A 115,343-nucleotide genomic window follows, 5' to 3' on the forward strand; every position below is an offset into this window, starting at 1 on the left:
TGGCCATTTACTCTTCACAATATAGTCGTTGACAAACTTTAAAGTAAAGTGTTTACTATGCTTTAGCGATACGCTAAGACTAGCAACGTAAAAGGTAAGGCCTTCGATACAGCCACATACCTAGTCAAAGGAGATTTTCAATGAATCAGACGGTTCAACGCGCGACGCAAGAACAGCTCACCAAGGTCGACACGAGCGATAACATTTACAAGGTGGACCTTTGGCTAAAGAGCGCCCCTCAGGGTTACCTTCAAAAGACGCGCTATGGAAAATATGAGGATTGGCCTATCGAAGAAAATCCTCTCCTTTTCCAAGACGGAGATCTGCGTGACCAGCAGCTGATGATGCTGGCGCACTTCGTTGTGGGTGAAAGGGCGGCGCTTTTCTCGGCAGCTGGCTGCATCCCACGGGAGCCCGATCATGCTGCTCGGGGCTTCCTTTCGACTCAGACCGCGGACGAGGGCCGTCATGTGGAAGTATTCTCACAGCGGCTGTTTGACCTTGGCGTGCGCAAGGATCAGTTCGAGAGTTTTCTCGATACTTGGACGAACCCGCACCTCAAGAACTTCTGCCTGGCGCTGGACGATCTGGTGAAGAACGGGGATTACGTTGCCGCCATTGTCGGCAATAACATTATCCTGGAAGGTCTCGCTTTCAGCGTTTTCGAGTTCTCCAGAGGGATGAGCAAGTTTAGCGATCCCGTGGGTGAACAGGTGCTCTGCGGCGTGATCGCTGATGAACGCCGGCATGTGGGATTTGGCGAAAACCATCTGGCAAAGCTGATCGCCCGTTATCCGGAAAGCCGTGCAAAAGTTCAGGCCGCACAGAAAGAGTTGACAGGTTTCATGTTCGCAAGTTTCAAGAGCATGCTGAAAACTTTTGGCCGGACGATGGAGCGGACGATCGGGGAGTACAAGGAGGTGCTCGGGGATTTCGAGCCTTACCCTGGAATTAAGCTGTCGCAGGCCAAAGCGGATACCTTGATGGATGCTATGTGGAATAAAATGGAAGGTGAATTCAAAGGCCGGCTCCATCGGCTCGGTGTCGAGTATCAAGAACCCTACGCAAGCTGAGTGGCGGCATATTTTGGTCCTGGAGGCGGCCGGGCTCGGACACTACTGTTTCTTCGGAAAGCTTCCTGAAGGCCTTTGGTGCATTCCGCGCCGTCTCACATGAGGCAGTGCCATGGTTTGATATCCATAGCTTGGAGACCAGATGAGCAAGTTCCAGAAGGGCCCGAACGTAGAAGACTGGGAACCCGGCAGAAACAAACCGGTTGATGCGCCGCCGGACGATCGGGAGAGCGTCCCGCCGGTGAGAGTCGTATCCGTAGGTAGAACCTCTGGAGTTTCGGGAGCGTGGAGGCCCAAGCCGCTCAAGATCCCGCCCCCTTCGCGGATACCCACTCATGTGGGTGATGCGCCAACAGCGCCGGAGATAGACATCGAGGGCACAGTCGAGCACCGGGCATTTGACGGTCCGTTACCGATCGACCGGTCGAAGTGGCAGACATCGGTCTCCGAAAAGGAAGAAGTCGCGGGCAGGATGCGGGTGGAGGCGCCACCGGCGCCGCCGAAAATGGTGCCTCGTCCCGAGGTCGAACCGGCTGTGGAAGTAGCCGCACCGGCGGACACGGCCGAAACAGGCCGCCGCGAGCCACATGATCACGAGGAAGAGATCATTATCGAGCAGAAGCGGCCTATTGCGGGAAAAGCCAGCAAGTACGGCCAACTTTGCGATCCGGATGCCTTGTCGGTGCTCGAAAAGCCGAACTACTCGGGAATTCCTGCCGATCCTGAAATAAAGATTCCCCGGAATCTCCGGCCGAACCCGGCGAGGCTCTCGGAAATCCTCGGCACTCTGGCGAAGCATGGGATATTCATGCAGGTCGAACGGATGCTCGATCACCCGAAGGACCGAGCCTTTGCCCGGCGGTTACGAATGGCGTTCGAGGAACTCGGGCCCACGTTTATCAAGCTGGGGCAGATGATTGCTTCAAGTCCGGGGATATTCCCCGAAACGATATCCGACGAATTCCTCAAGTGCCTCGACAGGGTCCCTCCGTTCCCATATTCCGAAGTAAAGAGAATCCTCCGGGAAGAACTGGGAGACGACTATAAGTCCAGGTTCCGAAATATCGACGTCAAACCCATCGCCGCTGCCAGCATCGCGCAGGTTCATTTCGCGGAACTGGCGGACGGAACGCCAGTGGTAATTAAAGTACAGCGGCCGGGCATCAAGGCGGTTGTCGAACGTGACGTCGGCATCTTGTTCCTGATCGCCAAGATGCTGGTCCGGTTTTTCAGGAACGCCCACCTGGCAAGTCCCGTGGACGTCGTATCGGACTTCAACATAACGCTTCATGAAGAACTCGATTTCCGTCTTGAAGCGAACAGCATGGAAAAGTTTAACGCCGTGTTCGCGTCGGCGGGGAATAAAAGAATCTACGCGGCGAAGGTCCACCGCGAACATTCGACCAGGCGTGTGCTTGTAATGGAGCGGCTGTCCGGGGCCCGAGTCGATGATATAAAGGGCATCCGCAAGCTTGGAGCCGATCCGGAAGACGCACTCCGCCTTGGTGTTAAGGCTGTGCTCAGGACCATGATGCTCCACGGTTTCTTCCATGGGGACGTGCATGCTGGAAATCTGCTCATCACGCCCGATAACGGGGTCCACTTTATGGATTTCGGCATCGTCGGTCGTCAATCCGTGGAGAAGAGCAAGCTGATGACGCACCTGCTCGTTTCCATGATGGCGGGTACTTACGAAAATCTGTCTGACGTTCTTATCAAGCTTGGATCTGCCCCCGAAAATGTCAATCGTTCGGGGCTGACGAGTGACATCAAGAATCTAATGAGAGAATTTAAAGACTCGCCGCTGGGTGAAATTAACTTTGGCGATCTTCTGACCTCGATCGTGCAGGCCGCGGTGAAGAACAACGTGAGGCTGCCGAGGGAATTCATTCTCCTGGTGAAACAGATGGTCTATTTCGACCGTTATGCACATCTGCTGGCGCCCGATCTGAACATATTTGAGGATCGTTTCCTGATCGACTTCCTCTGGCGGGATCCGCAGGGACGAGAGCGGTATCCGCAGATGCAGATGATCGGGATGTTACAGAACGTGAGATCCGTCAAAGACCTGCGGAATAACAAACAGCGTTCGTTCAACGAGCTGCCGGAACGGTATCGTGGCCGGTACCGCTATATGGATGGCACGCCAATTACTCCAAACGAATTGCAATGCGTAGTATGCAACATTGTCATTATCGCAAAACGCCCGTTCCAGGCTGGCGACCGTGCTTTTTGCCAACCGTGCGGAACGAAGATGGTGGTGATTGAGAAAGACGGCAAACTTACCGCCGAACCTATTTATTCACCAGATGCCCAAGCGGTGTTCCAGGTTACGGAAAACCTGCAGGATTTTGCCCAATAATTGATAATAAAAATAGAGGAGCGACAAAGATGAAAAGTCAAAATCCATATGCTCTCCGACCTTTTCAGGCCTTGGACGCGGTCCATAAGGGAATCCAGAATCCTGACGACACAAAGCAGGCCGCCCGGATGGTTGAGGCAGTTCAGGGGCGAGCGCCGCTGCGGATGCTCCGGCGGGTTCGGAGGAATCCTCTGGGACGGAAACTCCTTGCGGAAAAGCCGGATCTCCTTGCCGCACTCCAAGACGCCCAGTGGCTCGCCTCTCTTCCCGAGGGGACGCTAGGCAGGAGTTATTACGAATTTTGCCGCCGGGAAAAGCTGACGCCCGGAGGGCTATACAAAGCGGTTGAGGATGGATTTGACCGGGAACGGTTTGAGATGCTTGGCGAAGATGAAAAATTTCTCCAGATGTGGATGCGGGATACTCACGATCTATTCCACGTCGTCACCGGCTACCAGACTGATCTACTCGGCGAAATAAGCGTGCTGGCGTTCAGTGCGGTCCAGACCCGCAACCCGGGCGTTTGGTTCATGGTTCTGGCTGGAGCGTGCATTCTGGCCCAGCGGCGAATGATCAACCCGACGCTATTGATGGGGGCCCTTCGGATGGGTATTCGGGCACGAAACGTGGTTGTTACGGACTGGAAAGGTATGCTGTCACTGCCGCTTGAAGAGGTAAGAAACCGTCTGAACATAACTCCGGCCCCCGCATACGTACCGCTGTATACGAGTCTCGTCCGGATGGAAGTGGCCTGATATCTGTTCACAAGAGGACTCACTCTTCCTAGCAGGAGTTACTATATGAATGTAAATATCGAACATCTGCTAGATCTTTCGAAAAAAGGACAGTGGTCGGTGAAGGACTATGACTGGGCTACGCCGATCCGCGATACCGACGATCTCGGGCCGCGTGAACGCAGGATGCTGGGTCTAGTCTTCCTTTTCACGGCCGGTGTGGAGAAGTTGGGAGCCGAGGCATTTCGGATCAATGCCAAGAATACCCGGGATTCCGACGTACGGGAATTGTTCGAAATCATAGCCAGTGACGAAGACCGTCATGCCGCTGCGGAAACGCTTCTGGCAGAGCGATTGGGTGTCGAGTGGGAGGACCTTTCCCCTTTGATCAGGATGGCTTTCAAGAAGCTATCCCGTGATTTACGGCAGATGCAAGATTGTCCCTCCCGTGCCTCCCGGGTTTTCCACGAGATCGTCGGAACCCAGATCATTCTGTTCGAACTTGCTCTGGACGCACTCTGGAGTCCGACGATCAAGGAAATGATGCGGGATCCGTTCCAGGATGAAATAATCCGCCTGATTGATCGGGATGAGTCGCGCCATCTCGCAATGGATTACTGGCTTCTGGATCAGAAGGGCTTGGGGTATCACCGGGCGAATCTTAGTCCCGCCGGGATTCTGCTGAACCTGCCTATTCGATTGCCGTCCGCGCTCCTTGGCGGGACGGCATTTCTCACATTTTTCTGGAAAATGAGAAGCTTGAATATAAATTCGGCTCGCTTCCAGGACTACTGGGACCGGGTGATTGATATCCCCACAAAGGCACCAAATGCCCGATGTTTCCCCGTGCACCGGAATACGGTCGAAATACTCCAGCAAACCATCGATTTCCTCAGTGGCCATGACTATTTATTTCGCGGTTTCATGCTCGGCGTGACTGGCCGGCTGGTCTAGTGACCTCAAACCCGGTCACCGGAATCCACATTTAACCACTGCCCGGGTGGTACATTTTTACTCCGCCCTGCCGGTATACTATTAGTCCGACATTGGCGCAGGTCATATAACTCGTTGTAATTATTAGTTATGTTAGTATATTTAATAATATGCTATAAAATATACTTAATGCACTCTTCTCATTGACAGGCTGAAGCTATTAAGACATATATATCTTTATCAGTTTGGTGGGGTCGGCAAAGGTAAATTTGCCCTGAGTCAATCACTCAACATAAGAGGACAAAAAACATGGAAGTGAAGCCTATATCTATTGATCGCCATCCTCGGCGTTCACTGCGCAAAACACACGATATCCCAATCCGTAAATTTGACTTCCCTATCAAGCGGGAAGGGGATTATGCCTTTCCCGACCGTCCTGCAGAATCGCACTTTCTGCACATCCTGTCTCTGTTTTTCCCGGAGGGAGAGCGCTTCTTCGTCGACTCGGTGATGAATTACCGCGATCAGATCAAGGACGAGAAGCTTCGCCAGCAGATTCGAGGTTTTGCCGGGCAAGAGGCCCAGCACGCAAAGCAGCACGCGAAATACAATGACAGAATTGCCAAGCCGCGAATTCGGACGGATTGGCTGGATCCCGTTCAGGATGTACTGTTCAAACTCGCACGGAAGCTGCCCAAAAAGGTCCAGCTTGCGGCGACAGTCGGTGCCGAACACTTTACGGCGCTTCTGGCCGACAAGGTCCTTCGACACCCGGAGATCGTCAAAGGTTCCAATCCAGATCATCAGGCCTTGTGGATGTGGCACGCGGCAGAGGAAACCGAACATAAAGCGGTTGCTTTCGACGTCTATCGGGCAATCGGTGGTGGCTATGTAATTCGTGTGGCCACAATGACAGCGCTATCAACAGCTCTGGTGCCCGGCATCGCGGGAATGATGATCTATTTCATGGCGGCGGACGAGAAGCTGTTCTCTTTTAAAGACTGGCGCTCTTTTGGGCAATGGGCTTTCGGGGAGGGCGGAATGTTCTCGGATTTTGTGGGCCCTTTTGTCGCTTTCTACCGGCCGGGTTTTCATCCTTGGCAACAGGATAACTCTGCCCTCTTGGAGAAATGGAAAGGGCTGCAGGGCAATCAGACGTCGGCCCAGGCATGAATTCCCCCAATATTGGACGGCGAATAACTTATGCAGTGGAGGCGATTTTGACACAATCCACGGCAGTATTTAGGGAGCTGAATTATCATGGCGACCACAAAGAAGAATGGTAGCTCAAAACAGCCGGTGGCCGGAAGTCGCCGGAAGGACGGCTTGGTGCATGCTTCTCCCCGTACCGTAGCCGTCACGGGGTCGTCGGGCAGCCTCGGTGAGGCGGTCATAGATCAACTGCTCCGGAGTTTTCCAAAGGTTAAGGTCGTCGCTCTCGATATTGCGCAGCCGCATAGGAATCACGAACCGGAACGATTCAAGTTTATCAAGAGAGATGTACGTGACGTGACCCTACAGAAAACTCTAAAGGGCGTGGACGCCGTTATTCATCTTGCATTTATCGTGGACAAGACCGGCGGTCTTACGCCGAAGGAGATCGAATCTATCAACCTGGATGGTACCCGGAATGTATTCCTGTCGGGGGCGGCAGCCGGGGTAAAGCAGTTCGTCTACGCGTCTTCAGTGGCTGCTTACGGGATGCACGCCGATGTAGCGGGCGAACTTCTCACCGAAGAAGCACCGCTTCGCGGGAATCCGGACTTCTTCTACTCGGATCACAAGGCGCGGGTGGAGAAATGGATCGACGGTTTTGAGAAAGACCGCCCCGGGATTCGTGTCGCACGGCTGCGGCCGTCGATATTCTTAGGTGAGCGTTCCCCGACACGGCCCGTCCGAATGCTGGCCTATACACCAGTTATACCGTCCATCCGGGGTTTCGATCACGTACGGTTTCAAATCGCCCATGAAGAAGATATCGCCGACGCGTTTTGCGTCGCTTTCGCTAGCAACGCCCATGGTGCGTTCAATTTAGCCGCTGAAGGAACGCTTAGTCTGCCGGAGATAGCCGCCGAGATGGGCAAGTGGACCTTCCCGCTTCCGAAGTCGGTTCTCACGATTGGTGCCGTCGCCTACCGTCTCGGCCTTTCACCATGGGACCCGGACTGGCTGATCAAGGCGTCAAGGGCGAATGTCGCCATGTCCACGGAAAAGGCTCTTAAGGATCTCGGATGGAATCCTCGTTATCGCACGGCTGGTGATGTGCTCCGGGCCGTAGTCGGTGGGAGGCGCACTCCCCCACAGCCTGTGAAGCTGGCTCAGGCATAAACGCGTAGGATAACCAACTGTTATCTGTAGGTCTTTGACTCATAAGTCTGTCGTGCGCCGTGGCTCAATTCTACCTATCGGATATTCGATTCCGGTGTTCACTGAAGACCTAACCGGCATGCGTCCGTGAAGAAGAAATCTGGAAGAAAGAGTCTATGCTCGCCTTCGGTTTCGCATCCACCCATCCGGTAACGATAAGGCAGATACTCGATTTCACCCGCTGGGAAGTAAGTCTCGCGAAAGACCGATCGCGACGGCCGCATCGGCTTACATCTGTCCAATTCGACCAGGTCCGTTATCTGCTCAATTTTTCACGACTGACCCGATTCCGGCCGGGTTCCGCTCGGATCCCGCTGGTGAGCGGCGCAATCCGGCCTGAAGCTGACGTGTCCCAGCAGATTACAAATTTACGGAACCGGGTGCACCAGATATTTTCGGTGGCATTCCCAATGGGACGAATCCGCTATGGTGTGCTGATAAAGGGTGTGCACGAACTCTGGAAAGATATGGCGCAGCTTCGAGGCCAAGTGCTTCGGCACCATTCCGACGAGTTTTCCGAGGAAGAACTAGATGCGGAAATCTGCCAGAAAACCTGGGTGAGTGTCGCAGGCGGTGGCGGCGGAGCCGGGTATGTCTATCTCGGCGCCTATATGGAAATGCATGAGGCTGGACTCATTCCCGGCTATATTGTCGGATCCTCCATCGGAAGTATCATGGGGCTTCTGCGAGCCCGCAATCGCATTCCAGATTTTCAGCAGATTCTAGACCTCTCCTATTCGTTGAGAAGGGATAGTCTCCTGCGTGTGATCAGCATGAAGCGTAGATACGGCATGCCGGGTTTGTTCAGGCTGTATCTCCGTGGCGGAATTAGTCCACATTTTTCAGGATCTGGCGGCACACCCATGCGGCTTACGGATCTGGAAATTCCGTATGAAGCCGTTGTCGCCGGTATTCCAAGAGGCGCCCTTCGCGAATCGATGGATGACCTGGATCGTGATTTTTATCCGTACGCCGGTCAGGTTCCTGCCTGGAAAATTCGGGCGAAGATCGCGGAACAATTCGTCAAACTAATGGGCTACCTGAACCCGCTGCTTTGCAAGGAGATACTGATCGGTTCCACTCCGCTTACCAGGGATTTTGACGCGGTAGATGCAGTTGGTTTCTCTTCCGCAGTGCCAGGAATTATCCATTATGACGTAACACGGGAAGATCCTCGGATGCACGACATCCTCTCGAGTCTCTTTCGCCAGGAAGACCTAGCAGCACTTGTGGACGGTGGAGTAGCCAACAACGTTGCCTGCCGGACTGCGTTCCAACGTGTGATGGAGGGGAACATCGGCACCCGGAATGCATTGATAATCGGATTTGATTGCTTCGCGCCCAAAATTCTGCAAGACCAGCATCTTTATCCCATTCAGGCTGTCGTGCAACTTCAGGTAGCACTTAACCGGCCATATGCGGCGACGATCATAAATTTTCCCAGAACTCTGTCCCCTTTCAATGTCATGCCTTCGCGGGTCGAAATTGACTGGTCTGTCGATGAGGGCCGACGCGTAATAGGCAGGGAACTGGAGTGGATCAGACTTATTATGAGTCCTGCCAAATTCGTTCGGGAAATTTTCTGAGTTTCAGTCGCACCATCTCGTGCTATGCGGTGGTCGCGCGCTGTTCCGTGGTAGCTTTGCTAGATAATACGCTGAGGTAGGTTATCGCAATCGGCAGAAAATCGACCTTCGGCATATGCAATTCGAGAGGTACCGGCGCGGTGGCGAGTACGCGGGCGAGCAGCGCGTAATGATGGGGAACGGACACTATCCGATGTTCATCGTTCAGGGCCACGAATTCCGCAGTCATTTCCGAGAGATTATTCCGTAACAGATCGATCAGGCTGGTGCCATCCCGGAAAAATCCCAGTATCTCGTCAGTTATCCGGATCCCTTGTCTGACCCACAGATCGAACGATTCACGCGTCTGGAGCCGGGTCCGGAACCCCTGGTTCCAAAGTGCATCAGTAATCTGATCATGTTGACGCGTCAGATAGCCGTTAACCACGCGAACTACGTCGGTCCGAAAACCTTCCGGGAAATCCTTGGTGCATCCAAAGTCGAGCATGACCAAAGTCGCGGTGGATCCTGAGGATCCCGGCGTCTCATCGAGCACCATGAAATTACCAGGATGCGTATCGGCTTGGAAGAAGCCGTAGTATGAAATCGTGAAAAACAGACATTCGACCAAGCAGCGGAATATCCAGTTCTTTTTATCAGTTGGAACCTGCGGATCGGAGTACCAGGGAACGATCTTGCGTGCCTGGATAAATTCCATGCAAAGAATAGCATCGCGGCAATACTCTTCATAAAGGCGCGGTACAACGACCATTCTGCGGTCCCTCAGCCCTTTAAGCTGCTCGTACATCCGGATCTGATTCCGGGCCTCGTTGCGATAATCGAGTTCAAGATGGATGTGGGTCGTAAACTCGTCGATCAATACTGAAAATTCAATGCCTGACGATTCGCGATAAAATCCCCATTCGAGGATTTTGACGAAAATAGGCAGCATAAGCCGGACAACCTTGATGTCAGCGAAAAAGAACTTGTCGATTCCAGGATATTTGACCTTGATGACGGCTTCCCGGCCGTCTTGGAGCGTGACGCGATGGACTTGTCCGATGGAAGCACATGCCAGAGGGACTGGATCGAATTTCGCGAACACCTCTTCGGCCGGCTTGCCATACTGTTCGATAATCCGCTGGCGAACCTCCTTCTCGGAGGCTGTAGGCATCTGATCCTGCATTTTGACCATCTCCATCAGATATTGCGTGGGAAGAAATGCAGCCTGAGTGGAGAGGAACTGTCCGATTTTGATATACACGCCCTTAAGACGGACAAAATCCGCATAAAGCCGCTGGGCATTTCGGCTATGCAGGGCGTCCATCTTTTCCCGCCGAATCCCTTTCGGTGTACGACGATATGTCACAAGCCCAAACCACACGTAGCTGGCGAGTATCTTTGAGAATAATAAAACAGCAATGACCGCGCGGATTGAGCGGAATTTTAGCATTTTATCAATTTCCTTTCCTCCAGACAATAGCCCACCATCAAAGCGGCCAAAGATCGTCATGTCTCCACGGCTCGAAGGATAGAGCATAATATAAATTTAATACTAGACATACTAGCATAGTTATTGCTATATTTGCCGAGGGGCGTGAGCTAAGAGCATTGTCTTTTAATAGGTCTAGGGGCCCAGATTGTGCAATTGGGCCACAAAGGCGTGGGCTTTACCTGTAGAAGATTTCGCAAGGGATTTGGTTATAAGGCATCGAAGAATAAATGGAAGATTTCTCCGCCGTCGGCAACTCGATTCGTGAAATATTTCCGGGATTGTTTCGCATCCGCCTTCCTCAGCCACGATATGGAAGCGTATACGTGCATCTAGCGAAAGGCGGCTCTGGGCCCCTGACACTCTTCGACGCCGGCCTGCCACACCCTCTGACACAGAACGCCCTGCGTCGGCATCTGGGTGAGTTGGACGTTTCGGTCTCCGACTTAGAACAAATTGTCTATACTCACTCCCACATAGATCACATGGGCGGCGGTTCAGTCATATCCGGCCTGACGGATAGGCCCAAGCATATCGCTTTTCAGGGTTGTTTAGGAGTTTGCGAAGACTATCAAGAGTACAACCGCAGGGCTAGTTCCTGGAAATCGCTGATTCAGCACCTGAGCTATACGCCAGGTATGAAGGACCGGATTGTTCAGCTTTTGCCGATAGAATCTCGCGCGAAAGGGAATCTGCTGGATGGGAATATTTCGGTAGAAGACGCAGACCAAACCTATCATCTCTTCGATAAGGGGGCAGCCGAAATCAGGTTCGACCGGGGCATTTCGGATGGAGATTCGTTTGAGGCAGGCCCCTATGCATGGTCCGTGATCGAAACCCCGGGACACAATCCGCATCATGTCGTATTGGTAGAATCGGAAAACCGCTTTTCGGTTACCGGGGATATGATCCTGGATCACGGAACGCCGATTATGCGTTCCATGGGAGACGACGTGTCCGTATATCTCGCGTCCCTGCTAAAACTGAGGCGGACCGTACTGGGAACCGCGCTCACGTCGCACGGGTGCGTGTTTCCAGACGGTAATACCGCACTTTGTCGTGTGCTGGAGGAGCGCGAAGCGTTACTCGAGTGGGTATGGGCGGCGATACAGGACAGGCCTCAACGTCTGGTGGATATTTCGATGGCGGCCGGCGCGGCGGGAGTCGCAGGGAAAAAAGTAAATCCTATGTTGCTCATGGGTGTGCTTGATTCTGCGGTACATGTCTGGTCCGAACGGGGAGCGGTCTGGGTTGATCCATCTAACGGAATAGTGTCGATCAAATCCGACAAATGGGGTAGCTCCGCGGATGCTGAAGCGATGATTCCGCTCGATGAAGAACGTCCCAATATCGCGTAACTTGATAAGGATCGGGTCACATGAATGAGAAGCTAACCAAAGACTTGATGGAAAAATTTAACCCTCAGCTGGCTTCGGCGATCCAGTCGGCTAATAACGCAATGGCCGGGCTGCCCAAATTTCTCGGATGCAGAGTGACCGAACTTACACCGGGCAGGCTCATGGCCAATCTTCCGGTCCGCAAAGAACTGCTGACGCCTATTGGGAATTTGCATGGAGGTGTCCTTGCCGGGTTTGTCGACCACATTCTCGGGGTTGTGCTTTATCCCGTCATGAAGCCGGGACAATGGGCGGCTACCACCGAATTCAAGCTGAACTATCTCGCGCCAATCAAAGACGGGGTTCTGCTGGCGGAGTCGTCGGTGATTGCGATGACACGAAATACGGCTGTTGTGCGGGCGGAAGTTTCCAATGGGGAACGCCTCGTCTGTGCAGCCCAAGGCACGTTGCTGATTAGAGATCCGAAGGGCTCCTGAAGTTTAATCGCAGGGAGACAGTCTCAATGGCAATCAGTGGATTGAAGAGTCTGGTACAGCCAGCAATGGATTCGTTTGATTCTGGGAAGTCACGGCCGTTGGAGTGGCGTCAGCGCCAGCTTACAGGGATTATCCGTTTCTGTTTCAATCGTCGCCAGGAAATTCTGGCGGCCCTGCGCGACGATCTCGGAAAACCCACGAGGGAGGCTGTCGCTGCGGATATTGGGGCATCGATTATCGAAGCAGTCACTCTCAAGATGAATCTTCGGAAGTGGGCAAAGCGGGAACGGGTGTCCACACCTTTCCCCCTGCTTCCCGCCAACAGCTATATCGAAAAGGAACCATTCGGAGTCGTGCTGATTATCGGAGCCTGGAACTATCCACTCCAGCTGACTCTACTGCCCTTGGCCGGAGCTGTTGCTGCGGGCAATTGTGCGATTATCAAGCCTTCCGAAGTTGCACCTCGTACGTCGGAACTTCTCTCACGGGTACTCCCGGACTTCATCGATTCCGACTGCATCAGGGTGGTCGAGGGGGGGCCGGACGTGACCAGCCAGCTGTTGCAGGAACCGTTCGATTACATTTTCTATACAGGAAGCGGGGCGATCGGAAAGATCGTCATGAGGGCGGCTGCAGAGCGCTTGATACCGGTAACCCTTGAGCTGGGCGGCAAGAGTCCGTGTCTGGTGGATAGGGATATCAGTATTCAGGTGGCTGCCAAACGGATAGCGCTCGGCAAATGGATGAACGCTGGGCAGACCTGCATCGCGCCGGACTACGTTCTCGTCCACCAACAGGCTGAAGGCCGTTTGCTCGAAGCGCTAAGAGGCACGATACAGTCGTTTTATGGAAACAATCCGCAGAAAAGTCCGAATTACGCACGGATCGTCAATAAAAAGCATTTCGACCGGATTTCGAAATTCCTAAAAGATGGGAAAGTAGTGATCGGCGGGGAAAGCGACCCGAAAGACTGCTATATTGCGCCGACTGTCATCCGCGTTACCGATGGTAATGCACCGGTCATGCAGGAGGAGGTTTTCGGCCCTCTACTGCCGGTCATGGCGGTGCGTGACATGGAAGAAGCAATTGCGTTCGTTCGCTCCCGACCGAAACCCCTTGCCCTGTATCTTTTTTCAAACAACACGGATGTTCAGCAACGCGTGATCGCCAAGACATCCGCAGGTGGAGTCTGTATCAATCATACGGTTCTTCACGCGGGAAATCCGAACCTTCCTTTCGGCGGCGTTGGAGCGAGCGGTATCGGTGCCTATCACGGACGTCGCACCTTCGAGACGTTCACGCACCGAAAACCCGTACTCGAGAAGCCAGTATTTCCGGATTTCAGTTTCATGTACCCAAAAGAAAAGTCGGATTAAGGGGCAGAGTAAATTAGCGTCATCTCAAAATAGCCATCAACGAATTGAGGCTTAGAGGGTCCAGCTCGCGGGAAAATATGCAGTTGTCCGAGTCGAATTACGAAAGGCGGTTGACATGCAGAGCCAAGATTTCGATGTTCTAATTATCGGTGCAGGAATCTCTGGGATCGGAGCGGCCTGCCATTTAAGCCGCGAATGCCCGAACAGGCGGGTCGCCATCATCGAAAGGCGCAAGGCCATGGGCGGGACGTGGGATCTGTTTCGTTATCCGGGTATCCGCTCTGATTCCGATATGTTTACCTTTGGCTACAACTTCCGGCCTTGGACCAACCCGAAGACGCTGGCCGACGGTCCATCGATCAAGCGATACGTCATGGATGCCGCGCGAGAGAGTGGGGTCGACAAGAAAATCCACTACGGCTTGAGCGTGACCGGTGCCTTCTGGAACAGTAAGGACCAGCAGTGGACGATCGAAACACTGAGGGAAGAAAATGGCGAGGTCCAGAGCTATACATGCAGCTTTCTGCTGATTTGTACGGGGTATTACAATTACGACAAGGGCTATAAGCCAGACTTTCCGGGGGAAAAGGACTTTGAGGGCCGGGTAATCCATCCCCAGCAGTGGCCCGAGGATCTAGACTACAGCGGCAAGCGTGTAGTCGTCATCGGCAGCGGCGCGACGGCCGTCACTCTGATCCCGGCAATGGCAGATAAGACCTCACACATTACCATGTTGCAGCGGTCGCCGACATACATGATGTCGCTTCCGGAAGTGGACCCGATCGCCTCGCGACTGATGGGCTTGCTGCCCGAAATGGCGACCTACCGTATCATGCGCGCGCGCAATATCGCCCTGCAGTACTGGTCGTTCGTGATTTCGCGGAAATATCCCAAGCAGGCGCGCGAGCTATTTCTGGCTCTGGCCCGTTGGCAGCTTGGCAAGGACATCGACATGCGCCATTTCACTCCTAGCTACAATCCATGGGATGAACGCATCTGCGCGATGCCTGGAGGCGATCTGTTCAAGGCTATACGTAGTGGTCGCGCCTCGATTGTGACTGATAAAATAAAGACCTTTATTCCGAACGGGATATTATTGGAGTCGGGAAAGGAGCTGGAGGCCGACATCATAGTCTCAGCCACCGGCCTGGACCTGCAGTTCCTAGGCGGTATGAAACTTACTGTCGACGGAAAGGTTCGCCTTCCCAGGGAAGCGATGCTGTACAAGAGTGTGCTGCTCGAAGGCATTCCCAATGCTTCGATCGTGATCGGCTATACCAACGCCTCGTGGACGCTGCGGGCGGATCTGGCGGCCGAGTACCTTTGTCGCCTGCTCAACCACATGGACAAGAAGGGCTACGCCGTAGTGACGCCCGTTGACCGCGAGGGGTGCCGGACCGAGGAATCGGTCATGGGATCATTGAAGTCGGGCTACGTCTACCGTGCCATCGATAAGATGCCCCGTCAGGGTAGGCACGGCCCGTGGAAACTCACCCACAACTACTATCGGGACATTCTGATGCTGCGCAAGGGAGTGATCGAGGACCAGTATCTGGAGTTCTCGCGGGCGAAGTCCCCGATGTCACGTAGTCTTACATTGCATGAGATGGTCGATCGTGTCACAAAAGCCGCGGGGTGATGACTCATGTCAGGGGCGGACCAAACGTGTACCGGCAGGGCGGAGTAAAAGTTTACCACTTGGAGCGGGGGTTTAATGTGGATTCCGGTGATCGGGTTCGGGCTGGAAATGGCTGGTTTTGACCCATCCCGGGGTGCGTGAAAAGGAAACGGGGCTGTACGGCCCCGTTTCCTTTTCGCGTGGTGGGCCAACGGTCAGGCCAGTCGGCGTTCCTTCTTGCTCCTGGCGAGGCGGTAGCTTTCGCCGTTCATCTCCAGAATGTGGAAATGGTGGGTGAGGCGGTCGAGCAGCGTCCCGGTGAGCTGCTCAGAGCCCATGATCTCGGTCCATTCGTCGAAGGGGAGATTGCTGGTGACGAGAACCGATCCCCGCTCGTACCTCTGGCTGAAAACCTCGAATAGCAGTTCCGCCCCGGTCTTGGAGAGCGGCACTGCCCCGTACCTCTCTTTGGGTCCGCACTAAACTGAAAGCTCCGGCGGGTTGAACGTCGTGCATCCTTCAGGCTGGCCTGCGGCCCTTATTCGGTCCCGCACGGGCACCAGTTCTCGTTCAGGCACTCGTCCCGCATCCGTCCGTTGAAACTCTCCACGTAGGCATTCTGGATGGGCTTGCCCGGCTCGATAAACGCCAGCCGGATTCCCGTCTCGAACGCCCACTGGCCCACCAGCCGGCAGGCCCGCCGCTGCGGAAGGCCGTGCTCGTTCTCCGCGAACCCGCACGCCTTCCGCCTCGCGGCGGGCGTTACCAATTTTTCGCGATGATTGCCCGCGCCGCCTGAAGGTCCAAGGCCCGATTGACCACCAGCTGCCTCAGTTAGCGGTTTTCCTCTTCCAGCGCATTCAGACGCATTGCATCCGACACTTCCAGCCCGCCGCAATTCGCTTTCCACCGGTACAACGTGCCTGCGCTGATCCCGTGGCGGCGGGTGATGTCCTCTACCGCCGTCCCGGCCTCATGCTCCTTCAGGATTCCAATGACCTGCTCTTCGCTAAAACGGCTTTTCTTCACCGTCGTCTCCAGTTCCAAAGCTGTCCGCCATTGAACCACGGCGGACAGGTCAGGCCGGTTTCTTTCATTATACGACGGACCGGAACGGTGGGTACGGGTCAGGTCGTCATCCAGAATCCCATCGATGACCCCGGTATACGCCGCCAGCTTCGGCTTCGCCGTCGGTTCCTTTCGGCAGTAGCCCGGCGAAACCGAAAACATCAGTATCTCCCTCACCGTATTCCGGTGAACCCCGAACCGGCTCGGCGCTTCACGGCCGCTTAATCTCTCAACCTGACACGCCCGTCTAATCCTCGCATACAACTCCACTTTGTACATCTCCCTGGACACGCCTCCCGTCCGGCTTTTCCCTCATTCCAGGATCTACCTGACCGAAGGGCTTGCCGGCGGTTCACTTTTGCTCCGCCCTTCACACACAATATGGCCGAATACTCGGCGAACCGGCCTGAGCGGCGTACGGTCAAAAGCTATCTCCAGGACGGGACCCTTTCCCCAGAAGCCATGGAACGGGTTTTTCTGATCGCAGAGAAATTCTTTCATGTAGCTCCTTGGGATGCGACCGGAGGTGACAATCCTTTTCATCTAAATGCTCCCGGTTGGGGGCTGTCGGACGCGACCGTCGTGGTAATCGGAGCGTCCGGGGAAAGTGTCGGCCTGCCGATTTTTGCATCGTCTGATTACATCTGTCGTTTCACGATATGGCGCTGGTATTTTTCGACGGTTCAACGCCCGATCCTGAGCTCCTGAAGTCGGTGCGATCCAACAATTTCGAGCGGAAACGGGAGATGCCGAAACCGATGCTGGCCGAAATCGGGAAATCCGGCTGGCCGGTCGCCGGGCCCGATGCCTACCCCCGCATCTTGTGGACAGATACGGGTAATGTAAACAAACCGATTACGGAGCGGGAGGTTGATCTTTAGTACGGCGGTCGCCACTGGCGTGACCGCTTTCATGCGCCTGAACTCGGAAATATTCGATGAACCGTACCCGGAACCTGTCGAGATGACCGTCGCCTGTGCGGGGTTGCCTGGAATGCCCTCGATTACGCATACGCTCCCGCACCAGATTATCCCTTGGATCGACGAATTGGGGGACGGGCCAGACGATATCGGCTGATATCCGGCCGCGTCGGACGTAAAATCGACGTATCTCGCGCGGCGGCATCGTTCAATGCGCCCGGTACGGCACTGGTTCCACAGGTGGCGTAAGGGTCCTGTAGCGTCACGTCTACGGGCTCCCGTGACAGCGGCTCACCAGACGTACGTCATTGGCAGCACCACGTATTTCGCACGGTAGTTTCGCCTCGGCCACGTATTTCCGGTGTAAATAGCCCCCCATTATTCCTGATAATGCCGCGCTTCCGGGCCGCACCAGGCAATGGTTTCCCGGTTTACCTGCGCGAATTAGTCATGTGCGCAAGTTCAGCCCATTTTTATGCAAATGGTTCGTCGCTAACTTGGTTCGGTGATGACCGGCGAGGCCCGAAATGGGTGTCCGCCCAAAAGGGTCATTGTTGAGCAGACGCGGAACCCGCAGATTGGTGATGAAAGGTCAGGCTGAATCTTGCGCAAGGAAAGATCATTTTTGCTCGGTCCCAGATTCGCCAGAGTTTCAGTGGGGACGAAAATTCCGGATTTCTGGCCATTTTATTTACCTCCCCTCCGGCCGCATCCTGATCCTGGAAAAGGAGATCGACATTGGAACCTCAACTCTCTCCACTCGCCAGATTCATCTTCGCCAGACTCAAGCGGCGCTCGGCGGTAATTCCCCAGGCATCCCTGTTCATCCGGGATCTGAAAAGCGCCATCCGTCGTCAGGGCTACGAAATCGCCGGCGATGAACTGGGGCAGGCCTTCGATGAGCTGATCAGGGCAGGTCTGGCGCACCTTAAGGTTCGCAAGGACTACATGGGGCTTATCGCGCTAAAACGGTTCGAAGGCCTTAAATCTCAAGATTAACCTCAAAGGAGAAACGCCATGAACAACAATTCCCTCAAGCTGGTGGATGCCGGACTCGTCCGGATCGACGAATGCTGCCGGTTCCTCGGCATCAGCAGGGCGAAGCTATACGAGGTCATGGACCAGGGTGAACTTCCTTATGTGAAGATCGGCCGATCGCGGCGGATCCCGCAGCAGGCGATGAAGGAGTTCGCGGCGAGCAGGATAGTGGGCTTAGGCGATTCGCACACCGGCTGATCCCGGGTTAAGATGCTTAGTTAACCTGACCGGGGAAGGTTCCCGGTAGCTACGGAGTCGGAACGTGTCCAGGCGGCGTGGAAAAGGCGAAGGTTCGATTGTCGAGCGAAGGCCCGGCCAGTGGCTGGCCGTCCTGACCGTCGGCATTGATGCGAACGGCCGCCGGCGGCGGAAGTACGTTTATGGAACGACCAAGAAGGCGGTTCAGGATAAACTGCTGGCGCTCCGGAGCGATGCCGCGCGGGGATTGATTGTGGCCACCGACCGGATGACGATTGCGGAATTCCTCCGCCGATGGCTCAAGGATTCAGCAAAACTCAGATTGAGGCCCACGTCCTATGACCGGTTCGAATGGTTTGTCGAGAAGCAGATTCTGCCGCGAATTGGCGGGGTGCAGCTTACCGCACTAACGCCTGCCCACGTCCAGGCGCTTTATGCCTCTATGATTCGGGACAAGAAGTCTGCGCGCGCATGCCAGCATGTGCATGTGATTCTTCATTCTGCATTAAACGAGGCCCTGAGATGGGGCCTTGTCTCCCGTAACGTCTGCGACGCTGTCCGGAGACCCCGGCATGTGAGCAAGCCTATCCAACCTCTGGATAAGGAACAGGTTCAGAAGTTTCTCAAACATACCCGCGGAAAGAGGCTTGAAGCGCTCATGATCCTGGCGCTGACCACAGGACTCCGGCAGGGAGAGCTTCTTGCTCTCGATTGGAAGGATCTGGACCTTGCCGCCGGCACGGTGAGTGTGCGGAAGACGCTTGTAGAGATCAAAGGGGAGTTCTCCATCGGTGAACCCAAGACCGCGCAATCGAACCGGCAGGTACGGCTGCCGGAAATCGCAGTGCAGGTTCTGAAGGTGCATAAGGAAAAGATGCTGGCCGAAGGGAACATCTCGGCACCGGTATTCTGCGACTCGGACGGCGGATATATCCGCAAGAGCAATCTGCTTCGTCGGGACTTCCGGGGGATACTCAAGGCAGCGAAGTTGCCGATGATCCGGTTCCATGACCTGCGCCATACGTTTGCGACACTGTCGATTGCCGAAGGCGTACCGATCAAGGTGATCCAGGAGGCGCTTGGTCATAGTTCCGTCACCCTTACGCTCGGGACCTATTCCCATGTGCTTCCATCGATGCAGGAAGAGGCCGTCACGAAGCTGAATCGGCTGTTCGGAACGCTGGATTCCCAAGATAGGTTGTACTTAGGTTGTACGAAGGCTCCGGAGGGTGCCCCAGCGAAGAAGCGGGCTCGGAGAAAGTCCAAGGAAAAACAGGAAGTTAACGATGGTGGCTGGGGTGGGGGTCGAACCCACGACCTACGGCTTATGAGACCGTCCGAGATGGGGTTCCACAGGTGGCAATGACGATCCAGAATCGTCTGAAAATCAATAGGTTGCATTGCTTTTGAAATCTGCTGGCGTCTGCTGAAACCACCTGTTTCCATGGATAGGTTGTACGGGGTTGCTCACGGCAGGGCGATACGGACCGATAAGGGCTCCCTCTGCGACTGTTGCTCATGCTCAGTGTAAGAACTTCCTCACTGCTGCGTCCTCCATTCCAGGGAAAGCCACTTATCTGGCACCCACAGACAGGAGTAATCGGAAATGCCACGCGACCACACTTTTCACCACACACACACACGCAGTAATGGCAACGACCACAATTGTCATGCTCATGGCCACGCCAGGCATTCTCCAGCCGTCACACCCGCCAAGTCTGATTTTTACACCTGCCCAATGCATCCCGAAGTAGTGCAGGAAGGGCCGGGAAATTGTCCCAAATGCGGGATGGCACTGGAGCCAGTGACTATTGCTGTCCAGACCGAAGAAAACACTGAATTCAATGACATGTCACGCCGGTTCTGGATCAGTCTAGCGCTGACGTTCCCCATATTTCTCCTCGCCATGGGTGAGATGATCCCCGGGCAATCATTGAGCTGGCTGTTACCGCCGCAACCGACACGCTGGATCCAGTTTTTTCTTGCTACCCCAGTTGTAATGTGGGGTGGCTGGCCATTTTTCGAACGGATGTGGACATCTTTTCGCAACCGTCACCTGAACATGTTCACCTTGATTGGCATTGGCACCGGTGCTGCATGGGGCTTTAGTGTAGCGGCATTACTGGTTCCAGAAATGTTTCCGGCCGGATTCCGGGGACATAACGGAGAAGTTGGGATCTATTTCGAAGCAGCTTCTGTGATTGTTGTGCTTGTTTTGCTCGGCCAGGTTCTGGAATTGAAAGCGAGAGACCGCACAGCAGGCGCGATCCGGACGTTAATGGATATGGCACCCAAGGTAGCACGGCGCGTAGATCCAGATGGAACGGAAACAGATATACCCCTGGAGCAAGTTGCAACGAACGACATCCTCCGGGTGCGGCCAGGCGAAAAAATCCCCGTTGACGGGATCATCCAGTCTGGGAGAAGTTCAGTGGATGAAGCACTTCTTTCGGGCGAGTCCATTCCAGTTGAAAAGGGACCAGGAGATTCGGTCACCGGCGCGACCCTCAACGTAAATGGCACATTTTTGATGCAAGCCAGGCAGGTCGGTTCAGCTACAGTTCTGGCCCGTATCGTGCAAATGGTTGGAGAAGCTCAACGCAGCCGTGCTCCGCTCCAGAAACTTGCTGACCGGGTTTCAGGGATATTTGTTCCAGCAGTAATTGCCATCGCGGCGATTTCCTTTGCTATTTGGTCAATATGGGGGCCTCAACCTGCATATGCATATGCGTTAGCCAGTTCGGTAACCGTGCTCATTATCGCCTGCCCATGCGCACTAGGCTTGGCAACGCCAATGTCAGTCATGGTAGGCGTCGGCCGGGGAGCGACGATGGGAGTGTTGATCCGAAATGCTGAAGCACTGGAGGCAATGTCCAAAATCGATACCCTTGTCGTTGACAAGACCGGAACACTGACCGACGGTCGGCCTAAACTGACAAGCATTGAGTCTCTCGGCAGTTGGAATGAGGAAGAGATTCTTCGTCTTGCTGCCGGGCTTGAATTGGGTAGTGAGCATCCACTGGCTGCATCTATCCTGGCAGCAGCAGAAGACCGGAAACTATCTCCGTCGCTGGTCAGCGGCTTCCAGTCAATCCCGGGGCAAGGCATAGTTGCTTCTCTGAACGGAGAACCGGTCGTGCTCGGCAACACCAAACTGATGGATGCCCAGGGGATTGATGTGAATAGTGCAGGAGACCGAGCGAATACAATGCGCTCTCATGGACAGACGGTAATGTTTCTCGCTGTCGCGAACCGCTTGCAGGGACTCATAGGTGTCGCTGATCCTGTACGTGAGAGTACTCCTGAGGCAATCCGGGCACTTCGTGAAGAAGGCGTGCATATTATAATGTTGACCGGAGACAGCCGGATTACAGCCAAGGCAGTCGCCAGTACGTTAGGAATTGACGAGGTATACGCAGAGGTTTCACCGGCCCAAAAGCATTCGGCAATAAAGCGACTCCAGGCTGAGGGGCGTAAAGTCGCCATGGCGGGCGACGGAGTAAATGATGCCCCCGCCCTGGCTCAGGCCCATGTTGGAATCGCCATGGGTAATGGCACCGATGTGGCCATGGAGAGTGCGGGAATCACCCTTTTAAAAGGGGACCTTCGAGGCATTGTCAAGGCACGCCGTCTTAGCCGGGCGACTGTGCAGAATATCCGACAAAACCTGTTTTTTGCCTTTATATACAATGCATTGGGAGTACCAGTGGCAGCTGGAGCTCTGTATCCCGCATTCGGCATTCACCTCAATCCCATGTTCGCTGCTGCCGCCATGAGTCTTAGCTCGGTATCGGTCATCGTAAATGCCCTGCGGCTCCGAAAGACGGCCCTATAGTGATGATCTCCGTTACGCGGACACTTTCCACAGGTTCACGCCTCCTTTGCCTAAGTGGACTTGCTCCCATTCTGAACAGCGATCAAAATGGAAAAGGCATGCGGTTAAAGAAGGCTATACCCGTCGCGCTGGTTGCGTTTTTCACGCTGCAGACAGCTGTCTCGCTTGCCTGTGAGCAGCGGTGCCATCGTCCCCTACAAACCGTCAATGAGGTTGAAGTCGATGCCGATTTACCGCCCTGCCACCGGGGAGCCGCAACGCCGGACAACTCTCCGGTAGACAGCCAGCCCTGCTCCTTCAAGGGATGCATGGACTTGCGGTCATTGGATTCTTCCCACGCAAGCGCGCCGGTCAGTATTCCACTTTCAGGAATCATGATCGCCTTCCTGTCGTATGCTCCAGGAGTGGATACAAACAAGACTGCCGTTTTCAGCCAATATGCCGGCTTAAGCCCCCCGGCAACCGCGGCTCAAAATCTTGCCACGGTCATCCTGACACTCTGATCTGTATGTAGTGCCGGTGCATTCTCGCGCCTGCATGTAGCCCTTCGTCGCATCCACCTGTTTCCGGCTCTGGAGCCTGCGTCCAAGTAACCTATTCTTGGGCGATGACTCGGAGGCCTTGGCACGGCGAAACTGGTTCGCCGATGGATCTGGTCATGAAACCACTATCTTCTGTCAATAATCATTTTTCCCGGTGCATCCGGCTTTCGGCCTTGCTGCTTGCCGCCGCACTGGGCTTTGCGGTTCCGGGGTTTGCTGCCCCCCCACCCGTTACGCTGGAGGCACTTCTGGCAGAGGCCATCCGCGTCAACCCGCAGCTTGCCGCCGCCCGGTCAAGCGCAGAAGCAGCACAGCAGATGGAACACATCGAAGGCGCGCTGCCGGATCCGGAGTTTGTGTTCCAGTACATGGTTACGCCCGCTGAAACCAGGGCTGGGCCGATTCGCTACCGCTTTGAACTGGAGCAAATGGTTCCCTTCTGGGGCATACGGGGCTTCCGCCGGGAGGCGGCACGAAAGGAGGCAAAGGCGATACGACTGGACTCGGTGGAACGTGAACTTGACGTACTGAGTGAACTGGCCGTCGCATTCCACGACTGGGATTACGCAGAAGCGGCGCTCAGGATCAACTTCAAAAACAGGGACTTGCTCAATCAGCTCCGCGAGCTGGCTGAACAGCTCTATGCCGCCGGACAGGTTCCACAAAGCGATACTCTCAAGGCTGTTGTGGAAATAGCCCGGGCCGATGTGGCCGATGCCGGGTTCCGGCGAATGTCGGAGACCGCTCAAGCGGAAATAAGCGCAATCCTGAACCGCCCGCTTGCCGTCAGCCTGGGCCAGCCGCTCACTGCGGATATGAACTACCCGGTACCAGATCTCGATTCACTGGCCGCACGGGCACTTGTCCGGCGCCCGGATCTCCTGGCTGCCGAAGCGATGACAGAGGCCGAACAGGCGCGTCTGGACCTTGCGCGGCGTGAATACTGGCCAGACCTCAAACTCGGAGCCATGTATGCGCCCGTCAAGGGTGGAACCAACCCCACATTCATGGCTGACGGAGACGACGATTTCGCCATCAAGGCGGGCATCAACATACCGCTGCAAATCGGACGCCGCCGGGCAGCAGTCGCGGGCAGTACAGCCCGGCTGGAGGCACGCCGGCATGAGCGGGAAGCGCTTAAGGTTCAGTTGATCCATAAGATTCACGAGCGCCACGAACGGGTACGGGAAACGGAGGCCGTGCTTGATCTCTACCGGAGCCGGATACGCCCCGCTGCAGAGCTTGAGCTGGAATCAGCCAGGGAAGGATATGTAACCGGACGACTCGGCTTTATCGGCCTGCTCGACAGCCAGCGTTCCTATATAGGTGTCTTGTTTGAAGAAGCTGCCGCACGGCGCGATCACCGGCAGGAACTGGCCCGACTTTTCAGAACCGCAGGGCTGCTGCCGACAGGGCAGGAGCCGGCCGGGTCCGGCGAACCTCCATCTACCCGCCTTGAAAGGAATCTCCCATGAAAACATTCATCGAAAAATACCGGACTCTCATCGGGAGCATGGCCATCGTCGCCGGCGGGCTCCTGATCTACCTGTATCTGAACCCTCCAGCAGACACCTCTAGCTTGCATTCCCATGATGCGGGTCTGGAAACCCATGGCAGCCATGGTACGGTGACTCAGGCAGAACTGTGGACCTGCTCCATGCATCCGCAGATCCGTCACGATAAACCGGGTGCATGTCCCATTTGCGGGATGCCACTTGTACCGGTAACGGGCCAGGCCGCCAACAAGCTTGCTGTGGAAACCGATATTGTCCGGAGGCAGCCGCTTAACCGGGAAATACGGGCGGTCGGCAAACTCGCTGTCGATGAAACACGACTTGGATATATCACGGCCCGCGTGGGCGGACGTGTGGACCGGCTTTATGTGGGTTTTGTGGGAGCCCCCGTCAGGAGAAACGACCCGCTCGCGGAAATCTACAGTCCGGAACTGCTCGTCGCCCAGCGCGAACTGCTGCTCGCTGCCTCCAGGCCGGGCGCATCCGGACAGTTGCTGGAACTGGCCCGGACGAAACTCCGGTTATGGGGCCTGCTGCCAGCCCAGATAAGCGAAATTGAGGCATCCGGACAGCCCCGGACCCATATCACTCTTTTTGCGCCCCAGGCCGGAACAGTAATCGAAAGGAATGTTCTTGAAGGCCAGTACGTGAAAGAGGGTGATGTGCTGTTCCAGATTGCCGACTTGAGCACGCTGTGGCTCAACCTCGATATCTACGAAAGCGACTTGTCCTGGATACGAACCGGCCAGACAGTCGATATCAATGTTGAATCGTACCCCGGCGAATGGTTTTCGGGAACCGTCGCCTTTATTACACCGATGATGGATGACGCCACGCGTACGGTTCGGGTGCGCGTAAACGTCAGCAACCCGGATGGGCGGATGAAACCGCTGATGTACGCATCGGCGGTCATCCGTGTGCCGTGGAAGTCCGGAACAGAAAAATTGCCTCTGGCGGTTCGGGCCTCGGCAGTGCTGGATACCGGCACGCGCAAGGTTGTCTACCGGCAGACTCCAGACGGGAATTTTGAGCCTGTGGACGTAAAACTAGGCCCCCTGTCCCTGGGGGATGACGCGCAGTCCAGGCCCGGACGCTACTACCCAGTGATAGACGGACTCGGCGAAGGTGATGAGGTGGCCGTCCGCGGCGCTTATCTCATCGACAGCCAGCGGCAGATTGATGGATCGCCAAGCCTTCTGTACCCGGAAGGGCATGGCGGAACCCATGACCATTCCCATCACGGGCACTGAAACGCAGGGTATAAGAATCATGAGCTATCTTATCCGCTGGTGTCTCGATAACCGCCTCCTCGTCGTCATACTGTCGGCGGCCATCCTCGCTGGAGGCTTTCTTTCACTCCGCCATCTTCCGGTCGATGCAATTCCCGACATCGGCGAAAAACAGGTGATCGTTTACGCCGACTGGCCGGGCCGTTCCCCCCAGGATGTCGAAGACCAGGTGACCTACCCGCTTGGCGTAAGCCTTCAGGGAACACCCGGTGTCCGCAACATCCGCACCATGTCGGGATTCGGCTTTTCAATGGTATTCGTCATTTTCCGGGATGAGGTGGACTACTACTGGGCCCGCTCACGGACGCTGGAAAGGCTCAGTGCCGCGCAATCCCGCCTTCCTCAGGGGGTGGTGCCCGTCCTCGGCCCGGATGCGACGGCACTGGGACAGATCTACTGGTACACGCTGGAAGCCGATGGCGCGAATCCGGCCCAGCTCCGGTCCCTGCAGGACTGGTACGTCCGCTACCAGCTCAATGCGGTCGAGGGTGTATCCGAAGTCGCAAGTGTCGGAGGATATGTCCGGCAGTACCAGATCGATGTGCATCCCGACCGCCTGCGGGCTCACCGGGTCACGCTTCCGGAGGTGTACGAGGCTGTTGTCCGGAGCAATATCGACGTCGGAGCCAAGGTGGTCGAGCAGAACGGGCTTGAATTTTTCATCCGGGGTGTCGGGTTTCTCAAAGGCATCGAGGATATTGAAAACATTGTGATCCGGCAGGAAGGCGGAACTCCCCTCCTTGTCCGGAATGTCGCACACGTCACCATGGGCCCGGATTTCCGCCGTGGCGGCCTGGACAAGAGGGGCCGGGAGGCAGTGGGCGGAGCCGTCACCATGCGGTATGGCGAGAACCCCCTGGCAGTACTGGAACGGGTCAAGGAGCGGATCAGGGAGATAGAATCCGGCCTCACGATAACGCTTTCAGACGGCCGGCAGGTTCCGGTGCATATCGTCCCGTTCTACGACCGTAGCGCTATCATTCAGGAGACTCTCGATACACTGGCCAAGGCACTGACTGAGGAAGTGCTGGTTGTGGCCGGCATCGTGCTGGTCTTCCTGCTGCACCTGCGCAGTTCACTCGTCATACTTCCCACGCTGCCGCTGGCGCTCGCGAGCAGTTTTCTCCTGATGTACTGGCTGGGCGTCGACGGCAACATCATGTCCATGGCGGGTCTGGCCATCGCGATCGGCGACATTGCCGACATGGGCATCATCATGACCGAGAACATCTACCGGCGGCGGCTCGAGGAACCGGACCGTCCCCATCTGGAGCTGGTCCGGGAAGCAGCGGCCGAGGTGGCGACCCCCATCTTCACGGCCGTTTCAAACACGCTGATATCCTTTATCCCTGTCTTTTTTCTTACCGACCAGGAAGGGAAACTGTTCAAGCCGCTCGCTTATACAAAGACATTCGCCATCGGTGCGGCCGTGGTATTTGCCATCGTGCTGGTTCCAGTTCTTTCCTACTACCTGCTGAATCCGAAACGGCTTTCGGTGCGGGTTTCAGGCCTCGTGGCATCACTCACCGGGATAGCGGCCTCGATTGCATCGGGACTGCTGATTACCAGCTCACTCGAAGGCCGGGCCGGATGGACCGGCTGGCCGGCGGCCGCCGGTATCGGCGTGATTTCGGGTTTCATCGTTTACCGGCTGGGCCGCGAGCGCCTGATACCGGTGGATGACAACGTGGTATCACGCTTCATCCACGGTGCCTACCGTCCGGCGCTCCGGTGGGTACTCGCCCACAAGATGCTGTTCCTGATGCTGCCCGCCGGCCTCGTTGCCACCGGTTTCATGATTTTTGTCCGGACCGGGCGGGAGTTCATGCCACCTCTGGATGAGGGGTCCATTCTCTACATGCCATCCCTGCTTCCATCGGCGTCGCTGACCGAGGTACAGGCCGCACTGGCCAGGCAGAACGTGGCGATCGAATCGGTTCCGGAAATAGCCAGTGTCGTCGGCAAGTTCGGCCGCACCGATTCCCCCCTCGATCCGGCCCCGGTCAGCATGATCGAGACCGTGATCATGCTGAAACCAAAGGGACAGTGGCGGCCGGTCCCCGTCGAGCGGTGGCATACCGGAGTGCACTGGCTTTCCGTACTGCACCCGCTGCTAGACAGGGTGTGGCCTCCATACCGGGATCGCACGAAGGAGGATATTCTCGCCGAGCTACAGGAAGTTACCGATATCCCCGGGGTGCTGCCGACATGGCTCCAGCCAATCCAGACGCGCCTTATCATGCTGCAGACCGGATTCCGGGCGATGATGGGGGTGAAGATCTACGGCTCCGACCTGAAGGAAATCGAGCGTATCGGACTTGAAATGGAGCAGATCCTGAAAGCGGTCCCCGGCGCGACCGACATCGTGGCCGACCGGATCATCGGAAAGCCCTATCTGGAGTATGAAATCGACCGCCAGGCCATCGCCCGGTACGGGGTCAGCGTTCGTGATGTACAGGACATCATTGAAATGGGCATTGGCGGCGAAAACCTTACGAGTACGGTCGAAGGCCGTGAACGCTATCCAGTACGCGTCAGATACCCCAAGGAGTTGCGCGAGGATTTTGACAGCCTCCAGCGGATACCGGTTCCTGCCGCCACTGGCGCCCAGATTCCGATCTCGCAGCTTGCCCGCATACGGCACCGGACCGGCCCACAGGAAATCAAAGGCGAAAACGGCCTGCTGGTCGGCTATGTGACGATGAATACCCGCGACCGGGACGAAGTGAGCGTGGTTGAGGATGCCGAGCGGCTGCTTCGCGCCGAAAAGGAAAAAAGCGACCGCCTCCTCTCGGAAGGCCGGCCTGGAGAAGTCACGCTACACGTACCGCCCGGTTACCACTGGGAGTGGGGCGGGCAGTTCGAGAATCAGCGCCGGGCGGCGGAGCGGCTCGCCGTGCTCGTGCCACTCGTCCTTCTCGGAATGTTCATCATGATCTATCTGGGCTTCGGGAAATGGTGGCTCGCCCTGCTGGTGTTTTTTTCCATTCTGGTCGCGGCTTCCGGCGGTTTTATTCTCCTGAACTGGTGGGGAGCGAACCTGAGCGTTGCCGTATGGGTGGGCTTCATCGTGCTGTTTGGCGTCGCCGATGACGACAGCGTGGTGATGCTCTCTTACCTGGAACGGAACTTCAGGGACCGGCGGGAAACAGGCAGTCCTGTTTCCCGCGAGGAAATCCGCGAACTGGTCGTCAATGCAGGGCTGAAGCGCATCCGGCCCTCGCTCATGGCACTTTCCACCAGCGTGATCGGGCTCCTGCCGGTGATGCTCGCGCAGGGACGCGGATCCGATATCATGCAGCCCATGGCAATCCCCAGCGTCGGCGGCATGGCGATACACGTCATTACCCTGTTTGTAACGCCGTGCATCTACTGCGCCGTGATGGAGCGAAAACTCCTGGGATCTCACTGATTCTTCTCCACTGAAAATAACCGAGGTTGGCCGTGCCGCCGCCAAACAGGATCGGGTCCCTGGCGAGCCAGCGGCCGGTCCTGGGGTCGTAGTCCCGCGCCCCGAAGCGGTACAAACGCGTGTCGGGGTCGTGCAGCCCGCCCGCGCAGGGCGCCGCAGGCTGAAAGGAGAGAACAACGAAAACAGGAACAGAAGAATTGACGCACCAGCAGGAACAAAATTATTAACCGATCTCAGGGAAAAAGCGAAACTTTCAGGACACTACCACCATTTATACGTCACGAGGATGACAGGCGAGACGATGCATTCGCCGTGATCCACCAAGAAAGAAATGATGCACCAATCATCCCTGCTGTCCATATCAATACGACAAAAATCAAATTGTCTCGAACTGTTATTTTTGGATCAGATAATCGTGATATTTCTGGATTAGACTTCATGAAGATTAGATGTATATGGCCCCCGACTTCGCATTTTTCTTCCGGCCGAACGTAGCTATTATATACACACGATGTTGAGTATATTTGACTATTCACTTCATATTCTATTACTCCAACACGAACTCCATTCCGGTCACTTACAGAAACAACAGCCGCTTTTATTGTATCCCCACTACGATACAATTCGAGTTCTTCGAGAGTACTCCAGATCACGCCAATACTGACTATTGCAAGAAATGCGGAAAATATGTAAAATATGCGTCTTCTGACTTTATTTTCCATGGCAGTTATTCAGTCCCCTTGATATCACTTCAGTATTAGTGACCGACCCGCCCTGATAGGCCGCAACACCGGCGCCGGGACTAAGAGCAATGCTATGGATGGTTTTGCCTTCACTATTCTTACCCCATGACCAAGTAGCTGAGCTCTTGCCGATAAGTCCGAGATCCAGAGTTAGGGTTTTCGACAAACCTTGGAGATCAGATTCTTTGTTGGCAGTGGTAAGGATAAGACCCACCGAAACACCAATTCGACCACCCAAACCATACCCAGCATTTGCTCCACCTTCATCTTCGGGAATACTCACCCCTGAACGGACAAGACCTTTTGCAGCTCCATAGGTTATGAACCCTGACCTGCCCCCGCAAATTTGAGCCAAACCGAGTGAGAGTCCAAACTGCCCTTTGAGGGCTGGAGACTCCCCGATGAAAAGCAGAAAGAGGCACGCGCCGGAGGCGATCGTAAAGAAACTCCGGGAGGTGGACGCAGAGCTGGCCGCCGGTACGCCGATGGGCCAGGTGTGCCAGAAGCTCGAAGTGAGCGAGCAGACCTACTACCGCTGGAAGCGGAAATACGGCGGCCTGAGCATGGACGAGGCGAAGCGGCTCAAGGCACTCGAAGAAGAGAACGGACGGCTGAAGAAGCTCGTGGCGGATCTCTCCCTCGACAAGGAAATGCTGAAGGAACTCGTCAAGGGAAACTTCTAAGCCCCGAACGCCGACGCAGGGCCGTCAGAAAGCTCCGGGACCGGTACCCGGTCTCGGACCGACGGATCTGCCGGCTGGTGAAGCAGCCCAGATCGACTCAGGTGTATGTGCCAAGGGTGAAGGACGAGAACCAGCAGATCGTCGAACGGATGCTGGAACTGGTCAGGGTTTACCCAAGGTACGGATACCGGAGAATCTGCGCGAAGCTCCGCCAGGAAGAGTGGCAGGTGAGCGAGAAGCGCGTTCACCGGCTCTGGAAGCGTGAGGGGCTGAAAGTGCCCAGAAAGCCACGAAAACGGCGCAGGCTGGGCCTGAGCGCAAACAGCATCGTCTGCTACCGGGCCGAGCACAAGGACCATGTCTGGACGTGGGATTTCGTCCATGACCGGACGGAAGAGGGCCGTACCCTCAAGTGGCTCACCCTCGTGGATGAGTTCACGCGGGAGTGTCTGGCCTTAAAGGTCGAACGGAAACTGAAGTCGGAAGACGTGATCGAGGTGCTGGAAGAACTGATCGCCACGCGGGAACTCCCGAGGTTTATCCGCAGCGACAACGGATCGGAGTTTATCGCCAAGGCGCTGAAGAACTGGCTGGCCGAGGCCCATGTCGGCACGCTCTATATCGCGGCCGCTTCACCGTGGGAAAACGGCTACGCCGAGAGCTTTAACGGCAAGCTCCGGGACGAGCTTCTGGAGTGTGAACTGTTCTACAGCCTCGACGAGGCAAAATTCCTGGGACAGGAATGGAAGGATGAGTATAATAACGAACGACCGTACAGCAGTCTGGACTACCTGACGCCTGCGGAGTTCGCCCAGTGCTTGGTAGATTCGGCTTCCGGGGCTTCGCCCCTCCAGCCGATTCTACCGGGTCAGATGTACAACCCGACTAACACTCGGAGTGGCCCGGAAATGTAGGGCTGGTCACGTCCATCCCAAGATCGTCCAGGAGCGTCTGGGACACTCCCAGATCTCGGTCACGCTCGATACCTACAGCCATGTTCTCCCCGGCATGCAGCGCGACGCCGCCGACAGGCTGGATGCGCTGCTAAACCCCTCGTCTGGCCCGTCAGCCCCCATGAAACGCTAGATATCCCGGGGGTCAAAAGGCGGAAAATCAGCCCAGGGGTGCGACGAGCCGCTGAAGACGGACGACGACTCCAGCCGGTAGTCCTCAGACTTTACTTCATAGGTCCCCCGCTCCCGCGCCCCCTCCCTCGCTATCCAGCAGGCCATGAGCCGGTCCCCGGTATGGGAGTCGGGATGGTAGAGGAGGCAGTCGCTGATCCAGTTCTGGATCTCCGGCGACGAGTCGGGACCCGGTATCTCCCACAGCCCCTGCTCAAACTCGGCGAAAACCGACTCCACGCCATAGGCCTCGTGGTGCTTGTTGAGGCCCGTCTGGTGGGCCTCGACCGGAAGCCCCGGGTTTCTCTCCACAAGCGCCTGGCGAAGATAGTCCTGCGCGCCGTTGCTTTCGAGAAAGACGACCGAACTCCACCTCGCCTGCACGGCGATGATCCGCTCCAGGATCATGGGGAGCGCCCACTGGCCGCTCTCGATGCCCATGACCCGGCGGATATTCGTGGCCCGGTTGACCGCGATCGTGAAGATGGCCGTGAGATCATGGCTCTTCCCCCGCCCCACGGCCGGATCGACTCCGGTAAAGAGCGCCCATTCCTCCGGATGCACCGGCTCGCCGGGCTTCAGGTCACTCCGGATGCACCGGTTTACCCAGGCCTCCTTGCAGCGGGCCGCCTCGTCCGACCGGGGTTCGTTCAGGAACTGACGCGCAAAGGCCAGCGGGCCCAGTTCATCGCGCCTTTTCTGTATACGCTGCTCCGTCCACCCAAACGGTACATCCGGCTTTCCCCGTGGCTTTGGCCACAGGATCCTGCCATCCGAGACCGCCCGGTCCAGGTGGTGATAAAACCCCGGCCGGCGTGCCAGTTCGAACATCGCATCCCCGGGGTGCCAGGCCGTGCCGATGGCGATCAGCCTGCCGCCGTCCACGAGACGGCCCAGCACCTCGCTCTCGATCCACGCCAGCACCTTCCGCCTCGAACTTTCCGTAAAGGTGTTTTCGAACCCCAGGACGTCGTCCAGGATGACGAGATCGAGGCGGCTCCCGTTAATCGGCCCGAAGGCCCCCGTCACCTGGACCGTCCGGTCCTTGTGAAACGCCGTCCTCCTGAGGCTGATCGCCCCCTGCCCCCACGGCGTCCCCGGCCGGACATGGGGAAAGACCTCCCGGTAACGGGGGTTCTCAATGACATGCCGCGAGATCGTCTGCAGGAACTTCTCGGCCTGCGGATTGCTCGTGGCCGAAATGATGGCGATGCGTGTGTTGGGATCGCGGCCCATGAGCCACAGGGGCCTCAGGATGCTCATCTGCTCGGACTTGCCGTGCTCGACCGGCGCATGGAGGATGAGCCGGTCGTGACGGCCAGCCAGTTCATGCCAGTGCCGGTGGAAGGGTTCGTTCCGGTAGCCGCCCACGTAGGCGGCGAAGAAGTTGATGTCCCGGCGGGACATCAGCCGGAAATAGTCCAGACGGTCCTTACTGCTGGTCTTCAATGAGCGCCTCCAGCCGTTTCAGCAGATCCTCTTCCTCATCCGGCCGCATCTGGTACTCCATCCGCTGCGTCGGCTCCCCCTCCATCAGGAGGCACTTGTCGGTGACGATTCCATAAGCGACCGGGAGCCGCTCCGGGGGGATCATTCCCTCCATGACCGCCTGCAGGAGCCGGATGGCGGCGGCCGCCTGCAGGCGGTTGGCCATCTGGAGCCGCTCGGCCCGCTTGTGGCGCCGGTAGGTTTCAAACTCCTCGCTCCCGGACCAGCTCTTGTGCCACTCGACCGTTGTCGTTTCCGGCAACCTGAGCTTCCGGGCCACCTCGGCGTTCGTCAAGTCCCCGGCGAACAGCCGGTAGGCCTCGTCCCGGAGCTTTGGATCGTGTTTCTTACCCCTTGGCACGGCGCGCCTTCTTTCCGGCAAAGGTCTCAAATCTCTGGACGATGACGTCGCAGTAAACCGGGCTGATCTCGAGGCCATGGCACCGGCGGCCCAGTTCCTCGGCCGCGATGAACTGCGAGCCGCTCCCGGCAAAGGGCTCGTAGCAGAGCTCGCCCGGTTTGGTGTGCTGGCGGATGGGCAGGCGAAACAGTTCCACCGGCTTTGACGTCGGATGACTGGTCGGCGTGCCCGGTGCGACCGTCGGAACCTGCCAGACGGTGCTTGAAAAGCCCTCCACGATCCGCTCAGGCCGGTGGGGCCTTTGCCACCCGAACAGGCACGGCTCGTGCTGCCACAGGTACCACGACCGGGTGAGCACTGGCCGGTCCTTCATCCAGATGATCTGCTGGTGGACAAAGGCATTGTTGTCATTCCATACCTTCTCAAGCATCGCCTGGCGGCGGCTCGCGTGCCAGCAGTACCAGGCCGCCCCGGGGAGCACGGCCTCCTTTACTGCCACCCGGTAGAAGTCCTCGTAGAGCTTTATCCCCTGGGCCGACTCGTCCCATGTAAGCCCATAGCTGCCGGACCAGTCCTTGTTCCGTTTTTTCCCCTCATTCCACCGGTGCGGATGGTTCGTCCCGTCGTAGTCGACCAGATACGGCGGATCGGTCGCAAACAGTTTTGCCTTCTCGCCCTGCATCACCCGGACAACGTCGGCCTCCTTTGTCGAATCTCCGCACAGGAGCCGGTGATTGCCCAGAATCCACAGGTCACCCGGCCGTGTGACCGGCCGTTTCGGGGGCTCAGGGACCGCTTCCGGGTCGCCCTGCTGGGTCTGGACATATGGCCTCCCAAGGCGGTCCAGAAGGCCATTCAGGGCGTCCCGGTCGTAGCCCGTGCCGTGAAGGCTGCCCGATGTCTTTTCGACCGACTCCAGCAGCGCCGCCAGCGCCTCCGTGTCATACCCCGCCACGTCGTTCGTCCGGTTATCGGCCAGCAGTATCCGCCGCGCCTCCTCGTCGGTGCAGTCGACCCAGATCACCGGTATCTCCCGCGCCCGCATCCGCCGGGCCGCCTCCAGCCGGTGGTTCCCGGCCAGCACGTGCCCCGTCGACCGCTGGGCCACGACCGCCCCGTAGAAGCCATTCTGTTCAATCGACTCGCTGATCGCCCGCAAATCCCCCCGGCGGGGGTTTTCGGGGTGGGGCTTCAGTTTCGACAGCAGTTCCATCCCCTGCCCGGCATTCCGGATCTCCATAAATCGCTCCTCATCGGCTACAGTCCCCACCCGTAGGGCAATATTAGGTGGTCCGCCGGGGGCAGCGGGGACTTGGGAAGAAACCGGAGATTCCAATGGGACACGAACGCGATCCGATGACCGGACTCACCATCTGGGGGCAATCGAAGCACTTCAATCGGAACTATCTGAACGGAGACGATACCTTCAACACCGCCCCTTATTCCGATTGCGACATCTTCTGCACAGCTTCGATCGCCGCTGAGTTCGGCATGAACCCCGATTATTCCCGGAAGGTGATCATTCGCCAGTACTGGGAAATGTTTGGCTTCCGGCGGGTCAGGGGTGATTCCGGCGAGAGCATTTTCATGACCCACACCCAGTCGGCCGCCGCGGCGGCAAACTCCTGGCACACAGCGCGGCTCCTCCGCCGCCGGGAACGGGTACCGGGGTGGACGGGCGTCTCGTCCGCCTCTGCACCCGCGTATCTTCCATCCGGCTATTTCCCGTCCAGCTACAACGCCACGGCAGTTTCCTCACTGGGGGGTTAGGGGCGATAAAACGGACGGAGGTGCGGGTTTCTGCTGTCTACAGCAAGACCGCGAGTCAGTTGCAACCCGCGCCCATCAACAGAATAATGTGACGAAACAGTCTGGCCGCAGATCAGGCCAGTTGCAGGAAGTTGGCAGGCGCGAATATGCCGTGCCGGCGGAGCGGCTCTGGCGACTCACGCTCGCACAGCGCCTTCACGCTTTTCAGCCGCTCGGCGGCCGCGAGCGCGAAAAATGGCGTACCCAGTACGCCTTCATTCTTCGTCCATTCAGGAGCATTGGTCCGGCCACGTTCGGCCAGAAGCTCCGCCAGTGCGGCAGCGACAATCCGCACCTGACGGTTGCCAGATTCCGGTGGTGCAAACGACACCCTTGGATCGCGCAGCCGGGTCCATTCGAGCGTCAGTTCCCTGAGCCGCAGGGCGTCCCGTGCGATCAGCGCTTCCGCCATCTGTTCCAGCAAGGGTTTCACAACGTCTCCCAGAGGTCTTCCAGCGCGTATTTTGCCTTCAGTTCGGCTCCCGGTTCAAGGTACGGCAGCATCGCGCTCCAGGCAGCTTCGCGGCTCATCCCGGCATCCCTGAGCTTGCGGACCAGAAGCTCGGCGTCCGAGATGTCCAGATCATCCCGCCATGCCGACAGTTTCATGGCCGCCAGCTGGACAACCGACGGCATCGCCACCTCAATCCCCGGAGCCCTTAATATGACCGTTTCCTGTACCGGCGGCCGGACGTACGCCTTTGCCGCATCATTCAGCCAGCCATCGGGCAGGCCGAGGTTCGATCCCACTCCGGCAACGAGTCTCCGGATATGCGACGAATCGGCTGGTTCGAGAAAAACCGAGTCGATATCGTACGTGCTTTCCCGGCTGCCGAATCCCAAAGTCATGGCTGCTCCACCAACAACCAGCAGCCGTATATGCGTTCCATCTGCAAGAGCGGCCTGGCCCAGTTCACGGAGGGCATTCTCGATTTCGGCTTTTGACAGGCGGGACACGCCGTGGACCTCCGCAGGATTCCCTGCCGCCAGATCTTAACCGATTTTCCGCCATACCAGTGGTCCCACCGGCAAAGACCACCCCAGCAATCTCGCTGGAAATCACCCTCCACCCAGCCTTCGGGAAAAGCCGCACCTGGTTGAGGGACCCCCGCCTTATATCAGCCTTACGTACCAGCGGGCGCACATGACTTTGCTTTTTTGTCCGGAAACCTACGAACTTCTACGAACCTTGAGAGTTACTGGTATTTCTTGCCGCAATTCGCAGAAAACCAGTGCCGGACTCTTAATCAGCGGGTCGCCGGTTCGAGCCCGGCATCTCCCACCACACCTTTCCCCGGCAACTAAACCCCTGGTATCCCTGTCAGATTGCAGGAATGGGTCCATTACGGCCGGTTCCGGCTGAAACCGCCCGAATTGCTGGAAACCAGGAGCGGATGACTTTGGGACAGCATTTTCGCTGGCCATCGGGGCTGGTTTTGGGGTGAGCTCACAAGGCCGGTTTCTTTTCAGTTTACGACGGACCGGGAAGACGGGTACGGGTCAGCTCTGCGTTGCGGATATCGGCTATGTATTCCGACCGCTCCATCGGCGGTTCTCCTAGTATTCGCCGCTTCTCGTTTTCCTTTTCTTCAAGCGCCAAGAGATCAGGCGTCATATTTTCATCTCTTGATGGCTCCAGAGACTCGAAGGTCAGCGACACGCACGCATACACCTGGCTCTCATAGATATCCGCCTTGCACCCATCGCACTCCAGGACGATCGGTTTGAGGGACAGGCTCTTCAAAAGACGCGGGTTCAAGCGCACCATGTGTATTCCTCCGGTTTGGGGTTTTCGGTGATATGTCCTGTGACAAGGGGTTTCGGTTTCGGCGGCCGCTTCCGCTCGGCGGCGCGGAGGATCTTCTGGGCGGCGCGCTGGATGCGGTTCATGGACTGCTCCAGATCCTCCACTCCGCCCTGGAGCCAGTTCCGGTCCTCCCAGTAGGCGATATAGGTCGGGGCCCGGGTCGGCAGCCCGAGGGCCCGGGCCACGATATAAGCGACCGACTCCGCCTCCATCTCGTAACGGGCCTTCAGAAGTATCCTGATGACCTGATAGGCCACGTCACTGGTGTCGCCGCCGCATTTCTTCAGCAACTCCTCGTTCTGAGGGGCGTGCAGAATTTCGTGCGCCAGCTCATGGATCAGCACCAGCGACCTGCGCAGGGAGGAGAGCGTCAGGTCCACTTCGACCCGCCCGCCCCACGAACGGCCTGAATAGTTCCCGCCCGGCTCCTTTTTGGGCTCAACCGCGATACCCAGATGGGCCGCGCCGTTGAGCAGCCGGTCCCACCACGGGGTTTCCCCCTCCACCGACCAGCTGATCGTCGGCAGCGGCTCCCCCTCGGTCTGGGAAATATCGTAGACGCGGCCCAGGCGGAAACTGACCGCACAAACTACCCGGATCGGGAATTCACCCGGTTTCACCCTGCGGCGGTAACTTTTCCAGACCCGTTCACTGGCTACCCGGGTCGCTTCCGGGAATTGCTCGTAGATCCAGAGGATATTGCTGAAGGAATACCGGTTAAAGGCGGCGCACGTTTCCAGCCAGATCAGCCACTCATCCGAAAGCCGCGCCGCGTCGGTCTCCTGCGCCAGGTCCTGAACCCACTGGTGAGCCTTTTCGCGGACCCGCTGCCGGGCCTGCCGGATCTCGAATCCGGCCTCGGGCACCGCTTCCGTCGTGGCCGATGAGCCCGCCAGAAGCACATCCCGTCTAGCTTCGCGCTCGGCCCGTAGCCTCTGCCCCCATGCCTTCCGCGTGGCCCGCATCTCTTTCCGCCCGTAATTCGATCCGATATTCCGTCTGATCGCCATAACCGCACCTCCATTGATATAGTCATTATAAGGGATGCCTGTGACAGGTAGTGTCACAAATCTGGATGGGTTCTAAGGGCCATTTGGAGGGGTTATAATGATAACGGGACCGGCGACATGATTTGTCATTCGGGGCCGCTACACTGGCGGCCTGTCAGCGAAGGTCGTACCAGACCCCGCGGCCACTGCCGTGCTGGTTCAGTGTGCCCTGTTCGACCAGTGTCCGGAAATGCTGTTTGAGCGTGTTGCGGCTGGCGCCGGTCAGCTTGATCGCCTCGCCGATGGTGACCCGGCCGTGCTCGCGGGCGAATTCGACGATCCGGAGCGACAGTTCGGGCATCGCCGCCAGCACGATCCTTTCGCGCTCGACCTTCTTCTCCAGCCGCCTGACCTGCTCGGACAGGGATCGCAGGAAAAACACGAGCCACGGCTGCCAGTCCGGCGCCCCGGTACGGATCGTACCCTGTGTCTGGCGCAGGGCCAGATAGTAAGCTTCCTTGCTCTGTTCGATCACGCTTTCCAAGGAGCTGTACGGCACGTAGGCGTAACCGGCCTGCAGGAGCAGGAGCGTTGTCAGCGCCCGGGAGAGCCGGCCGTTGCCATCCTGGAACGGATGGATCTCCAGAAACACAACAATGCAAAGGGCGATGACCAGCAGCGGATGCAGACGGGCTGCCTCCCGTTCCTGCCTCACCCAGGCCACCAGCTCCGCCATCAGCCGGGGCGTGTCGAACGGCGTCGCGGTCTCGAATACGACGCCGATCTGCACGCCGGTCTCGTCGAAGGCGGCTACACTGTTCGAATTCGTCTTGTAATGGCCCCGATGCCGGGTGTCCTTCTCGCTGTATTGCAGAAGGATCTGGTGCAATTGCTTGATGTGATTCTCGGTGAACGGAATGTCCTGCCAGGACGAGAATACCAGATCCATGAGTCCCGCATAGCCAGCCACCTCCTGCTCATCACGGGTGGCGAAGGACCTGATCTCCAGGTTCGCCAGCAGCCGTTCAACCTCCCGGTCGGACAGCTTGCTGCCCTCGATACGCGTGGAGGAGCCGATGCTCTCGATGGTGGCCACGCGCCGCAGGGCCGACAGCCGCTCAGGCGCGAGTGTGCCCAAGGCGCGCCAGGTACCTTTGAATTCGTCGATCCCGGCAATGAGGCCCAGGATCTCCGGGGTGATCTGAATGGTGTCTGCCCGAAGCATGAGCCAATACTACACCCATTTACACCCATTTCCGAGCAGCATCATTATGGCCGGTTTTCACACAATCTACCGGGATTGAGCTTATATGACGGTAACGAGCCCAATAATGGGGGGGGGGATTCCGGAACCCCAGTCGAAGACACATCCTGTCACTCGCCCGGCTATATTCCCGCTTACGAGCATGCCGCTTAAACTTCTCATCACCGATCTCGACCACACGCTCTGGGACTGGGCGGGGTATATCGTGCCGTCGCTGAAGGCGATGGTGGGGTCACTCGAACGGACGACCGGCTATCCCCGTCCGTTCATCATCCGGTCGCTCCGGCAGGTCTATGGCCGCTACCAGACCACCGAATACGCCTTCGCGCTCCAGCAGTCGGATATCTGGACCCGCTGGCGAAAGCAGCACGGAAACGATCTCGACGGTTTCCTGGAGAACGTCGTGGCCCCGGCCGCCCTCGCCTACGCCGCCGAACGGAAGAAACGTTTTTGCCTGTATCCTGGCGTGAAAGAGACGCTTGAGCAGATCAGGCAATCAGGTGTGAAGATCGTCGCTTTATCCGACGCGCCGAGATTTCCTGCCGAGCAGCGGCTGAAGCGCGCCGGCATCGACGGCGTGTTCGACGCGCTCTATTGCCTGAAGTCCTATCCGATTCCGAAGTCCGGCGGCCGCCACCGGGTCGCGCCGTTCATTGTCGTCAAAGAGAAGTCCGGCCACTACCGGTCGAAGGTGAAACGGGTCATCGAGCTGCCACCCGCCTGGGAGAAACCGGACCCGCGTGGACTCAGGAAAATCCTGAAATCGTTCGGCGTAAAGCCGGAAGAAGCGATCCTCGCCGGCGATTCCCTCCGGAAAGACGGGGCCGTCGCTCACGCCGCCCATGTTCCGTTCTACTGGGCACGCTACGGAACCGGGATCCCGGCCAAGGCCCTTGAAGAACTCTCCCTCTATACCCCCGCCGCCGTCCGGCGGCGGAACTCTTCACCGCCAGCGGGAGAAGTGCACAGGAGGGGAGAACTGGCTTCGTTCGGGGATCTGCTGAGATGTCTCCCCTCAGCCTGATCACCCGTCCCGGTTGCAGTTACAAAATCAATACCGGAACAGAAGTGCCAGCACCCTCCCCCCTCCCTCGTACTATCCAGCTGGCCATGAGCCGGTCCCCAGTATGGGAATCGGGATGATAGAGGAGTGACCCGCCCCGCCTCATATCAGCCTTATGCCCCCACAGGGCGCACATGGCTTTCCTTTTTTGTCCGGAAACCTACGAACTTCTACGAACTGGCTCGGAGATTTTCCTGTAACTGGAGGGGGTTAAAGAGCCGGACTCTTAATCAGCGGGTCGCCGGTTCGAGCCCGGCATCTCCCACCACACCTTCCCCCGCCAATTAACCCCTAGGTATCCCTGTCAGATTGCAGGTTTGGGTCCATCGCGGCCGGTTCCGGCTAAAACCGTCCGAACTCCTGAAAAACGGGAGCGGATGACTTTGGGACAGCGAGTAGAACACGTCCCTCATCTGGCTTTCCTGGTCGCTCCGGTAGGGATGATCGCCCGGACGCCGCGCTCCAGTATCCGGTCGAAAACCCCCGGCTTTCCGCCATGAATTGAACCGGTGATAGACCGGCTGCCACTCGCCGTACCACTCCGGCATGTCCCGCCACGGCATCCCCGCCGACAGCACCCAGAACGTCCCGTTCATGACCGTTCGCGGGTCGTTCAGCGGGCCGCCGAACCCCCGTTTGAGCAGTAAATTCTCGATCAGCCTGAACTGGTCTTCCGACAAATCGTACGGCGGGCCATCGGTGCATCTCTCCTGCACCCCCACTCCCCGCCACGGGTAAAAGATTCGTGCCGGAAGTACAAGCACTTTTCAGTCAGAGCCTAGCTACTTTCGGGATACCGCCACCAGATTGTCAAGAATAGAAATTCCATCCTATTCTGGAGATCCTGTTTCATGTTCTAGTGCAACCACATCCGGCGGGATTCGATGGATATTGGTTTTGAATCGGCTGCGGGTTGGCTGGTGCCGGCATTACTGGCCGCACTGGCTGGAGCCCTGATTGTCTGTCGGCGGATTTATACCGGATCCCGGACGCTCGAAGCCGAACTTGTCCGGGGGCAGCACCGCCTCCGGATGGTTCTGGAAACCCTGCCAGACCTGTACTTCATCCAAACGGCTGATGGCGTGTTTCTGGAGTGGTACGCATCAAATCCGGAGATGCTTGCACTGCCGCCGGAGCAGTTCGTCGGGCGCTCAATGCGGGAAGTACTGCCGGCCGATCTTTGCGAACTGTCGGCGCAGGCGTTCCAGGAAGCCCGGGCCCAAGGCGCTGCCACGCCGTTTGAATACGCCCTGAAGTTCCAGGGCATGGAACGGATCTACGAGGCCCGGGTTTTTCCCTACGGAGAAAAGGAGTTCCTGACAGTAGCCCGGGATATTACGAACCGCCGGCGCATGGAAGAAGGGCTTGTGCGGTCGCGGGAGTTTCTCCAGGACATTCTGGATTCCCTGGCTTCTTCTATTGCCATTCTGGACTGGAACGGGGTGATTCTGTCGGTCAACGCTGAATGGAACCGTTTTGCGTCCGAAAACGGCGGCAATCCACAGACTTGCGGTGCCGGGGCCAGTTATCTGAAGGTTTGCCACCGGGCCAATGGCCCGGGATCGGAAGCGGCCGGAGTGGTCGCGGCCGCCATCGTGGATCTGGCGGCGGGAAACCGGGACCGTTGCGAGGTTGAATATCCCTGCCACGGAAACGGAGAGGACCGCTGGTTCGTCGTGCGGCTGAGCAGGTTCAGCCATCATGGTCAGGTCCGCATTGTTGCCGCGCACACCGACATAACTGCGAGGAAGCAGTCCGAGATGGCTCTGGCCTCCACGTTCCGGCAGATACAGCAGATCAAGCGCGAGTGGGAAGCAACCGTCGACACCCTGCCGGAACTGGTTTGCCTTCTTGACAACTCGGGCCGCGTGGTACGTGCAAATCGGCGCATGCTCGACTGGGGTATTTCAACTTTCGCGGGACTGCCGACACGGCCGCTACCAGATCTGATTTTCCGTGATGCCGGCCCAGGCCCCACTCTCCTGTGGAGCGAGGCATGGAACCGGATGAAGGCAGAGGGAGTCGGTGGATTTGATCTGGATACACCAGTTTCCGGCCGGTACCTGAAGATCGACCTGAGACCGGTCAGCCAGGAACTCGGCTCCACGGGAGAAAGTCTGGTGCCATATGCGGTTGCTACCGTTTATGACATCAGCGCACAGGTGAAAGCTGCCCAGTTACGTCAGCAGCTTGAAGAGCAATTACGTCAGGCGCAGAAAATGGAGATCGTCGGACAGCTGGCCGGTGGGGTGGCGCACGATTTCAACAACCTGCTGGTTGTCATCAACGGATATGCGCATGTGCTGATGGCCCAGCTGGACCCGTCGTCACAGATGTGGGAAGACGCCCGGAGCATTTTTGAAACCGGCGAACGTGCGGCCGCCCTGACTCGCCAGCTTCTCACGTTCAGCCGTCAGCAGATCGCCGAGCCAAGACTGCTCAATGTGGGTGAGGTCGTCGGGGGAATGGAAAAGATTCTCCGCCGCCTGATTCGGGAAAACGTGGTCCTGCATTTCAACCTAGAGGCTGGGGGCTGGGAAGTCAGGGCTGATCCCCGCCACCTGGAGCAGATAGTCGTGAACCTGGCGCTGAACTCACAGGATGCGATGCCCGAAGGCGGTACACTATCCATTTCGGTCCGGGAAATGGTGGATGGCGACGGGCAGGTGCGGTTCGTGGTGCTGGAAACCTCTGATACCGGAACGGGAATGCCGGCACATGTGAAGGCGCGCATCTTCGAGCCGTTTTTCACCACGAAGGAGGTTGGCAAGGGTACGGGGCTCGGCCTCTCGGTGGTCTACGGTATTGTGCAGGGGCTCGGGGGACATGTCGAGGTGGACAGCGAGGAAGGCAGGGGAACCCGGATTCAGATACGGATTCCTGCTGTCGCTTCGACTGAGGCAGCGGATGAAACCGATGCCCCGCCACTGCCCTCTGGCGGGCAGGAAACGATTCTGGTGGTTGAGGATGAAGAAGCCGTCCGGCAGGTCGCGGTCCGGACACTGAAGGGGCTGGGATACCAATTACTTGAATCATCAAGCGGTGAAGATGCCCTACGGATCGCTGCCGCACATCGGGGGGAGATTCACCTGCTGCTTACGGATGTCGTGATGCCTGGCATGAGCGGCATCGCACTGGCAAGAGCCATCCAATCAGTCCGGCCGGGAACCCGCTATCTGCTGGTTTCCGGGTATGCGGGTGACGCCCTGAATGCACTGCCCGGCGTACCGGAACGGCATCTCGTCCTGAAGCCATACCGCCCGGATGACCTCGCCCGAAAGATACGTGAGATACTGGACGGTCCGGTCGAACCGGTCCCGGAAGCGAATCCAAATATTCCTTGAATATCAAAGCAATATGGGGCGGGCACTACCAAAGCATGTCTTTCCAGAAGCCAAGGTTCCGGTTTTGATATGACCCAGCCTTCCTGAAGCCGGCAATCCTTCAAACCTCGACTGACGCCGCTTTTGCAGGGTCTTCCGCATCGGGCAACCACATCATGGGGGTTGCCGTATCGGCAAAAATCACTTGCCGGCGGCCGGACTCCTTGGCGCGGTATAATCTGCGGTCTGCAACCTTCAGAAGATCATCCAGGCTTTCGCCATCCGCGCCGAATGACGCCACTCCTGCACTGAAAGAGCATCTGAAATTGCCTCCATGATCGTCCGGGAATGCAAGCTCACAGAATTCGTTCAGGAGCCGATCAATAATCTGGCCAGCAGTTGCTGCGTTCTGGCCGGGCAACATGAGAACAAACTCCTCGCCACCCCACCGCCCTCGAAGGTCTTCCTTCCGGAATCGCAACTGCACAAGATGCCCAAAACCGGAAATTACGCGGTCGTCAGCCAAATGTCCCCGCTGATCGTTCACCTGCTTGAACCGGTCGATATCAATCAGGCACAGGGACACGGGCCTGTCCCTCCGCCGTGCGTCAGCAAGGATGACCTGGGCATTTTCGGCAAAAGGCCGGCGGAGAAGCAGGCCCGTCAGCGAATCCTTTGCAGCCAGTTCCCTTTCGAGCCGGGCACGATCCAGCCGCACCTTGATCCGGGCCAGCAACTCCGCTTCCACGAATGGCTTGCTGACATAGTCGTCCGCACCGGCACGAAAGGCCGCCAGCCGCACATCAAGGCCGGTCAGTGCGGTCGTTACGATTATGGGCAGGTTTCTCCATGCGGTTGACTGGCGAAGCAGCTTGCAAATATCAAAACCGCTGACTCCAGGCATCAGGATATCCAGTATCAGAAGTCCAGGCCGCACTTCCGACATCGCCTCCATGATGTGGGCAGTAGACGTTAGAGTATATGTTGAAAAACCGTTTCGGGTCAGAATATTGCTGGCAAGTACAGAGAACCGTTCGTCATCATCCACAATCATGACCGGTATGCCTGTGTTTAGCCTCGCATCCCTGAACTCCCTGAAGGTGCCACGGACAGTCTCCAGATCAAGTGGTTTCTCCAGAAAACGCGCTGCGCCAAAATGGACAGAATCAATACGGTCCTGAAAGCGGCCTGCCATGCCGATAAACGCAACCGGCACATCCGGAAATACCCTGGTCAGATTCATGGCCTCACGTCTGTCCTCCGGACCGGGCAGTTCGAAGTCTATAAAGAGCCCTTGCAGCTTGCCCTGACCCTTTTCGATTGCCAGAGCATCAGCCAGTGTGGCGGCCACCAGCGAACGGACTCCAGCTTCAAGGCAGCAAGCCTCAACCGCCCGAACGACATTCCTGTCTGTCGAGATGACAAGCATGGTCGCTGCTTCCACTCCCAGACAGTCCTCATGACTCTCTTTTCCCTCTTCTGGTGAAATGGCCGCACATGAGCTGGAGAACCGCGCGAGACGTAGTTTAGCAGTTTCGGCAAGAACTCCGCTCTCAGGCGCAGCCATGAGTTCGACCAAGACGTCCTCAAGCTCTGCCGCAGCGGTTCCAACTTCCAGAAAACCGTACAATGCGGCTGTGCCCCGGATATTGTGTACCTTGATCCGTGCGTGGGCTACGTCGGTTTCGGAATACCCAATGTTGAGCAATCGTGTGACCACATGCTCAAGTTCTTTGACAACGTGGACCAAGGAACCTTGGAACTCCCTGTGCAGTTCATTGATCTCAGGATCATGCAGGCCTGCAATACACTTCACAGGTGGTATGGGCTTTTTCGGAAGCAGCATCTCTATCTGTTCCACCAGGACCGGAATCTGAACCGGCTTGTGCACCACGAGCATCACACCCAGATCATTGGTCAGGAGCTGATAGCTCTTGAAATCCCTCCAGAATGAAGAGACAAATACCACCGCGACCTGGCACCCGCTGGAGCGAATGCCGGCTATCCAGTCCAGCCCATTCGTATCCGGCAGAAGACCGTCCACAACCACCAGATCAATAGTGCAATGCCTAAGATGTTCGGTAGCCTCCCGCCCGGTAGCGGTGGTAGTGACGTCATGGCCAGCCAAACGGAACTGTGCCGCCAGTGGTTCGGAAAAATGACGGTCGTCTTCCAGTAGCAGAATTGATGCCATGCCTTACCCTCAAACCTCGCTCAAGCCGCCACGCTAGATATTTCTGGTTGAACCGCCGCCCGTACGTCGGCCAGGCCAGCGGCATTTGATCTGCGGCGGGCAAGGATCTGTTCGACGTTCTCAACCAGAGAGGCAGGAATGAAAGGCTTTCGAATCGTGGCGATTGCGCCTATGGATCTGTAGAAATCTGCCGCTCCGGCATCCGAAGCGGCGGTCAGGAAAGCGACCGGAATGCTAGCAGTAGCCGCCGACTTGAGAATGTATTTGAGCGTCTCAGGTCCGCTCATCACTGGCATGATTGAATCCAGCAGAATCAGGTCAGGAAGATTTTCACCAATTACCGCGAGGCCTTCCACTCCGGAGGCCACTGAAATGACATCCATTTTCCCGATTCTGCGCAAGGAGATTTCCACCAATCGCCGGACGAACCGGTCATCATCAATCACGAGAATCTTGGGTTGGATGCTTCCAAGCATTTTGTTTCCCTTTTAAGTCCAAGCTCCCCCTGGCATTTTGGAAGTGTGGGCTGGAGCGGGTTCTTCCCGGTCATGAAACAGGCAAGAGAGATCAATTGAACTCCTTGGAGCCGCTCCCCGCGGTCGCCAGCCGGATCTCACGGGCATCCCGGAGATCTGGACCCAGAAACTGCCGGTTGAGGAAGGTCATCGCTATCGGCATGCTCGAGAAGCTCCCCAGAGGCGTCAGCGATGCGGTGAAGGGACCGGACTCTGTAACCCTGTGCTCCAGCCAGATGAGATGCAGCTTTTCCAAGCGAGCTACCGCGTCCATGACCTGGGTACGTGTCAGTCCGCTTTCCCGGGCGAACTCCCGAAGACCCGCCCGGTCGTGCTTGTTCAGCACCGTCAGCAGCATCATGTCGCTGCGCGTGACAGGAACGTCCAGAATGATAGACAGTTCCCGGGCCCCGGCATCGAGACGGGCATAGTCTTCTTCGCGGCCCCTGGGCGGCTGAAGGCCATCGAACAAGCCGGTATGCACCCCCGCCGCCTCGGCTGTCACCGGGCTCATCATGGCGGTAACACCAATAGATATGGGGTTTGTCCCCACCGCACTTATCGCGACAATTTCAGCACCCGCACAGGCCTGGAGCAGCAGAATGGAAACCGTACCAAGCATCCGGATCGGCGATTTGAAGAAACAGGCTTTCATGGTCATTCTCCCCGGGGTCTCAGGCCCCATGCACGCCACGACTAATACAAGCGCCGTGCCATCCGGCGAGGGACTTGTAACTCGTTGATTGGGCGAGGATTTCGTATTTGTCCGGATCGCAAGGCCCTCGATCCACTGGGTCAACGGCAACCCTGGTTTGCTTTATGTGGTCAGCAATTACCCCGCCCCTGGAGGAAAAAGTTACGTCAGTAGTCGTAACCAGAAGCCGTTTGCGTAAAAACGCAAATGCACAAGCTCCAGACCAGAAGCTGTGGCTGATTAGGTGATGGTATATCGATTCAGCCGGACACTGAGCTGCGCAGCAAGTATCCTTCCGGATAAAGTGCCCGATCCGGAGACGTATCGCGCTCAGGCTCGTGCGCCAGCCGCCGACGAATATCCACGGTCAGGCGGTCAGGCTGAAAACTACCCTTGGCGAGCATTTCCAAAACATCGGCCTTCGACAGGTAGAGGTCCACGCCATCCCGGACCCCGCAATAGGGATCCTCTGTATCCGGGCTTCCAGTCATCACAACGGTCATCGGCCGGGAATCCGCAAAAGCTCCGCGCGCTGCGATCCGTTCGCAAAAATCGAAGCCCGATGGGCCCGGCATGATCTGGTCGGCAAATATGATATCGGGACGAGCAAAGGGCACCAGTTCCAGTCCCTCGCGGGCATTTGCGGCGTACCACACCCGATGCCCGGCCTGCTCAAGGGGTTTTCCCAGACGGCGGCGAAAGAACGGGTCGTCGTCAACGATCAGTGTCCGTGGGTTCCTCATTTCTGGATACGCTCCATTTGTCCGCAGGTTTCCCAGGCCAGTCAGGACGCAAGTGCGATCACCGGAAGCGGCTTGAACCGGGCCACATGACGATTGCCTGCTTCATCCGGAACCGCTCCGGCCAGCCAGCGGGGCTCCTGCTCGCTTACCAGCCGCCGGCGAATATCGTGAGGAAGTCTCTCATTCTGGAAAGCCCGGCTATCCATGAGACGGATAAAATCCCTCTTGGACATGTAAAGATCGACTCCGAAATCAGTCGCATGAAAATGGTCGTTCGCTTCCGGGCTGGCCGTAACGACGAAAGTCCAGGGGCCGTCCTCTTCGCTTAGCGGTGGCCTGGCCAGGCTGCATACCTCGATACCGGTCAAATACGGCATCAGTTCGTCGGCCACCACCACATCCGGGCGCACCCGGCGGCAAATCCGCGAGGCCTCTTCGCCATTCGCGGCCGTCCAGACCCGGTGACCTTCCTCATGCATGTGGTCTGCCACCACTTTCACAAAAAACGGGCTGTCATCAGCTACAAGGACTCGCAGTTTTCTCATGGCAATCTCCCAACTCCTGGAGATGCTCAAGCAAACCGCGGGCCCTTCATGATGAGATGGACTGCCGAAACGAGAGAATGCACGAAAATCTAGATATCCTCTTTAAAATCAAGTGGATGGGCGATTTTCAAATTCGCCAATATGATCAGGCCTTGAGGTGGGAGCCCCGGTTTCCACCATTTTCCTGCTGCCAGAGGGGAGGTTCGCAGTCATAAGAAACCCGGGGTGGGTAGGTAAGCAGCGGCCTTATGCTTCTGGATCGCCTTCATCTCCATTTGCATCTGACCCGTGCAAGCCGCTCTTCTGGAGCAGACGCCGGAAATTGCTTCGATCCATGCCGGCCAGCGAAGCCGCCTTGGAAATGTTCCCGTCCGCCTGTTTCACCATGTAACTGAGATAGGCGGCATTGAACTGCTGGAGAAAGCGGTCCTTTTCATCCTGGTAGCTCCCGCCAAACGGGCCTGCCATGTCCATTCCTCCAGGAATGGCCTCGCCAGCAGTCAACGGGCCGGGTGATGCAGCCGTGCCGGGAATCCCCTGGACCGCAATCAGTCCACCCTTCCCGAACACAACAGACCGTTCCACCACATTCTTCAACTCACGGATATTGCCCGGCCAGGAATAGCTGCGTATCGCCGCCATGCCCTCTGGTGTGAAACCTTCAGCAGGCTTACCGTACTTTTTCGCAAACATCTGGAGAAACAGGTGAGCAAGCAGCTCGGCATCTCCCGGCCGGGACCGGAGCGGCGGGGCCTCGATGCGGATTACATTCAGCCTGTAGAACAGGTCCTCCCGGAAGGTCTTCTTGCGGACTTCAGCCTCAAGATCACGGTTGGTGGCTGCAATGATCCGGGTATTGACAGTACGGGTCTGGGAGCTTCCCACCCGGCGCACTTCCCCTTCCTGTATGGCTCGCAGCAGCTTGGCCTGGAGCTGAAGGGCGAGTTCGCCAATCTCATCCAGAAAAAGCGTGCCGCCGTCAGCCGCCTCAAACAGGCCGGCACGGGGCTTGTCGGCACCGGTAAAGGCCCCCTTTTCGTGGCCGAACAGTTCCGATTCGACCAGCGTTTCAGTAAAGGCCGAGCAGTTGGCTATGACAAACGGCCCATCGCGGCGTTCCGAATGCTCGTGGAGCGACCGGGCAAGAAGTTCCTTGCCAGTTCCGCTGTCACCGGTAATCAGTACCGGAGCACCGGTCGGCCCAGCCGTCTCCACCAGGCGGCGAATCTCCTCAATCTGGGAGCTTTGACCCAGGATCATTGCTGCCGCCGGCTGGTTTGACTGCTCCAGTTCCCGCGCCTTGCGGCGCAGCCGGACCAGTTCTCCGGCACGCTGGACAAGGAAAACAAGCCGCTCGGCATCGAACGGTTTCAATAGGTAATCATAGGCTCCCTCGCGTACCGCGGTAATCGCCTGCGGCACGTCGCCATGGGCCGTGATAAAGATGACCTCCGGTTCGCCGGGTAGTTTCCGATAGTCCGAAAGAGCATCGAGTCCCGTGCGGCGCGGCATCGAAACGTCAGAAACCACGACATCCACTGTTCCGTCAGGAAATCCATTTAACGCCCGTTCCACATCCGGGAAAGTCCGCACACTCATCCCTTTCCCACCCAGAATACGCGAATACAGGGTCAGGATGGCCTGCTCATCATCGACCAGGGCGACAACCAGCGGAGTATCAAACTGCATTCGCCGGGAAATCCTTCCGATGGATCCAGTGGAGCTTGGACTTGTGAAAGGAACTGTAGCCTTATCAGAATGTAGTAGCCAGCCATGAAATCCCGTTATCCGGATCGTCATGGACTGCCTCGCTGTTCCCTGCGCGGCCGGCATCAGACACCCGGCCTGATATCCAGAAATTCTCCCAGGCGGCTCAGCACATCCACCAGCACGGAAAGTGGCCGCCTCCACCTGTCACCGACGGAGTCACGCGCCCCCCTCGACAGCAGTTCAAGCTCCGTTTCGGCCCGGCCCGCCATCATGCCAATACTCTCAAAACCGAATATCCCAGCTCCACCGGCGATTGAATGGACAAGGCGGTGGAGCTTGCGGGCTTCCCCGGGCTGCGGCCGGGCGGCACCAGGTGCCAGAAAGGGCTCGCACAGGCTGGCCGTTCGCACCGCCTCGGTCAGGAATTCGATCTGGAGATCGTCGATATTGTCGCCAACTCCCTGTGCAATACCGAAGGAACGTGCCGGGGTGTCCGCGAGAGCCTGTGTAGCAGCGCCTTGCATGACTGGAATCCTCCGTTGACCTGCCTTCCTGACTCAACCGCCAGCGGGGCGGCGCCGGTGGACTAAAGCGAGATCCGGGTATCGGGTTCCGGCTGCATCCCCCAAGACTTCGTTTCGTAGGCATAGACCGCTGCATCTGGCGGAATGGCTCCGGCAGTATTCACGCTGCCATCGATCCGGGCGCCGCGCAGATCGGCCCCAGCCAGCCGGGCGCCTTCCAGCCGGGCGCCGCGCAGATCGGCGCCGCGCAGATCGGCGAAGGAGAGGTCCGCATTCTCCAAGTTGCTGCCCCGCAGGTCGGCCCCCTGAAGTTTGGATCGTGACAGATTCGCACCACTGAAGTCGGACCCACTGGCCGCAGTCTCATTGAGAACAGCGAATCTCAGGTCTGCCTGAATGAACTTCACGCCCGAGATATCCCGGCCAGTCAGATTGGCAGCGGCAAGCCGGGCTCCCTCGCAGGAAAACCCCGAATCCAACAGGATATTATCGTGACACATCAAACGTCCGTCGAGACGGGTATGCATGTTGTCCGCGACGATCGGTCCCTTCATCGCACACCCAGACGACAGGGCAATGTGCAGTAAACCGATGATGGCCGTAATGACGACGTTGAAGGCCAGTTTCGTTTCGATGGTTCCGGTTTTCATGATCGCAGTCTCCTCGACTGTGCCAAGAGCAACCGGAGTGCCATCGCTTACAAAAGGATGGCGACGAATATGAGGGAAGAGCTGCAAGCCCATGGAAATCCTTGGATATCCGGATTTTCCATCTGCGGCAGGCAACCCGTTTTTGATCTGCTAGGATCCCTACTTTCCCGGTGTCCAATGTTACCCGCCGGGTTCCTAATGACCCCAAAATACAGATCCGATCTGCCTCCTTGCTGGTACTGGCACCAAAACTCCGACAGGAGCCAGGCACCATGCAGAACGCTAAAATCATTGGGTTCTGCCTCCTTGAGGCAAATTGTATCCAGGTTTGGGTTGTTTGGCCCGGCTGTTGCTTCATCCAGAAGCGGGCACATCGTGCCCCGGAAGAGGAAGTACCCGAGGATGAATGCAAAACCGAAGACAAAAACCCAAAGTACGCAACGCAAGGTGCGCCCTGCCGGAGCCAAGAAGTCCGCCCTTACCGGGGCACGTTCCAGCAAGCGCGTTTCCATGAAGGAAGGCGCTGACAAGCCTGCACCGGCCCGTCGAAAGGTATCTGTCCCGGCCCGGCGCAGTATGCGCCGGAAGATACCCACTGCGGCCGACGCCATCATGGCAATTCCACTCGGCCACAAGCCCGAAGTCCGTCGGAACCCGGACCGCCGCTTGGAAGTCATTTCGGCAGGAGCCGTGCTGGTGGCCTCGGTGGCCATTGTCCTTGGGATAGCGCTCACCGGGCCCGAGCCCGTTCCTCCAACACCCGTTCCGGCCACTACCGCACCTGCTGATAGCGCAGTGCCCACGCCCGCCGAACCAGAGCAGACTGCCAAGCCCCAGCCCGACACAAAACCCCCGGCAGCACGGAAGACTACCGCGGCCAAGCCGAAACCTGCCCCGGTAGTTCTGGCCGAATGGGCCCGCCCGGCCATCGACGTACGGATGCACAACATCAGACGGCTCTATTGGAACATCATGCAGGACGGCGAAGGGCCTGTGGGTGAGCTGGCCGTCCACCTTCAGGTAGAACCGGAGGGACATGTGAGCCGTGCCTGGGTTGAGCGGAGCACGCTCGCCCGCAATTACGGGTCTTTCGAAGCCAGTGTGGTGAGGGAACTCATCTCTGCACCCTTCAACGCAACTGGCGCGGACCGGCCACTGGGCGTCGTTGTCCCGATCGCGTTCGACGGCACGCAGAGCATTGTCGAACGGATCCTGGCAAGCGACGCAACGGATCCGGTCAGTTCCGGACGGCCTTATGCACAAGTCTTGACGCGGGAAATGCCGGGGGTGGCAGATGCCAGCCGGCATGCCTCCGCTTCCTGAAACGTCCCTTACCTCCTCCTCCATGGCAGCTCTCTCATGACGAGGGAGCTGCCCCTTTTTGTTACAAAAATATCAACGGAAGCCAGCGGGAAAATGGTTCTCCGCCTTGCCAGCAGAAAACGCAATCATTAAAATGTTTTTCAGTTTCGACATTTTTCACCTTTACTGTTTTGGCTGTGCCGCGCCATCAAGCGCGAATATGGACAAGGCAAGAGCAGATCAGGCATGAGACTCAACTTTGACCGGAAATCTGCTTTGGGACTGGTTGCTGCCATCCTGCTGGTTGTCGCAGCAGGCACGGCTGCCTATCTCGATCTCCACCAGTTCCGCGACACAGTCAAACGCGTTTCACATAGCCATAGAGTTCTTCTGAAGTTGGAACATATTCGCTCGCTCATGCAGGATGAGCAGATCGGTGTACGTGGCTTCGTCATTACCGGTGACGCCCGCTCGCTGGAGACCTATTTCCATACGCGAGCAGTGATTTCCGATGAGCTGGGCAGCCTCCGCCGGCTGACATCCGATAACCCGGCATACCAGGCCCGCATCCAGAAACTGGAATCCCTGATTCGCCAGCGGTTCGACCTGAGCGAACAGATCATCAACCAGCGGAAAACCACCGGGGCAGAAACCGGGGAAGCCCTGTCTCTGATTACCCATGCCGCACAGTATATGGAACGTATTCGCGGGATTGTCGATGCAATCGAAACCGGGGAAACCCGGTTCCTCGAAGAGCGTACCCGCCGGGCAGAAGCCGATTCCCGGATGACACTGATGACGCTGGGGGTATTCGGAACGCTCGGGGTCGTGGCCATTGTCGCGTTTGTCATGCTGCTCAACCGGGAGCTCGGCCGCAGCCAGCAGTTCGAGCAGGCACTTCGCCGGGAAGAAGAACGGCTCAGATCCATCATGGACAACAGTCCGCTTGTCATTTTTCTAAAGGATACCGAAGGCCGCCACCAGTTCGTCAACCAGGAGTTCCTGGACGCCTTCCGGCTGGACCGTTCCCACGTCATCGGCCGTGCCGATAGGGAAATCTTTCCTCCTGAAATCGCCGACAAGTTCATGTCAAACGACCGCGAAGTAATGGCGACCGGCCATCCCGCCCAGTTCGAGGAAACCGCCAACCGTGATGGAGTCCCTCATATTTACTCTGTCGCCAAGTTCCCGCTCCGTGAGCCCGGCGGAAGGATATATGCCATTTGCGGCATGGCCTCCGACATTACTGAACGGAAGAAAGCCGAAGAAACGATCCGGGGGCTGAGCGATTCCCTCATTTCCCGCACCCAGCAGCTCGAAGCCGCCAATCACGAGCTTGAGGCTTTCAGTTATTCCGTTTCTCATGATCTCCGGGCACCACTCCGGAGCATCAATGGCTTCAGCCAGGCCCTGATAGAGGATTACCGGGACAAGCTGGAGCCCGCCGCACAGGACTATCTGAACCGGATCATGGTGGCCACCCGGCGCATGGGGCATCTCATTGACGATCTGCTGGAACTGTCACGGGTCACACGCGCTGACATATGCGGACAGTGGGTGGACCTGAGTGCTCTTGCCCGGAGCGTCATGGACGAACTCCGGCAGTCAGCACCCGGCCGGGAAGTCCACGCCACCATTAAAGATGGCATCTCCGGCTGGGGAGACACCAGACTCCTCCGGGTCATCCTGACAAACCTTCTTGGTAACGCCTGGAAGTTCACTTCAAAAACTCCTTGCCCATCCATTGAATTCGGGAGCATTGCGCATCCGGACGGCACTGCTACCATTTTTGTACGTGACAACGGCGCCGGCTTCGACATGGCCCACGCAAAAAACCTCTTTGGCGTGTTTCAGCGCCTTCATTCTACATCAGAGTTCGAAGGAACAGGGATTGGCCTGGCGACCGTCCGGAGGATCGTGCAGCGGCACGGCGGTATGGTCCGGGGCGAAGGCCGGCCGGGTGAAGGCGCGGTATTTTACTTCACGCTGGGCCGCCCCCGGGTGTCTGCGGAAGGAGCAGCTGGTGAGCAGCAAATATATTCTGCTGGTTGAGGACAATCCCGATGACGAGGCGCTCACATTGCGTACGCTCCGCAAATGTGGTCTTGCCAACGAAGTACATGTTGTCCGCGACGGTGCTGAAGCACTCGATTTTCTTTTCAAGGCCGGTCGCTACGAGAACCGGAGCCCCAATGACCTGCCAGCCCTGATCCTCCTGGATCTCAAGCTGCCGAAAATTGACGGGCTGGATGTCCTGAAGCGGATACGTGCGGATACCGGCACGAAGCTGCTGCCGGTCGTCATATTCACTTCATCGAAAGAGCAGCAGGATCTCCTTGCCGGGTATACGAATGGTGCAAACGGATATGTACGGAAGCCTGTTGATTTCGCCGAATTCGCCGAAGCGGTGGCGGCCCTTCACCTCTACTGGATGATTACCAACGAGCCCATCCCAAGGTGATCCGGGAAAGTAACAATGAGTGAGAGCCCGCAGATCAGGGTCCTTTTCATAGAAGATTCCGAGGATGACGCCCTGCTCGCCATCCGTGAAATCAGTCATGGCGGATTCTCCGTGGATTACCAGCGTGTGGAGACTGCTGATCAAATGCAGACGGCGCTGGAAAAATCCGAATGGGATGTGGTGATCTGCGACCATCACATGCCCAGGTTCAACAGCTTTTCCGCCTTGCGTCTCCTCAAGACGATGCGGCCCGACATCCCGTTCATTTCCGTGTCTGGTACGCTCGGAGAGGATATGGCCGTCGAGGCAATGCGGGCAGGTGCCTATGACTACATGATCAAGTCCAACCTGAAGCGCCTCGTTCCCTCCATCAGCCGCGCACTTCGGGAAAACGAGAGCCGCAAGGCCCATCGGGCGGCCGAAGACCAGCTTCGCCTGCTGGAGGCCGCCATACGAGGCATTCATGAGGGTGTAGTGGTGACGGATGCCCGGCTTGATCCTCCCGGTCCAACCATCGTCTTCGTGAATGACTACCTCTGCCGGCTGACGGGGTATGCTCCAGGTGAACTGATCGGCAAAACCCCCCGCCTGTTCCAGGGATCCAAAACCGACCGGCAGTTGCTGGATTCACTGAAGAGGGCTCTCCGTTCCGGACAGCCATTCACTGGCGAAACGGTCAACTACCGGAAGGACAGATCTGAATACCTGGCGGAGTGGCATATTTCGCCGGTCAGGGACCGCGATGGAAACATATCGAATTTCATCTCAACACAGCGGGATCTGACAGAACGCCGGCGGGCCGAGCAGCGGCACGCCGAAATGGAACGCCAGTTCCGGGTGGCCCAGAAACTGGAAGCGGTGGGCCAACTCGCTGGCGGCATTGCTCACGATTTCAACAATCTGCTGGTGGTCATCAACGGATACGCACAAATGCTCCGTAACAATCTCGCCGGCCAGGCCCGGCAGCAGGAAGATGCCGGGTTGATTCTCCAGGCAGGCGAGCGGGCCGCCGATCTCACACGGCGGCTGTTGACATTCAGCCGGCAGGACACCCGTAATCCACGCCGGACTACCCTGAATGATATTATCAAAGGGTTTGAGAAGATGCTCCGGCGGCTCGTCCGGGAAGACATAGACCTGCAATTCCACCTCGCATCCGATATCCGCCACATAAAGGTAGATCCGGGCCAAATGGAACAGATTCTGCTGAACCTCAGCATCAACGCATCCGATGCCATGCCCCACGGCGGCATACTTGCGATTGAAAGCCGGAATGGGGAGCTGTCCGCATCCAACCTCAATCCACTTTTTGACGCAAAACCGGGGCATTACTCAGTCCTGACGGTTCGCGACAACGGCACTGGCATCAGCGAGGACATCCTGTCCCGTATTTACGAGCCGTTTTTCACCACCAAGGGAGACGGAAAAGGAACAGGCCTGGGGCTCGCCACCGTGCTTGGAATTGTGAAAGCCCACGGTGGCCTAATCCGGGTTCGCAGCCGCGAGGGCGAGGGAACCGAGTTCCAGATATATCTACCAGAGAATACCGCCGCACAGGAACAGTCCGCACGGCCTATCCAACCCGTGACCGGTGGTAGCGAGACTATACTGCTCGTCGAAGACCAGCCCGAGGTTCGGACCGTAGCAGCACGCATACTGGCCGGGTTTGGCTACCAGGTGATAGAGGCGGGCAATGGCGAGGAAGCGCTCGAAGCCGCTGCACGGCATTCGGGACCAGTCCACCTGCTGCTTTCCGATGTAATCATGCCCCGGATGAGCGGTCCGGCACTGGCCGACCGCCTCCTGCAGCAGAGGCCGGATACCCGTGTCCTGTTCGTATCCGGTCACATTTCGGACGTGACTGGCAAGCACGTTCTCCTGAATGAATCGTCCGAACTGCTCAGAAAACCCTACCATCCAGACGATCTGGCCAGAGCGGTGCGAAGCGCTCTTGACCGGAAAAGACCGTGAAATGCTGGGAACCAAGCAAACCCTGCGGCCTGTCCTTTATAATCAGCGCAGAACCTGCCGACCCAGATGCCCCGGCGCGCCATACCCTTAGGAGATTGTCGTCTCCACTCCTTAACTGGAACCACACCCCTACCCGCCCCGCCTCATATCAGCCTTATGCCCCCACAGGGCGCACATGACTTTGCTTTTTTGTCCGGAAACCTACGAACTTCTACGAACTGGCGCGGCGATTTCCCCGTAACTGGAGAGGGTTAAAGGGCCGGACTCTTAATCAGCGGGTCGCCGGTTCGAGCCCGGCATCTCCCACCACACCTTCCCCCGGCAGTTAAACCCCTCATATCCCTGTCAGATTGCAGGTTTGGGTCCATCTCGGCCGGGTCAGGTCGAAACCTGCCACCCGGGAGTTCTAATCAGCCCCCAATTCCCGACATGGGAAATGCCTGTGTCCCCTGCTCGCCGCATTCGGGGTGAAAGGACCGCTTGCCAGCGATGATCTGCCGCAGTTTTCCTTCTGCCGCCGCTTCATCCTGTTCCCACTCCTGAAGCAGCGAGAGAATATCCACGCCGTCCGGTTCATACAGGCATCCCCTCAAACGGCCGTCGGCGGTCAGCCGGATACGGTTGCAGCGATCACAGAACGGCTCGGTTTCAGATGCAATGAAACCAATTCTGCCGGCGCCGTTGGCAATCCTGAATTCGCGGGCTGGCCCAGAAGCATCCTCTCCAACGCATGGGATCAGATCAAACTCCCGTGCAATAATACGTCGTGCATGGTCAGCAGAAACGAACCTTGAATGCACGAATTCCGGCGCCGGACCGGTGTTCATCAGCTCGATGAACCGGACGGTGATGTTCCGGCTGACCGAAAAATTGCAGAAATCGACAAGTTCATCGTCGTTGATGCCCGCCATCAGGACCGTATTCACCTTCACCGGGGAAAGTCCCGCCTGTACGGCGGTATCGATACCGGCGATGACTGCATCCAGCCGGTCCCTGCCGGTGATCTTCAGGAAGCGGTCCGGGCGAAGCGTGTCCAGGTGGATATTTATGCGATCAAGCCCGGCCTGACGGAGCCGGTGCGCCTGCCTGGCCAGCCATTCTCCGTTCGTCGTCAGAGCGATATCCCTGATTTCCCGGTTCACACGGATCTGGCTGATAATCCCGGCACAATCGGGACGGGAAAGCGGTTCGCCGCCCGTAAGGCGAACGCGGTTCACCCCGATCCGCGACAACATCCAGACAAGCCGGCTGATTGTCCTGGCCGGCAGGACCGGCAGCGACGGGGTTCCAGCCAGCCCTTCCGGCTGGCAGTATGCACATTTGAACGGGCACACCGGCGTTATTGACAGCCGCAAGCTGATGTCGCGTGTTGTCACCCCAGCCGTCAAATGGCACCCGCTCTTCTGTCCTTCCGGGATTTTACGAACTCCCGCTTTCGTCGTTGCCACGCAGGGAATCCCGCAACGACCTGATTCCCCGGCCAATGGAGCTTCCCAGCGCAGGCAGCTTGCTGCCCCCAAACAGGAAGAGAAGCATGACCAGGAGAACGATCAGTTCTGTCGTGCCTATTCCCAGCATGAAACACCTCGCCTGGCCCGGGAACGTGCCCAACGCCTGCGGATCACAAAGGCTGGTACAAGTGCAACCAGCAACAGCACGGTCCCGGAATCGGCAGCAACCCCCATGCCGCATCCACTTCCATTCTTTCCGGATGGTGCGCCTTTCAGCGCATCCGGGGATTCCAGATTGAACGAATGCCATCCAGATACGAGTTTCTGGCCGTTCCGGTCGCCCTCCCGGCCATCCCACACGGCAACAGCGATCCGCAAGGCATCAGCGGCTTCGCGGGTAAACTGGACATCACCTGCACCAGCGGTCCGGAGCCGCCGCCTGAAGACAACCCGCCACTTTCCATCGGCCCAGATACCCCGCCCCTCGACGTCCTGATCGGATTCCATCTGTGAGGTCAGACTTCCCTGGCCAGCCGAATTGAGATCTTCGACCGGGCTCCTCCGCGTACGGCTTGCCATTGGATTGTTTGCCGCCCAGCCCGTGAGGAAAACCTTCTGTTCCGTGGCTTCCCGTGGATACTGGTCGATCGCGTTCCCCGAGTACTGGCTGGCTATATCCCCAAAGCGGGCCGCATCCTGCTGCCAGTCGGCGCGCCAGTGCCAGATATTGACCAGCTTGCTCTTCTCACCCATCCCGTAAAACGGCGCGCTGCTGTCAGCAGATACCGGTAAAACCGGAAACTGGAGCGCTACCGAGTCGCGGAAATCCTCGGTCCTGAGCACGGACCGGTCGGCCAGTTCATCAGGCCATTCGACCAGGAAGCCGATCTCTCTGCCATTGGTAAGGCCGCGGACAATCACATAGTCAGGCGCCCGGTCACGCTCCCACAGGGGCCGCACCGGAACCGGTACACCCGGAGCGAGGTGCCAGACAGGATCGGCTGGATCGACAGGAACTTCACCACTGATTCCATTCACCGGTACGAGGCCGTCACCGGGGCGTACCAGGTGAGCTGGCTTGATGGCCAATGACTGGACGTAATGTACCAGATCCCAGGTATCCCGCTCACTCAGGCCGTAGCCCGCCATCGGGGTTCCTTCCAGACCCACCATGATTGCCCGGTAGATATCTGCAGGCTGCTTGCCTCCCCGGATACGGTCTCCAAACGAAAAATTCCTTGGACGGGCAGGATAGCCATCATCCCCCTTCAGGCCCATTGCAGACTGTCCATCGCCTCTACCCGAAACCCCGTGGCAGGTATCGCAGGCGTTGACCTTGTACAGTTTCTTCCCGCGTTCAAGGCTTTCCTGATCCACTGGAGGCTGAGGACCAATGGCGATTGGCTCTCCCGGTTCTTCCTCCTGAAACCGGGTGGAAAATGACTTGACGTGCTGGAGAAGTCCCTTGAGCTCGGCATCGGTAAGCATGTCCCAGTTGGGCATGGATGTTCCGGGAATGCCTGCCTTGAGAACTCTCAGCAGATCCTGATCTGTCGGGAGCGAACCTATGGAAGTGGATTTGAACTTGTAAACCCCCTGCGTAAAGTCACGCGGTTTGGGGCTGAGCAGATAAGCGGCTGTTCCTTTGCCGTCACCATTTACTCCATGGCACACGGAGCACTTCGAAGCGAACAGTTCAGCAGCCGGAGCCGTTTGCGCCACGGCGTGGCTGGTGGAGATCACAATTACAACAGGCAGTAACCAGTAGAACCAGCGGGACATCATCGCAGCCTCCATCAAAAAAGCTCGTAATCCTGATCTGTTGCCGGTGCGGCACCGCAGCCGAAAACGTCAGGGGCGTGTTCCTCGGCAATTCTTTCTGTGGGGGGCGGGGCGAGATCCGGGGATATGCCCTGGATCCCGAGAAGTTCTATTTCCCGGTTTACAGCCAGTTTTCCCAGGCTTGCGGCGGCGAGATAACACTCGCCAGCGGCGCTTTTCCCGATACGATCAAAAACAACAGGCACCCAGCGTCCGGCATGCTCCTCGACAAAACGCCGGCGAGCCTCTTCACAGATCAGGGCATCTTCCAGCCGTCCATCATCCCGCGCCAACGCCTCCTTGTGATTGAGAAGCGCCAGAAATTCGAGTTCAGGCCCCAGATGATCGGGGCGTTCGGCAAATTCTGATGACGGTTTGGCACCGAACGCCAGGTAGAAGCCGGCGATGTCGGCGAGTGTCTGGGACTGGGAAAAAGTGCTGGCGCCAAGATAGGACGTCTCGTAGGGCGACAGCGCACCTGCGGGAACATGCCCGAATGTCCGGGGATAGAGTCCCCGCAGGTTATCCGCCGCCGCCTGGCGTCTGATCTCGGCAACAAGTGCCTGCCCGTTTGCTATCGGATTCCCCATCATCCCAAGCAGGTCGGAAACGACCTCGCATTCGGAACAGATGGCTGCCGTATCCGGCCCGTCGGAAGAATCCATGAAGACAAGCGCAAGTAATCCGAATAGCCGGCTGTGTGTCACGAGATCGAGTAGTTTGCTGTCGTCGTCCATATACACTCCGGTAGCCGCTCAGATTGAGTTGTAATGCTGCTTCGGTCGCATATGGAACGGCTCCTCGACTGTCGTGCGGACGATTTCCTTTCCGGTAGGTCCGTATCCAACAACAGTGTCGTTATACAGGGCGAAGGGCTTTCCACGGACGGTTGTTTCAAACGCCGGTTTCGCTGCCTTTTCAATTTTGTACTTGAAGATGATTTCCTGGCTTGCCCGGAACAGCTGCATGACGGCCAGCAATTCCCTCGACGGCCGTTCATAGGCATCTATCGCACCATCAACACCGGGACCGAACATCTGTCTCAGGTATGGACGGGATACCCAGCGTGGAGGGATGTAAAACCCGTTCGGCTGGGTGCCAAACTGCGGATATAGCGGCAGGGCCACCTTGGCGACTTTGACCATGTAATAAAGCGGATTGTCGGGTTCTTCAGCCCAGTCCCCCGTCTTGGGATCTATCCGCACCAGTCCCTGCATGCGAATCTTGCCGACGCACGCCGTCATACACCTTGTTTCCATTGGCATCCCGTTGCAGAGCGGGTCCTTCCCCTCAATTCTGGGATAACAACCAATGCATTTTTCGGAGACGCGAGTGGTCGAGCGGTACATCGACTTTTTATACGGACAGGCCTCGACGCATTTTCGATACCCGCGGCACCGCTCCTGATCGATCAGGACGATGCCGTCCTCCTTGCGCTTGTAAATCGCATTCCGCGGACAGGCGGCCAGGCATGCCGGATAGGTGCAGTGATTGCAGATTCTCTGCAGATAGAAAAACCAGCTTCCATGCTCGGGAAGGTCGGCTCCGGATTTGGCCAGACCGAACGGACCAGTCTGGTATTTCGTCGAAGCGTCTTCGCCCATATTGGGGAAACGCCAGTCGTCGTCTTTCGGCAGATATCCCAGCACACGGCCGCCACCATTGCCTGAGCCACCGGTCTTTTCGGCTGCCTCGAAGATTGTATCCCCCTTGAACACGCCATACGCGGCATCCTTGCCGCCACCTTCTCCGCTCCATGTTTGCCCGCCGGGGTTCTGTTCTTCGAGCATCTGGAGGATGCGAATATCCCATCCATGCGGGTAACCGCCGTACGGCTTGGTCTCGACATTATTCCACCACATGTATTCCTGCCCCCGCGAGAACGTCCATGTGGACTTGCACGCCATGGTGCAGGTCTGACAGCCAATACAGCGGTTGATGTTGAATACGAAGGCAAACTGCGCGTCCGGATGCGCTTCCTCATGCGGGTAGCTCATCTCTCGGCCGATCTGCCAGTTTTGCACTTTAGGCATCGCTACTCTCCTTGGAGGATGACAAACTTGTCAGCTGGACAGTCCGCCACCGCGGACCTGCCCGATCACGTCGATCACAAACTGCTCTCCGTACTGCTGGAAAATGCGGTTGACACCGAGATAAAAGGGATCGCGGAAAAGCATGAGAAGCTCCTCGTCCGAATATCCCATCATCATGTATTCCTCGACGAAACATTCCGTCATTTTCCGGTCATCTCCGGGCACCAGCATGCCGACCATCTCGAACGGGTCTTCGACATCGGGTTCATTCTTTGGCATTTTCTTTCAACCTTTCCGGGTGAGCTCGCCAGCCAGATAGCGTTGCATCCATCCGGACTCGTTTCCGGGCATCATCCCGCGCCTGGTGGGCGCAAACAGCCCTACTCCACCCAAGCCCCCATCTTCGGCCTTGGATACCTTGACCAGTGTCTCTTTCGGAACGGTGTTGACCGCGTGGTTGTCGGCTTCGCCGCCAAACAGGTAGCTCATGTACACTTTGGCCTTGTGGAACAGGCTGTCGAGCTGATGCATCGGCATCAGCCAGCCCCGTGTGATCGACTGGTGGGATCCGTACCGGTAGTTCGACTGGTATCCCGTATCGAGTGACTGGGCCCGCCCGTCTGGGCGCGTTTCGGCCGCTTTCACGGTACGCTCGGTTGCCATCCATGCACCGTGCTTGATCATCACTATTCCATACGGATAGGCAGGGTTGTATCTCGCCCGCAGCATCAGCCGGGAAACCCGGTAGAACGGGTCATCGGGTTTCCAACCGGTATACGGCCGGTCGGCGGGATTAGCGTCCACATACACGTAGTCCCCATCCTCAATGCCCATTTCCCTGGCTGCCTGCGGATTGATATGAACCTGATGTTCACCAACGCCAGCGGCACGTTTGTCCAGCCGGTAGGGGTCACCAAAATCGTTGTTCCAGATGAAATGCCAGTCCGTCGTAAACCAGGAAGAATGGGTGGAATGCCGGGACTTCGGCGTAAGGCAGATAAACTTGTAGCCTTTCTCCCATAACGGGTTCTTTGTCTTTTTGACTTCCTTCCATGGCAGCCTGATGTTGCGGATCTGCCGCTCATCCGCACCCATGTGGCCGGGAGGAATCCCGTAATCCTCCGGACGAATAAAGGGATTCGAGCTGACAATAACGTTTGGCAGGTAGGGGGTCGCTTCCGGACCTTCCCTGTGAACAATGAAGTTCTCGCCGTATTCGATCACCTCGGGCTCATCGTTGTATGCCTGGAGACGGCCCGTTGGTGTGTAGAATGGCTGTGGATCGTGAATCTGCTCATAGAATGCCACTCTCGGATAGGTCCGGAAATTAAGAAGGGCGACGCCGGACTCCCCGTACTTGCCGGACATGATATCGGCGAGCTTGTAACCGCGTGTCGTGGTGGAAGAGTCGAGCAGACGCTGGATATAGGCATCCGTGGAACCTTCCAGAACGAACTTCCACATGTCCGCAAACCGCGACTCTCCAACGAGATCTCCTATCTTCTTCGACATCTCCGCCAGGATTCGCGCATCGTCGCGGGTGTCATAAACCGGAGCCAGCCCGCCCTTCCATATCTGCAGGAATGGATTGGAACAGGAGGCAGTGATTTCATGCACCTGCGCCTCGACCCATGAATTTGCTGCCAATGCAATGTCACAGTATTCAATCGTCCCGTTCAGCTCGATATCGGTCGACATGATCAATTCGACATTCGGGTTTACGTTCTGGACCATCTCGTAAACCCACTTGGCGTTGTTGATCAGGTTGACATTGGTGAACCACATGACCTTGGTGGGCGTCGGCATATGGCTGTGTCCGGTGAATGATTTCCGGCCGTATTTGGGCGTATCAACCACTAGGGCCTTGTCGCCGTAATTCCAGTAGCCGGGTTCCTCGTCCTTCGAATACATATGAGCGTGGATCGACTTTCCATCTGCCGAGGGATCTAGGTTCAGCTCCCACGGATCCTCACCTATCCAGCCCTTGAATCCGGGGCCTGACCACTTGGACCCCTGGAAAATTGCAGCCTTGTAGTTCCCCGCCCACGTGTAACTTCCGGCACCCGGTTCACCGATATTCCCTGTAAGGATCAGTGGCAGATAGACCGCCCGGTTCATCTCCGTGGCATGAAACCAGTGATTCAGTCCTTCTCCTACATGGATCGCCACCGGCTTGATGGTGGCAATGTCATTGGTCAGCCGCCGCACCAGTTCCTTGGGAGCACCGGTAATCTCATGGACCGAATCCAGGTCGTAATCCTTCAGGTGAAGCTTGTAGAGTTCGAACAGAGGATAAACTTCGGCCGTTTTCCCATCGAGAAGCTTTATCCTGAATTTCCCTTCAAGTGCGGCATCAATGCCAAGACTGTCATAGCGTGTGCCCACATCGTCACGGCTCACCGGGACAGCTGCGCCGGCTTTCATATCCCAGACCATGTAATCACCGAGCGTCTCACGTTGCTCTCTGGTCAGGCCCTGTTCCTTCATGGAGGGAGAGTCCGAAAGGTCCTTGGGCTTGTATCCTGGAATTACATCCGCCGGCTGAAGGCGCTTGAGCGTATCGGCACGAACCAGCAGCGGGAAATCCGAAAACCGCTTGATGAACGCCGGGTCGTATTTCTTTTCGTCGATCAGCAGCTTTGTGATCCCGAGAAGAAGCGCTGTATCACTGGCTGGCCGGACCGGAATCCAGTAGTCCGATTTTGTTGCCGGCGGCGAATATTCAGGGGTAATCGTCACTATCTTGGCGCCGCGCTCCATGCACTCGATGAAAAAGTGGTTGTCGGCGCGCTTGTTTTCGACGAGATTCTTTCCGATCTGGATGTGCAGCTTGGTGACCCGCATGTCGTTCATGTCGCAGTCGGCCGCCTGGAGACCGTGAACGAACGGGTGGCCCGGCGCCTGGTCACCATGCCAGGTATAGTTCGACCAGACACGCCCGCCCTTGGCCTTTTCCGGCCCAACTTTCCGGACCTTTGCATCAAGCAAGGCCAGACTGTTGCAAAACCGGTACATGCCGTATTTGCCAATGACTCCCAGAAGCCCCATGCCCCCGCGACACTTGAACAGCCGCGTTCCGGCCCCCTCCCAATGCTCCAGCATTTCCGGCTGATAGCCCTGATCCAGGAGCCGCTTTTTACCCTCTTCGCCGCTGTATTTCCCGGCGATATGGATCATCCCCTTGGCGGCATAGGTATAGGCTTCATCCCACGAGGCCCGGATGAACTGGTCCTGGCCGCGCGCATTGAACTTGTATTTGGTCTTGTTCGCTTCGGTGAGTTCGGGAAATCCGTCATCTGCCCATTCTTTCCAACCTTTCCGGATGATGGGGTGTTTCAGGCGGTACGGACCGTATACCCGGCGCTGGAACGTAAACCCGTTCGAGCAGCCGCGCGGATTCCATGCGTGGGACGCCTGGTTTCCGTACAGATCGGTGATGCGGTGACTGTCGTAGTTCTGCTCCGCCCGGATAAATACGCCGTTCCGGACAAACGCCCGCATCCGGCACTCGTGCGTGCAGTTTGGCGAGCATACCCATGAAAAATGGGAATCGTACCGGTACTGGTCCAGGTAGACCTTTTCCCATCCCCGTGACGGATAGTGCCTGAGCGGATTGGCAATGTCCGTGGGCTGGAGAAATCCAAAAGAGAACCGTGGTGAGGCGAGCGCCGCAGCCGTACCGGCGGCAGCACCTTTAAGAAATTTGCGGCGGAAAATATCAGTTCCCAAGGGAAGTCTCCTCTTGCCGTGACTCCTGGTGCTGGCTGGCATGACCAGCTCCCGCAGTTGTGATCATGATTTCAAGCCGTTCCTGGCACTGGCCACAGATGGCGCCGTGAACATCGGGGTAAAATGTCCCGATTGCGTCTTTCAGGATGCCCTTGTCCGGGATATCGCCGGTCATGACGAACTCGGCCGCAGGGAAACCGCAGAATCCACACTCACAAATAGCCCCGCTTCGCAGCCGGCGCCGCTGCTGCTGGAGTCCTCTTGCAGCCTCGGCAAGATGCTCATGTGTGATCGTCCGGTGTGCGTCCAGCCACGGCTGGAATTCGGCCGCCTGCCCCCCTGACAACTGGTCCAACACGGAAAGACGCTCGGCATATTTATCTGTGGCTGCCCAGCCCGCCTTCCGCATGCGGTAATCTGCGTAGAGGGCCCACAATAGTGAGTATGCACGGGTGAGCTGCTGGACTTCTGCCGGGTGCCGGCCAGCAAACACCGCATCACCGGTATAGACAAACTCCGGATTTACAAGGTCCTGGAGCTGAAGCCAGCTGAACTTGAGAAATGAGTCCAGTTTTGCGCCGTCAGTCAGGCTTCCAGCTGTTATGTACAGTGCTGCCTGATTGTTTCCCGCGGAGGCGTCTTGGTTCCCGGGGAGATCTGCCCCCTCGTCTCCAGACTGGCGTGCCTGGAAAACGACGATTTTCCTGAGCCGCTTCGTGATGAGCGGAAAGTCCGCCAGGGATTCCTGAAAAACTTCGGGATACCCGAGTTTCTCGAATAATGAGTGGTATACAGTCCTGAATTTCGCTTCACGTACCGCGTCTACCGCCGTTTCTGCATATATCCTGTCGGCCTGTCGGCGAAAATCGGATTCAAGACGGTGAGCCAGCCGGTCGACAGCAGACCGGATTCGCAATTCGATCGCCGTCTCGATCAGGAGAGGATCGAATTCGAAGTCTGTGCCCATTCGCCTCTCTCCAAATGCACTCCCGGCAATAACCTCTACAGATGAAATATCCACAGAAAATACCGGCTTGGACTTCCTAGTTACCGACACCCCCGCGGCTCACGATATGACAGGTATCATCATCAGAATAATGAAGAAGCGCGGTTTCCACGGACGTCGGTACAGATTTGGAAAGACAAGAACTCTCCCTATGGATCCCTGACCGGGCTGATCTGAAATTTTTGGTGGAGGATCTCACCTCCGAATACCGGCCACTCGGAGCACAAGGAAGGTCACTCACCTGCCCCGCCTCATATCAGCCTTATGCCCCCACAGGGCGCACATGACTTTGCTTTTTTGTCCGGAAACCTACGAACTTCTACGAACTGGCACGACGGTTTCCCCGTAACTGGAGAGGGTTAAAGGGCCGGACTCTTAATCAGCGGGTCGCCGGTTCGAGCCCGGCATCTCCCACCACACCTTCCCCCGGCAGCTAAACCCCCGGTATCCCTGTCAGATTGCAGGAATGGGTCCATTACGGCCGGTTCCGGCCAAGACCGCCCGAACTCCTGAAAAACGGGAGCGGATGACTTTGGGACAGCGTTTTCGCTGGCAAGCGGGGCTGGTCTTGTGACCTTCCCACAGAGAGCAGGTACAGTTTTTGGGGTGAGGTTGAGACTGGCACCGCACCAGTTGGTCCATGTTATACGAGTATACGGCTTTCGGTGATTACTCCCGCGAGCCCGAAAGCAGGCGGCCGTAAGCGTGAAAACCCCGTCTTCAGTCTTCAATGATCTCTCAAGATGGCTGGAAGCCTGTGGATGCAGTTTCTCCGGAGAAGAAGTTGGCCGTCTTATTGACCAGGCACTCGACCACCACGAATCCCCGCAGGTTCTGGTCTCGGCAATTCTCGATCGTTGCTCTGCATTCGACGAATACAACGGAGAACTGCTCTTCCAGTCCGTTTTTGCTCTCTGGAACGACAAGGCCCGGGAATGGAACCGGGCCCGGCGGTTCAACTAGGCTCCTCATCAACCCGGACCCCGGAACGAATCAGCCGGTTGTGAAGCGTGGTCCGGGGGATCCCCAGCAGCCGTGCGGCCTGGGACAGGTTTCCGCCTGACAGGTCCAGTGCCCTGCGAACGAGAGCCAGTTCGAATTCCGCCAATGTCCGGTCCAGATCGAACGATCCCCCGAAGTCAGAATCCTTTACCTCGATAATAACCGTCCTGCTGACGGTTGATGGCCGGGCGGCTTCCGCGTCGATGTGGATCACATCAGGCGGTATCCGGCCTGACTGGACCGTAATCATCGCCCGTTCAAGGACGTTTTCCAGTTCCCGGACGTTTCCCGGCCAGCCATATTCGCTCATCCGCCTGATCGCCTCGCTGTCGATGCCAGTGACCGACGTCCCTAGCCGGTTATTCAGCTTCTCAACAATCGCTCTCGCAAGCATTGGCAGGTCATCAATGCGCTCGCGAAGCGGCTTGAGTTCAACCGGATAGACGGAGAGACGGTAGTACAGATCCTGCCGGAAGCGGCCAGCTTCAACCTCTGCGAGCAGATTCCGGTGCGTCGCCGCAATGATACGGCAGTCGCTCCGTTCGGCCCGTTCGGCTCCGACCGGCAGATATTCACGGTTCTGAATCGCCCTGAGGAGCTTCACCTGGATTTCGAGCGGCGCCTCGCCGATCTCGTCGAGAAACAGCGTGCCACCGCGTGCGACCGAGAATGCCCCCTTGCGCGACTGGGTGGCGCCGGTAAACGAACCCCGCACATGGCCAAACAGTTCGCTCTCCACCAGATCCCTGGGCATGGCGGCAAGATTGATTGAAACAAACGGCCCCTTGGCCTTCTGGCTCAGAACGTGGATTATCCGTGCGGCCACTTCCTTTCCCGACCCCGTTTCTCCCTGAAGCAGAACAGTCGTCGGAAACGGTGCCACAGTTTCAATCGCGGCAACCACATTGGGGTCCAGATCTTCTTTCCGGACAAGAATATCCGCCGCCTGAAGGAGCTCATCGGTCAGGTGGACCTTCACGGGTTCCGGCCGGTGCTTCCAGTTGTGCAATGCATCCAGCCGCCGGAACAGAACAGACTCGGCCGTTGGGATGCACAGATAGTCCCTGAACCCCACATCAAGAGCCCGCCGGGCCAGTGCCATTTCCTCATGAGACAGGCAGGCGAGTCCCGGCGAAATTCTCAATGCCTCGACCAGAGAACCGGAAATATCCTGTTCCCGCTCCAGGATGCAGACCCAGATTTCGCCCGGATGGACGGGTAGCGGATTCAGCACTTCGCGAAGGGAACGGAAGGGCTCGCCCCGCATTCCGGCCCATCGGTTGGCCGATATTTCAAGTGACCGGCTCTGTCCCACAAACAGCACAAAGAAATCCTTCGACGAAAAACCGTCAGGCAGGACAACAACATCGCCCAGAAGTGGATATTTTGGATGATCTGGAGAGATATATAAACCCGAAATCTGTATTACTTCCAGATAGTTACAAAAAGAGACATTCACGGCATCCTTTTTGAGCTTGTCCCCTCAACCGCACTTCCCCGCGATGGAGGGTTCGATGCCTTTCGACCAGAGTGTTAACGGACCCTTTCCCGGACTGGCGGCCATACCATTAACGCTGGCCAATCCCGACGGAAATCCGGCTACCGCACTGCTGGATATACCGGAAATGGCGGACGGGCCCTTGATTCCGGTTCTCGTGCCGCCAGTATTCGGACGTCCGAAAGAGGAACTTGGGCCCGTATCAGAGGCTCTCACGGCCCAAAACCGATTTATCGTGTTCCGGCCTGCATTCCGGTCCACAGGTGACGAAGCTCCCGGCAATCTCGATGACATGTATCTGTCGGGAGAGGAATGCACCTACTGGGGCCGGTATCTCAGGTCAGAACAGTTCCATACGCTCTGCCGGAACAGGCAGCCAGACATCCAGATCGATACCCGTGTTGCCTGTGTGGCCATGTCCATCGGGGCCACACAGGCATTTCTGTCCCAGGCCGAACACCAAACTTTCGATGCGCTTGCCCTTCTGTCCTTCGTTCCCCACTACCCGACATTCGTCCGGAACAAGGTCAAACGCGACTACTACGACCTCGTATCGATCGCCTGGGCACTTCGGATGAAGTCACGGCCCGGCTGGGCCGCCTGTTGCGGGGCAATTGCCGCCCGCAAAGCCGAAGAAGGCGAAGACCGAGAGACGGCCCGGCGGTATCAGCTGCTGGCAGACCGACTCTCCAACACCTCCAGAATCGACCGGAGCCAGATGGCCTCGATGCTCGAAGGAGTGCCGGTCAACGCCTTCTCCGGCATCTGGAATGCCATTCGTGGCACTTTTGATTGCCGCTATGATCTTGAGGCGAATCTGCAGTCGAACGCCAAAGTCGGGATTCCGCTTACCTTCATATCCGGCGGCAAGGATGACTACTTCCTGCAGGAAGAGATGGACGAATTCATTGCCCTGGCACGCCGTGAAGGCCGCGTCCGGCGGCTGCTCCGCCTTGAGAATGCCTGTCACCAGCTCCGTCCGTATCCCTGTTTCGAAAAAGCCATGGAGTTTGTCATCCAAGGGCTATATAGCGATCTTGGAATTCAGGACGTACCTGTTCCGTTCTCACTAGCAAGAATAGCGGTCCGCCGGTTTTACGAGGTCCGGGGATTCGCCCTGCGCCATTCCAAAGACCTGGGCGCACCACCGGAGTTGACCCAAAAGGTTCTGCTTTCCAGCGAGGATCTCGCCCGGGTACTCGGGGAACTGTTCAAGCGCCCGGCAGAAACCGGCGCACTGGTCCGGCTGCTCGCCAGATCAGCGGAACAGATCGGTGGCGAACGGAGCATTCTCGACGAACTGGAACCGGTCCGGATAGGAAAGATCCTCAACAAATCGCTTTCACCGGAATTGTACCCTTCCATCGCAATAGGACTCTCTGAAGTTCCCGAACTGATCGGCCATCTGTTCCCAGACCATCTGCTTCAGGCGCTGGATCCGGAACACCTGGATGGATTGCTCCAGGAATTGCTCCGCCACACAGAAGCACTGGAAGCGTTCCTGACCACGGCAAATCCGGAACTGCTGCTCTCTCTTGGCAGGCGCAAGGCCCTCGCAGCCGCGCAACGTGCGATAAAACTGGTACCGGCTTTTACTGGACACAATCTACCGAAGGATCTCGATCAGGTTCCGTTCACCAGCAAGGAAGACTATGTCGAGGCGTTCCCGCTCGAAGACAGGTGCATCCACCGGGAACTTCCGCGGGAAGGGCTCATCGATGAATCGAGCGGTTCCAGCGGAATCCCAACCAACTGGACCCGTTGCCGCGAGGAGGAAGACCGGCTCGCAAACGGTGCCCGGTTCATCTACCGGTTCCTCTTTGGCCGTCCCGGTGACGACCGCCCGGTAATTCTGCTCAACGGTTTCAGTCAAGGTGCCTGGGCGACGTCAACCAAGCTAACCGTGCTCGCCCGCCATGTGGCACTCGTCAAGAATATCGGCCCGGAAGAAGAGCGTATTCTGGATTCCCTCGAGTACTTCGGCCGCCGTTACCGTTACATTATCGCCGGGTATCCGCCGTTTCTGAGGGAACTTGTCCGGGCCGCCACGGAACGGGTGGGGTTTGATTTGAAACCATATACCATCGATATCCTGCATGGCGGCGAAGGCTATACGGCCGGATGGCGACGTTATCTTGAAGTGAATCTGGGATCGGGTGCCCGGATCGTGTCTTCATACGGTGCCTCGGATCTTGATCTCGGCGTTGCATACGAAACCACCCTCGCCCTCGTGGCCAGAAAAATACTGGAGGAAAACCCTGAGTTCCGCCGGGCCCTTCTGGAGACAGAGCGGATTCCGGTGTTTTTCGGCCAATATAATCCGATAGAGTTCTTTCTGGAAACCCGCCGCCACGACGGAGAATGCAGGACCCTCGTCTGCACCGTGACTAATCTGAAAGCGCACCAGCCCCGCATCCGTTACGATATCGGAGACGAAGGGGATATCCTCCCATTTGACCGGATTGTAAACACGGCAAGGGAGTTCGGATTCGACCTGCCAGCATCAGGTTCCCTGAAGTTTCCGTTCGTCTACATATTCGGCCGTCTCGACGGGACCATCAGCATTGACGGTGCGAATGTTTATCCCGACCAGGTGCACGAGGCGATCCTGACCGATCATCAGCTGGCTCCCCTGGTCCGCGGCTTCCGTCTACGCCGTTCGGAAAACAGTTCCGGAGAAGTGCGATTCGAAATCGATCTGGAAATGTTCGGGGATGAGACAACGGGTGGCCCTGATGTCAGCACGGTTGCGGGCAAGCGGATATGCGATTATCTTGCGAAAGTGAACATAGATTTCCGTGAATCGCTGGCTCATAACCCGGCAGCCACCAGTCCGGAAGTCAGGGTAGTCCGACCGGGTGAACTGGGAATCGGCACGACCATCAAACGCCGGTATGTGGATCGCTAACGGACTGGCATCATTGAGGAGATAGGCAGGCAGTGAACCTCCAATCAGCCATCCTGCTACTGCTTGGAATCTCCCTCATTCCGCTGGCGGGCTATGTCTACAGGTTTGCTCACGACCGGGCCGAGGCACGCTGGTTTGCTCTGGGAGTCGTTGCGGCGTCTACTTATCTCATGGCCATCGCCATGATCGATCTGGCCCCATCTGACCGGGCAGCCCTTTGGGCCACCCGTTTGGCTTATGCAGGCCCCAGCATCGGCTTCCCCGCGATGATCCTGCTCGTCCGCAGAATCCTTCTGGCTACAGACGCCTCCCGGTCACTGTCAGCATTGCTGTTTCTGGCCTCCATCGCCGCCCACTCATTCGCCCTGTTTGGCGGCTCGGTGATCTCCGGAATCGACCGGACGACCATGCCCCCATCCTTTGTCTACGGACCATTCGCAATTGTCCCGCTGTCTTTCGATGCCGGAATACTCCTGTTTCTGGTTGCCGTCGTCATACGTGACTGGCCCAAGGCACCTTGGAGAGCCCAGAACCGGTTTCTCGTTCTGGTTGTTTCCCTGATCCTCTGGACGTTTTTCACCATCACTTCCAACCTGGTCCTGCCCATTCTCTACGGAGATAACCGGTACTATCTGGTTGGCCCTGCCCTGCTTTTGCTTCCCGCCTGCGGCGGCGCCTGGGTCATTGCAGGAGAGCGGCTGCCGGATCTGCTTGCAATGGCAGGCCGGCTGTTCCCAAACGGGCGTTCCCGGTTGCTTCGGAAACTCGCCGATCTGGAACAGGGCCTGCTTGAGTTGCCAGACATTCATGCTCTCGTTTCAGAACTGGAGGGAGTGATGGGAGGCCGGCAGTTTGCCTACGCAGGAGCCGGAGACGGACTCAGCTTTACCCCGGGAGCCGTGGATTTTCTATACAAACCCGGTGACCGGCAGCGTGTCGAGAAACTGGCGAGCCATTACGCCCATTCTCCGGAAACCCTGGATGAAAACCTCCTGCTGACCGGATGGACGGAAGTTATCGGCTTTGCCGAGCCTGTAGCCTCTCCGTGGCCCGTCTCTTCTGCCCGGGAGATCGAGGTGATAAACAGGATGACCACCTCTCTCGCGGCTGAACCAGTGGTGATCCTTTCCGCAACAGGATATCTCGATACGATTTCCATCAAGTCCCTTGCCAAACAGGTCCGGCGAAGCCTGGTCTTCACGGCTGAACTGGTCGCAAAACTGGATGGCGGCCGCGAGGATGCGGTCCGGTTGCTGAAGGAAGAACGGAACCTCAGGGATGTCATGATTGTCATCCGGCTGGCGGAGCAGGCCCGTGCCGAACATCTGGAAACCACGGTTTCCGCCTGTGTCTCAGATGGAGCCAAGCTCCTGCTCGTTACTGCTATGGACCGGAACGATCTGATTGGATACGGCCTCTTCGGCGGTACGGATATCAATCTTCAGGAAGCTCCCCTCTTCGCCTTGGGCAGTCCGCTGCAACGGGCTTCCAACATATCGGTCCATCTGGATCTCATTCTTTCCCGGCTCGAAGCCAGCTACGGCACCTTCTTCCGCCTGACGCCGGAAGAGAGACACTCGTTCTGCCGCCGGCAGTGGCGGTCAATCCAGGAACTGGAGTTTGAACTGGAAAAGCATCTGCTGATGTTCCGTTTTTCCCCTTCGGCAAGCCAGAAAGGAATACCCGTATGACCCCAGCGCAAGGCGAAAAGATCTATCAACTCCGGACCAAACTCGGACTCACTCCCCAGCAATTTGGACGCATGGCCGGAGTAACGGCGGTGGTTGTTGCCAAATGGGAATCCGGTTTTGCCGAACCCGGCTGGCTGGCGCTCGGCCGGATAAGACGCGCCTGCGACGTCGACCTCAACTGGCTGCTGGACAGCGGCGATGACCGGCCGGACTATCTCCAAAACGCTGCCATCTGCGAGGGGAAGCTCGTCGATTCATCACTCCCTAAAATCAGCCGGAATCTCGAGCAAAAACTGATTGGCGACTACCGCAAGCTGAACGAAATCGACAGGAGCTTCGTCAGAATGGTTCTGGAAACAGTCGGGAAAACTCCAGAAGTACCTGTGGCCAGGAGGTCGTCTCCCAAATTGCGCCCAAATCCATCAGACAAGTTTGTCTAAACGACCACCGTCACAGCCTTTGGATACAAATGGTCCCTTAATCCCATTCCCGGTCTTAAATAGAACCGGTTTCATGAATGCCTGGGGAGGATCAGGAGTAAAGTTTGGCAGATGAAGCCGAAGAAGTTTTCCGGATAAAACTCCGTGCCTGGCAAACATTTTTCAGAACCAGCCGATTCAGGCGAACAGGCGCTCGATATGCGGCGAAACCCCGCTCGCCATAGCCGCCGGAGAAAAACCTCTCCACCTCGTCGTTATCGGACGTGGCGCAAAGCCGCTGGTGGCTGTCTGTAAAGCGATCAAGACCAGCGAACATCTTTTCGTCGTCTCGGTTCGCCGGGCGCACATGGCTTTGCTTTTTTGCCCGGAAACCTACGAACTTCTACGAACCTTGAGAATTACTGATATTTCTGGCCGCAGTTCGCGGAATGCCAGTGCCGGACTCTTAATCAGCGAGTCGCCGGTTCGAGCCCGGCATCTCCTGTCGCAAGCTACTTGCCGAATAATCCCATCAGCGTGCCAGGGGCCTTGGGCATCAGGCGCGAGAGGGCGTCGAGGACTCTGGCGTCCGGACCGATCAGCAGGCGGGGTTCGTTAGACTGGATGGCATCCGCGATCTGCCGGGCGGCTAACTCCGGCTTCACGCCGAACTTTGCCACTAGACCCCTGCCCCGGTCTTTCAGCGTGGTGGCTTTGCCCCGGTAGCGGGCGGCGGCGGGAATGTTCGTCCGGACGGCACCGGGATGGACGCAGGTGACGCCGATATGTTTCGATGCCAGTTCGGCGCGCAGTGTCTCCGAAAATCCCCGTACGGCGTGCTTGGTCAGTACGTAACCCGGCATGCCGGCGATGGGCATGAAACCGGCTATGCTCGAAATGTTCACGATGTGTGCTTCAGGCCGGTTCTCAAGCAGCGGCAGGAAGAACTTGCAGCCATAGATCACGCCCCACAGGTTGACGCCGATGACCCACTCGAAGTCCTCGATCGTGTGATCTGCGAAACCGCCCAGCAGCGCGACGCCGGCATTGTTCACCAGGATATCGGCCTGCCCGTGCTCACCAAGGACCGCTCCGGGGAGCTTTTCCATCTCGTCCCGCCTGGAGACATCCATCCGGTGGACTGACGCCCTTCGGCCAAGTCCCTCGACACGCTGGCGGACCGATTCGAGACCGGTTTCATTGATATCCACAAGGGCGACATCGCAACCCCGAAGGGCCAGCTCAAGGCTCACGGCCTCGCCGATCCCGCTACCGGCACCCGTTATAACGGCAACCTTTCCGGTGAGGTCTTTCATGAACTTATTTCGGCGGAGTTTTCATCATCCCTCGCGGGTCGATGAGCAGCTTGTGCACCTGCATGTTGTGGGAATGGCCAAGCTGCTGGAGCGACATCGCCGCCTGCAGCGCCGTCCAGAGGCCCTGAGCATCCTGGGTCTGGTTCACCGACTGCTTGGCCAGCCGGAGCCCCATGCTGGGCCGGGAAGCGATCTTCGAGGCCAGTTCAAGCGTCCGCTTTTCCAGTTCATCCCTCGGTACCACCTGATTCACCATGCCAAGCGCCTTCGCTTCGGCAGCTGTGACCGGATCCCCGGTAAAGAGCATTTCCTTCGCCTTGCGAACGCCGACTTCCCAGGGGTGGGCGAAATACTCGACACCATTCACGCCGAAACCGACGACCGGGTCTGAAAACGTCGCATCATCACTGGCAATGATGAGGTCGCAGACCCAGATCAGCATCAGCCCGCCGGCAATCGTCTTTCCCTGCACCTGGGCGATCGTCGGCTTCGGCAGATTTCTCCAACGCCAGCAAAGACCGAGATAAATCTCTTCCTCTTGCGCCATGTACCCTTCGGCTCCCGGCAGGTCGAAGCCGCCCCAGTTCGTGACCGGAGTGAACGACGTCAGGGGCGTATTGTCCCGAAGATCGTGTCCCGAAGAAAAGTGCGGACCATCGGCGGCGAGGACGATCACCTTCACGTCCTTGTCATGCGCTGCCAGGTCGAACGCGGTATTGATCTCATAGAGCATCTTCTTGCTCTGGGCGTTCCGGGTCTCTGGGCGGGCCAGGGTGATCCGGGCCACTCCGGCAGAGGGGGAATCATAACGGATTGTGGTGAACTCGGGATCTGTGCCCATGCTGTCCGCTCCCTGAAACCGGGCTCAGAATGCCACGCGTTTCGTAAAACCGCCGTCGGCGACCAGATTGATACCAGTGACAAGACTCGCCACGGGACTTGCAAGAAAAGCGGCGGCCCGTCCGATCTCTTCCGGTGTACCCATGCGGCCGATGGCGCACTGCCTGACGGTCTGTTCATAGAACGCCGGCATGCCTTTCTTCATCATTTCCCACTGCCCGCCCTCGAAGATCACCGGACCGGGTGAAATGCAGTTCACACGGATCCCCTTTGCCGCGTACATCTGGGACAGGCCCTTGGCATGGGTAATCAGGGCCGCCTTGAGCGCGCTGTAGGGGATCGGGGCCATGAAATACTCGACTGCCGCCGTGCTGCTGATGAACACCACGCTGGCCTCGCCACTTTTCAGGAGAAACGGCAGCGCAGCGTCAAAACATCTCACGCTCCCCATGAGATCGGTCTCGAAATTCGCCTGCCAGGCGGCTTCTCCGGGGTTTCCTCCACCAGTCGGATTCGGCACCAGGATGTCGATTCCACCGAGTTGTCCGGCGGCTTCGGCGATCCAGGTCTTCAGCGTCTTTGCATCCTTTACATCGACGGATTTGGTAAACACTCTCCCGCCATGGCGGGCAAGACTCTCTGCAGCCGTCTTGAGTCCCGCCTCGTTGCGGGCACAGACAGCGATGTCGGCACCTTCGGCCGCGAGTGTTTCGGCTATGGCCCGACCGATGCCACGGCTGGCCCCAGTCACGATCGCCTTCTTGCCCTTCAGTTTCAGATCCATGCTTTCCTCCCGGCAGGCCTGCTCTTGGCTTTAACACGTTTAAAATGTTAAACGCAATATGGTTTATCCGGAAAATCCCCGGACCATTACAGGAGCGTCGGCATGGGTCTTCTGGAAAATCAGCGGCAGGAACGGATCGACAGGATCATGGAAACCGCCCGGCGAATGATCGCCGAGCGGGGCTATGAAGGGGTCAACATGCGGGATCTCGCAGCAGCGAGCCGGGTGTCGGTTCCGACGCTCTACAACCTTTGCGGAGACAAGGCGGAACTACTGTCCCGGTCCATGCAGGGACAGTTCTCGACCCTTCTCAAGACGATAGACCGGGAAACCCGCACGAAGGGCCTTGACAGGGTGATATCCATTGTCACCCGGTGCAGCTCGGAAATGCTGCGACTGTCGCGCTACTCCCGGGCCGTCCTCGATGTGTTTGTGAACTCCGGGCAGATGCGGGAGGTGAGCGAGATGATCGCCGGTGCTCTTGCACGGGACATCGAAAACGCCCTCCATGAAATGAAATCATCCCGCGAAATCGAGGCATGGGTCGATCCCCGTATCCTGTCAGAACAGGTCGCCAGCCATCTCATCATCTGTGCGCTCCAGTGGGAGAGTGGCTATCTCAGCGACAAGGCCCTGCCGGCCTCGATGCTGTACGGTTCCTGCCTCATGCTGCGGGGAGTTGCGGCGGGTCCGGCGGCCAGAGTGCTGGAGAAACGGATCCGTACCGTGCAGGCCGATGCCTATTCTGAAAAACCAGCCCGCCGGCAACCGGCAAGCCGCACGTCCTGATGTGATTGGGAAGACTGTCCGGCCATGGAACAATGACCATGCCTTCATTCGCTGCCGCCCGTTCAATCTCGAATCCGGACCAGATTGCACTCCGGGACCACCTTCAGGAGTTCAACTGGAGCGATATCGACCGGATTCTGAACCGTATCGCCAACGGAGTGCTGGCGCTGGACCCAACTCCGGTTCGTCGCGTGGCCATCTTCGCCCAGAATTCGGCGGAAACGCTGCTAGCGCATCTGGGTGGCCTTATTGGCGGTGCATCAACCGTACCGGCGAGCTTCCATCTCACGGCCCCGGAGCTTGCCTACATCCTGGAGGATTCCGGCTCGACGGTGCTGTTCGTCGGTCCGGAAACGGCCCGGACGGGGCTCGAGGCCGCCCGGCTCGCCCGGATCCCCCTCGTCATCGGCTGGCGTTGCCAGCCTGCAGAGGGGGTCGTCCACTGGAATGACTGGCTGGATCGGGCGTCTACCCAGCCACCTCCGCTGGACCATGCTCCCAGGGCGAATTTCATGTACACGTCCGGCACCACCGGGCGGCCGAAAGGCACGGAGTTGCCGCCGACGATGTTCGCAGGTGGTGCGACCGTGGAGGAACATCTGGAGCGCCTTGCCCGGGCTCCCTTTGCCCTGTTCGGAACGCATCTGGTTGCAGGCCCGCTCTATCATACGGGGCCTCTCACAGGCGTCCGGGTGCTGGGCGGAGGCAAGCCGGTCGTCGTGCTTCCGAAGTTTGACGCTGAAGCGGTCCTTGCGGCCATTGATAACTATAAAGTGGAAAGCTCGGTTCTGGTGCCGACCCATTTTATCCGCCTGCTGGCGCTGCCGGAGGATATCCGGAAGAAATACAATACCCGCAGCCTGAAGTTTGTCTTCCACACGGGCTCCGCCTGCCCGGTGGACGTGAAACGGGGGATGCTCGACTGGTGGGGACCGGTTCTCTATGAGGCCTACGGCGCGACTGAAGTCGGAACGACCTGCGCCATCTCGCCGTACGACTGGCTGAAACATCCCGGCTCTGTGGGGAAACCCGTACCGCCATTCAGCGTGCTGGTGACCGACGATCAGGGCAGGGAACTTCCTCCCGGTACCGAGGGCAGGCTCTACTTCCGTGACTCTACCGGCCGGGGCATTGTCTATCACAACGACCCAGCCAAGTCGGCCGCGGCGCATCTTGCACCTGGTATATTCACTCTTGGCGAGATCGGCTACGTGGATTCCGGCGGCTTCGTCTATATTACCGACCGGTTCTCAGACATGGTCGTGTCGGGCGGTGTGAACATCTACCCCGCCGAGTCAGAGTCGGTAATCCTTCGTCATCCACAGGTGGACGACGTCGCCTGTATCGGGGTTCCCCATCCGGTGATGGGAGAGGAACTGAAAGCCATCGTGGTGGCCGCAGACCCGGGAAAACCGCCCCCGGCCCAGGAGATCATCAGCTTCTGCAAGGCGAATCTCGCCCACTACAAATGCCCAAAATCGGTGGACTTCGTTGCCGATCTGGGCCGCACGGCCGCCGGCAAGGTGAACAAGAAAAAGCTCAAGGCCCCCTACTGGCCGGAATCCCGCTCGCCGTAACGTGAGGTCGGTCAACCCTTCAGGTAATCATCGAGCGTCCTGTGCAGATGCCGGATGCGGCTCTCCTGGTAGTTTCCGAGCGTAACGCCCGGCTTCACGGCGGCTTTAAGCCCCTTTTGTACGAATGGAATATTGCTCATGTCCTGATCGAATACCGGACCGAGAAGCCCCAGTTCCTTGGCCGATGCCCAGGCTTCATCTGAACCCAGAAGCCGGTATTTTGCCGGCGGTGGCCGCTCGCCGCCCTTCCGGACCGGCGCAAGCAGCATCACCTCCATCAGGCAGGAATCCGGGTCGTGCCCGTCCGGCCGGAACCGGTAGACAATGTTGTTGAAGAATCCTCCCCAGGGAAACAGATTGGGGAAAACGAAATACTGGATCGCGTCGAGCATCTCGCTGTCGGTAGCCTGCTTGAGATCCCAGCCGCTGCTGCCGCCGATCATCCCTCTCAGCATGTTCGCCGTGAAACTCCGGGCGGTCTGGCCGGGCGGCAGTTTCACACTGATCTTGTTTCCTTCCCGGCCGGCGTACTCCGCCATCATCGAGTCGAGGATCTTCTCATCCGGGTAAGCATCCCCGCCCAGGTGCGGACTCGCCACCCCCATCGCCGTGATCATCCGGTTGAAGTGCGGCTTGCCGGGATAGACGTCGTACTGGGTATTGGCGTCCGCCGTGGAAGGCATGATCTGTGGATGGGTGGCGATCACATGGTATGATTCCATGAACGCCTCCGCGCAGACCTTCCAGTTTGCGGCGACGATCTTGCCGACATGCGCCGACTTGTACCGGTTCCCGAGATCCCACCGCTCGAAATGTTGCGGCACGACGTCCAGATAATCGGCGAGCGGCCTTGCCTCTGGATCAAGGTTGATAAAGACGAACCCGCCCCACAGGCCGGTCTTCACTTCCGGCAGCCGGAACTCCTCGTCTGTCTTGTGGGCAAAATCCCAGCGGCAGGGGATTTCATGAATCGAACCGTCCAGCTTCCATGTGAACCCGTGAAACGGACATCGAATCGCGGCGGCATGGCCCTGTCCCGTTTTCAGCAGCCGTCCACGGTGCAAGCAGACGTTATGATAGGCCCGTATGTCGCCATCCTGGGTGCGGAGAAGCAGGACTGAATGATCGCCGATCTCGTAGACCAGATAGTCGCCAGGTTTCGCAATATCTTCCTCCCGGCAAGCCATCTGCCATACCCGGTTCCACATGCGCGCCATTTCGAGGTCATGGAACTCCCGCGAGGTGTAGCGCTCCACTGGCAGGTCGGCGGCCGGCATCTTTTCGGCCACCGTTTCACGAAGGGCGGGAGGGACTGGCCGGGTCTCCCGGTCGAGAATCTGCTGTACGGTTGGCGCCTTGCACCGGTTGTCGGTGGTCTTCAGGTTCGACTCGCCCATCTCTGCTCCCTCCAGTCACCCGGCAACGACAGAATGCAACAGGTTCAATAGATTAAACATGTTTAAAGCAAAGCAGCAACCGGCAACCGGATGGATATCCAGATTAAACAAAACCCTCCCGGATTCAGGCACTCACTTCGCGAGGTAGCGGACGATCAGGTCGGCAGCTTCGTCGGCACAGTATTCCGCCGACAGGTGCCGGGGGCGGTCAAAGACGATCCGGAAGGTGAGATTCTCGGCGAGAGAGGTCACGAAGAACGCTGCCAGATCAATGTCGGTGATCCGCAGTTCCGTGCGGTGTGCCCCCAGATACATCCTGGCAAGATCCTTGCCCCGCTGGCGTACTGCTCCGATCATCCCGCGGCGTCCTACCCGCGGCACCTGCTCCACCAGATTCCTTACGAGTCTCGGCTGCACGGTCGCCAGCATCTCGACGAGCGCCCGCATCATCTTGTGTGCTGCGGTCTCAAGTGGCTCGTTCATCACCTCTGCAAGACGTTTCTGGAGTATGGTACCGAACCGATCGAGCAGGGAATCCAGCAACGCGGCGATGATGGCTTCCTTGTTCGGGAAATACTGGTAGAGGGAGCCGGGACTCACTCCAGCAGTCCGTGCGATCCGGTTCGTGGAGAGGTTGTCGTAGCCTTGTTCTGTCAGAATGCGAGCAGATGCCTTAACAATTGCATCAAATGTTTCACGGGAACGCGCCTGCTGGGGTTTTTTGCGGGGTCTGGCAGTATTTACCGTCATGCCCAACCTCTCCGAATGCGAATTGAACATTAACCCGACGTGGCCAACAATACGAGCGTAAGCTCGTATTTTCCGGGGACGTACCCCGCGAGTGGCAAGGAGAGATACGGGTGCAGTTCAATCCACTGCTGCTTCCGCCCGGATGCTCCCGTTTCGAGGCCTATCGTGAGGCGATGGAGCGTAGCCCTGTCCATCAGCAGGGGATTTTTCCCGTCTGGCACATCCTGGGATATGAGGAATGCGTGCGCTCACTCCGCGAGGCGGAAAACTTCTCCTCAAGTCCCCTCAATTCATTTCTGGTGGCAGGCGCCCCCGACCGGCGGGAGGAACGGATCAAGCGGCTCGTCCCGGTCATGGGACAAACGGCGGAATTTGTCGACAATCTGATGTTGATGAATGACCCGCCCAGGCATACACGCCTGCGCGGGCTTGTCACAAGGGCCTTCTCTCCCACGGCGATCCGAAAGCTCCAGGACCGGATACAGGTGATGACCGACGAGCTGGTTGATAGCATCCTGAAGAAGGACACCTTCGATTTCGTAGAGGATTTCGCCATCCCTCTTCCGGTCCATGTGGTCGCGGAGATTCTGGGCGTTGATATCGAACGGCGCCACGACTTCAAGCGCTGGTCCGATGGCTTTGTCTCCGTTCCGGTCCAGAAAATCATGTCTGGCGATATCGGTGACGAAAACATGGAGTGGCGCCGGGAGTTCACGGACTACTTTCTGGAGATTTTTGCGAGACGCCGCCGCGAACCGGGCGACGACCTCGTGAGCCAGCTTGTCCAGCTTGAGCAGCAGGGCGAGAAACTCTCAGCCGATGAGCTTCTGGCGACCTGCGTCCTGCTGATGGTCGCCGGCAACGAGACCACCACGAATCTTCTCAGCAACACGGCCCTTGCACTGACCCAGTTTCCTGAGGAGATGGATCATATTGTCAGGAAACCGGCGGCGATACCCGATGCGATCGAGGAATCGCTACGGTATTACGCCCCGATACAGGGTTTTCCCCGCTACTGCATCCGGAAGACGGAACTCGGAGACAAGACCATCAGGCCCGGCGACATGATGATGGTGTGGGCCGGGGCCGCCAACCGCGACGAAGCGGTCTTTGCCGATCCCGACCGGTTCGACATTACCCGCCCGCCCGGCAAGCACCTCTCGTTCGGCATGGGAATCCACCATTGTCTTGGAGCCACACTCGCCCGCGTCGAAGGCCAAATCGCTTTCGAGACATTTTTCAGGCGGGTCGGCCCGCTGCGGCCAGTTGGTGATGAGCCACCCCAGTTCTTGCCATCCTCGTTCCTGTTTGGGCTCAAGACTTTTCGTATGTCGCGAGCACCATGAACTTTTCCCTGACACCGGAGTCATTGACATTTTTATTGGTAGTCGTAGAAAATGGTTCGGGCTCTTGTTCATTCGGATTGCTGGTCTGAGCCCGGTATCTGCACCAGCTTTCAAGGCACTTTCTCCCGTGAATACAAGACACGACATTTCTTCCCTTGCCGGCCTGTCGCTTTCCGAACTGGCCCGGATTTTTGCACAGTTACCGTCTGGTTCTGCCGGCGATCTGAGCGGCACCTATACAGGCAAGGTTCTGGCGACGCCCGGCCTCGACTCGCTTCCAGAAACGCTCCGATCCGCCCTGCTCTCTATCGTCAACAGCCCCGTATCGCCCTGGCGCGGAAAGCGGTTTGGTGACGGCACCGGATCGAACGTCTGGCTGGGCGGCTCTACCGAGTTCGCCTCGTTCCGGATAGCACAGGCAGAGGCTCTGGATGGTACCGGCCCCGTCATCCAGTTCGACTATGACGTGGACGGAAATCCCGCACCGGTACGGAAAATCCTTGGCGAAGCCCGTCCACTCGGGGAGGGCCGGTACCTGGCACGCATGAACTACCGGTTCGATTCCGGCCCGGTGCTGATCCTGTATTTCACGCTGGAGCCCTGAGCGTCATCCATGGGCCTCAAGGAACGGTTCTGGTGGATCCCCTTCGGCAGTGTGCCGGAAATATCCGCCGTGGAGTTGCACCATCTTCTGGAAAGCCACCGGACGCCCCAGATCATTGACGTCCGGACCAGAATGGAATGGAAAAATCGCAGGATCCGCGGCGCTGTGAGTGTGCCTATTACTGAGCTTCCGGAGCGGCTTACGGACCTCGAACTGGACAAGACCCGTCCCGTCGTTGCCATCTGCCTGTCGGCCCATCGCAGTATTCCAGCCGTTCGCCTGCTCCAGAAGGCGGGGTTTGAGAATGCCGCCCAGCTTTCGGGCGGCATGAAGAGCTGGTGGAAACTGGGTTACCCGGCCGAAAAGGGATGACCCGCCAGGCCCGGCTTCCCTGTGCTTCTTGATCTTCTCTCACCGGTGCCGCTATCCGCTATCCCGCCATGCCGGTCGTAGCCGCTACTTCCCTCTATAAGACTTACGGAACCCGCCAGGTTCTTGGCGACGTGTCGGTAAGTATCCACGCCGGCGAACGCGTAGGGCTGGTGGGGCTGAACGGGGCAGGCAAGTCGACGCTGGCCCGTATTCTGGCAGGGCTCGAAACTCCAGACCACGGCGAAATACGCCGGCGTCGGGAGACGACAACCCTTTATCTTGAGCAGGATCCGGCACTCGATCCCACCCTGTCGGCGAGGGAAGCGGTGCTGGCCGGGCTCGCGGAATGGGATCACGCCCGCCGCCGTCATGAAGCGGCCAGCCGGGAGATTGAGGTTGGGTCCGGCGACACGGAAAAGCTTGTACAGGTACAGGCTGATGCGGCTGCAGATCTCGAACGTCTGGGCGGCTGGGACCTGATGCACCGGGCCGAAGAAACCCTGAGCCACCTCGGAGTTCCCGATCCCAACGCCCTGTGTGGCACCCTGTCAGGAGGAGAACGCCGCCGGGTGGCACTGGCAAGAATACTGGTCGCCCGCCCCACGCTCGCCATTCTGGACGAACCCACCAACCACCTCGATATGGAGACAATCGAATGGCTGGAGAAATACCTGATCGAGGATTACCCGGGAGCACTCCTGCTCATCACGCACGACCGCTATGTTCTGGACCGGGTAACCCAGCGGACGCTGGAGATCGAGAACGGGCGTCTTTTCGATTACGACGGCGGCTACGAATTCTATCTTGAGGCCCGTGCCGAGAGGCTTGCCCATGAAGAACGTGCCGAGTCCACGCGACAGAACTTTCTCCGCCGGGAGCTGGAGTGGCTCCGCCGCCAGCCCAAGGCCCGCCAAACCAAGCAGAAGGCCCGTATCCAGCGCGTTCAGGAAGTCGTCCGCAATGTTCCCGTGCGGGAGGCCCAGACGGCCGACTTTTCCGTCACGGCCTCACGCTCAGGCAAGACGATCCTGGAACTCCGTGCCGTGGGAATCGATATTGGCGGCCGCACACTGGTGCGGACGCTCGACCTTGGCCTGTGTGCCGGGGACCGGATCGGTATCGTCGGGCCCAACGGCGCCGGCAAGACGACCCTGCTCCGGGCTGTGCTTGGCGATACCACTCCTGCACGCGGCGAAATTGTCACGGGCAGCAATACCATCATCGCCTATCTCGACCAGAACCGGTCGTCCCTGAAACCGGACGAAACCGTTCTGGAGAACGTCATCGGCAACCGGGGAAGCGAGACCGATGCCAAGATATATCTTGGCCGGTTCCGCTTCGATGGCGGTCAGCAGAGACTTAAGGTGGGGCTGCTTTCCGGCGGCGAGAGGGCGCGGGTGGCACTGGCGAAACTGCTTGCCGGACGGCCCAACCTGATTGTCATGGACGAGCCCACCAATGACCTCGATACGTCAACACTCGCTGCTCTCGAAAGCACACTGATCGACTTTGACGGGGCGCTGCTGGTGGTAAGCCACGACCGGTGGTTTCTGGACCGGGTGGCTACATCGATTCTGGCATTCGAAGATGGCGGCGAGGCGGTGCTGTACCCGGGCAACTGGTCTGATTACCGGCGGCGGGTTCTGGGTCTGGCGGCGTCGGCTAATCCGATGCCGCCTTCATCGCCGGCAGCCCCCACCCCAGTGAGGGCCTCTCTGGCTGGTGCAGGGAAAAAACTCACCTACGCTGAACGCATTGAGCTGGACGGCATCATGGAGAGAATAGCGGAAGCGGAAATACGCGTTGCGGAACTGGAGAAACGGCTAGAGGATCCGGCCCTCTACAGTGGCCGGGGCGAAGAAATCCGGCCGCTGATGGATCAACTGGATACCGGCCGGAAAAACCTGGAAGACCTGATTACCCGCTGGGAGACCCTAGAGTCTCGAAAATCCGAAAATTGTTAAAATGATGATATTAATGTCATTATGACTGATGTGTGGTCAGCTATCGGCCCAATGTTTTACGCATATATAACTACTTGAAATTACTATATATTTTATATTTTCACTCAAGTGCTCCATTCAAATACGATTTTTCCATTGACGCAAATCACACTCAATGGTCAAATCGGCCGCACCATCATGGACGGTAAGCCCCTAACCATCGTTGCCTGCGAAGACGACCCGATCACCATCGCCTATATCAAGAAGGCGATCCGGCTGATTCCAAACGCACAGGTCCAAACCTACAACAGACTTGGGGATGCCATGCTGGCCGTTCGCCGGGAAAAGCCGCAGGTTTTCATCTGTGACCATCATCTGCCCGGCCAGGATGGGACCGATGGGGTGAGACTGGTAAAAGGCTCGGACTGGGGCCGTGACGTCAAGGTTCTCGTCTATACCGGTGCCGATGTGCGCGAAAAGGCCATGGCGGCCGGGGCCGATCTTTTCCTCAAGAAGCCGGCCACAGTCGATACGCTCATCAATGCCGTCAGGTCTCTGGTCGGCGCCTGAATCCAGCCACGTCAGGCTTCCGGCACCTCCACTCTCTCCATCCTGCCAAGTGTGTGAAACATTTGTGCCTTGTAGGATACTCCCCTAGGCAAATCCGCGTACCCCCGCCATAGTTCTCCCCATTAATCCGGTTACCCATGGGCGCTGCTGGCCAGTAATGGCCGGAGCGGGTGTGTGGCTGGCTGCTGCCAACACTGAAAGCGACCTGCGGGACCATGCCTCCACATTCCAAAATCTCTTTCGTTGCACCTGAAAACGACCCGTTCACCATAGCCGTCAAGGCCCGTATCAATGCCTACTTCAGGGCCAGCGGGAAGTCCCGCCATTGGAACGGACTCATGCTGGCAAAGACTTGTTTCTATATCGGCGGACTGCTTGGTTGCTATCTGGCCATCCTGTCAGGCCAGTTCAGCGAGCCGGTTCTGCTTGGACTTTGCGTCGGCATGGGGCTGTTCACTGCCGGAATCGGGTTTAATGTCGGGCACGACGCCATACATGGCGGCTATTCGTCTGGACGTCTGCTCACCCGGATCATGTCACATTCGTTCACGATGATCGGGGCGAACGTCTACAACTGGAACATTTCCCACAACATCGTTCACCACACCTACACCAACATACCTGGCGCCGATGGTGACCTGAGCACTGTGCCAGCCCTCCGGTTTTCATCCGAGGCGCCATGGAAACCATTCCACCGGTACCAGCACCTCTATGCCTATATCCTCTACGCCCTCTCGACTCTCATGTGGGTGACGAAGAAGGACTACCGCCACTTCTTTGAGGAAAAACTCCTGATCTACCAGAAGCCTTCACGACCGCCGCGACGTGAATACTTTATCCTTTTCGGCGGAAAGCTCGTTTACTACTTCATGATGCTGGTAATTCCGGCACTCGTTCTCGATCTCCCGGTCTGGAAGATCATCACCGGATTTGTCGTCATGCATTTGGCCGCCGGCGCTGCACTCGCCAACGTGTTCGCCATGGGGCACATGGTCGAGGGTACTGCCTTACGCCCGGCCGGACCCGATGGTCATATCCACGAATCATGGGCTGCGCACCAGGTGCGGACCTCCGCCAATTTCGGAACCCGTTATCCGCATCTGTCCAACTGGTTCTGTGGTGGGCTCAATTTCCAGATTGAGCACCATCTGTTCCCGCGGATCTGCCATGTCCACTATCCTGACATCGCCCCCATCGTTAAGCAGACTGCCGCAGAGTTTGGCATCCCCTATACTGAGTTTGAGACCATCTTGGCCGGAGCCCGATCCCACTACCGGTGGCTGAGACATTACGGAGCCGGCCGGCGAGGAGTTCAGCCAATCCCCGCTGCACCAACAGTACCCTGACATCTGGCCCCTTCCTGTTCCGGCCCCTATAGTTCCTCGCATGGAACCCAGTATCGGGAAATTACGCGAGTCAGCACGTCAGTGGATCGACGCATGGAACCGCCGGGATCTCGACGGAATCCTCGAACACTATGCCGACAACGTGAGGATATGCTCCCCCATGGTAACCGTTCGTACGGGTTCACCCGACGGATGGCTTCACGGCAAGGCGAACCTGCGAGACTACTTTGCCATGGGCCTGCGAAAACCCGATATCCGCTTCGAACTGATCGACGTACTGATCGGAATTAATGCGGTAACCGTTGTCTATCGCCGTGAAAACGGAGCCATGGTAGCCGACTGCTCCGAACTGGATGCCCATGGGCGAATCATCCGGATGATTGCCTGTTATGGCAGTCCGGCGGGAACGCCCTGACCTGGTTCATCTTTTCCCTGTATCGTCTTTCACATAACCAAGTTCGCGGGCCTTATCGATCACCCTGTCAGCCAGCAGCAGCAGAAAGCCCGGTGGGTCAGTCAGTTCGAACTGCGTGAATGCGACACCGAAAGTCCTGCCTCGTGAAACGACTTTCAGGCGATCCCAGGGAATAAGCAGCGGTTCATGGCCGAAGCCGAATATCCAGGGCATGGCGATATAAAGGCCGGCAGATGCCAGCTTCACCGTGAGACAGTTGTTGTAGCCGCACCACCTGCCAAGCCGCCCGCTCTGCATCCGGAATGTCTCGGCCCGCATTGGCTCCAGCCGCGCACGGTACCGTTCGGCCAGTGGCCTCCAGCCACCCACACGGGCGACCACATGGAATATCCCGATCCACAAGATGACAAAGAAGACCGGAAAGGCATAGACATAACAGTAACCCGGAGGACAGGCGGCCATTTCCGGTTATCGCGCAAGCCGCTCCTGCGGTGGAACAGAAGCACTGCCCTTCGGCTGCGATGCCGCCCGCGCGGTTTTTTCCTTTTCACCATCCAGCCAGGACAGTGTCTTTCGCGCCCAGAACCGAACCTTCTGGTCCGGATCGTTTTTTGCCTTCTCCAGCGCCGGGCGTGCCGGCTCAGCATCCATCCCCATGCGTGAAAGCGCACGGGCAGCACCATACCGGTAACCCGGATCGTCGTCTTCAAGCGCCTCGATGAGCGCTGGGACCGACGGACCTCCGATATTGACGATCGCCCGGCCCACGTGGCGCTTGGTTTCCTTGTGAACCCGGGGATCGCGAATCATGGCGGTCAGCTCAGGCACCGCTTCGCCGGCTGCCTCACCAATCTGTCCGATCGCGCCAAGCGCGCTTACCACCATGGCTTCATCGCGGGCTTTCAGCCGCCCGACAAGCGCCGGCACCGCCTCTTTTGCTTCTGCTCCCATGCGGCCCAGCACCTGTGCGGCGCGGTTCCGAAGAGCGGCATTCTGCTCGGAGAGCAGCGGAATTATCCTCGGCACGGCCCGGGCACCATGCTGGACGAGGGCGTCCATCGCCTGATTGCGGATTTCAGACTCGGTGTTCCGCAGGTCTGATACCTTTGCCATGATCGACAGCTCAACCGGATCGAAAGAAGGCAGCTTGTCCTCTTCCTCGCAAGCTGAAAGCGCGAGCACAGCGGAAACCAGCACCAAGCGAATATGCCTCTTCATGACTGCCCTTCCCCCGGAAAGAACCCCTCGAATTACAGCTCTGCCCGGCCAGCTTAGGCGTTCAACGGGCAAGGTGCCAGCATGGCCAGGTCCATTCTGAATCCCATATGAAATTCCGGAAATTGGCGCACTGCGGCTGTTTGGACCTGCTATCCGCCCCCATAATGTGAATGGATGATCTGTGAAGGCGGAGCGGACCTTAAGGTGAGAAAGGACCGCTGGCATGGCTCTCCGCACCCGGATCGCCTTCGCTTTCGCAGCTACGCTGACGGTTTTTACCGGATATCCCGGCAACTTAACTGCGCAAACATTCCCGCACCGCTCTTCCCCGGCACTCCTGGCTATCCAGTCCCCGCCTCCGCCGGTGCCCCTTGGCGCGGCGAGTCCCGTGCAGATCGGCCGTTACTGCACCGTATGCCCACGCCACTCCCGCATCGACGAAGACCTGACACAGTTTCTGATGCTCTCGGTTCTGGCAGGGGCGGGCTATTCGCAAACGGCGCCAGGCCTCCTCCATCCCGATACTGCCAGCTGGAAGCGGAATATGGGGAGTTTCCGGTTCTACGACGGTGACCAGTGGTATACGGATGCCATCGCGCATCCGGTCGCCGCAACGGCGACCTACCTCACGCTCCGGGAACGTGGCTACACCCGGTGGGAATCGGCGGTATTCCTGTTCAGCGCGCTTGCGATTCGCGAGGTCGGCGTCAAGGCCTGGAGCACGCCGGCCGCCATGGACGATCCGCTGATATTTACCGCGAGCGGTATCCTCCTGGGGACGCTCATCGAGGAGTTCACACCCTGGCGGCGCTACTTTGCCTATGCCGATCCCGACCACCACCTGCCGGGACAGGTTTCCACATACTGGTCGCCCACCCGGATTTCCGTTACCTGGTAAGACCCTTGCGCCGGACACCACCAGTGGCCATCTTTCCGGCATGTCTTTCTATGCTGAACGGATATTCCCGCGCCTCAATGACCTTGCCACCCAGCCCTTCGCCCATCTTCGCGCCCGTGCGCTGGAAAAGGCCGCAGGGAATACGCTAGAAATCGGCGCCGGCACGGGACTGAACTTCCCGCACTACCCGGAAACGGTCACACGGCTGACGGCAATAGAACCCTCACCCGGCATGATCGAGCGGGCAAGGCCGAGGGCATCTTCGGCCTCCATGCCGGTCGAACTCGTCGAGGGCACCGCCGAAAAACTGCCTTTCCCGGACAGCACATTCGATACCGTTACAGGCACCCTTGTATTCTGCTCGGTGACAGACCCTGAAAAGGCAGCCCGCGAGGTCTGGCGTGTCCTGAAACCCGGCGGCCAGTGGATCATCCTTGAGCATATCCGCTCGAACAACGCCGGCACCCTCAGGTGGCAGCAACGCTGGAATCCGCTGTGGCAGCGCATCTTCCTCGGCTGCACGCTCGACCGTGATCTTCCTGCCCTGCTTGCCTCTGCCGGGTTCAATACGTCCGGCACGAAGGAAATTGACATTGACAGCCCCGCCATTGTGCGGCACCTGCTCGTGGGCGAGGCGATCAAGCAATAGCGGTTTCTTTCATCTCACCGTGAAACTCTTGGCACCCGGCCTCTCGCCCGGCTACCGTCGCCCGGCTGACAGGGGCGTCATCCGCACTTGCCGAGATTACCCCCAGGCATGAGGAGGCCTTGAGAAGGCCCGTGAAAAAATTCTTCTACTCGGCCATCCGGCTCGTCACCATCTATCTCCTGGTCGTCAAGTATGCGTTCGTTTTTGCATGGTGGACCCTCAAGCGTTTCCTGCCGGGTGGCAAGAAGGACGAGTTCAACCAGAACGCACTGACGCGCTTTGCCTGGTGCTTCCGCCGGATGCTGGAAGACCTGGGGGCGACCTTCATCAAGATGGGCCAGATCATGTCCACGCGGCCCGACATATTCCCACCCTTTTTCATTGACGAGCTGAAACACCTCCAGGATAACGTCCCGCCGTTCGATCCACGGCTCATTCCCCACGAATTTGAGTTCGCCTTCGGCAAGCAGCCACGGGAGATTTTCGCCGAGTTCAATGAGACACCCATCGCCTCGGCCTCGGTGGCCCAGGTCCATGAAGCCCGCCTCAAGACCGGCGAACGGGTCGCCGTGAAAATCCGGCGGCCCGGTGTCCAGCAGAAGGTGGAGTACGACCTTGCCGTCATGCGGATCTTCGCCAAGTCCATCTCGTTTATTCCGTCAGTGGAAGTCACCTCGCCGGTCGAGACCGTCGAGGAGTTCGGAAATGCCATCAAGGGTCAGCTCGACCTGCGAAACGAGGCCAACAACAACCGCCGGTTCCGCAAGAACTTCGAGGGGAACCAGTTTGTCGGTTTTCCCAGGCTCTATGAAGACTATTGCGCCGAGAACATCCTGGTGATGGAGTTCGTGACGGGCTACCACATTGACGATGTGGGCCAGACTGACTGCGATCCACAATGGCTGGCGCGCCACGGCCTGCGGGCGATTTTCCAGATGATCTACAAGGACGGTTTCGTCCATGCGGACCTGCACCCGGGGAACTTCCTGTTCAACAACGGCAACCACGTCACCTATCTCGATGTCGGCATGGTGGGGGAGCTTTCCGACAGGGACCGGGAAAACTTCATCGAATCGTTCATGGCGATGGCCGACAACAATGGACCCAAGGTTGCCGAGTGCCTGATGAACTTTGCCCCTTCACACCGGATCAGGGACTACGACGAATACGTGAAGGACGTTTCGACCCACGTCAACGAGTTTTTCGGCAAGCCCCTGAACGAGATCGAGATTTCCATTGCTGTCGCCAAGATGGTGAACATCCTGCGAAAGCACCGGGTACGGGTGAATGCCGCCTATACGGTCGTGAATGTGGGGCTGCTCGTTGCCGAGGGCGTCGGCCGCAAGCTCTATCCGCAGATCAACCTGAACGAGGAGCTGTACCCGTTCCTGAACGAACTCTTCCAGGAGATGATGAAACGGCGCCTTGCGCAGATGAAGGTCCAGGCCGAGCAGGCGGCCAAACAGCGTGCAGCAGGTTCTGCTGCCAGCGCGTAGAGGCTTATTCCTCCGGTTTCGGCCCCACGCTCAGCGTGAAATTTGCGGCCAGATCGCCCAGCGCATAACCCACTCCATAAACCGGCGGGTAGACAACACGGGTCTTTCGCTTTTCGACACCATCGAGAATGAGTTTCGCCAGTTCGGCGGGATCCCCTGTCGGCATAGCCTTTGCCAGCCGCCCTCCGCCGTACTGCTGCCGGGCGCCCCGCTCCAGAGCCGAGTAGACCGGTCCCGGATAGACCGTGAGCACATGCACATTCTTCGGCTTGAGTTCCTCGCGGGCCACCTCGGAAGCCATCGCCAGTCCCGCCTTGGCAGATCCATAATAAGCGCAGCCCTTGAGACGTACCCGGCCCGCCATGCTGCTGATATTCACAATGGCACCCCGGCGGGACGCCGCCATCGGTGCAGCGCACAGGCTCATGAGCCGCATGGGAGCGAGATAATCAACAACAAGAACCCGCTCGCCCGCATCCCAGGGCGTCCCTTCGAGCGAGCGGACGTCCATGATACCCGCGCAATTGACGAGCAACGCTACCGGGCCATTCACCGATACCGCCTGCTCCATCACCTCCGGCAATCCCGATATGTTGGTCAGGTCGTGAGGGATAATGAGCGACTGGCCGCCGAGTTCTCCGGCCAGTTTTTCTGATGCTGCGCCATCCCTGTCTACCAGTGTCAGTTTCGCCTGCGGGTACCGGCGGCGGAGCGACCTTACCAGTTCGCCGCCAATCGCTCCGGATGTTCCGGTAACAAACGCATGAAAATCAGCGGGGAAAGTGTCGAGCATGGGCGGTCTCCCTGGACTTCCCGGCAGTCTCACCGGCTGCCACCTATGGGGTCAAAACGCGCCGTCTTCATGCGAATTGCCGCTTCTTGCCGCCAGGCCCCGCCGTCTTGTAATTAGATGCGCCATGCCAATCGCCGACACCGGACGCCTCAAGATCTATTACGAAACCCACGGCCGGGGAGACCCTGTTCTCATGATCATGGGGCTGGGGGCCACCCGGCACTGGTGGTACAAGCAGGTGGAAGCGCTCTCCCGTGATTTCCAGGTCACTGTTTTCGATAACCGGGGAGTCGGGGAAACCGAGCGGCCCAAGGCGGCCTGGACACTTGGCGACATGGCCCTGGACACAGCTGCCCTCATGGATCACCTCGGCATCGACAGCGCGCATATTGTCGGCGCGTCGATGGGCGGGATGATCTCACAGCATTTCGCTCTGGAACATCCCGAACGGGTGCGAAAACTGGTGCTGGCCTGCACGACGCCCGCCATCGGTTTCAAGCCGCCGGACCCGGCGGCCAGCTCGCTCCTTACGCCCCGTCCCGGCATCGGCCGGGAACAGGCCGCCAGGGATTCCCTCAAGATCATGTTCGTTCCCGAGTTCATCGAGCAGGGTGGCGAGGAGATCAGCCGGGTCATGGACATCTCGCTCAAATGGATGGCCCCGGCCCGCTCTCTGATGAACCAGATCGCCGCCGTGATGCAGCACGACACCCGCCACCGGCTGAAGGATGTTTTCCACCCGACAATGGTCATCACAGGCGCGGCGGACATCCTCATTCCGCCGGAGCATTCTGACCTGCTGGCGGAGCTCATCCCCGGCGCCCGTCTGGTCAAGATCCCCAACGCCGGACACGGGTTCTTCATCGAGGCCGCCCCCGAGGCCAACCAGCACCTGCTGGAGTTTTTGCGCGACTAATGCCTTAATTGTCCCAGTGCCGCCACTGGACGACTCCACGGAAGGTTCCCCCAGCCGCGCCCCCGGCCAGCTCGCCGAGGCGGGCCCCATCACGCTCGCCGTCCTTGCCTCTCGGGTTCTGGGGGTCTTGCGGGAGACGATATTCGCCGTATTGTTTGGGGCCTCCTGGGTGGCCGATGCCTATGTCATCGCATTCCGCATCCCGAATCTTCTGCGCGACATGTTCGCCGAGGGAGCACTGTCGGCGGCCTTCGTCCCCTCGTTCACCGAACGGCAGACAAAAGAAGGCCGCGAGAGCGCCCAGCGGCTTTTTTCGCTCACTCTGGGTGCAGCACTTACCCTGACCGGAATCCTGACCGTCCTTGCCATCATCTTCGCCGGGACCGTCGTTGACCTGATCGCGCCGGGATTCGCCGCCTCGGCGGAAAAACACGAACTGGCCACATCGCTCACCCGCGTGATGATGCCTTTCCTGCCGCTCATCTCGGCAACGGCCCTCGTGATGGGCGTCCTGAACTCGAACCGCCGGTTCTTCGTTCCGGCGGCTGCCCCGGCACTGTTCAATGTCGTCTCGATCGTGGCGGGCGCGGCGATCTATCTGGTTACAAGCGAACCGGTGGCCGCCGCCTGGGCATGGTCGGTGGCGGTGATTCTCGCCGGCCTGGCGCAGATCGCCGTGCAGATCCCGGCGCTCGGAAAAACCGGCTACCGCCTCCGGCTGGTACTCCGGGGCGCATGGGAAGACCCCGGTCTCCGGCGGATCGCCCAGCTCATGGGCCCGGCCGTCCTTGGGCTCGCCATCGTCCAGATCAACATATTCGTCAATTCTGTCTTCGCGTCCCTGCTGGGCGACGGGCCGCTCTCCCACCTCAACTACGCTTTCAGGGTCTACTACCTTCCCATCGGCCTGTTCGGCGTCGCGCTCGGCACCGTGGCCACGACTGCCTCGGCCGAGGCCGCCGCCCGAGGTGATCTCGACGCCCTCAAGACGAATACTTCCCGTGCGCTCCGGAACGTCTTTCTGCTCACGCTCCCGTCGGTGACGGGGCTCATCGCCCTCTCGATGCCCACCGTAAGGCTTCTGTTTGAGTACGGCCGCTTCACACCGGCGGATACGACTGACACTGCACTGGTACTGTCGGCCTACGTAACGGGCCTGACGTTCGCCTCAGTCACGAAAGTCCTGGCACCGGTATTCTACGCGCTGGACCGGCCCCGGTTTCCGGTGGCGGCGTCCATCACGGCCGTCATCGTCAACATCGCCTTCAACTGGGCGACCTACCGGACTCTCGGCGCTCCGGGCCTTGCTCTCGGCACGGCGCTGGGATCGCTTGCCGGGGCCGCGGTGCAGCTCACCGCCGCAGGGCGGCTCCTGCCCGGCTTCGGCATGGGGAGCCTTGCGGTTTCTTTCCTCCGGCTGCTGCTGGCCGCCGCCCTCACCGGCGGGGCCGCCTGGGGCCTCTGGCAAATGCTGGAAGCAAATCTCGGGACCATGCTCGCTTCCGTCGCTGGCCGGATACCGGCCCGGCTCCTCGTCACCTTTCTGCCCATCGGTGCCGCTGTCGCCATCTATGCTCTGCTCCTGAGACTCGTCAAAGCCCCTGAAGCGGACGAACTGTTCGAACTGCTGGGGAAAGTGCGGCGAAAAGTGATGGGCAGAACCGGACCATGAATTGCAGCCCCATCGTGGTCATCAATGAAAAGCGGCCTCCCTGTCCGGGAGGCCGCTTCCGTTCAAGTCCGTAGCCAGACCGCTTACTTGCGTCCCGCGTACACCTGCCGCTGGGGGAAGAACCAGCCGATCTCGAACTTCGCCGTGTCGGGGGCGTCGGAGCCGTGGACGGCGTTCCGCTCGATGTTCGTGCCAAAGAGCTTGCGGAGCGTGCCCGCGTCGGCCTTCTCGGGGTTGGTGGCGCCCATGATCTCCCGGTTCCGGGCGATGGCGTTCTCGCCTTCCAGCACCATGAGGAGCACCGGCCCCTCGGTCATGAACCTGATGAGGTCCGGGAAGAACGGGCGCGCCTTGTGGACAGCGTAGAACCCCTCGGCTTCCTCCTTCGAGAGGTGTTTCATCTGGGCCGCCACGACGCGGAGGCCCTTCTCCTCGAACTTCGAGATGATGCCGCCGATCGAGTTCTTCTGCACGGCGTCGGGCTTGATGATGCTCAGGGTCTGTTCAATGGCCATTTCGGTTTACCTGCTTGCTCCTGTTACTTCTTTTTCTTCGCGGCTTTCTTCTTCGGCGCTTTCCGGGCGGCCTTCTTTTTTGCAGGCGCCTTCTTGCCGCCGACGCTGGCCTTGATCCGGTTGAAAAGCTTCTTGCCTTCGGCTTTCGCCTTGTTTGCCGCCTTCTTTACCTGCGATTCGGCCTTCTTTTCGAGCTTCTTGAGCCCGCTTTCGGCCCGCTTCTCCAGCTTGCGGAGTTTCGGTTCAGCGTCCTTGATCGCCCTGGAGACACGCACCGAAATCTTCTTCGAGTGTTTGGCGCGTGCTTCCTCAAGTGTCTTGCCGAGGTCAGCCGGCGACATGGAGACATGGATCCCCGCCGCATGGAACGCCTCGATCTTGCTCTTCGCATCGCCCTTGCCGCCGGCGATGATCGCCCCGGCGTGGCCCATGCGCTTGCCCTTCGGGGCCGTCTGGCCGCCGATGAACCCGACAACCGGCTTCGTGCAGTTGGCCTTGATCCAGGTAGCGGCATTCTCCTCTGCACTGCCGCCGATCTCGCCGATCATGATGATCGCCTCGGTCTTGTCGTCTTCCTCGAACAGATCCAGCACCTCGATGAAGTCCATTCCCTTCACCGGATCGCCGCCAATACCAACACAGGTCGACTGCCCGAGCCCGATCCGGGTCACCTGGTGCACGGCCTCATAGGTGAGCGTCCCCGACCGGGAGACGATGCCGATTGAGCCCGGCCGGTGGATATGGCCCGGCATAATTCCGATCTTGCACTGTCCCGGAGTGATGATACCGGGGCAGTTGGGGCCGATAAGCCGGGTCTTGCGGCCGCACATGGCCCGCTTCACCTTCAGCATGTCGGCAACCGGGATTCCCTCGGTGATGCAGACGACAAGATCCAGTTCGGCGTCGAGAGCCTCCAGTATGGCGTCGGCGGCAAACGGAGGCGGCACGTAGATGACGCTCGCATTCGCCCCGGTGGCCTCCCGTGCCTGCCGCACGGTATCGAATATCGGAATGCCCTCGAAGTCGGTCCCGCCCTTGCCCGGCGTCACCCCCGCCACCATCTTGGTGCCGTAGTCGCGGCAGCCCCGCGTGTGGAACTGGCCGGTCGAACCGGTGATGCCTTGGGTAATGACCTTCGTGTTCTTGTCTACGAGTACCGCCATGACCTAGCGCGCCTCCTTCGAGAGCCGGACGACCTTCTCGGCCGCATCGGCAAGACCGTCGGCCGAAACGAGCTTGAGCCCCGACTCGCTGAGCAGTTTCTTGCCCAGTTCCACGTTTGTACCTTCCAGCCGGACCACCACCGGGACCGTGAGCCCCATTTCCTTGGCCGCCGAGATCACGCCCTGCGCGATCACGTCACACTTCATGATGCCGCCGAAGATGTTGACCAGCACGGCCTTTACCGACTTGTCGGACAGGATGATCTGGAACGCGGCCTTCACCTTCTCGGCCGTCGCGCCGCCGCCCACATCAAGGAAGTTCGCGGGCTCGGCGCCGTAGAGCTTGATGATATCCATCGTCGCCATGGCGAGGCCCGCGCCGTTCACCATGCAGCCGATCGTTCCGTCGAGGGCCACATAGGAGAGGTCGTATTTCTTCGCCTCGGTTTCGCGGGGGTCTTCCTCGTTGAGGTCACGCAGCCCTTCCCAGTCCTTGTGGCGGAACACGGCGTTATCATCCATGTTCAGCTTCGCGTCCAGCGCGACGACATCGCCCTCTGCCGTGACGATGAGCGGATTAATCTCGACCAGCGAACAGTCGTTTTCGAGATAGCAGCGGTACAATTTCTGCGTGAGGTCGACGAACTTCTTCAGCGTGTCCCCTGAAAGGCCGAGCCGGTAGCCTAGTTCGCGGCCGTGGCAGGCGCTGACCCCCGAAGCCGGGTCCACCGCCACACGGATGATCTTCTCCGGTGTCCGGTGCGCGACTTCCTCGATCTCCATGCCGCCTTCGGTCGAGGCGATGAACGACAGCCGCCCCGCCTCACGGTCCAGGGTGATGGCGAGATAAAGCTCACGGACGATTTTCGCGCCCTTTTCCACCAGCACGGTGTGGACCTTCTTCCCCTCGGGGCCGGTCTGGTGGGTAACGAGCGTCATTCCCAGAATCCGGCCCGCCGCTTCGCGGGCCTCGTCGGGGCTCTTGCACACCTTCACGCCACCGCCCTTGCCGCGGCCGCCGGCGTGAATCTGCGCCTTCACAACGACAACCGGGCTGGCCAGATCCCGGGCGATCCGGGCGGCCTCGTCCGCGGTCTTCGCGGTCCGGCCCTCAGGCACCGGGACGCCGTATTTGCGGAAAATCTCTTTCCCCTGGTATTCGTGAACGTTCAAGGCGCGTTCTCCCTGCTTATCGCTTTAAGGATTTGGGTGAACCCCAAAAGGCGCTTCTCCATAGCCATCCGGCCATCTGGAAATCAAGACGCTTTAAGGGGAAGACAGCAGCACTGCCGCCTCATGCTACAGGGCCATTGCCACCCCCGGCCGGCATGGGCCAACCTGCCCTCGCGTCTCATGGCAGAACCTTTCATCCAGGCCGTGCTGTTCGATTTCGATGGCGTCATGGTCGATTCCGAACCCCTGCACCTCCGGCTGTTCCAGCGGGTGCTGGCCGGCGATGGCATCGACCTGACCCGGGAACTTTACTACGCCCGTTATCTCCATCTGGATGATGAAGGGCTGTTCCGGGCCGTTTACGAGGACACGGGCAGGCCGGTCAGCGAAAAGCACCTGCATGAACTGGTTCAGCGCAAGGAAGATATCTTCATGGAAGAAGCGCTGCATGGCGAGGGACAGGTGCGGATGTTCCCCGGAGTCGCCGATCTGGTGCGTGATCTCCACCACGAGGGCGTTCCGGTCGCGGTGGCATCGGGCGCGCTTGCCAGCGAGATCAATCCGATTCTCGAACATTTTGGCCTGCGTGGCTGCTTTACCGCCGTCATCGGTGCACGCGAATGCGGGCGTCACAAGCCACATCCCGAGCCGTACGAACGGGCATTCGGGGCCATGGTGACAGAGCGGACGGGCACAGGTCCGGTTCCCGTGATTACCCGAGCCCTCGCCATCGAGGACTCAGCGGGAGGCCTCCAGTCAGCCCGTGCCGCCGGATGCCGGGTAATGGCAGTCACCAATACCTACCCGGCGGAAAGGCTCCGGCCCCTGGCCGATGTGGTCGTTGATCGCCTGCCAGTGACCTTCGGCGAACTTGACCGGATCGCCCGGGGTGATGCCAGTACATGAACAGCGCCTCAACGGAAGCCGCCGCGGCAAGCGGGAGCTCAAAAAAACCGCCAGAGGTACCCCATGCGACCGGGTTTGCGGCCGGTATCTCGTTTGGCATCTGCATTAGCGGGATCTGGTATTCCTACACATTGATGACCACGCCTCCTGCGGTGATTGTCACCACCTGGAGCCTGCCACTGGCCATCCTTGCGGCTGGCTTTGCCGGCGTCCTGGCCGGCTCACGCGGCGCACTCCGGTTTACCCGCTTTACCGTGGGACTTCTGCTGGCCACAGGATCACCGGTGCTCGTCCATACCATCGCAGCCGGAGAGAGCATGCCGCTCCGGATCGCCTCGTTCGGCCTGACCTGCTACCTCGTGTCACTGCTCCTGATCCTCAGCGGCGACCCGGACGGAGTGCTGGGACCACCCCCGCAGCGGGGACAGATACCCCGGCGGGGGATCGCCATCGGAATAGTCGCGGTGGCCTTCTCCGCTGCTGCCTGGATTTGGGCCGAACGGAACGGCATCCGGCTATGGTAAACAGCCGTGGCCGTTCGCTACGGTTTCGCCTACGATTGCCACCAAACCCAGGGCCCACTGACCGTAATCTCCCAGGAGAGGATTAGCTGCCGCATGCCGCGGACCATTGTCCATGTCGATGACGATCCCGTTGTCCTACAGCTACTCGCCACGGTGCTGGGGCGGGATGGTGTTCGTGTCGTGTCCGTCAGCAACCCGCTGACTGCCGCCAAAACGATCGCCGAAAACCATCCAGACCTCGTCATCTGTGATATCTCCATGCCCGGGAAAAACGGGTTCGAGGTCATCCGCGAAATCCGCTACGCCACCCCGCCGGTTGACTGTCCGGTTATTTTCTTTTCAGCGATGGGGGATGATGTCTATCTGCGGATGGCGATGGACCTCGGCGCAGTGGATTTCGTCCGCAAGCCGGCATCTACCTCTGAAATCCGTGCGCGCGTCAAGGCCTGGTTCGCACCGGAAGGTGATCCCGCCCGCCGGCAAAAACACACGGTGATGCGCGGCCAGATGGATCTGCTCAGCGTGGCCGACATGCTGAGGTTCTTCGACCTGCGCCGGAAATCCGGCATCATCAAGATCTGGACTAACGGGGAGCGCCGGGGGGAACTGCACGTTTCGGGAAGCGTGGTCGTGAATGCACTCGACTCGCAGGGGTCGGGCGAGGAAGCCGCCCGGCGGCTTCTGGCAGTGAAATCAGGTGAAATCGAAGCGGTGATACTGGACAGTGTGGAAGCCCGCTCCGGAATGCAGATGCCGGTTTCCAGGCTGCTGGGGGAGTCGCTGCCTCCTCCGCCCGAAGAAGCCGGCTGAGTCAGTTTCCCAGCCGGGCTACCGGGGCACGGACCGGGCCGGTGAACCCCTCGAAGACCACTTCGATCACCTCGGTGCCGTCCACCGTTTCGGCCATGCCAACCACCGTTCCCGTCGTCCCGGCCCTGATCTGGGCCTCGCCTCCGCCCCGTATCAGCGGTGCGGAAAAATCCGCCACCGCCTTGATGACATCGCCCGGCATGAAGTCGCTCATGATTGCTCAGTCCCGCTTTCCCGTAAAAACCAGTCAGGGCGCGGGAGTTAGCATGCCCCCGCGCCCTGCTGGCGAATGGCTGCCCCTACCGGGTCAGGACTTGGAGAACCGGCTGATGTCCCCCGGCTTGCGGAGCATCTTGTCCACTTCGCCCAAGTGCATCGTCTCCATGTAGATATGTTCGCGGGCATATTCTTCCAGCATCACGTCCTCGCCCTCGACTGCCTCCAGCAGTTCCTCATAGAGCTTGAGCGTGGCCCGCTCGTGGTTGAGGGATTCCCGGAGGATGTCCCCGATGTCGTGCTTCTGGGTCTCCAGCAGCGGTCCGATACCGAGCGAGGGATGGTCCCCCAGCGTCGTCACCAGTTCGCCGGCGGTTTCCGCATGCTTGAGCGACTCGGCGGCCTGTTCCCGGAGCCAGCTCACGATCGGAATCCGGTTGTAGCCATAAACCATGAACGAGTAGTGGGTGTAGTGAACGGCACCAGCCAGCTCCATCTCCAGGATACGGTTCAGGAACTTCACGGCCTTTTTTCGTACAGCGTCTTTCATCGTGTGCATTTCCCTTTGGTCTGCTTCGCCCTCGGGCGGTATTCAGGACCACTTCTTATCCAAAAATCCGGCCTTCTGTCAGCCGCATTTTCCGATGTCTCTAGTCGGACGAATGAAAATCACAATCAGGTTTGACTGCGGGCTAGAAGTTCCAGCCCACGGCCAGGTTGAACTGCTGCGGGTCGTCGCTGGTGTTCGAGAACATCCACTCGTAATCAGCCTTGAACACCACCCCCGGATGCGGAAGCCAGGCGACTCCGGCCACCACCTGGCGCCGGAGGCGGTTCGGATCCTTGACGTACCCTGCGGGAACCTTGCTCTGCATGTCCACGTCCTCGTACCGCAGGAACACCCGGCCACTCTGGTCCAGCGTCGGTGCCACGGCCGCCAGCAGGTCATAGGAAGCCTCCATATTCCAGCCCCAGAACCGCCCCGACACGACATTCCTTGAAGTCACACTGCCGGGTGCGACCGGCAGGAAGGTCGCGCTGTCGCCGTCATCGTTACGGATCGCCGACAGGGCAGCGTTGAGCGCACCGGCACGGCTGATGAAGCCAAGGCCGTGGCCGAACCGGAACTCGGCCCTTTCGATTTTGGCAATGATGTCACTGGTGAACATGCTGACGCGGATATCCTTGAGTCCGTTGAGCGAACAGGGATTCGCACCCGCCGCCGCCGACTGTCCTGACACCTTGCAGTCCTGGAACAGGTTGTGATCGGCGCCTCCGTGGTAGCCAAACAGGCCGATCAGGATATCCTCGGTCGGGTAGAGTTCGATCCGTCCTGCAAACGCGAGGTCATCGGCAAATGCCTGGATGCCTTTCTGGCGGCCGTTGCGGATACCGTCACGTGCGCGGAACCTGTCGGCACGGAGGCCATCGATCACCTGGACTTCGTAGTGCAGCCAGTCGGTTGGTTGGCCGTAAATACCGATACCGGGCTCCCACCACGTTGTCGGCCGGACAATCCGGTCGAGCAACGGGCGCTGCGCGCTCCAGTAGGTCGTGGGCTCGTGATACTTGTTAATATGGCTGACCGGAACGAGCAGGACGCCCGCCTGGACACCGAACGCCTTGTGGGGCCTCAGGTCAATGAGGAGCTGTTCCATCTCGACTTCTGCACCGCCGTGCTCAATCTCGACCTCGGCAAAAAACCGGATCCAGTCATTGAAGTCATGCCCCAGGAACAGGATGAACCGGTAAGCATCCACGTTGTTGGCGTTGTCGAAGTTGTTGAAACTTGCGAAACCCGGACCCACATCGCTGGGTGCACGGTAAATCACCTCACCATACGAACCGATTGACGTGCCGCCCATGATCCGCTGGGTGAACGAGCGGAATGGGCCCCCTGGCGCAGCGGCCGAAAGCGAATCCGGGTCGCCGTCAGTGGCACCCTTTTGCAGGGTTCCCGATTTTGCACTCTTTCCGAGTGCCTCAACCTGCTGCCGAAGCTCCTGTATCTCCTTGCGGAGTTCCACCGACGTGTCGGCGGCCTCTTCGGCCCGAAGCGGCGATACGGCTGCGATTAGGGAAAAAATCATTCCAATAACAAGCCCCGCACTTACATGGTGCTGTTTCATCTTTCACTCCCCTGAAGCACCTCGAGTTGCCGGGTGCTTCCTGTCCACACCGAGGATTAGTCTTTTTTGAAAACGATTGTCAATTACATTTTCATATCAGGTCTGTTCAAACTGGCAACCCTGCCCACCAGGGATCAGCAAGTCGCTAGAAATAATGGGATTTCAGGGTCTTGTGTTCCGCCAGAAAAATTGGCGGTAGCTTCGGGGTCAGCCTGGTTTTCGGGCCTGCTGGTGACGGTAGACAAACGCCCGAACGGCGTCGCGAAGCTCGCTATCAGCGACTTCCGCCAGCCGGGCTTCAACGTCAGGAGGGAGTGCGCCCGGTGGCGGGGCGGGCAGGCGGTTCACCCGTGGCGAGCCGTTGCCGCCGGGAGTGCTGTCCGCCCACCGGCGGGTGCGGACACGGACCTCGCGGAACCGGGCGAATCCGCGCTCATGGAGGTGCTCAAGGATCATTCCGCTCAGGTTCCGGGCCTCCTCGGCCCAGGCATCCGTGCGGGCGTCCAGAAAGAGGATTTCGCCCTGGCTGAAGGCCGGACGGACATTCCGGGCAAAAGGGCCACCGACGACCAGTGGCCAGGCGCGGCGCAGCTCGATATCGGCCGACCGGGCGGAATGGCCCGTCACGCCGAGCGTTTCGCCCAGAAGCTCGTCAGCCCGGCGCACCGGTTTGTGCCGTTTGGGAGGCATATACCCTGAAGGAAAGGCTGGCCCCTGCACGGCCGGGGTTCAAACCCGTCCATTATGAGATGTTGTTCATGTGAATTGACTCTCCGGGGCCCCATCGGGAAAATGGACAAGAGGGGCACCGCCTGCTGAAAGCCTGATAGTGATCCGATTCCTCGTCATAGCCGCACTCCTGTTCGTCGCCTTCGTACTGGGCATTATCGTCGCCAGGGACGACCTGCGCGAGGACGCCATCGACCACGCCCGCACGGCCATGACCCAGGCGTCCAGGGACGCCGCCAGGAAGGACCGGGAAACTGCCCGGAAAGACAAGGACCGCAAGAGCGGCAGCCCTTCCTGGGGGCCCTGGGGAAGTTCCGGTCTGGGCGACCAGGACCGGGAAGACCAGAAGGTCGCCACCCGCCGCGACCCGCCTCCCACCCTGCGCCAGTCCCCCGATGCACCGGTTGACTACTCGGTGCCCGAGGAACGGCTCCCGGTTTCGCCAGCCGAAGAGGCCGCCGTCCGCCGGAGCCAGGAAAAGGGAAAAACCACCGGCGATCCCGAACGGCTTCGCCGGGCCGAGGAACGCCGGGCCGAACGCGAGCGGCTGCTGGCCATGACCCCCGAGCAGCGCAAGGCCTACCGCGAGGAGCGCAAGGCCGAGCGCGAGGCCCGGCGTGCACAGCGGGGCAGCCGCAACAACACGAAGACGGAAAATCCCCAGAGCGTCGAGGATATCCTCGAAGATAATCCCTGATGACGGGAACTGCTCCGGCAGCGGCACGACTGGCCCCCAGCCTTCTGGCCGGGTTCCTCGCCATCACGGCGGTTGCCTGCGCCGGATTTCTCCAGTCCAGGCCCCCATCCCGCACGTCGGCTGTTGCGGCCAGCCACCCGCTGGCGACGGAATCGGCGGCACGGATCCTGACCGAAGGCGGATCAGCCATTGATGCGGCCATCGCGGCGGCGCTGGTGCTCAACGTGGCCGAGCCCTGGAACTCCGGCCTCGGCGGCGGCGGGTTCGCACTGGTTCACGACCCGGAGAAAGGCGCCGTCTCGTTCGACTTCCGCGAGCGGGCCCCCGCCGGGTTCGATGCCGCCGCGTTCGAGAAGATACTGGCGAAACAGATTCACGCCTCGGTGGACGGCCCCCTTGCGGTCGCGGTTCCGTCCCTCTGGCCCGCGCTCATTGAACTCCACGCCCGCTACGGGCGGCTCCCCCTGGACCGGCTGGTCGAGGACGCCCGGCGGCACGCGGCAGATGGAGTGGCCCTAACGGGAGCTTACGGCGAGCGGTGCGAGCGGCGGAAGGCGGCCCTGGCGGCCGACTCCAATGCCCGGCGGATATTCCTGGACAGCAGCGGCAACTGCCCCGCTTCAGGGTGGATTCTGGTTCAGCCGGAACTGGCCAGCGTGCTGGGCCGCCTTGCCCCCAATCCGTCGCTCGATGAATGGAACGGCATCGTTGAGGCTCCGCTCGCCAAGCGGCTCGCACCGGCGGGAAATCCCGTCTCCGGGGCGGATCTTCGCGCCGCCGTTCCGGTCGAACGGCCCCCCGTGCGCGGCCGGTTCCGCAACCACGAGATCGTCTCGATGGGGCCGCCCTCGTCGGGCGGCATCATCGTGATCGGGCTTCTGCAAACGTACGAGGCAGCGGCGGGACTGTTTGCGGAGATGCCCCGCGATCTCCTGTGGATCAAGGCGTCGCGGCTCGCCTTCTTTGACCGGGCGAAACTCCTGGGCGATCCCGGCTTCTCGGATGTCCCGTCGCAGAAGCTGACCTCGGCGGATTACGCCCGCCGCCAGGCGGCCCGGATCAAACCCGGCTCGCGTCTGTTGCTGGACGAAGCATCACCCTCGCCTGCCGGTGGTACCGACACGACGCATCTCTCTGTCGTTGACAAGAGCGGGCTCGCCGTCGCCATGACGCTCTCCATCAACACGTCATTCGGTTCCGGCGTGGTGATCCCCGGAACCGGGATCCTCCTGAACAACCACATGGACGATTTCTACCTCCGCCGCCCGAACGCCTACGGGCTCGTGGGGAACGAGCGTAACGCCCCCGCCCCCGGCAAGCGGCCTCTTTCCAGCATGGCCCCGACCCTTCTCTACGGGCCGGACGGGAAGCTCACTGCCGCACTCGGCTCACCGGGCGGAAGCCGGATCCCCTCGGCCGTTGCGTGGACGATCCGTGGACTGGTGGAAAAGAATCTTTCCGGCCGTGAGGCCATCTGCTCGCCCCGCCTTCACCACCAGTGGCAGCCGGATATCCTTTTTGCCGACCGGGAGGCCCCGGCAGCCGAACTCGCCGCTGCCGGATATACGGTACAGCCCGCCGCCACCGGCATCGGAAACGTGCAGATGGTCCTTCGCACACCGTCCGGCTGGGAGGCCCACTCCGACTGCCGCGGGGAAGGGACCGGCTGGTCTGGAACCGCCGGAGCGCCATGATCTGCCACCTCACCTCCAGCTATCCCACCAGCCGGGTGCCCTATTCGGGACACTTCATCCATGCGCTCGCCCGCCAGCAGCAACTGACCGGCAGCGGCGTGCTGGTCATCGCCCCGGAGGCTGACCGCCCGGCGGCCCTCCGCGAAACCGGAGAGCCGCGCCTTGTCACCTTCGAGGCGGGAACCGGATTCGACCTGCCGGGCGGGCTCAAGGCGCTGCTGGAGACGAAACCCGCCGCCACCTCGGCGCGGCTCCCCGGCTACCTGCAGAAGATGCTAATGGCGGTCCTCGATCAGGCGCGGACGGCGGAAGTGATCCATGCCCACTGGCTCGCCCCGGCGGGAATCGTCGCACTCATCGCACGGGCGGCCATCGGGATTCCCGTCTGTCTCACCGCGCGAGGGAGCGACGTGACGCTGCTCGAAAAACTCCCGGCGGCGGCCGCCCTGCTCTTTGCCGGCGTACCAGTCGCTGCCGTTTCGGACCCGCTCGCCGCACGGCTACGTGCGCTGGGACTTGTCCGCGTCCGGACGATCGCGCAGCCGGCGGCCACCGGCACCGGCGAGCCGCCGCCCTGGACCAGCCGGGACCGGAGCCGGTTCGGCTGGGCAGGATCGCTCGTTCCGGGCAAGAGGCCCGATCTTGCCATCGAGGCGGTCCGGCTGCTCCCCGGTGCGACGCTGGACATACTGGGCGATGGCCCCCTGCGGGCAGAACTGGAAAAGACCTGTACAGATAACGGGCTCGGCGGCCGTGTCCGGTTTCATGGTGCGGTACCGCCGGACTCCATCCCTGCCTTTCTCAAGGAGATATCCGCTCTCGTTTTCACATCGGAGGCCGAAGGCCGCCCGAACATCGTGCTGGAGGCTGTCCTCACCGGGACGCCCGTCATCGCCTCGGCCATTCCGGCGGTCACGGAACTCCGGGGGCTCGGCGGAAACTTCCGCCCGTTCGCACCGGGATCGGCCGGGGAACTCGCCGCCGCCATGCGCGACCACATGGCCAGCCTGATGCAGAGCCGCCAGATGGCCGAAGCGGCACGGGCGGGGATTCGCCTTCCTTCGTGGCCGGAAACCCTCGAAAGCTACGCGGAACTCTACCGCTCGGCGGCCGCCGCCGTCTGACCGGGCCTCTGGTTTCGGCCGGCTTTCCCCGGCGCCTTGAAAAAACGGGCCGGTGCGTTCACAAGAGTTTCGCCTTGAGTTGAGGGGGCTCCCGCCCCCCATGTTCACACTGGGTCGCTAGCTCAGCTGGTTAGAGCATCTGCCTTTTAAGCAGAGGGTCCCGGGTTCGAGTCCCGGGCGACCCACCACTTTAAAGCCATTCTAAGACCGATTTCAGTTTCAGCCGATATGCTGGAGCAACCATAGAGCAACCAGACGGCTCCGTTACTACCGAACACCCAGGATCACTCCCGAACGACCCCACCACCGGGGGAAAAAAACCGCCCCCTTGCACAAATAGTTCAACCTGGGTTCCCCCCCGAGGGGTGAAAAAATGGGATTTTCGCCGTAATTCCCGCCGGGGTTATCTCTTTCGGGGTTATCCCCCCGCCCGGAAAAATAATTACGGAGCCGCCGGAAATTACCGGAGCCAGGTTATTCCGGCGGGGCAGATTGCCACCTTGCCGTTCCGTTCAGGTATCACACGCTAAAAGCCGGTTCCGGCAACTTACCGGCAGGTCCAGGTTGCGGGACTGGCGCCCCGGGCCGGTTAGCCCACTCGAAACGTCAACTTTGCAACTTGTCCGTTTCAGAGTGCCCCGCGTCATCCGCCGGGAGCGACCACCACCAGCCGCCTTGCCCCCGGTTGCCCTCGCTCCGGCGTTCCTTCCGGCATCCGAGCGCCCGGAAAACCCGGCGGACGGTCTTGTCACCGTGACCGAGGGCACGGGCGGCCTTGAACAACTCGCTAGATTTCTTGGGACCGTCCGACAACTGTTCTTCCACGAATTGGCGGGCCTCTTCCCGTGCGCTCCGTTCCTCGCTGGTGGCCTCGGGCGCGAGCAGGTCATGGGCCTGAAGATCGGTTTCGCCGGTCCACTGGAACCGTCCGTCCGCCAGCGAAAAGGTCAGTGATTTACCCGGCGCGGAACAGGACGCCTTGACGTGGGCAATGACCCGGCCGGCCGGGTTATCAGGCAGCGGCGCAACCAGCAGTTGCGAACGGGCCGCCGCCGTGAAGTCTATTGAGCCGAGCCCCCGGTATAACGCCGCGTCCTTCGCCTGTTTGCCGAGGTGCCGGATGAGCACGATGGCGCACCCGTGCTTTTGGGCCAGCCCGGAGAGGGTGTCCAGAACGGGCCGGACCTCGTTCGCCTTGTTCATATCCACGTTCGGCCCGAGAAAACTCTGCACCGGGTCCACCACGGCCAGCGCCGGGCGGACTTGGGAAAGGTGCCGGTCGAGAAACGCCACGTCCTGAAGGGAGAACGTGCCGAGCCGCTTTCCCTCCGTCCGCTTCCCCTGAAGGGCGAACACCCTCGAAGGTTCGCCGCCGTAGGCTTCCAGTCTCGGGCGGATCGTATCGGCCAGCCCGTCCTCGCGGGTCATGTAAAGGGTACTTGACGGTTCCCGCCCCGCCGTGTCGCCGGGCAGCGTACCGCCACGGGAAAGGGCCGCCGCTATCTGGAGCAAGAGCGAGGTTTTCCCGCAGCCCGGATTGCCTTCAACGATGGTCAGCTTCCGCACCGGGAGAAACGGATTCCACAGGTATTCGACCGTTTCCGGTTCCACGTCCGCCAGACAGACCAGTTCAGACTCGCCGGAGCCCGGCGGCTGAAGCGCACCGCCAAGCTCCTGGAGTTCCGCCAGAAGCGGCGATACATCCTCACCTTGCCGGTTTCCGTCAATGGCCTGCCGCAGCAGCCGGTCCCGCTCCCGGTTGGACTTCAGCCGGGCCAGCGTTTCCAGCTTGCCCGGCAGTTCAACGGCGCTCACGGCTTCGGCTTCCAGTTCCGCCAGAAACGAATGAACGCCCTGAAGCATTTCCCCGCGAAGGGTGATCCGCCGCCCGAGGTTCACCGGGTCAATCGCTTCCCCGGACTCCCGAAGCTCCCGCATCGCTTCAAAGGCTTCCCGGCAATGGGCGTGCGTGAACACCTCGGGCGCGATTTCACCGGCACGGTCCAGCCCGGCAGGGTCCAGCAGGATCATGCCGAGAACCGCCTTTTCCGTCGCCTCGTCGGCAAGGTGCGGATTCCCGGGCGTCATACGGCAGTTCTCCCTCTGTCCGTCAACCTGACCGCTGGAAATTTGTATAAGGGATGAATACAGAATTGAACCAGTCCGTCCTTCTCAAGCGCCTTCAATATCGCTGTGAGCCTGGTGTTCGTCAAAGACCCACCTAGCGAGTCTCGCACCGACTCGATGGATATATCATCGTTTCGCCCGCCCAATTGACGTATCCTGATCAGGACGTGTTGCTGGATCACAAGATCGAGCGAACTGTTCCGCGTGCGTTTCATGACCGCCCCTTTCCGGCGGCCCGGGCCGCCGCGTCAGAGGTGGAAGTAACGAGCCGTTCAGCAACCCATGAGTCCAGGTCCTCGGGCCGGTAGCGGACAATGCGGTAACCCGCCTTCACGTAACGGGGGCCGCCTCCACGGTGACGCCACGCCTCAAGGCACCTTGCAGTGAGCCCGAGCCGTTCGGCGGCCTGTTTGGGTTTTAAAAATGTGTTGTCTGGCATAATCGGAGCATCCTTTCGTCCAGCGGTAGGCGCTGGTTCTGATGCTCGATTGTGCCGGGTTTCGGGGCGGAGATCGCTGTAAGAAACTGCACCTGTTTTATGGCTGTTTTCGGGGGCTCTTTTTTACAGGTTCAGGCAACTTCATGCCAAGCACCTGACAGACTTGTTCGACGGCCAGTTGGACGGAACGGGTATGATTTTCCATGGCACGCGCTTTGGGTCTGGCAACCCGTACTATTTCTTCAAGTGTGCACCTATGGACGATTCGCTTCACGGCCCACTCGAAATGTTCCGTGACAAAACCGTGATTCTTCTCGGGAGATTTAAGGACTCCCTGCCGCTGGTATTCAAGTTCCAGTCTGTCCAAGTGCTTCGACAGCCGCTCCATAAAAGTGTCCTTGAAGGATTTAGGGCGGCTCTTGGAACGTTTGAGGTTAATTTCTCGCCGAAACTCCCTCCAGACGATTTTGGCTGCTTTACTCCTGTGTTGAGTTTCAAGATCAACCCACATTGGGACAGCATCAAAACAGTAAAGAGACTTATTTTCCAGCGCCCATTTATGATGATTTACGCCCGGGCCCGGTGCTGGAAACACCTGCTTCATCCGTTCGCCATTTTTTTTCGCCACATACGTCCACGTCTCAAGCGTCTCGACTACGGAATCCAAGAACCAATCGTCTGGGATATTCGTTCTCAGAAGCCACCGGCGAAATTCGTCCGCAAACTCCCGGTAGTCCTGGGAACATTTGTTCGTGCTGGGCGTTCGCACCAGACAGCGAATGATCTGGGGGTCAACTGGATTCTCCTTGCATTTTAGACGTACGTACACAGGGGCTACCTTTTGCCTGAGGTCAACAACGAGTTCCGGTGCAACGCGGTTGAAGGCCTGGAGAAATTCGACTCTTGCCCGTAACGCATCTCCTGGCGTGTAATAGTCACCACTCGCTAGCGGCACGCGACCTTTCTTGCGTGGCATCAGTTCACCCTCCCGCCTGGCGGATCGGAACCACTTCCCCGCCCGTCCGTTTCTTCGCCACAGCCATTAGCTGTTTGCCGTGCCGGTCAAGGGCCTTACGGGCCTGATCTTCCCCGAGACGGGCATAAATCTTGGTGGTCTGAACGCTTGAGTGGTTGAGGACGTGGCCGATAAGCACAAGGGAGTTGCCCGACTGGGCGAGCCAGCTTCCCACGGTGCGGCGCAGGTCATGGAGCGTCACGTCCGTCACCCCGGCCTTTTCCCGCACGCTCCGCCACGCCTTGCCGATGTTCACGTAATGGCTTCCCGGTATCCCTCCGGGGATTACGTAGGGGTTCCCCTCTTCCCTCGGGAGTTCTTTCAGGATCGCCACGGCCTCGGGCGAGAGCGGAACCGTGTGCGCCCTGCCCGACTTGGTATCCGGCAACCGGAGTTCCTTGCTCTTTAAGTCAACGTCCGACCATTTGGCCCTGAGCAGTTCATTCTTGCGGACACCGGTGAGCAGGTAGAGCCACAGGGCCTTGCGGACATACAGGTTGGAATACCCGTTGATCGCCTTGGCGAGTTCCGGCAGCTCTTTGGCCGTTACCCACCGGTCCCGCTTTCGCTCCGGGTAAAGTTCGATACCCCGTGCGGGGTTGGGCAACCCCTCGGGCATCAGCCCCCACTGCTTCGCCAGTTCAAACACCTTGGCGAGCATCTTGATTGTTCGGTTGGCCTCAATCGGGGCGCCCTTGCCGATTTTCCGGTGAAGGTCCGCAATTTCCGCCCGGGTGATCGTAACGGGCTTCCGGTTGAGCCAGCCCGAGGGAACGTGCTTGTTGAGCCGCCTTTCGTCCTCTTCCCACGTCCGCTTGCGGGGCTTGGCGTGCCGTTCGATATAGACGGCCTTCAGGTCCCTGAACGTCTCGCCGCTACGGCCCTTTTCACGCTCCGCTTGCGGGTCTTTCCCTTCAATCACTTCAACCAGCTTGCGGCGTGCCAGGTCCCGCGCCTCATCCACCGTGAGCACCCCGTATTGCCCGAGGGCCATGAACCGTTGCCGCCCCTGTGCCCGGTATTTGATGACGAACGACTTTATGCCCGAGGGGTAGACCCGCAATCCGAAACCGGGAAGCTGGCCGTCCCATTCGACCCGGCACCCCTTCCGGTTCGTGCCGCCCGGGTAGTAAACAGAGTCCACTTTTCGCTTGCTTAGTGCCACGCGAGCCGCCTTCCCGTCCCCGTGTCCGGCTGGTTGCTCGGCTGGAGCAACCACGGAGCAACCACACGGCATGATTTCACGTGCGGGAACGTGCTTTCAATATGAGGCACCTTTCGGCATTTTTGCAAGCAATTTGTAGGGGTTATCGTATTTGGAAGGGTCTGGAAGGGTCACGAAACCCTGCCTTTTAAGCAGAGGGTCCCGGGTTCGAGTCCCGGGCGACCCACCAGTTTTAGGGCGGTCCAAGGCCGCATGTGTATTCCCGGCTGGCCCAATAAACCTGCGAAGTCCGCTATGCGTCAGCCCCCCGCCGGCTGCTGCTCGCTTCCGTCTGGATTTATCTCGCGGCGGTTTACCTGATGTTTCTCGTCTCGCCCTGGTACGGCGACATGCAGGTCCGGGCCGCCTTCGACCGGATACTCACCCACGCGGGGGTGGTGATGGGGGTGGCGGCGATTTCAAATCGTACCAAACATGTTCGGGATATCATTACCATACCACCCCGTACTTTCCATCGTAATCAGCGCAATGATCTTCCGGACCAGTAAATCCCTCATAATAGTAAACCTGCCCCAGCCTGCGAGCGTCTTCGCCCTCTTCGCCCAGCACCGGATGGTTCTCGATCAGGCAAACATCGATTAGGTCATCCCGACTGCACAGATCATCAGGGGAGAACTCGCCCCCGTCCTCTGAACAGTATTTTTCGACCTTCTCCTCTTCGAAACCGAAATAGCCTGACACATTTGATTGTATATTGATTTCAATACACATCTTTTCGTCAATATAATCACATGAAACCACTTTAGCGCGAAATCTGTCGCATCCCGATAGGGCCAGTACAATCCACAGCACCCGTAGACCGATAGCACTGGTGAGTTCTGCTCTCATGGCCACCTGCCCCATTTCCATGGCGAATCGTTTTCATGGTCTTCCAGGAAGTTTATCTTTGGATCATGCCATTTATCGCGTAGAACGTTGCCTTGGTCATCTTTCAATTCCCGGCCAAACATCATGGCAAGCATGCCCATTGTTACATGTGACGCCACATATCCATCACCAAGCACGCCCGCCTGCTGTAAGTGCAACGATTCGTGGCTTACCCAATCGTGAAAGTTCCAGCCTTTACGGATTCCGTTCCGTTCGACCTTGAGCAGCATGGCGTGGCCGATAGTTTGCGCGGATGCTTTTCCCATCACGAACCCGGTGCCTGAAAATACGATCGTCCCTTGGCCACCGACAGATTCGGCATGGATGCCAACATGCTTCCCCTGCATCGCACCAACTGCAATGGCCGCTAAACCTACCGACAGTCCAAGCATGGTGGTTTTCGCGCCGACCAGATAGCCATGGAATCCAATCCCCCCTTTTTGCTGGGTCGATGCGTAGGTTGCCGCGTCAGCACCGATCACAAATGGGTTTGCCGCCATCTGCCCAAGTGTATCCCAGAACGCATCCGACAGCCCAAAGCCGGGCAAGGGAATGGGGAGAATTGCCATGAAGAGTGCCTGCATGACGATGCTGATCACGCTGGATAACACTTTCAGCACGAACTTCTTCACCCACTTCCAGAACCCGTACCCGTCCACATCCACCCGGTTCAGCGGGTTGTTGAGCACGTAGCTGAAGCGGTTCAGATCCTGCGGCTCGAACGTCCGCCCCTGCCAGTCCCGCACCTGCTCCGGGATGCCGTCCGCGGGCGAGGCGCTTCCCGACTGGAACCCCCATTCGACAAGCCGCATCGCCTGAAGCGGCGCGGGTTCGAGTTGCCGGGGGTCGGCCGAGATGAACCGGCCCGCCTGGGGGTCGTAGTAGCGGTTCTCGAAGTTCACGAGGCCAAGCGCGGCGTCCTGCCGCTTGCGCGTGAAGGTCCGGTCATTGGCCGGTCCGGTATTCATCGTCAGTTCCACTGCCTTGCGCCCAGTATATCACGGCCCCCTGATCCCCATAATCAGAACTGATTTCTGTTTCTAATAACCCTTTTCCGGCATTCCCAGGGGCTAGGTCCGCCCAGTGGCCACGCCTCACCTCAAACGAGGCGTGGTGAGCCGTGGTGAAGCGTGGTGGCTGTAATTGACTGTTTTCACTCGCTATTTTTATGTGATATCCATCACTTTCTACCGGCCTGACCCGTGTTGAGGTGTGGCGAAGCGTGGTGAGCCGTGGCGGCGGCCCGGTTCACCGGCCGGGCGCAACCGGCTGGCGGCCGGTTTTCCGGGACCATAGTTTCCTGAAATAGAAGTAAATTACGGAACATTTAAGTCCCTTTGAGGCGGGGCCAGCGCCGGGAACGGGCTGGAACTGGCGGATCAGCTTCCGAACCACTTGCGTAGTTCGTACTTGATCGTCTCGCGGCCCATCTTGGCGATGGACTCGGTCAGGGGGATTTCCTTCGGGCAGACCTGGACGCAGTTCTGCGCGTTGCCGCAGGCGGCGATGCCGCCGGGACCGAGCAGCGCCTCCAGCCTCTCGTCGGCATTGCGCTCGCCGGTCGGGTGCATGTTGAACAGGCGCGCCTGGCTGATGGCCGCCGCCCCG

General features: G+C 58.7%; 105 protein-coding genes, 2 tRNA genes and 3 pseudogenes (1 of these 110 running past the window's edge). 56 read left to right on the forward strand and 54 right to left on the reverse strand.

Annotated features, from left to right (window positions below; all coding sequences use genetic code 11):
- Positions 1 to 140: 140 nt before the first annotated feature.
- The 7 genes from KIT79_08165 to KIT79_08195 all read left to right on the forward strand — a co-directional run bounded on the left by KIT79_08165 (position 141) and on the right by KIT79_08195 (position 9,055).
- Positions 141 to 1,073: a ferritin-like domain-containing protein gene (locus tag KIT79_08165; protein ID MCW5829277.1), complete on the forward strand. Its 933-nt coding sequence runs from the start codon at positions 141 to 143 to the stop codon at positions 1,071 to 1,073.
- A gap of 535 nt (positions 1,074 to 1,608) precedes the next feature.
- On the forward strand, positions 1,609 to 3,435 hold the full coding sequence (locus KIT79_08170; GenBank protein ID MCW5829278.1) for an AarF/ABC1/UbiB kinase family protein: 1,827 nt from the start codon (positions 1,609 to 1,611) through the stop codon (positions 3,433 to 3,435).
- A gap of 71 nt (positions 3,436 to 3,506) precedes the next feature.
- The gene (locus KIT79_08175) at positions 3,507 to 4,190 is read left to right on the forward strand and encodes a hypothetical protein (GenBank protein ID MCW5829279.1); all 684 of its coding nucleotides are present in this window, start codon (positions 3,507 to 3,509) and stop codon (positions 4,188 to 4,190) included.
- Positions 4,191 to 4,235: 45 nt separating this feature from the next.
- Positions 4,236 to 5,123, forward strand: a complete 888-nt coding sequence (locus tag KIT79_08180; protein MCW5829280.1) for a hypothetical protein — start codon at positions 4,236 to 4,238, stop codon at positions 5,121 to 5,123.
- 288 nt (positions 5,124 to 5,411) lie between these two features.
- Entirely contained in the window at positions 5,412 to 6,275 is an 864-nt protein-coding gene (locus tag KIT79_08185; GenBank protein ID MCW5829281.1) for a metal-dependent hydrolase, read from the forward strand.
- 87 nt (positions 6,276 to 6,362) lie between these two features.
- Entirely contained in the window at positions 6,363 to 7,430 is a 1,068-nt protein-coding gene (locus tag KIT79_08190) for an NAD-dependent epimerase/dehydratase family protein (GenBank protein MCW5829282.1), read from the forward strand.
- Between the two features lie 155 nt (positions 7,431 to 7,585).
- Positions 7,586 to 9,055: a patatin-like phospholipase family protein gene (locus KIT79_08195; protein MCW5829283.1), complete on the forward strand. Its 1,470-nt coding sequence runs from the start codon at positions 7,586 to 7,588 to the stop codon at positions 9,053 to 9,055.
- A gap of 22 nt (positions 9,056 to 9,077) precedes the next feature.
- Here the strand turns inward: KIT79_08195 and KIT79_08200 are convergent, their stop codons facing one another.
- Entirely contained in the window at positions 9,078 to 10,547 is a 1,470-nt protein-coding gene (locus tag KIT79_08200) for an AarF/ABC1/UbiB kinase family protein (GenBank protein ID MCW5829284.1), read from the reverse strand.
- A 209-nt stretch (positions 10,548 to 10,756) separates the two neighbouring features.
- On the opposite strand from KIT79_08200, the gene KIT79_08205 reads away from it, so the two are divergent.
- The 4 genes from KIT79_08205 (at position 10,757) to KIT79_08220 (ending at position 15,375) form a co-directional block, all read left to right on the forward strand.
- Positions 10,757 to 11,884 (forward strand): MBL fold metallo-hydrolase, encoded by a 1,128-nt coding sequence (locus KIT79_08205; GenBank protein ID MCW5829285.1) that lies wholly within the window; start codon positions 10,757 to 10,759, stop codon positions 11,882 to 11,884.
- Between the two features lie 47 nt (positions 11,885 to 11,931).
- Complete coding sequence (locus tag KIT79_08210; GenBank protein MCW5829286.1) at positions 11,932 to 12,360, forward strand: PaaI family thioesterase; 429 nt, start codon at positions 11,932 to 11,934, stop codon at positions 12,358 to 12,360.
- A 65-nt stretch (positions 12,361 to 12,425) separates the two neighbouring features.
- Positions 12,426 to 13,736 carry an aldehyde dehydrogenase family protein gene (locus KIT79_08215; protein ID MCW5829287.1) on the forward strand — a complete coding sequence of 437 codons (1,311 nt, stop codon included), beginning with the start codon at positions 12,426 to 12,428 and terminating at the stop codon, positions 13,734 to 13,736.
- 115 nt (positions 13,737 to 13,851) lie between these two features.
- A complete protein-coding gene (locus tag KIT79_08220) occupies positions 13,852 to 15,375 on the forward strand; it encodes an NAD(P)/FAD-dependent oxidoreductase (GenBank protein MCW5829288.1) in 1,524 nt (507 codons plus the stop codon).
- 194 nt (positions 15,376 to 15,569) lie between these two features.
- Here KIT79_08220 and KIT79_08225 read toward each other — a convergent pair.
- From KIT79_08225 to KIT79_08235, 3 genes and pseudogenes are all read right to left on the reverse strand, one after another.
- A pseudogene (locus tag KIT79_08225) lies at positions 15,570 to 15,806 on the reverse strand (ATP-binding protein).
- 101 nt (positions 15,807 to 15,907) lie between these two features.
- A pseudogene (locus KIT79_08230) lies at positions 15,908 to 16,030 on the reverse strand (transposase).
- A 158-nt stretch (positions 16,031 to 16,188) separates the two neighbouring features.
- Positions 16,189 to 16,584, reverse strand: coding sequence for a transposase (locus KIT79_08235; GenBank protein ID MCW5829289.1), 396 nt, complete (start codon positions 16,582 to 16,584; stop codon positions 16,189 to 16,191).
- 497 nt (positions 16,585 to 17,081) lie between these two features.
- Between KIT79_08235 and KIT79_08240 the strand changes: the two genes are divergently transcribed.
- From KIT79_08240 to KIT79_08285, 10 genes are all read left to right on the forward strand, one after another.
- A complete protein-coding gene (locus KIT79_08240) occupies positions 17,082 to 17,303 on the forward strand; it encodes a hypothetical protein (GenBank protein ID MCW5829290.1) in 222 nt (73 codons plus the stop codon).
- Positions 17,293 to 17,499, forward strand: a complete 207-nt coding sequence (locus KIT79_08245; protein MCW5829291.1) for a hypothetical protein — start codon at positions 17,293 to 17,295, stop codon at positions 17,497 to 17,499. Before KIT79_08240 ends, KIT79_08245 begins: the two co-directional genes overlap by 11 nt.
- A gap of 581 nt (positions 17,500 to 18,080) precedes the next feature.
- Positions 18,081 to 18,341, forward strand: a complete 261-nt coding sequence (locus KIT79_08250; GenBank protein ID MCW5829292.1) for a hypothetical protein — start codon at positions 18,081 to 18,083, stop codon at positions 18,339 to 18,341.
- An 18-nt stretch (positions 18,342 to 18,359) separates the two neighbouring features.
- The gene (locus KIT79_08255; protein ID MCW5829293.1) at positions 18,360 to 18,578 is read left to right on the forward strand and encodes a helix-turn-helix domain-containing protein; all 219 of its coding nucleotides are present in this window, start codon (positions 18,360 to 18,362) and stop codon (positions 18,576 to 18,578) included.
- A gap of 64 nt (positions 18,579 to 18,642) precedes the next feature.
- Positions 18,643 to 19,944, forward strand: coding sequence for a site-specific integrase (locus KIT79_08260; GenBank protein MCW5829294.1), 1,302 nt, complete (start codon positions 18,643 to 18,645; stop codon positions 19,942 to 19,944).
- A gap of 240 nt (positions 19,945 to 20,184) precedes the next feature.
- Positions 20,185 to 22,413 (forward strand): copper-translocating P-type ATPase, encoded by a 2,229-nt coding sequence (locus tag KIT79_08265; GenBank protein ID MCW5829295.1) that lies wholly within the window; start codon positions 20,185 to 20,187, stop codon positions 22,411 to 22,413.
- Between the two features lie 98 nt (positions 22,414 to 22,511).
- A complete protein-coding gene (locus tag KIT79_08270) occupies positions 22,512 to 22,916 on the forward strand; it encodes a hypothetical protein (GenBank protein MCW5829296.1) in 405 nt (134 codons plus the stop codon).
- Between the two features lie 155 nt (positions 22,917 to 23,071).
- The gene (locus KIT79_08275; protein ID MCW5829297.1) at positions 23,072 to 24,430 is read left to right on the forward strand and encodes a TolC family protein; all 1,359 of its coding nucleotides are present in this window, start codon (positions 23,072 to 23,074) and stop codon (positions 24,428 to 24,430) included.
- Positions 24,427 to 25,719, forward strand: a complete 1,293-nt coding sequence (locus KIT79_08280) for an efflux RND transporter periplasmic adaptor subunit (protein ID MCW5829298.1) — start codon at positions 24,427 to 24,429, stop codon at positions 25,717 to 25,719. Before KIT79_08275 ends, KIT79_08280 begins: the two co-directional genes overlap by 4 nt.
- Before the next feature lie 10 nt (positions 25,720 to 25,729).
- Entirely contained in the window at positions 25,730 to 29,170 is a 3,441-nt protein-coding gene (locus tag KIT79_08285; GenBank protein ID MCW5829299.1) for an efflux RND transporter permease subunit, read from the forward strand.
- On the opposite strand, the gene KIT79_08290 is transcribed toward KIT79_08285, so the two are convergent.
- Together KIT79_08290 and KIT79_08295 are read right to left on the reverse strand one after the other, a co-directional pair.
- Complete coding sequence (locus KIT79_08290) at positions 29,103 to 29,306, reverse strand: hypothetical protein (protein MCW5829300.1); 204 nt, start codon at positions 29,304 to 29,306, stop codon at positions 29,103 to 29,105. The two genes, KIT79_08285 and KIT79_08290, sit on opposite strands and share 68 nt — an antisense overlap.
- A gap of 575 nt (positions 29,307 to 29,881) precedes the next feature.
- A complete protein-coding gene (locus KIT79_08295) occupies positions 29,882 to 30,196 on the reverse strand; it encodes a hypothetical protein (protein ID MCW5829301.1) in 315 nt (104 codons plus the stop codon).
- Positions 30,197 to 30,314: 118 nt separating this feature from the next.
- Between KIT79_08295 and KIT79_08300 the strand changes: the two genes are divergently transcribed.
- Both KIT79_08300 and KIT79_08305 read left to right on the forward strand, forming a co-directional pair.
- Positions 30,315 to 31,510 (forward strand): IS3 family transposase gene (locus tag KIT79_08300; protein MCW5829302.1). Its coding sequence is split into 2 segments (ribosomal slippage): positions 30,315 to 30,576 and positions 30,576 to 31,510, totalling 1,197 coding nucleotides; the frame shifts between segments, so codons are not numbered across the junction.
- A gap of 10 nt (positions 31,511 to 31,520) precedes the next feature.
- Positions 31,521 to 31,682: pseudogene (locus KIT79_08305) on the forward strand (site-specific integrase).
- On the opposite strand, the gene KIT79_08310 reads toward KIT79_08305, so the two are convergent.
- The 3 genes from KIT79_08310 to KIT79_08320 are packed head-to-tail and all read right to left on the reverse strand — an operon-like array spanning position 31,679 to position 34,809.
- Complete coding sequence (locus KIT79_08310) at positions 31,679 to 33,169, reverse strand: hypothetical protein (protein MCW5829303.1); 1,491 nt, start codon at positions 33,167 to 33,169, stop codon at positions 31,679 to 31,681. The pseudogene KIT79_08305 and the gene KIT79_08310 overlap by 4 nt on opposite strands.
- Complete coding sequence (locus tag KIT79_08315) at positions 33,153 to 33,569, reverse strand: hypothetical protein (protein ID MCW5829304.1); 417 nt, start codon at positions 33,567 to 33,569, stop codon at positions 33,153 to 33,155. The genes KIT79_08310 and KIT79_08315 overlap by 17 nt, the downstream gene beginning before the upstream one ends.
- Entirely contained in the window at positions 33,556 to 34,809 is a 1,254-nt protein-coding gene (locus tag KIT79_08320; GenBank protein MCW5829305.1) for a DNA modification methylase, read from the reverse strand. The genes KIT79_08315 and KIT79_08320 overlap by 14 nt, the downstream gene beginning before the upstream one ends.
- A 95-nt stretch (positions 34,810 to 34,904) precedes the next feature.
- Here KIT79_08320 and KIT79_08325 point away from each other — a divergent pair, with 95 nt between their 5' ends.
- The gene (locus tag KIT79_08325; protein ID MCW5829306.1) at positions 34,905 to 35,339 is read left to right on the forward strand and encodes a hypothetical protein; all 435 of its coding nucleotides are present in this window, start codon (positions 34,905 to 34,907) and stop codon (positions 35,337 to 35,339) included.
- Between the two features lie 112 nt (positions 35,340 to 35,451).
- Here KIT79_08325 and KIT79_08330 read toward each other — a convergent pair whose 3' ends face one another.
- The 5 genes from KIT79_08330 to KIT79_08350 all read right to left on the reverse strand — a co-directional run bounded on the left by KIT79_08330 (position 35,452) and on the right by KIT79_08350 (position 39,399).
- On the reverse strand, positions 35,452 to 35,811 hold the full coding sequence (locus tag KIT79_08330; GenBank protein MCW5829307.1) for a hypothetical protein: 360 nt from the start codon (positions 35,809 to 35,811) through the stop codon (positions 35,452 to 35,454).
- Positions 35,808 to 36,335: a hypothetical protein gene (locus KIT79_08335; protein MCW5829308.1), complete on the reverse strand. Its 528-nt coding sequence runs from the start codon at positions 36,333 to 36,335 to the stop codon at positions 35,808 to 35,810. Before KIT79_08335 ends, KIT79_08330 begins: the two co-directional genes overlap by 4 nt.
- Positions 36,336 to 36,849: 514 nt before the next feature.
- Positions 36,850 to 37,146, reverse strand: a complete 297-nt coding sequence (locus KIT79_08340; protein ID MCW5829309.1) for a hypothetical protein — start codon at positions 37,144 to 37,146, stop codon at positions 36,850 to 36,852.
- A complete protein-coding gene (locus KIT79_08345) occupies positions 37,134 to 38,195 on the reverse strand; it encodes a hypothetical protein (protein MCW5829310.1) in 1,062 nt (353 codons plus the stop codon). The genes KIT79_08340 and KIT79_08345 overlap by 13 nt, the downstream gene beginning before the upstream one ends.
- A gap of 154 nt (positions 38,196 to 38,349) precedes the next feature.
- Positions 38,350 to 39,399: a Fic family protein gene (locus KIT79_08350; GenBank protein MCW5829311.1), complete on the reverse strand. Its 1,050-nt coding sequence runs from the start codon at positions 39,397 to 39,399 to the stop codon at positions 38,350 to 38,352.
- Positions 39,400 to 39,580: 181 nt separating this feature from the next.
- On the opposite strand from KIT79_08350, the gene KIT79_08355 reads away from it, so the two are divergent.
- The gene (locus KIT79_08355; protein MCW5829312.1) at positions 39,581 to 40,462 is read left to right on the forward strand and encodes an HAD family hydrolase; all 882 of its coding nucleotides are present in this window, start codon (positions 39,581 to 39,583) and stop codon (positions 40,460 to 40,462) included.
- Positions 40,463 to 40,785: 323 nt separating this feature from the next.
- On the opposite strand, the gene KIT79_08360 is transcribed toward KIT79_08355, so the two are convergent.
- On the reverse strand, positions 40,786 to 41,265 hold the full coding sequence (locus KIT79_08360; protein MCW5829313.1) for a transposase: 480 nt from the start codon (positions 41,263 to 41,265) through the stop codon (positions 40,786 to 40,788).
- A gap of 120 nt (positions 41,266 to 41,385) precedes the next feature.
- Here KIT79_08360 and KIT79_08365 point away from each other — a divergent pair, with 120 nt between their 5' ends.
- Positions 41,386 to 43,845, forward strand: coding sequence for a PAS domain-containing protein (locus KIT79_08365; protein ID MCW5829314.1), 2,460 nt, complete (start codon positions 41,386 to 41,388; stop codon positions 43,843 to 43,845).
- 100 nt (positions 43,846 to 43,945) lie between these two features.
- On the opposite strand, the gene KIT79_08370 is transcribed toward KIT79_08365, so the two are convergent.
- The 8 genes from KIT79_08370 to KIT79_08405 form a co-directional block, all read right to left on the reverse strand.
- Positions 43,946 to 46,018, reverse strand: coding sequence for a response regulator (locus KIT79_08370; GenBank protein ID MCW5829315.1), 2,073 nt, complete (start codon positions 46,016 to 46,018; stop codon positions 43,946 to 43,948).
- Positions 46,019 to 46,038: 20 nt separating this feature from the next.
- Complete coding sequence (locus KIT79_08375; GenBank protein MCW5829316.1) at positions 46,039 to 46,464, reverse strand: response regulator; 426 nt, start codon at positions 46,462 to 46,464, stop codon at positions 46,039 to 46,041.
- A gap of 121 nt (positions 46,465 to 46,585) precedes the next feature.
- Positions 46,586 to 47,188, reverse strand: a complete 603-nt coding sequence (locus KIT79_08380; protein MCW5829317.1) for a MarR family transcriptional regulator — start codon at positions 47,186 to 47,188, stop codon at positions 46,586 to 46,588.
- A 299-nt stretch (positions 47,189 to 47,487) separates the two neighbouring features.
- Positions 47,488 to 47,970, reverse strand: coding sequence for a response regulator (locus KIT79_08385; protein MCW5829318.1), 483 nt, complete (start codon positions 47,968 to 47,970; stop codon positions 47,488 to 47,490).
- Between the two features lie 41 nt (positions 47,971 to 48,011).
- The gene (locus KIT79_08390) at positions 48,012 to 48,515 is read right to left on the reverse strand and encodes a response regulator (GenBank protein ID MCW5829319.1); all 504 of its coding nucleotides are present in this window, start codon (positions 48,513 to 48,515) and stop codon (positions 48,012 to 48,014) included.
- A 246-nt stretch (positions 48,516 to 48,761) separates the two neighbouring features.
- Positions 48,762 to 50,204 carry a sigma-54-dependent Fis family transcriptional regulator gene (locus KIT79_08395; protein ID MCW5829320.1) on the reverse strand — a complete coding sequence of 481 codons (1,443 nt, stop codon included), beginning with the start codon at positions 50,202 to 50,204 and terminating at the stop codon, positions 48,762 to 48,764.
- A gap of 143 nt (positions 50,205 to 50,347) precedes the next feature.
- A complete protein-coding gene (locus KIT79_08400) occupies positions 50,348 to 50,749 on the reverse strand; it encodes an Hpt domain-containing protein (protein ID MCW5829321.1) in 402 nt (133 codons plus the stop codon).
- Between the two features lie 62 nt (positions 50,750 to 50,811).
- Positions 50,812 to 51,399, reverse strand: a complete 588-nt coding sequence (locus KIT79_08405; GenBank protein ID MCW5829322.1) for a pentapeptide repeat-containing protein — start codon at positions 51,397 to 51,399, stop codon at positions 50,812 to 50,814.
- A gap of 402 nt (positions 51,400 to 51,801) precedes the next feature.
- Between KIT79_08405 and KIT79_08410 the strand changes: the two genes are divergently transcribed.
- The 4 genes from KIT79_08410 (at position 51,802) to KIT79_08425 (ending at position 57,133) form a co-directional block, all read left to right on the forward strand.
- On the forward strand, positions 51,802 to 52,722 hold the full coding sequence (locus KIT79_08410; GenBank protein MCW5829323.1) for a hypothetical protein: 921 nt from the start codon (positions 51,802 to 51,804) through the stop codon (positions 52,720 to 52,722).
- Positions 52,723 to 52,947: 225 nt separating this feature from the next.
- Positions 52,948 to 54,753: a CHASE3 domain-containing protein gene (locus KIT79_08415; GenBank protein ID MCW5829324.1), complete on the forward strand. Its 1,806-nt coding sequence runs from the start codon at positions 52,948 to 52,950 to the stop codon at positions 54,751 to 54,753.
- Complete coding sequence (locus KIT79_08420) at positions 54,722 to 55,162, forward strand: response regulator (GenBank protein MCW5829325.1); 441 nt, start codon at positions 54,722 to 54,724, stop codon at positions 55,160 to 55,162. Before KIT79_08415 ends, KIT79_08420 begins: the two co-directional genes overlap by 32 nt.
- 15 nt (positions 55,163 to 55,177) lie before the next feature.
- Positions 55,178 to 57,133, forward strand: a complete 1,956-nt coding sequence (locus KIT79_08425; GenBank protein MCW5829326.1) for a response regulator — start codon at positions 55,178 to 55,180, stop codon at positions 57,131 to 57,133.
- Between the two features lie 410 nt (positions 57,134 to 57,543).
- Here KIT79_08425 and moaA read toward each other — a convergent pair whose 3' ends face one another.
- From moaA to KIT79_08465, 8 genes are read right to left on the reverse strand one after another with little or no spacing between them, the layout of a single operon-like run.
- Entirely contained in the window at positions 57,544 to 58,581 is a 1,038-nt protein-coding gene (gene moaA / locus KIT79_08430) for a GTP 3',8-cyclase MoaA (protein ID MCW5829327.1), read from the reverse strand.
- On the reverse strand, positions 58,553 to 58,711 hold the full coding sequence (locus tag KIT79_08435; GenBank protein MCW5829328.1) for a twin-arginine translocase TatA/TatE family subunit: 159 nt from the start codon (positions 58,709 to 58,711) through the stop codon (positions 58,553 to 58,555). Before KIT79_08435 ends, moaA begins: the two co-directional genes overlap by 29 nt.
- A complete protein-coding gene (locus tag KIT79_08440) occupies positions 58,699 to 60,366 on the reverse strand; it encodes a c-type cytochrome (protein ID MCW5829329.1) in 1,668 nt (555 codons plus the stop codon). Before KIT79_08440 ends, KIT79_08435 begins: the two co-directional genes overlap by 13 nt.
- Positions 60,367 to 60,380: 14 nt before the next feature.
- Positions 60,381 to 61,142: a molecular chaperone TorD family protein gene (locus KIT79_08445; protein ID MCW5829330.1), complete on the reverse strand. Its 762-nt coding sequence runs from the start codon at positions 61,140 to 61,142 to the stop codon at positions 60,381 to 60,383.
- Positions 61,143 to 61,160: 18 nt separating this feature from the next.
- Entirely contained in the window at positions 61,161 to 62,438 is a 1,278-nt protein-coding gene (locus KIT79_08450) for a 4Fe-4S dicluster domain-containing protein (GenBank protein ID MCW5829331.1), read from the reverse strand.
- Positions 62,439 to 62,468: 30 nt separating this feature from the next.
- Positions 62,469 to 62,717 carry a hypothetical protein gene (locus KIT79_08455; GenBank protein ID MCW5829332.1) on the reverse strand — a complete coding sequence of 83 codons (249 nt, stop codon included), beginning with the start codon at positions 62,715 to 62,717 and terminating at the stop codon, positions 62,469 to 62,471.
- Between the two features lie 6 nt (positions 62,718 to 62,723).
- Entirely contained in the window at positions 62,724 to 66,209 is a 3,486-nt protein-coding gene (locus tag KIT79_08460) for a molybdopterin-dependent oxidoreductase (GenBank protein MCW5829333.1), read from the reverse strand.
- Positions 66,157 to 67,134 (reverse strand): hypothetical protein, encoded by a 978-nt coding sequence (locus tag KIT79_08465; GenBank protein MCW5829334.1) that lies wholly within the window; start codon positions 67,132 to 67,134, stop codon positions 66,157 to 66,159. Before KIT79_08465 ends, KIT79_08460 begins: the two co-directional genes overlap by 53 nt.
- Positions 67,135 to 67,878: 744 nt before the next feature.
- Between KIT79_08465 and KIT79_08470 the strand changes: the two genes are divergently transcribed.
- Complete coding sequence (locus KIT79_08470) at positions 67,879 to 68,136, forward strand: hypothetical protein (GenBank protein ID MCW5829335.1); 258 nt, start codon at positions 67,879 to 67,881, stop codon at positions 68,134 to 68,136.
- On the opposite strand, the gene KIT79_08475 is transcribed toward KIT79_08470, so the two are convergent.
- On the reverse strand, positions 68,129 to 69,634 hold the full coding sequence (locus tag KIT79_08475; protein ID MCW5829336.1) for a sigma-54-dependent Fis family transcriptional regulator: 1,506 nt from the start codon (positions 69,632 to 69,634) through the stop codon (positions 68,129 to 68,131). The two genes, KIT79_08470 and KIT79_08475, sit on opposite strands and share 8 nt — an antisense overlap.
- A gap of 55 nt (positions 69,635 to 69,689) precedes the next feature.
- Here KIT79_08475 and KIT79_08480 point away from each other — a divergent pair, with 55 nt between their 5' ends.
- From KIT79_08480 to KIT79_08490, 3 genes are read left to right on the forward strand one after another with little or no spacing between them, the layout of a single operon-like run.
- Entirely contained in the window at positions 69,690 to 72,581 is a 2,892-nt protein-coding gene (locus KIT79_08480) for a phenylacetate--CoA ligase family protein (GenBank protein MCW5829337.1), read from the forward strand.
- A gap of 32 nt (positions 72,582 to 72,613) precedes the next feature.
- Positions 72,614 to 74,272 carry a hypothetical protein gene (locus tag KIT79_08485; GenBank protein ID MCW5829338.1) on the forward strand — a complete coding sequence of 553 codons (1,659 nt, stop codon included), beginning with the start codon at positions 72,614 to 72,616 and terminating at the stop codon, positions 74,270 to 74,272.
- The gene (locus KIT79_08490) at positions 74,269 to 74,712 is read left to right on the forward strand and encodes a helix-turn-helix transcriptional regulator (GenBank protein ID MCW5829339.1); all 444 of its coding nucleotides are present in this window, start codon (positions 74,269 to 74,271) and stop codon (positions 74,710 to 74,712) included. The genes KIT79_08485 and KIT79_08490 overlap by 4 nt, the downstream gene beginning before the upstream one ends.
- Before the next feature lie 491 nt (positions 74,713 to 75,203).
- Here KIT79_08490 and KIT79_08495 read toward each other — a convergent pair whose 3' ends face one another.
- Genes KIT79_08495 through KIT79_08505 form a run of 3 tightly spaced genes read right to left on the reverse strand, consistent with a single transcriptional unit; the run spans position 75,204 to position 77,631 of the window.
- Positions 75,204 to 76,007, reverse strand: coding sequence for an SDR family NAD(P)-dependent oxidoreductase (locus tag KIT79_08495; GenBank protein ID MCW5829340.1), 804 nt, complete (start codon positions 76,005 to 76,007; stop codon positions 75,204 to 75,206).
- 4 nt (positions 76,008 to 76,011) lie between these two features.
- Positions 76,012 to 76,848, reverse strand: a complete 837-nt coding sequence (locus KIT79_08500) for an enoyl-CoA hydratase (GenBank protein MCW5829341.1) — start codon at positions 76,846 to 76,848, stop codon at positions 76,012 to 76,014.
- 24 nt (positions 76,849 to 76,872) lie between these two features.
- Positions 76,873 to 77,631 carry an SDR family oxidoreductase gene (locus KIT79_08505; protein MCW5829342.1) on the reverse strand — a complete coding sequence of 253 codons (759 nt, stop codon included), beginning with the start codon at positions 77,629 to 77,631 and terminating at the stop codon, positions 76,873 to 76,875.
- Positions 77,632 to 77,733: 102 nt separating this feature from the next.
- Between KIT79_08505 and KIT79_08510 the strand changes: the two genes are divergently transcribed.
- Both KIT79_08510 and KIT79_08515 read left to right on the forward strand, forming a co-directional pair.
- A complete protein-coding gene (locus KIT79_08510) occupies positions 77,734 to 78,420 on the forward strand; it encodes a TetR/AcrR family transcriptional regulator (protein MCW5829343.1) in 687 nt (228 codons plus the stop codon).
- A gap of 38 nt (positions 78,421 to 78,458) precedes the next feature.
- Entirely contained in the window at positions 78,459 to 79,997 is a 1,539-nt protein-coding gene (locus KIT79_08515; GenBank protein ID MCW5829344.1) for an AMP-binding protein, read from the forward strand.
- Positions 79,998 to 80,008: 11 nt separating this feature from the next.
- On the opposite strand, the gene KIT79_08520 is transcribed toward KIT79_08515, so the two are convergent.
- Both KIT79_08520 and KIT79_08525 read right to left on the reverse strand, forming a co-directional pair.
- Positions 80,009 to 81,394 carry an aromatic ring-hydroxylating dioxygenase subunit alpha gene (locus tag KIT79_08520; GenBank protein MCW5829345.1) on the reverse strand — a complete coding sequence of 462 codons (1,386 nt, stop codon included), beginning with the start codon at positions 81,392 to 81,394 and terminating at the stop codon, positions 80,009 to 80,011.
- Positions 81,395 to 81,526: 132 nt separating this feature from the next.
- Complete coding sequence (locus tag KIT79_08525) at positions 81,527 to 82,144, reverse strand: TetR/AcrR family transcriptional regulator (GenBank protein MCW5829346.1); 618 nt, start codon at positions 82,142 to 82,144, stop codon at positions 81,527 to 81,529.
- 110 nt (positions 82,145 to 82,254) lie between these two features.
- Between KIT79_08525 and KIT79_08530 the strand changes: the two genes are divergently transcribed.
- The 7 genes from KIT79_08530 (at position 82,255) to KIT79_08560 (ending at position 88,740) form a co-directional block, all read left to right on the forward strand.
- The gene (locus KIT79_08530) at positions 82,255 to 83,490 is read left to right on the forward strand and encodes a cytochrome P450 (protein MCW5829347.1); all 1,236 of its coding nucleotides are present in this window, start codon (positions 82,255 to 82,257) and stop codon (positions 83,488 to 83,490) included.
- Between the two features lie 127 nt (positions 83,491 to 83,617).
- Positions 83,618 to 84,094: a hypothetical protein gene (locus tag KIT79_08535; GenBank protein ID MCW5829348.1), complete on the forward strand. Its 477-nt coding sequence runs from the start codon at positions 83,618 to 83,620 to the stop codon at positions 84,092 to 84,094.
- Between the two features lie 9 nt (positions 84,095 to 84,103).
- A complete protein-coding gene (locus KIT79_08540) occupies positions 84,104 to 84,466 on the forward strand; it encodes a rhodanese-like domain-containing protein (protein MCW5829349.1) in 363 nt (120 codons plus the stop codon).
- Between the two features lie 68 nt (positions 84,467 to 84,534).
- Positions 84,535 to 86,430, forward strand: coding sequence for an ABC-F family ATP-binding cassette domain-containing protein (locus tag KIT79_08545; protein MCW5829350.1), 1,896 nt, complete (start codon positions 84,535 to 84,537; stop codon positions 86,428 to 86,430).
- Positions 86,431 to 86,607: 177 nt separating this feature from the next.
- Positions 86,608 to 86,979 carry a response regulator transcription factor gene (locus KIT79_08550; protein ID MCW5829351.1) on the forward strand — a complete coding sequence of 124 codons (372 nt, stop codon included), beginning with the start codon at positions 86,608 to 86,610 and terminating at the stop codon, positions 86,977 to 86,979.
- 215 nt (positions 86,980 to 87,194) lie between these two features.
- Positions 87,195 to 88,325, forward strand: coding sequence for an acyl-CoA desaturase (locus KIT79_08555; protein MCW5829352.1), 1,131 nt, complete (start codon positions 87,195 to 87,197; stop codon positions 88,323 to 88,325).
- 40 nt (positions 88,326 to 88,365) lie between these two features.
- Positions 88,366 to 88,740 carry a nuclear transport factor 2 family protein gene (locus KIT79_08560; GenBank protein MCW5829353.1) on the forward strand — a complete coding sequence of 125 codons (375 nt, stop codon included), beginning with the start codon at positions 88,366 to 88,368 and terminating at the stop codon, positions 88,738 to 88,740.
- A 6-nt stretch (positions 88,741 to 88,746) separates the two neighbouring features.
- Here KIT79_08560 and KIT79_08565 read toward each other — a convergent pair whose 3' ends face one another.
- Positions 88,747 to 89,202, reverse strand: coding sequence for a hypothetical protein (locus tag KIT79_08565; protein ID MCW5829354.1), 456 nt, complete (start codon positions 89,200 to 89,202; stop codon positions 88,747 to 88,749).
- Positions 89,203 to 89,208: 6 nt separating this feature from the next.
- Positions 89,209 to 89,958, reverse strand: coding sequence for a HEAT repeat domain-containing protein (locus KIT79_08570; protein ID MCW5829355.1), 750 nt, complete (start codon positions 89,956 to 89,958; stop codon positions 89,209 to 89,211).
- Between the two features lie 223 nt (positions 89,959 to 90,181).
- On the opposite strand from KIT79_08570, the gene KIT79_08575 reads away from it, so the two are divergent.
- The 3 genes from KIT79_08575 (at position 90,182) to KIT79_08585 (ending at position 93,001) form a co-directional block, all read left to right on the forward strand.
- The gene (locus KIT79_08575; protein MCW5829356.1) at positions 90,182 to 90,856 is read left to right on the forward strand and encodes a DUF3943 domain-containing protein; all 675 of its coding nucleotides are present in this window, start codon (positions 90,182 to 90,184) and stop codon (positions 90,854 to 90,856) included.
- Positions 90,857 to 90,896: 40 nt separating this feature from the next.
- Positions 90,897 to 91,505, forward strand: a complete 609-nt coding sequence (locus KIT79_08580) for a class I SAM-dependent methyltransferase (protein ID MCW5829357.1) — start codon at positions 90,897 to 90,899, stop codon at positions 91,503 to 91,505.
- A 131-nt stretch (positions 91,506 to 91,636) separates the two neighbouring features.
- A complete protein-coding gene (locus KIT79_08585) occupies positions 91,637 to 93,001 on the forward strand; it encodes an AarF/ABC1/UbiB kinase family protein (GenBank protein ID MCW5829358.1) in 1,365 nt (454 codons plus the stop codon).
- 4 nt (positions 93,002 to 93,005) lie between these two features.
- Here KIT79_08585 and KIT79_08590 read toward each other — a convergent pair whose 3' ends face one another.
- Positions 93,006 to 93,794 carry an SDR family NAD(P)-dependent oxidoreductase gene (locus tag KIT79_08590; protein ID MCW5829359.1) on the reverse strand — a complete coding sequence of 263 codons (789 nt, stop codon included), beginning with the start codon at positions 93,792 to 93,794 and terminating at the stop codon, positions 93,006 to 93,008.
- Between the two features lie 124 nt (positions 93,795 to 93,918).
- Here KIT79_08590 and KIT79_08595 point away from each other — a divergent pair, with 124 nt between their 5' ends.
- Both KIT79_08595 and murJ read left to right on the forward strand, forming a co-directional pair.
- Complete coding sequence (locus KIT79_08595; protein ID MCW5829360.1) at positions 93,919 to 94,710, forward strand: alpha/beta fold hydrolase; 792 nt, start codon at positions 93,919 to 93,921, stop codon at positions 94,708 to 94,710.
- 16 nt (positions 94,711 to 94,726) lie between these two features.
- Positions 94,727 to 96,382, forward strand: a complete 1,656-nt coding sequence (gene murJ, locus KIT79_08600) for a murein biosynthesis integral membrane protein MurJ (GenBank protein MCW5829361.1) — start codon at positions 94,727 to 94,729, stop codon at positions 96,380 to 96,382.
- Positions 96,383 to 96,465: 83 nt separating this feature from the next.
- Here murJ and ndk read toward each other — a convergent pair whose 3' ends face one another.
- Genes ndk through sucC form a run of 3 tightly spaced genes read right to left on the reverse strand, consistent with a single transcriptional unit; the run spans position 96,466 to position 99,233 of the window.
- Complete coding sequence (gene ndk, locus KIT79_08605) at positions 96,466 to 96,897, reverse strand: nucleoside-diphosphate kinase (GenBank protein ID MCW5829362.1); 432 nt, start codon at positions 96,895 to 96,897, stop codon at positions 96,466 to 96,468.
- Positions 96,898 to 96,920: 23 nt separating this feature from the next.
- Complete coding sequence (sucD, locus tag KIT79_08610) at positions 96,921 to 98,060, reverse strand: succinate--CoA ligase subunit alpha (GenBank protein MCW5829363.1); 1,140 nt, start codon at positions 98,058 to 98,060, stop codon at positions 96,921 to 96,923.
- A gap of 3 nt (positions 98,061 to 98,063) precedes the next feature.
- A complete protein-coding gene (gene sucC, locus KIT79_08615; protein MCW5829364.1) occupies positions 98,064 to 99,233 on the reverse strand; it encodes an ADP-forming succinate--CoA ligase subunit beta in 1,170 nt (389 codons plus the stop codon).
- Between the two features lie 123 nt (positions 99,234 to 99,356).
- On the opposite strand from sucC, the gene KIT79_08620 reads away from it, so the two are divergent.
- The 3 genes from KIT79_08620 (at position 99,357) to KIT79_08630 (ending at position 101,473) form a co-directional block, all read left to right on the forward strand.
- Positions 99,357 to 100,139 (forward strand): HAD family phosphatase, encoded by a 783-nt coding sequence (locus KIT79_08620; protein MCW5829365.1) that lies wholly within the window; start codon positions 99,357 to 99,359, stop codon positions 100,137 to 100,139.
- Positions 100,136 to 100,663, forward strand: a complete 528-nt coding sequence (locus tag KIT79_08625) for a hypothetical protein (protein ID MCW5829366.1) — start codon at positions 100,136 to 100,138, stop codon at positions 100,661 to 100,663. The genes KIT79_08620 and KIT79_08625 overlap by 4 nt, the downstream gene beginning before the upstream one ends.
- Positions 100,664 to 100,756: 93 nt before the next feature.
- The gene (locus KIT79_08630) at positions 100,757 to 101,473 is read left to right on the forward strand and encodes a response regulator (protein ID MCW5829367.1); all 717 of its coding nucleotides are present in this window, start codon (positions 100,757 to 100,759) and stop codon (positions 101,471 to 101,473) included.
- A 1-nt stretch (position 101,474) separates the two neighbouring features.
- On the opposite strand, the gene KIT79_08635 is transcribed toward KIT79_08630, so the two are convergent.
- The 4 genes from KIT79_08635 to KIT79_08650 all read right to left on the reverse strand — a co-directional run bounded on the left by KIT79_08635 (position 101,475) and on the right by KIT79_08650 (position 104,508).
- A complete protein-coding gene (locus tag KIT79_08635) occupies positions 101,475 to 101,687 on the reverse strand; it encodes a hypothetical protein (protein ID MCW5829368.1) in 213 nt (70 codons plus the stop codon).
- A gap of 93 nt (positions 101,688 to 101,780) precedes the next feature.
- Complete coding sequence (locus tag KIT79_08640) at positions 101,781 to 102,239, reverse strand: bacterioferritin (protein ID MCW5829369.1); 459 nt, start codon at positions 102,237 to 102,239, stop codon at positions 101,781 to 101,783.
- Positions 102,240 to 102,381: 142 nt separating this feature from the next.
- Positions 102,382 to 103,818: a hypothetical protein gene (locus KIT79_08645; protein MCW5829370.1), complete on the reverse strand. Its 1,437-nt coding sequence runs from the start codon at positions 103,816 to 103,818 to the stop codon at positions 102,382 to 102,384.
- A gap of 207 nt (positions 103,819 to 104,025) precedes the next feature.
- Positions 104,026 to 104,508: a DUF721 domain-containing protein gene (locus tag KIT79_08650; GenBank protein ID MCW5829371.1), complete on the reverse strand. Its 483-nt coding sequence runs from the start codon at positions 104,506 to 104,508 to the stop codon at positions 104,026 to 104,028.
- 139 nt (positions 104,509 to 104,647) lie between these two features.
- On the opposite strand from KIT79_08650, the gene KIT79_08655 reads away from it, so the two are divergent.
- The 4 genes from KIT79_08655 to KIT79_08670 all read left to right on the forward strand — a co-directional run bounded on the left by KIT79_08655 (position 104,648) and on the right by KIT79_08670 (position 108,250).
- Entirely contained in the window at positions 104,648 to 105,244 is a 597-nt protein-coding gene (locus tag KIT79_08655) for a hypothetical protein (GenBank protein ID MCW5829372.1), read from the forward strand.
- Positions 105,244 to 106,938 (forward strand): gamma-glutamyltransferase, encoded by a 1,695-nt coding sequence (locus tag KIT79_08660; GenBank protein MCW5829373.1) that lies wholly within the window; start codon positions 105,244 to 105,246, stop codon positions 106,936 to 106,938. Before KIT79_08655 ends, KIT79_08660 begins: the two co-directional genes overlap by 1 nt.
- Positions 106,935 to 108,062 (forward strand): glycosyltransferase, encoded by a 1,128-nt coding sequence (locus tag KIT79_08665; protein ID MCW5829374.1) that lies wholly within the window; start codon positions 106,935 to 106,937, stop codon positions 108,060 to 108,062. The genes KIT79_08660 and KIT79_08665 overlap by 4 nt, the downstream gene beginning before the upstream one ends.
- 111 nt (positions 108,063 to 108,173) lie before the next feature.
- Positions 108,174 to 108,250: transfer RNA gene (locus KIT79_08670), tRNA-Lys, on the forward strand.
- 418 nt (positions 108,251 to 108,668) lie between these two features.
- Here the strand turns inward: KIT79_08670 and KIT79_08675 are convergent.
- The 4 genes from KIT79_08675 to KIT79_08690 all read right to left on the reverse strand — a co-directional run bounded on the left by KIT79_08675 (position 108,669) and on the right by KIT79_08690 (position 112,808).
- Complete coding sequence (locus tag KIT79_08675) at positions 108,669 to 110,150, reverse strand: AAA family ATPase (protein ID MCW5829375.1); 1,482 nt, start codon at positions 110,148 to 110,150, stop codon at positions 108,669 to 108,671.
- 250 nt (positions 110,151 to 110,400) lie between these two features.
- Positions 110,401 to 110,628, reverse strand: coding sequence for a helix-turn-helix domain-containing protein (locus tag KIT79_08680; protein ID MCW5829376.1), 228 nt, complete (start codon positions 110,626 to 110,628; stop codon positions 110,401 to 110,403).
- Between the two features lie 97 nt (positions 110,629 to 110,725).
- Positions 110,726 to 111,604, reverse strand: a complete 879-nt coding sequence (locus KIT79_08685; protein ID MCW5829377.1) for a hypothetical protein — start codon at positions 111,602 to 111,604, stop codon at positions 110,726 to 110,728.
- Between the two features lie 4 nt (positions 111,605 to 111,608).
- The gene (locus KIT79_08690; protein MCW5829378.1) at positions 111,609 to 112,808 is read right to left on the reverse strand and encodes a site-specific integrase; all 1,200 of its coding nucleotides are present in this window, start codon (positions 112,806 to 112,808) and stop codon (positions 111,609 to 111,611) included.
- Positions 112,809 to 112,965: 157 nt separating this feature from the next.
- Between KIT79_08690 and KIT79_08695 the strand changes: the two genes are divergently transcribed.
- Positions 112,966 to 113,037, forward strand: a tRNA-Ser gene (locus KIT79_08695).
- A gap of 260 nt (positions 113,038 to 113,297) precedes the next feature.
- Here KIT79_08695 and KIT79_08700 read toward each other — a convergent pair.
- The 3 genes from KIT79_08700 to sdhB all read right to left on the reverse strand — a co-directional run.
- Positions 113,298 to 113,717 carry a hypothetical protein gene (locus tag KIT79_08700; GenBank protein MCW5829379.1) on the reverse strand — a complete coding sequence of 140 codons (420 nt, stop codon included), beginning with the start codon at positions 113,715 to 113,717 and terminating at the stop codon, positions 113,298 to 113,300.
- Positions 113,693 to 114,703 carry an RHS repeat-associated core domain-containing protein gene (locus tag KIT79_08705; GenBank protein ID MCW5829380.1) on the reverse strand — a complete coding sequence of 337 codons (1,011 nt, stop codon included), beginning with the start codon at positions 114,701 to 114,703 and terminating at the stop codon, positions 113,693 to 113,695. Before KIT79_08705 ends, KIT79_08700 begins: the two co-directional genes overlap by 25 nt.
- Before the next feature lie 411 nt (positions 114,704 to 115,114).
- On the reverse strand, positions 115,115 to 115,343 hold the 3' portion of the coding sequence (sdhB, locus tag KIT79_08710; GenBank protein MCW5829381.1) for a succinate dehydrogenase iron-sulfur subunit. 557 nt of this gene lie beyond the right edge of the window; 229 of the gene's 786 nt are visible here — the last part of the coding sequence; its start codon lies beyond the right edge, outside the window; its stop codon occupies positions 115,115 to 115,117.

This window comes from Deltaproteobacteria bacterium, from assembly GCA_026129095.1.
GTDB lineage: Bacteria > JAGRBM01 > JAGRBM01 > JAGRBM01 > JAHCIT01 > JAHCIT01.

What these genes read in the sequence shown, in the direction of transcription:
- KIT79_08400 (MCW5829321.1), bottom strand. Translation starts at nt 50,749, where the DNA reads ATGCAAGGCGCTGCTACACAGGCTCTCGCGGACACCCCGGCACGTTCC.
- KIT79_08665 (MCW5829374.1), top strand. Translation starts at nt 106,935, where the DNA reads ATGATCTGCCACCTCACCTCCAGCTATCCCACCAGCCGGGTGCCCTAT.
- KIT79_08395 (MCW5829320.1), bottom strand. Translation starts at nt 50,204, where the DNA reads ATGCAGTTTGATACTCCGCTGGTTGTCGCCCTGGTCGATGATGAGCAG.
- KIT79_08545 (MCW5829350.1), top strand. Translation starts at nt 84,535, where the DNA reads ATGCCGGTCGTAGCCGCTACTTCCCTCTATAAGACTTACGGAACCCGC.
- KIT79_08365 (MCW5829314.1), top strand. Translation starts at nt 41,386, where the DNA reads ATGGATATTGGTTTTGAATCGGCTGCGGGTTGGCTGGTGCCGGCATTA.
- KIT79_08560 (MCW5829353.1), top strand. Translation starts at nt 88,366, where the DNA reads ATGGAACCCAGTATCGGGAAATTACGCGAGTCAGCACGTCAGTGGATC.
- KIT79_08220 (MCW5829288.1), top strand. Translation starts at nt 13,852, where the DNA reads ATGCAGAGCCAAGATTTCGATGTTCTAATTATCGGTGCAGGAATCTCT.
- KIT79_08505 (MCW5829342.1), bottom strand. Translation starts at nt 77,631, where the DNA reads ATGGATCTGAAACTGAAGGGCAAGAAGGCGATCGTGACTGGGGCCAGC.
- KIT79_08240 (MCW5829290.1), top strand. Translation starts at nt 17,082, where the DNA reads ATGGCGCTGGTATTTTTCGACGGTTCAACGCCCGATCCTGAGCTCCTG.
- KIT79_08580 (MCW5829357.1), top strand. Translation starts at nt 90,897, where the DNA reads ATGTCTTTCTATGCTGAACGGATATTCCCGCGCCTCAATGACCTTGCC.
- KIT79_08595 (MCW5829360.1), top strand. Translation starts at nt 93,919, where the DNA reads ATGCCAATCGCCGACACCGGACGCCTCAAGATCTATTACGAAACCCAC.
- KIT79_08700 (MCW5829379.1), bottom strand. Translation starts at nt 113,717, where the DNA reads ATGGAAATGGGGCAGGTGGCCATGAGAGCAGAACTCACCAGTGCTATC.
- KIT79_08355 (MCW5829312.1), top strand. Translation starts at nt 39,581, where the DNA reads ATGCCGCTTAAACTTCTCATCACCGATCTCGACCACACGCTCTGGGAC.
- KIT79_08630 (MCW5829367.1), top strand. Translation starts at nt 100,757, where the DNA reads ATGCCGCGGACCATTGTCCATGTCGATGACGATCCCGTTGTCCTACAG.
- KIT79_08500 (MCW5829341.1), bottom strand. Translation starts at nt 76,848, where the DNA reads ATGGGCACAGATCCCGAGTTCACCACAATCCGTTATGATTCCCCCTCT.
- KIT79_08385 (MCW5829318.1), bottom strand. Translation starts at nt 47,970, where the DNA reads ATGAGGAACCCACGGACACTGATCGTTGACGACGACCCGTTCTTTCGC.
- KIT79_08645 (MCW5829370.1), bottom strand. Translation starts at nt 103,818, where the DNA reads ATGAAACAGCACCATGTAAGTGCGGGGCTTGTTATTGGAATGATTTTT.
- KIT79_08520 (MCW5829345.1), bottom strand. Translation starts at nt 81,394, where the DNA reads ATGGGCGAGTCGAACCTGAAGACCACCGACAACCGGTGCAAGGCGCCA.
- KIT79_08635 (MCW5829368.1), bottom strand. Translation starts at nt 101,687, where the DNA reads ATGAGCGACTTCATGCCGGGCGATGTCATCAAGGCGGTGGCGGATTTT.
- KIT79_08565 (MCW5829354.1), bottom strand. Translation starts at nt 89,202, where the DNA reads ATGGCCGCCTGTCCTCCGGGTTACTGTTATGTCTATGCCTTTCCGGTC.
- KIT79_08415 (MCW5829324.1), top strand. Translation starts at nt 52,948, where the DNA reads ATGAGACTCAACTTTGACCGGAAATCTGCTTTGGGACTGGTTGCTGCC.
- KIT79_08280 (MCW5829298.1), top strand. Translation starts at nt 24,427, where the DNA reads ATGAAAACATTCATCGAAAAATACCGGACTCTCATCGGGAGCATGGCC.
- KIT79_08540 (MCW5829349.1), top strand. Translation starts at nt 84,104, where the DNA reads ATGGGCCTCAAGGAACGGTTCTGGTGGATCCCCTTCGGCAGTGTGCCG.
- KIT79_08345 (MCW5829310.1), bottom strand. Translation starts at nt 38,195, where the DNA reads ATGGCGATCAGACGGAATATCGGATCGAATTACGGGCGGAAAGAGATG.
- KIT79_08200 (MCW5829284.1), bottom strand. Translation starts at nt 10,547, where the DNA reads ATGACGATCTTTGGCCGCTTTGATGGTGGGCTATTGTCTGGAGGAAAG.
- KIT79_08495 (MCW5829340.1), bottom strand. Translation starts at nt 76,007, where the DNA reads ATGAAAGACCTCACCGGAAAGGTTGCCGTTATAACGGGTGCCGGTAGC.
- KIT79_08590 (MCW5829359.1), bottom strand. Translation starts at nt 93,794, where the DNA reads ATGCTCGACACTTTCCCCGCTGATTTTCATGCGTTTGTTACCGGAACA.
- KIT79_08570 (MCW5829355.1), bottom strand. Translation starts at nt 89,958, where the DNA reads ATGAAGAGGCATATTCGCTTGGTGCTGGTTTCCGCTGTGCTCGCGCTT.
- KIT79_08235 (MCW5829289.1), bottom strand. Translation starts at nt 16,584, where the DNA reads ATGTTTTCGGTTTCGCCGGGCTACTGCCGAAAGGAACCGACGGCGAAG.
- KIT79_08450 (MCW5829331.1), bottom strand. Translation starts at nt 62,438, where the DNA reads ATGCCTAAAGTGCAAAACTGGCAGATCGGCCGAGAGATGAGCTACCCG.
- KIT79_08555 (MCW5829352.1), top strand. Translation starts at nt 87,195, where the DNA reads ATGCCTCCACATTCCAAAATCTCTTTCGTTGCACCTGAAAACGACCCG.
- KIT79_08685 (MCW5829377.1), bottom strand. Translation starts at nt 111,604, where the DNA reads ATGCCACGCAAGAAAGGTCGCGTGCCGCTAGCGAGTGGTGACTATTAC.
- KIT79_08510 (MCW5829343.1), top strand. Translation starts at nt 77,734, where the DNA reads ATGGGTCTTCTGGAAAATCAGCGGCAGGAACGGATCGACAGGATCATG.
- KIT79_08210 (MCW5829286.1), top strand. Translation starts at nt 11,932, where the DNA reads ATGGAAAAATTTAACCCTCAGCTGGCTTCGGCGATCCAGTCGGCTAAT.
- KIT79_08525 (MCW5829346.1), bottom strand. Translation starts at nt 82,144, where the DNA reads ATGACGGTAAATACTGCCAGACCCCGCAAAAAACCCCAGCAGGCGCGT.
- sucD (MCW5829363.1), bottom strand. Translation starts at nt 98,060, where the DNA reads ATGGCGGTACTCGTAGACAAGAACACGAAGGTCATTACCCAAGGCATC.
- KIT79_08465 (MCW5829334.1), bottom strand. Translation starts at nt 67,134, where the DNA reads ATGGGCACAGACTTCGAATTCGATCCTCTCCTGATCGAGACGGCGATC.
- KIT79_08265 (MCW5829295.1), top strand. Translation starts at nt 20,185, where the DNA reads ATGCCACGCGACCACACTTTTCACCACACACACACACGCAGTAATGGC.
- KIT79_08455 (MCW5829332.1), bottom strand. Translation starts at nt 62,717, where the DNA reads ATGCCAAAGAATGAACCCGATGTCGAAGACCCGTTCGAGATGGTCGGC.
- ndk (MCW5829362.1), bottom strand. Translation starts at nt 96,897, where the DNA reads ATGGCCATTGAACAGACCCTGAGCATCATCAAGCCCGACGCCGTGCAG.
- KIT79_08675 (MCW5829375.1), bottom strand. Translation starts at nt 110,150, where the DNA reads ATGACGCCCGGGAATCCGCACCTTGCCGACGAGGCGACGGAAAAGGCG.
- KIT79_08445 (MCW5829330.1), bottom strand. Translation starts at nt 61,142, where the DNA reads ATGGACGACGACAGCAAACTACTCGATCTCGTGACACACAGCCGGCTA.
- KIT79_08660 (MCW5829373.1), top strand. Translation starts at nt 105,244, where the DNA reads ATGACGGGAACTGCTCCGGCAGCGGCACGACTGGCCCCCAGCCTTCTG.
- KIT79_08320 (MCW5829305.1), bottom strand. Translation starts at nt 34,809, where the DNA reads ATGGAGATCCGGAATGCCGGGCAGGGGATGGAACTGCTGTCGAAACTG.
- KIT79_08440 (MCW5829329.1), bottom strand. Translation starts at nt 60,366, where the DNA reads ATGTCCCGCTGGTTCTACTGGTTACTGCCTGTTGTAATTGTGATCTCC.
- KIT79_08390 (MCW5829319.1), bottom strand. Translation starts at nt 48,515, where the DNA reads ATGAGAAAACTGCGAGTCCTTGTAGCTGATGACAGCCCGTTTTTTGTG.
- KIT79_08275 (MCW5829297.1), top strand. Translation starts at nt 23,072, where the DNA reads ATGAAACCACTATCTTCTGTCAATAATCATTTTTCCCGGTGCATCCGG.
- KIT79_08410 (MCW5829323.1), top strand. Translation starts at nt 51,802, where the DNA reads ATGAATGCAAAACCGAAGACAAAAACCCAAAGTACGCAACGCAAGGTG.
- KIT79_08480 (MCW5829337.1), top strand. Translation starts at nt 69,690, where the DNA reads ATGCCTTTCGACCAGAGTGTTAACGGACCCTTTCCCGGACTGGCGGCC.
- KIT79_08625 (MCW5829366.1), top strand. Translation starts at nt 100,136, where the DNA reads ATGAACAGCGCCTCAACGGAAGCCGCCGCGGCAAGCGGGAGCTCAAAA.
- KIT79_08680 (MCW5829376.1), bottom strand. Translation starts at nt 110,628, where the DNA reads ATGCCAGACAACACATTTTTAAAACCCAAACAGGCCGCCGAACGGCTC.
- KIT79_08435 (MCW5829328.1), bottom strand. Translation starts at nt 58,711, where the DNA reads ATGCTGGGAATAGGCACGACAGAACTGATCGTTCTCCTGGTCATGCTT.
- KIT79_08650 (MCW5829371.1), bottom strand. Translation starts at nt 104,508, where the DNA reads ATGCCTCCCAAACGGCACAAACCGGTGCGCCGGGCTGACGAGCTTCTG.
- KIT79_08185 (MCW5829281.1), top strand. Translation starts at nt 5,412, where the DNA reads ATGGAAGTGAAGCCTATATCTATTGATCGCCATCCTCGGCGTTCACTG.
- KIT79_08460 (MCW5829333.1), bottom strand. Translation starts at nt 66,209, where the DNA reads ATGCCAGCCAGCACCAGGAGTCACGGCAAGAGGAGACTTCCCTTGGGA.
- KIT79_08350 (MCW5829311.1), bottom strand. Translation starts at nt 39,399, where the DNA reads ATGCTTCGGGCAGACACCATTCAGATCACCCCGGAGATCCTGGGCCTC.
- KIT79_08340 (MCW5829309.1), bottom strand. Translation starts at nt 37,146, where the DNA reads ATGGTGCGCTTGAACCCGCGTCTTTTGAAGAGCCTGTCCCTCAAACCG.
- KIT79_08215 (MCW5829287.1), top strand. Translation starts at nt 12,426, where the DNA reads ATGGATTCGTTTGATTCTGGGAAGTCACGGCCGTTGGAGTGGCGTCAG.
- KIT79_08180 (MCW5829280.1), top strand. Translation starts at nt 4,236, where the DNA reads ATGAATGTAAATATCGAACATCTGCTAGATCTTTCGAAAAAAGGACAG.
- KIT79_08270 (MCW5829296.1), top strand. Translation starts at nt 22,512, where the DNA reads ATGCGGTTAAAGAAGGCTATACCCGTCGCGCTGGTTGCGTTTTTCACG.
- KIT79_08165 (MCW5829277.1), top strand. Translation starts at nt 141, where the DNA reads ATGAATCAGACGGTTCAACGCGCGACGCAAGAACAGCTCACCAAGGTC.
- KIT79_08620 (MCW5829365.1), top strand. Translation starts at nt 99,357, where the DNA reads ATGCTACAGGGCCATTGCCACCCCCGGCCGGCATGGGCCAACCTGCCC.
- KIT79_08205 (MCW5829285.1), top strand. Translation starts at nt 10,757, where the DNA reads ATGGAAGATTTCTCCGCCGTCGGCAACTCGATTCGTGAAATATTTCCG.
- KIT79_08515 (MCW5829344.1), top strand. Translation starts at nt 78,459, where the DNA reads ATGCCTTCATTCGCTGCCGCCCGTTCAATCTCGAATCCGGACCAGATT.
- KIT79_08190 (MCW5829282.1), top strand. Translation starts at nt 6,363, where the DNA reads ATGGCGACCACAAAGAAGAATGGTAGCTCAAAACAGCCGGTGGCCGGA.
- KIT79_08550 (MCW5829351.1), top strand. Translation starts at nt 86,608, where the DNA reads ATGGACGGTAAGCCCCTAACCATCGTTGCCTGCGAAGACGACCCGATC.
- KIT79_08705 (MCW5829380.1), bottom strand. Translation starts at nt 114,703, where the DNA reads ATGAATACCGGACCGGCCAATGACCGGACCTTCACGCGCAAGCGGCAG.
- KIT79_08195 (MCW5829283.1), top strand. Translation starts at nt 7,586, where the DNA reads ATGCTCGCCTTCGGTTTCGCATCCACCCATCCGGTAACGATAAGGCAG.
- KIT79_08425 (MCW5829326.1), top strand. Translation starts at nt 55,178, where the DNA reads ATGAGTGAGAGCCCGCAGATCAGGGTCCTTTTCATAGAAGATTCCGAG.
- KIT79_08255 (MCW5829293.1), top strand. Translation starts at nt 18,360, where the DNA reads ATGAACAACAATTCCCTCAAGCTGGTGGATGCCGGACTCGTCCGGATC.
- KIT79_08380 (MCW5829317.1), bottom strand. Translation starts at nt 47,188, where the DNA reads ATGAAAGCCTGTTTCTTCAAATCGCCGATCCGGATGCTTGGTACGGTT.
- KIT79_08640 (MCW5829369.1), bottom strand. Translation starts at nt 102,239, where the DNA reads ATGAAAGACGCTGTACGAAAAAAGGCCGTGAAGTTCCTGAACCGTATC.
- KIT79_08575 (MCW5829356.1), top strand. Translation starts at nt 90,182, where the DNA reads ATGGCTCTCCGCACCCGGATCGCCTTCGCTTTCGCAGCTACGCTGACG.
- KIT79_08405 (MCW5829322.1), bottom strand. Translation starts at nt 51,399, where the DNA reads ATGAAAACCGGAACCATCGAAACGAAACTGGCCTTCAACGTCGTCATT.
- KIT79_08370 (MCW5829315.1), bottom strand. Translation starts at nt 46,018, where the DNA reads ATGGCATCAATTCTGCTACTGGAAGACGACCGTCATTTTTCCGAACCA.
- KIT79_08325 (MCW5829306.1), top strand. Translation starts at nt 34,905, where the DNA reads ATGGGACACGAACGCGATCCGATGACCGGACTCACCATCTGGGGGCAA.
- KIT79_08490 (MCW5829339.1), top strand. Translation starts at nt 74,269, where the DNA reads ATGACCCCAGCGCAAGGCGAAAAGATCTATCAACTCCGGACCAAACTC.